Here is a 115343-nt window from a genome sequence, read left to right as displayed (position 1 = left end):
TTTGTCCAGAATCAAATTTTCTAGCGCTCTTTTACTACTTAAGCCTACCATTACAAAAGCGCTTCCAGTTGTTACTTCCTGAATTGGAAATTGATTTTCAAAATCTTCTTTTTTCAGATTACTGAATACTGTCAAATCTTCTTTCGAAAAAATATCCCAAAACTTTGGTTGTGCTGCTTTTAACCAAATTAAATCTTCCGTTTTATGAATGGAAATTGGTCCAATCGGAACATTTAATTTTATTTGCTCAGGCGAATTTTCAAACACTTTATTCATCAAAACCCAGGAAGTTCCAATTATTGGATGACCTGCAAATTGCATTTCATGAGCTGGTGTAAAAATTTTCACTTCAGCACTATTATTTTCTCTATCCAATTTTGTTATAAATGTGCTTTCCGCAAAATTAATTTCGCGTGCAATCTTTTGCATCTCTTCTGAACTTAAATTCCCTGCATCTAAAAAAACAGCCAACTGATTTCCAGCATATTTTTTATCGGTAAAAACATCAACTATATAAAAAGGTAAACTCATTTCTTTTCTTTTTTTTTAGAAAATAGAAGAAAGAACAAAGAGAAAAGACTTCTAATCTTTGCTTTCAATCTATATTCTATTCTCTCTATTCTATATTCTATATTCTTTATTTCGTGATAGACGAATTCGTTTTTGATTCTTCTAATTTAATCGCACTTAATTCTTTTTTAGCTTCTTCAACAACATCCGGGAAATCTGTGAAATTGTTGATTACATTGTCCAGAATATATGTTGCCTGATAGCTGTCTTTTAATCCGTAGAAGTTTTTCGCCATCAAAACCAAACTCTTCGCTCCGTAATATTTATAACCTGAATAATTCTTGGCTAGTTTTTGAACCGAAACATTTGAAGCATCAAATTTTCCTTCTTTCGTTTTAAAGTATGCGTCATAATACAAAGCTTCTGCTGCTAATTCTCCTTTAGATGTCGATGCTAATTTTGCGTAAGCTATTTTAGCTTTATCTTCATCGCCTGTCTGCATTGCTGCGCGCGCTACGATAATCTGGGCATCGGCTTTTACATTCGCATCGGCTTTTGGATTCTGCAATACTTTATCTGCTGAAATTACCGAGTTATCGTAATCTTTTTTATCATAATAACATTTCATCAAATTAGCTTGCGCAAAGTTTTTATTCTGAGCAGAATCGGCTTCATTTTCTAAGCGAACTAATACCGGAATCGATTTATCACAGTCTTTTGCTTTCAGGTAAATCTGAGCTAATTTATTTAAAGATTGTTCCGTAAATTCGCTTCTTGGCTGATCAATTACATATTGATAATTCGCTACTGATTTAACTTCTGAACCTTCTGCATAAAGCAATTGTGCTAAATAAAAGTTAGCTTCAAGTGCGTGTAAGCCTGACGGAAATTTACTCACATAACCCGTAAAACCAGTAATTGCCTGTTTGCTGTTATTTTGGCTGTATTGTTTAAAAGCAGCATCATAAGTATCGTTATCCAGTTCAGCATCTGTAACCGAAACAAAATCTAATGTACGTACCCATGTCGCGTATTCATCTACTTTTCCTGAATCAACATAAATCAATCTTGCTGTAGAAACTGCTTCTAAAGCTTCAGGCGTTTTTGGAAATTCAGCTGCCACTTTTTTAAATTTTACCAAAGCCTGCTCATCACGATCTGAATTATAATAAATCAAACCTTGTTTTAAAATTGATTTTGAAGTAAATGAACCATTCTTATATTCTGAAATCAGCTGATCATAGGTTTTAATCGCCTGATCGTTCTTTTTCTCCGCTACATAAGTATTTCCTAGTTCATACAAAGCGTCATCACGATATTCTGATTTTTTATACATCTGAAGAAAATTATTCAACTCTTCAACTTTCTTGTCATTTTTCGACATGAAACCGTATGAAATTGCTTTTTGAAATTGTGCATAATCGGCATCAACACCTTTTGCTACAATTGCTTTTGCGTATGCTTCATTGGCAGCACTATATTTTGAAGTCACAAATCGGCAATCTCCCAAACGCAAATACGAATCGTTCAAACGAACTTTATCTGATGGAGCGTTATCAATTTGAGCCTGAAAAGAATTCGCCGCCTGATCATATTCTTTCAATTTAAAATACGTGTATCCAATATTATAATTGATATTTTTATATTCTTCTGTCGATTTTGCTGCTGCCTGACCCGCAAACTGTTTGTAGGTTAACAATGCATTTTGAAAATCATCTGAAAGATATTCTGTTTCCGCTTTCCAGAAAGTAGCGCGTGCTGTAAACTCAGGTGTTTTTTGTTCGCTGATGGCACTTTTGAACATTTTTCCGGCTTCAGAATAATTTGTGTCATTATACAATTCCAATCCTCTGTAAAAAAGTACTTTTTGATAAGCCGCTTTATTCTCAGCTGTTCTGTTTTTCTCTAATAACACCAAAGCTTCTTTATAGTTTTTAGAAGAAATATAAGAATCAACCAATAATTTTTCAACTTCGGCTTTGCTGGAATTGTTTGGGTATTTTTTTAAGAAATCAAGCAGAATTCCAGGAACGGTTTGGTAAGCATTTCCAATTTCATAACTCAATTTAGCATAATTCAACGCTGCATCTTCCTGAATCTGCGCATTAAATTCCATTTCAGAAGCGTTTTTAAAAGCATTTAAAGCTTCTTGTTTTTTACCTGTATTCAAGTAACTCAACCCTAAATGGTAATAAGCATTTTGCGCTACGAAATCTTTTCCTTCAATGATTTTATTGAATTGAGAAATGGCTTTTTCGTATTCTTTTTGTTCATAATATGCATAACCCAATTGATAGAAATCGGTATTATTCCATTTTCCTTTTTTACCGGCATATTGCTCTAAAAACGGAATGGCTTTTCCGTATTGTTTTAGATTGAAATAGCTTTCTCCGATAATTTTATTTAGCTCTGATTTTTCTAATTCATTTGATTTTGCCATTGCTTTCTGACCCAAATCAATTGCTTTTTGGAAATTTCCAAGCTTAAAATTCATATCAGCCTGATAGTACGAAAGCTTTTCTTTGTATTTCTCTTCGCCTGAAACTTCATCAAAATATTTGGTTGCTTCTTTATAATCGTCGCCTTCATAAGCCATAAACCCTAAGTAATATTTGGCTTGAGAACCAAATTCCGGAGAATTCACTACTTTATTAAAATAGGTTGTAGCTTCCTTTTTCTTTTTGGCATTGAAGTAACTATATCCTTTCTGAAAATTAAATTTATCAGAATCGGCTTTGCTCATATAAGTTTCATCCACTTTGTCAAACCATAGCAAAGCTTTTGGATAATTGCCTTGTTCAAAGAAAAACTGGGCAACTTCAATATAAGCCTGATTTTGTTTGGTACTTGTTGGATAATCGCTCACAAATTTTTCCATCAAAGCATCGGCATTTGCCTGATTGGTTCTGATGGCGCAATTGGCAATGTAATAGGCACAATCTGACTGAACTTCCTCAGTCGTGGCGTGATTTTTTACATATTCAAAAATATGTTGTGCCGAAGCGTATTGTTTGTCATTGTATAAAGCCAGTGCTTTGTCAAAATCCTTTAAATCGTATGTATATATAGCTGATTTTTGTGCCGAAACTGTGGTCGAAATGAGGATTATTTGGAGTATAAAGAACCAGGAAAGTTTACGCATTGTAATTATATTTAGTATTCAAATGTATCATTTTATACCGTCTATAACGAAACGTTTCGGGCTTTTATTATGAACAAAAAACATAACATGTGTTATTTTATAGCTTCTGTGCGGGGATTTTTCCACTATATAAGTCATATAAGTAATTATAAACGAGGTGTTTTTAGCAACTTAATTAAGACGAAAGGTCGTATAAGTTTTTTGAAATAAAAACCTTATCCAAAATCTGCTAAAATGACCCTATATCACTTATATGTTAAAAAAAATCATTTCAATATTTTATCAGAAATCATTGAAATTTATTTTGAATCCAACCGTTAACTTCTTACTTTTACCAATCAAATCAATTTATTATGTCACAAATCGTACTGTCTCTTAAAGAAGTCACTATATATCAGGAAGGAAGAAAAATTTTATCTCATATTAATTTAGATGTTCAACACGGTGAGTTCATCTATATTATCGGAAAAACCGGTTCTGGAAAAAGTAGTTTCATGAAAACTTTATACGGAGATTTACCTTTAAGTGAAGGTGAAGGACATATAGTTGAATTTGATTTGGCTACTTTAAAAGAAAGCGAAATTCCATACTTAAGACGTAAAATTGGGATCGTATTTCAGGATTTCAAATTACTACCGGATCGTTCTATAAAAGACAATATGCTTTTTGTTTTGAAAGCAACTGGCTGGACAGAAAAAGAAGCAATGGAACATAAAATTGATGAAGTTCTGGATAAAGTTGGTATGAAAGAATTTGTTAACAAAATGCCACATCAACTTTCTGGAGGAGAACAACAACGTGTCGCTATTGCACGAGCATTACTTAATGATCCGGAATTTATTCTTGCCGACGAACCAACCGGAAACCTTGACCCACAAACGAGTTCTGAGGTACTTGAAGTATTGAAAAAAATCAATGCTAACGGAAAAACGGTTATTATGGCAACGCACGATTATGCTTTGCTGATGAAATTCCCTTCTAAAACATTGAAGTGCGAAGATGAAAGAATCTTCGAAGTGGTGCAACGCTCTGTGTAATGCTTTCTATTTTAATTCCGGTTTATAATTATACTGTTTTACCGCTTGTAAAAGAGCTAGTAAAGCAATGTAATAGTAGTGGAATTACTTTTGAAATTCTTTGTCAGGATGACGCATCCAATTCACAAGAAAATAGTATTAATCAAGAAATTAATTTCCTTGCAAATTGTTCGTTTTTTATAAATGAAATTAATTTAGGAAGAGGAAAAAACATCAATTCTTTAGCTCAAAAAGCAGTTAATGATTGGCTGTTAATTTTGGATTGTGATACTTTTCCGGCCGATTCTAATTTCATTCAAAAATATATCGATGCTGCTTCAAATTCAAATAAAAACATTTTTTTTGGAGGAATAATTTATGAAGATAAAAAGCCTCAAAAAAAACAGCTTTTGCGTTGGATTTACGGGCAAAAAAGGGAAACTAATTCTGTTTTAACTTCTAATTTATTAATTAAAAAAGAAGTTTTTCTGCAATATCCATTCGACGATTCCATTACAAAATACGGTTATGAAGATTTGTGTTTTTTCTCTGTTTTGAAGAAGAATCATTTTGAAGTTTCCCAAATTGAAAACCCAACTTTTCATTTGAATTTAGAAACTTCAGAAGTGTTTTTAAACAAAACTAAAATTGCTTTAGAAAATCTGGTTTTTCTTTATAATTCAAATAAAATTTCTAAAGAAGACAGTAAAATTATTAAAGCATTTGAACTTTTGAAAAATCTGAAACTAACTCGATTTTCAGCTTTCATTTTTAAGAAAAATCAAATCAAAATTGAACGAAATTTGCTTTCTGAAAATCCTTCTTTGTTTTTGTTTGATCTTTATAAATTGGGGTATTTTTGCAGTTTAAAATAAGTTAATTAGAATTCAAACTCTCCAAAAACTCCTTCCACTGCTCCATTATTTTTTTAACTGAATATTCTTTAGAAGTTTCTTTCGCATCTAAACCAAATTTCAATCTTACTTCTTCATTTTCAATTAAAAAAGAAAGTTTTTCAACATACATTTCAATGTTATTATCCGGAATCAAAAAACCATTTTCAGCATTTGTAATTATCGCTCTTGGTCCAGTCGGACAATCATAGGCTATACAAGGCAAACCCGAAGCCATAGCTTCCAATAAAACCATGGGAAAACCTTCTGTTCTCGAAGTCATCACATAAATAGAAGCTTTCAAGTATTTTTCCTGAATATTTTTTACAAAATGCAAATAATTAATACCCGATTCTATTTCTAATTTTATTGCTTCTTTTTCCAGCGAATCGACATCATCGGTATAAATATCTAACGTCCAATCCGGGTATTTTTCTCCGATTATTTTCCAGATCAACAACAATCGATCTAAACCTTTTTCATACGAATTTCGGGCAATTGCGATTACTTTTTTCTGTTTTAAATCGGTAGATTTTTTACTTTTTATCCAGGACGGATTTGGAATTACGATGCCATTTTCAGCATTCCATTCTTTTAGATTTTCTTCTGAAAGGGTAACAATTTTTGTAAATTTTCGAGCGCCAAAATCTTTGAATTGATATTTTATTTTCTGAATTGATTTGGATATAAAATCTGTCTTTTGTACTTCTTCTTCAACAAATTTAGAACCGTGACATTCAAATACAATTGGCATTTTCGTTTTGGCAATTAAAGGAAAAACAAATGCTTTTAAACCATTATCAGCCACTAAAATAACATCAGGTTTAATTTCCTTAATCTTTTGATTTATTTGTTTTTGAAAAGAATTGAAAAACTTTAAAATATTGCCTTTCAAAATCATATTATGAAAAATGATATCATAATCAAAATCATAAAAAGGCTGAATATTTTCTTCATTTTGAGACAAAATATGAACTTCATAACCAAAATGTTCCACTAAATAATTGGCTTTAATCGCCAAAACTCTGGCAACTCCGCCGGCATTTTTTATTTTGGGAACAATGTAAAGCAGTTTCATTTTTTAGACATCAAAAAAGTTCCAAAATCTCTGATATAATCAGATTCTTCAAAAACATCAGAAGCCAGAACCAGACAAACAGCTCCTGAAGAAAAGTTTTCTAATTCTCTCCAAATTCCTTTTGGCAAATGCAATCCGATATTAGGTTTATTCAATAAAAAACTTTTTTTATCGATTCCGTCATTAACTCTTACTTCAAAACTTCCGCTTAAAGCAATTAAAACTTCGTGCTGTTCAATGTGCGAATGTCCGCCACGAAAAGCAGTACTTGGAACATCAAAAAGATAATAAACGCGTTTGAATTCAAATGGCAAAATATCATTTTGAATAAAAGCCAAATTCCCGCTTAAGTCTTCTATAACCGGGATTTTAAGTAGCGCTATATCTTGGATTGTCGTCATATTTTAATTGGCTTTGAGTAAATGTAGCCATTCTTGGCCAATTTTTTCTAATAAAAATGCCTGAATACTTTCAAGTGTATTTTCTTTGCAATGTTGATATAAAACTTCATCTGAAACCAATAAATTCATAGCTTCCGTCAATTTTTCCCAATTCTGATTTTCAACTAAAATACCATTTTCAAGAGATGTAATCATATCTCTTGGCCCAAAATCACAATCGAAAGAAACAACCGGAGTCTGGCAAGCCAAAGCTTCTAAAATAACATTCGGAAATCCTTCATTTTTACTGCTTAAAACTAAAAATTTAGCTTTGCCTAGATATTTAAAAGGATTGTTTTGATAGCCAATAAGATGAACAAAATCGGTTATATTATGCTCTAAAATTGCTTTTCTTAGTTTTGATTCATCACCATTTCCCACAATAATCAAGTGGATTTGCTTTTGTACTAAAACTGATTTTGCATAACTTAAAATCAGTTGATCAAACTGCTTGATTTCGTTTTCGTATTGCCCAACAGCAATAATAAAATCGAAGTCAAATTCTATGTTTTCTTTTTGCTTTTCCAGAATTTCTTCTAAATAAACCGGATTGTGAATGGTAACAACGTTTTTTAATTGATGTTTATTTTCAATTAATCTTTCCATTTCATTCGTAATAGCCACATTCGCATAACAATGATTGTACATCAATCTCGTTAACCATGAATTATTTGGCATATAATGATCGATCAAAAAACTATGAACGGTAAAAATGGTTTTGGTATTGTAAATCAATCTCGCTAAAATAAGTTCCTGAATGATTTTAGTTCGAAAACGAAAATCGATAATAAAATCAAATTTATTGTTGTTCAGATATTCTCGTAAAGCCCATAATCTTTTGGCTTTATTAAAAAATCCGTTGTTTTTATTTTTGAGCAATCCAAGATTAACTAATTTCCCGGAATAAGCAAAACTGACTTCATTGAGAACAATAATAATATCTACTTCAAAACCTTGCCTTTCAAAAAAAATAGACAAATTCGCCATCACTTTATCGCTTCCGCCTCCGCTTAAGCGATAGCCAATTAAAGCAATTTTCTTTTTTTTGTGAGACATTATCATCCGTGATTTCTTATTTTCGTATCAAATATAACTCTTTAAAATAAATTAAGATTTAGAACCATTAAGACATTGAGTTGCATAAAGTTTTGAGCTTAATTTTCTTAATACCTTAATGGTAAAACAAAAAAATATGAAGGATAATCCATTAGTGACCATTATTTGCTTGTGTTACAATCAGGAAAAGTATGTTGTGGAGAGTTTATTTTCGGCAATACATCAGGATTATCCTTTTATTGAAGTGATTATTGTAGATGATTTTAGTACTGATAATTCACGAGAAGTAATTCAAAAATGGATTATTGATTATCCAGAAATTCAATTTATAGCCAATGAAACCAATTTAGGAAGTACTAAATCCTTTAATAAGGCACTTAAATTAGCAAAAGGTGATTTTATAATTGATTTAGCCTGCGATGATATTTTAGTGTCAAATTGCGTTTCCTTACAACTAAAAGCTTTTCAGGAAAGTTCGTTTAAAAACTTAGGTGTTGTTTATGGAAATGCCGAATTAATTAATGAAAACGGCAATTTCTATTTTTATTATTTCCCTGTTGATTCCGATAAAAAAACAATTGAAAAAAGGACAACCGGAGATATTTATCTGAGTGTTATTTCTGGCGGAAATAGTATTTGCTCGGTTTCATCAATGGTCAAAAAATCAGTTTTTGATGCTTTGAATGGCTATGATGAAAATCTGGCTTATGAAGATTTAGATCTTTGGATTAGAGCTTCCAGAGTTTATGACTTTGATTATATTGATGAAATTTTAATTAAAAAGAGAATTTCGACCACTTCTTTTGGAACTCATTTTTTCATTAAAAATGATGCGAGATCTAAGAAAATAAATTATACGACCTATTTAATAATTCAGAAGGCAATTGCTTTAAATCGATCTAAAATTGAACATAAAGCTATTTTGAAACGAATGCATTTTGAAATGATTTTAGCGTATAAAACAGCTGATTTTAAATTGTTATTGAAATATATTTTGTTGGAAATAAAACAACGAATTAAAATCATTTTTGGATAATGAAAAATATTCGCCAGGAATTTATATTTGTAATGATTGTCAAATAATTCGTGAATTCGTGGCTGTTTTTCAATACTAAATCGTGAGAAAATCATCTAATAATTGTTTTTCACCTTGCCAATCTCTTGAAATATTAGACCGAATTAATTTTGCGGGAACGCCTCCAATCAAAATATTTTCTCCTAAATTTTTATAATCTTTAGTACACAAACTATTCGAAGCGATCGTACAGAAATTTGGTGTTTGCGTTCCTTTCATAATCGAAACCCTGTTGCTGACAAAATTGTAATTTCCGATAAAAATGGGTGCTGATTTTTGGAGTTTTGCTCTTGTTTGTGTATCAATTAAATCATGGAAATTGGTATCGATAATCTGAGCTTCAGAACCAAATCTTGCATAATCTCCTAAAACAATTTTTTCGGTACAAATTATTTTTCCGCCTGACGCCATTGAAGCCATATTTCCCAATTCGCAAACGGCATTTTCTCCAACGAAAACAAAACAATCCTTGCCAAATTGAAACTTTCCTTTAAAAGTCAATTTTCCTAAAATAAAGATTTCAGCAATGCCTTTATGAGTTGAATTCAGTTCATAAGGCTGACCAAAACCAATCATTCCTTTTTTGATGTTTCCATCAATCTGTATTTCTCCTTTTATCGAAGTAAATTTTACTCTTCCGTAAAAGAAAACCGGAAGTTTTTTAGCGGTTTCAAAAGGGAATTTCTTAAAATTAAAATACAGCGTTTTGATCCAGTTTACTTTGTAGTAAAACCTGAATTTATGATAAAAAGAGCGACATTTTCTATAACCGTTCTGAATCATTTTTATCTTTTTTTTGCTGAACAAATGACGTAAATATTTCGCTTACATTCATCTTTTTATTCAATTCATAAAAACTAAAAGCAAACGAAATTAAAATCATCACAGTCATTAAACTGTATTTTAAAACTGAAATTTCGATGTAGCGAAGCAAAAATGTGGTAACACAAAGCACAAAACAAATGAAATAAACTTTATAAAAATCGACATTAAAATAGAAATCATATCGTTTTTTAGTGATGATCTTCAATCCAATAAAATGGAATAAAAAATACAGGCAAAAACTAAAACCTAAGCCTTCTAATCCGTAAAAATAATAACCTGAAATATTCATTATCAATGACAAAAAATTAAACCCAATCGCTGTTTTAATAAACATTTGCGAATCGCCTTTTGCAATTAAAATAAAACCGATCGCCCAGGAAACCGCGCGAAACAACATTCCTAAAATTCCAAAACAAACCATCGGAATAATAGCGTTGAAATTGGTTGTGTAAATGATTGGAATTATAACCGAAATGAAGGTTAAAAACAGAACAATAATTGGCGTAATAATAATGATTGAAATGAATGCTTGCTGAACAACACTTTCTCTAACTTTGTCATTATCAAAATTAACAGCAGATAATTTCGGAAAATAATCGGTGCTCATTACAGTAAAAATTATTCCGACATACGAATTCAGTAAAGTAAAACCGGCGTTGTAAAATCCGACTTGTTCCAAACCTCCATTTTTTCCAATATAAATCTGAACCAAATAGGTTGACAAAAGCGTTAAAACACTGCTGATTGTTAACATAAAACCCAATTTCACAATCGACTTTCCTTCTAATAAAATTGTGGCAGTAGAAACTTTTTCTTTTTCGCTTTTGATTTTATTCGAATAATAAAAAGAGAAAACGAATGCTGATAAAGAAGCAATTATAATGGTCGGAATTATAGCATCAATTCTTAAAAAACAATATAGAGGAACTGAAAAAAGCAGTCCAAATAAATTGCCGTATAAATTGGCTTTCGCCAGTAGTTTCATCTGCCTTAAACCTTGCAAAACTGCTAATTGTCCTGAAGATAATTGTTTAAACAAAACCGTAATCGCAATAAATACAAATGAATAAGTTTGACTTGAATCTCCAAAAGTCATTATGCTCAATCCTTTTGAAAAAAGAATCGTCAACAACATTCCGAAAATACCCGTAAAAAAAACAATCTTTTTTACGATTTGAATGGTCTTTGAGACTGTCTTCAAATCGTCATTTTTATAATCTTCTGAGATGTTTTTTACTGCGCTGGTTTCAATTCCGAAGCCTGAAATACTGCTTATCACACTCAAAGTTGAATTCAGTAAAGCGATAATTCCCATTCCGGCAGGACCGATAAAAACCGCTATTAATTTGGTTCTGATAATAGAAATTAAAATATTGAAAAACTGAACGCCCCCAAAAATTGAAGTCGTTTTTATAATTTGCTGATATGAAGATTTGCTATCAGACACGAGTTAATATTGATTTAAAATTTCAATAATAAAATCAATTTCGGTTTCACTTAAAACCGGATTTATTGGTAAACTTAAAACTTCATTATGGATTTTTTCTGTAATTGGAAACGACAAATTATTCCATTCCTGAAATGCCTTTTGTTGGTGTGGTGGAATTGGATAATGAATTACAGTCTGAATATTATTTTGGCTTAAATATTCCTGCAAAGCTTTACGGTTTTCGATTCTAATCACAAATAAATGAAACACATGATTATTGGACAAATCCCAAAACGGAAGTATTATTTTATCATTTTTAATTTCAGCTAAATAACGTTTTGCAATCGCACGACGTTTATTATTATCAGTATTTAAATTCGGTAATTTCAAATTTAAAAAAGAAGCCTGAAGTTCATCTAATCTGGAATTTACGCCAATATATTCGTTGTAATATTTTTGATCCGATCCATAGTTACGAAGTGCAAAAAGTACTTTTGCTAATTCAGAATCATTGGTCGTAATCGCTCCACCGTCGCCTAAACAACCAAGATTTTTTCCTGGATAAAAACTGAAAGCACTTGAATTGTGAATTGTAAATTGTGAATTGTGAATTGCTCCATGCGATTGTGCGCAATCTTCAACTATAATTAAATTATGTTTATCTGCGATTTCATTTATTTTATCCATTTCAGCTAATTGCCCGTATAAATGAACGGCTAAAATGGCTTTTGTTTTGGATGTTATTTTCTCCTGAATCAAATCAGGATTGAGGTTGTAGGTTTCTAACTTTGGCTCGACTAAAACCGGAATTAAATCGGCTTGTAAAATAGCCAAAATACTGGCAATGTAAGTGTTTGCCGGAACGATAACTTCGTCGCCTTTCTGTAGTTTTCCTAACTGAATGTAGCCTTTAAAAATCAAAACCAAAGCATCAAAACCATTACCCACTCCAATGCAATAGTTCACTTGATTATATTCGGCGAAAGCCTTTTCAAACGTTTCCAGCTCTTTTCCTAAAATATACCAACAGTTGTTTAAAACCAATTTCAATTTTTCCTGAAAAGCAGTTTCATAAGGTTCGTTTATTTTTTTAAGATCCAGAAATTGTATCATATTTTTTTTTCCAAAATTTTAAACACATAGAAACATAGTTTTTGTAAGCTTAAAAATAGGCGTTTCACTTTTTTTTACAAACATAGCTATGTGTTAGAAATATATTTCTTTTAATTTCCTTTCTTTAACATATAAAAATCTATGTTTCTATGTGTTTAAAAAATAATTAATCTTAATCTGTTGCTGTTATTTTAAATCAATTTTATAAAAATCCTGATTGTAAACTGTGCAGCCTAATTCTTCTTTTTGTTGCAAAAGACCGGAATGATAACTTTTTTCATCATCCGAATTCACAATTCCCATATCAAAAAACTTTTTGCCTTTGCGTTTGTATTTATGTATCAAATTAATGAATAAAAAGTCTAATGCTCTTACTTGTTCTCCTTTTTCTGAAGTAGCACCATATTGAGATTTAACTACATTTTCAGTCTCAAAAATAGTTATTCCGGCAATAATCTCATCATTTTGATAAACAGAATATTGTCTGATATTTTCTGGAAATTTCTGTTTTAACAAAGCTATTTCTTCTTTAGTATGAACCGGTTTTGCGTTGAATTTCTCCCATAATCTTGGTTCGAGAATCTCTTCCCAAAATGGCTGAAAATCTTTTTCTTCTACAATATCCAAATCAAGGTTTTCAATTCTTCTGAAATGCTTCATTTTACTTTTAGAAACGTGCAAAGGCAATTGCAGATTTACGGCCAAATTCATTTCTTTTCTTACTGACAAAGCGCCTCGATGATGCAAAAAGAAGTCCATCTCCTGATTTCCTTTCGAAAAATAAAACGACGGAATGGGCTTGTAATGAAAAGCCGTAATTGAATTTTCTTTGAAAAAAGATAAAATTTCATCTAAAATTAATTCTACTTTTTCTGTCTTTAATTTAGATGAAAACACTAATCCTCCATAAGTTAATCCTTGATGAGAATACACGGAGTTTTCTTTTTTATTGGCTGGTAAAATTGCTTTTAGTTTTTCATTTTCAAAAACTAAAAGCGAAAAATCTTCAAAACGATCCTGATGATATTCCATAAAATCACGATGAAACAAAAACGTAGCATTTTTGGCCAGAGCGACAAAATCGTTCCAGATCGCGTAATGGTTTTGATCGTATTTTTTTATAGAATATTTGGTCATTTTCAAGTGAGAGTATATGTTTTGAAGCGAAAAGTTAGCCACGAATTCACGAATTTTTCATTGTTCCTATTAATAAAATTCGTGAATTCGTGACTAAAAATTTTCAGCTAATATCTTATTTATGGCTAAATGCCGGTAAATACCATTTGAATTTTACCGCCATCAAACGTACCGTAATAATAACAACTGAAGTTAGTAAATATAAAATATCATTATCTAAATTGAGTCCTTTGAGTGCAAAAAATACTATTCCACCAAAAATGCAGATTGTGGCATAAATTTCTCTTCTAAATATGGTTGGAATTTCGTTACACAAAATATCCCGAATAACACCACCAAAACAAGCCGTCATCGTTCCTAAAGCAATGCAAATTACGGGATGTAAACCTATCGAAATTCCTTTTTCAAGTCCAATTAAAGTAAAAACACCCAAACCAATTGTATCAAACAAAAACAGAGAAGTTCTCAATTTGTCAAACTTTTTTCTGAAAAGAATCGCTAGCAAAAATCCTAAAATAATCACATAAACATATTGTAAATCTTTCATCCAGCCCACCGGAGTTCTGCCAATTAAAACATCGCGAAGTGTTCCTCCACCCACGGCCGTTACAAAAGCAATAATAAAAACCCCAAACGGATCCAGTTTTTTATGCATTGCCGTTAAAGCGCCAGACATAGCAAAAGCCATTGTTCCGATAATATCTAGTAAGTGAAACATTTCTTTTTTTTAGGTTCAAAGTTGCAGAGGTACAAAGGTACAAAGGTTGCGGTTGCATTCTTGCTTCTTTATTCTTGCTTCTTTCTTCTTGCTTCTTTCTTCTTTATTCTATTCTCTTTATTCTTTATTTCTTAGTATAAATCGGGCTTCTTTTCAATAAATACGTAATCGAATCAATCCAGCTGTCTTTCAAATTAAGGAAAGGTTTACGGGTTTGCGAATAAATTTTCGTGGTGTTTTTATACATATCAAAATACACATTGTAGTAATAATACATTTGTGTATTGGCCGTTGTTGTCGAATAATCGTTTGATTTAATCTTTTTATCATTGTTGCTTACTGTTGTACTTCCGCTTCCGTAAGTTGATGCCGTTGAACTCGTTGACATGGTATATGAAATTTTTGCCGCTACAATATTATCAACTCCAAGAATTTTTTCAAGATCTGCAATTGGCGTTTCATCAATATTGGTGTGATCGATTCCGGCTTTATGGAGCAAACTATTTGTCGTTCTTAAATCCTGAACTGTCAATGGAAAAATATTGGCTGATTTATCTAACAATTTGTTATACATATCGTTTTGAGCAAATTTAGCCATATCTTCAGAACTTACCTGCGTATCTGAATTTATATACGGAACCGGCAATACCGCGATAGTATTTGGCTTCATTTCTGCAGCTGCAACATTTTGATTTGAAGTTGGTTGGGAAGTACTTCCCTGCGAAACGTCGAAAGTCTGTGAACGTCCGCTGGCAAAATCAATTTTGGCAATTTGCGAAACATCAAGTGAAATTTGCATTGTTTCTCCCGGTAATGAATATTCAACCGTTTGATCAGACATTTTTGCAATCGTACATTCAATAATTGTATAATCTCTTTTAATAATTTTATCCAGCTTTTTTCCGCCTTGAGCGAAACCAAAAACAGAAACAACCAGCATCAATACGACAACAATAACTTTCTTTATTTTCATGGTATTCAGATTAAATTAAATTCGAAAAATTCATGTCCTTAACAAAGTTAAGAAATCATCTTACAAATACCATTATAGATTAGAAATAAGAATAGGATTTTTTAGAAGCTATTCCTGCTGTCCAATGTATCTTTTATTGTGAACCTCACCATAAAACGATATCGTTACCATCATGACGAGGGCACTTCTTTTTAAAAGAAAATTAAAGGAAATTTAGAAATCCAATAAACGGAACAAAAAAACTTAGAACCTTAGAATCTCAGAAACTTAGTAACTTAGAGTTACATATTCTGTGTATAATAATTATAGTCTTTCAAAACTACCCGAATAAAATCGCTATTATCGCCAGATTGATTTTTAATTCCGGTTACACTCTCAATTTTAGCTACCAGTTTATAAATAATTTCATGATCCTTTTTCCATACCGCTTTCTGAAAAGTTTCTTTTATAATTCGCATATCATTATCAGATAATTTAATAACCAAAGGATAGGTTGGAACATATGAAGTTCCTATTTCTTCGAGAATAGTATGACTAATATTAATCCTATTTTTTAAAGTAATAACAGCAGTTCCTGCAGCCATATCGCCTAAACGCTGCGCCTTTTTACTTGAAACTATCGATACTAAGGCAACTGTTCCACCAAGAATCGAAAAATCAACCAATCTAAAAAACCAACGTATAAAATAATCACCAAAACTAGCCTGGTAACCATCAATTTTAACCACTTTTATTTTGAACAGTTTTTTACCAAAAGTTTGTCCTTCAAAAATACTTTCTAAAGTGATTGTATACACCAAAACCGGAAAACTTATGATAAAGAAAACGGCTCTGACCGACCAAACATCCAGGGAATCCATTACTCTTTCAAAATGAAAAAAATAAAAAAGTATCAACGCAACAACCACAAAATAAGATATTTTTATAATTAAATCGATAAAATAAGATCCCAATCGCTCGCCAACGGAGGCAGCAATAAAATTTATTTTAACATTTTGTGTTGTGTTTATAGATAATTCTGACATATTTTATATTTTAGCCTACAATGAGAGAAGTTGCCTTCATAAAACAAAATAAAAAAAAATGGCTGGAGTTTGAACTCGCTATTTTTGGTAAAGCTAAAAAAAATCCTGATGAGTTAGCAAATTTGTACATTCAAATGATGAATGACCTCGCGTATGCGCAAACTTATTATCCAAAAAGTAAAACCGTTATTTACTTAAATCATCTGGCTTCTCAGATCTATCAAAAAATATATAAAACGAAAAGAACAGAAAAAAACCGAATTTCAGAATTCTTTGTAACCCAAGTTCCATTGCTTGTTTATGAATATAAAAGGTATTTATTGTATGCATTTATCTTGTTTTTTGCTACGGTTGCTATTGGTGCTGTTTCTGCCCGTTACGATTCAGATTTTGTTCGCTTGATTATGGGCGACGATTATGTGAATATGACTTTGGAAAATATCAAAAAAGGAAATCCAATGGCAGTTTACGGTTCTTCGGCCAACTGGGGAAGTTTTATAGGCATTACGGTTAACAATATTAAAGTGGGCGCTGCCTGTTATTTTTACGGCATTTTTGGCGGACTTGGTACCTTTTATTATTTACTGCAAAACTGTATCATGTTGGGTTCGTTTCAGTATTTTTTCTTCGAACACGGCGTTTTCTGGAAAAGTGTTCGTGGCATCTGGATTCATGGTTCTATGGAAATTTTCGCCATTGTAATTGAGTCTGCTGCTGGATTTATTTTTGGAGCTTCGATACTTTTTCCAAAGACTTTTTCGAGATTAAATTCTTTTAAAATCGGATTTAAAAACAGTTTCAAAATCTACCTAAGTACGCTTCCCTTTACTTTTATGGCCGGCTTTCTAGAAGGTTTTATTACACGATATTCTATTGATATGCCTATTTGGTTAAGTATTTTCATCATACTGTCTACCTTGAGTTTAATCTCATTTTATTATTTAGTTTATCCTTTTATAGTACACAAAAAAGCACAACAATTATCAGCCAAATTGACTTAACCGAATCTAATAATGAAGAGTTTATTTCTTATTTTATCTTTCTTTTTTTGCTTTAGTATCTCACATGCTCAGGATACTTTGGCGAAAGCCGAACCTCCAAAAGTGGCTGCTGTAAAATATACGGAAAAAGACATTCAGATCGATTCAGATACGATTGAAGCCAAAACATTCCCAAAAAACTTCAAAAAAAAATATACAGATCCTGAATTTATTTACGAACCAAAAGCGCCCGAAAGAGGCATTTGGGATAATATTAAAGAATGGATTGCTAATTTATTGAGAAAAATTTTCTCTTTCACTGATGCTAAAACTTCTATCACTGTCACTATTATCTTGTTGAGAATATTGGCTGTTCTGGTGATTATAGTCGTTATTTATTTTATTGTAAGAGCTTTAATAAACAAAGAAGGACAATGGATTTTTGGGAAAAATGCCAACAAAAGAGCTGTTCAGTATTCTGATATTGAAAAAAACATTCATTTACTGGATTTTGAAAAACTGATAAAAGAAAGCATTCAAAACGGAGAAAAAAGACTCGCCATTCGTTACTATTATCTTTGGTTACTAAAAGTGATGGCCCAAAATAATTACATTGAATGGGATATCGAAAAAACGAATTCTGATTATTTATACGAACTACAAAGTCCGGTTTACAGAGAAGATTTTACCTACCTCTCTTACTTGTATAATTACATTTGGTATGGCGAATTTGAAATTGATGAAACCACTTTTTCAAAAGCCGAAAACCGTTTTAAGAAATCCATAAAAACCTTTAGCAATGAATAAATCAATCAAAATTTATATCGCTATTCTGGTTTTTGTTTTAGCCTTAATTCTAATATCAGATCGCAACGAGAAAAAGCCCATCGACTGGCGTCCAACATTTTCTGTTCACGATAAAATTCCGTACGGATTATATATTCTTAACAAAGAGATTAAACCTCTTTTAAAAAATCATAAAATTGAAAGAATTGCCAATGTAACGCCGTATGAATTTTTGGATTCAAAATACGATGACGATACTTTGGTTGAAAATTACAAAATTAAAGGTACTTTTTTGAGTATTTCAGATGTTGAAAACATTGATGAACAATCGGTTAAAGAACTTTTTTATTTTGTTTCGCACGGAAATAATGTCTTTTTAAGCATGAGAACATTTCCTGAAGCATTAATGGATAGTCTAAAAATTGATACAAAATTTGATTTTCATCAACCGAAAAACAATCAGGTCTGGATCGCAAACAAAAATGTTAGTTCTAAAAAATACATTTTCCAACAATCTGTAGAGGATTATTTTTCGAAAATTGACACCGCAAATACAACGGTCTTAGGATATCAAAGCAATGAAAAAAAAGAGAGACACATCAATTTTATAAAAGTTCCTTATAAGTATGGTAATTTTTATCTTCATACACAGCCGGCGGCTTTTACGAACTTTCATTTATTAAAAAAAGATCATTTTCAATATGCTGAAAATGTCTTGTCTTATATGCCAAAAGGTGACGTTTTTTGGTACACCAAATTGCAAAACGACAAATCGATTTCGCATTCGCCTTTGCGTTTTATCCACAGTCAGCCTGCGCTAAAATGGGCCTGGTATTTAAGCTTACTCGGAATCTTGATTTTTATTATTTTTAATGCCAAACGAAAACAAAGAATTGTTCCGATATTAAAACCTTTACCTAATTTAACACTCGATTTTACCAAAACAGTAGGGAATTTATATTATCAGGAAGGCGATCATGAGAATCTTATTGATAAGAAAATCATTTATTTTCTGGAAAAACTCAGAAATGAATATTTAATTGATACAACGAAACTTGATGACGTTTTTATTCAAAAACTCCATCATAAAACAGGAAAAGATTTAACCGATATTCAGGAATTGGTTTTTCTGATTAACGAACATCGAAACAGTTATCACGGAAGTCTCGAAGAAGATTTAATTAGAATTAATAATGCTATCGAGAAAATTTTACATTAATATTTTTAACCAAAATTCATTCAAAAGAAAACATACCAACCATGGACGATATCAATACACCAGAAACCGAAATCACAAATGAAAATGTGAATTTTGAAACCAGAATAAATTTAGCGCCGCTTTTGGAGCATGTCAACTCGATTAAAAAAGAGCTGGAAACCGTTATTGTAGGGCAACAAAAAATGATCGATCAGCTTTTGGTGGCGATTTTATCAAACGGACATGTTTTGTTGGAAGGTGTTCCGGGTGTTGCCAAAACAATTACAGCAAAATTATTATCGAAAACCTTAAATATTGGCTTTAGCCGAATTCAGTTTACACCTGATTTGATGCCATCAGATATATTGGGAACTTCGATTTTCAATTTAAAAAGCTCTGAATTTGAATTCAAAAAAGGTCCAATTTTCTCTAATTTAATTTTGATTGATGAGATAAATCGTGCTCCCGCCAAAACACAGGCTGCACTTTTTGAAGTTATGGAAGAGCGTCAGATTACCATTGATGGATCTGCCTTTCAGCTTGAAACTCCATTTTTGGTTATTGCGACACAAAACCCAATTGAGCAGGAAGGAACATATCGTTTGCCTGAAGCACAATTAGATCGTTTTTTATTCAAAATAACCATTGATTATCCAAAATTAGATGAAGAAATCCTGATAATTCAAAGAGAACATTTATTGCAGGATCACGGAAAACTGGAAGCCATTAAAACGATACTTTCTGCTGAAGAAATAAAAGGATATCAAGGTTTAGTGAAACAAATTAGAGTGGAACAAAATCTTTTAGAATATATCGCAAGAATTGTGGTTAACACAAGAGAAAATGCCTTTTTATATTTAGGCGCTTCGCCTCGTGCTTCAATCGCAATTTTAAATGCTGCAAAAGGTTTTGCTGCCATTCGTGGTCGCGATTTCGTTACTCCTGAAGATGTCAAAGAAGCAGCAATTCCGGTTTTACAACATCGTGTTATCGTTACACCGGAACGTGAAATGGAAGGCATTACAAGCTCTGAAATTATCAAACAAATTCTTGAAACAGTTGAGATACCTAGATAATTGTGAATTGTGAATTGTAAATTGTGAATTGACAATTACGACGGAACCTGAAACCTGAAACTTGAAACTTTAAAACCTTTTTTTAATTGAAATTCATCAAAAGCCTTTATCTCAATAACTTCTTTTTCTATATTCTGTTAGGGATTATAGGAATGTTTGTTTGTGCTTTTATTTTTCCGAATTTATACAATAGCGTTTGGTTTATTGTTTTGGTTTTAAGTACCTTTTTAGGTCTTGATCTTTTGCTTTTGTATTTATCAAAAGGAATTGAAGCTTCAAGAAAAACACCAGAAAAACTTTCGAACGGAGATTTAAATCCCATTCAGATTACGATTAAAAACGGTTATACTTTTCCGATTTCAGTTAAAATTATTGATGAAATTCCGTTTCAGTTTCAGGTGCGTGATTTCAAAATTATAAAAACGATTCCGGCTTCGACACAAAAAGAAGTGGGCTACGATTTGCGTCCGACAGAACGAGGAGAATATTCCTTTGGAAATTTAAACATCTATGTTTCTTCTCCATTAAAATTAATTTCCCGAAGATTTACTTTTGATAAAGATCAAATGGTGCCAACCTATCCATCTTATATTCAATTGAAGAAATACGATTTGCTGGCTTTTTCGAATAATTTGTATCAATACGGAATCAAGAAAATTCGTCGTATTGGCCACACTATGGAATTTGAGCAAATTAAGGAATATGTTCAGGGTGATGATTTGAGAACAATAAACTGGAAAGCGACGGCAAAGAAAAATTCGCTGATGGTGAATCAGTTTCAGGATGAAAAATCGCAATCGGTTTATATGGCGATTGATAAAGGCCGCGTGATGCAAATGCCTTTTGACGGTTTAAGTTTATTGGATTATGCAATAAATTCAACTCTTGTTTTATCGAATGTTATTTTGAAGAAACAAGACAAAGCCGGAATTTTTGCTTTCTCTAAAAAAGTAGAAAACAGAGTTTTTGCAGAAAGAAGATCTTCGCAAATGCAAAAAATTCTGGAGACTTTATACAACATCAAAACTGATTTTTTTGAAAGTGATTACAGCAGATTGTATGTCGACATTAAGAAAAACATCAATCAAAGAAGTTTGATTATTTTGTATACCAATTTCGAAACCATGGACGGTTTAAACAGACAATTACCTTATTTAAAAGGAATTGCGAAAAGCCATTTATTAGTGGTTGTTTTCTTTAGTAATACCGAACTGAACGCTATCATCAATAAAAAAACAGATACGGTTCAGGAAATTTACGATAAAGTTATAGCCGAAAAATTCATGTTCGAAAAACGTTTAATCGCCAACGAACTGAAGAAATACGGAATACATTCTGTTCTTACTCAACCTGAGAATTTGACTTTGGATGCTATTAATAAGTATTTGGAGATTAAGGCAAGAGGGATTTTGTAATTAATTTCGAAAAACATCTAAACTCAAAAAAAGATTCAATTAAACTTCAATTAGTTCTCAAAGTTTATTCCTTAAAACGATAATCATTAAAAGACTTTCTTTTGCCTTTTATTAATTTATGGTTACATTACGTTATCACGTAAAAATCGATTACTTAAATTAAGTAGTTTTGAAAAAATTTCAAATCAATACATGTAATTTCAAACTAATAAAAAATGAAAAAAGTTATTCTAATTCTGTTCATTTTATTAAGCTGGAAATCTTTGGCACAAAAAACAGAAAACATCATCATCATAACCACAGACGGTTTTAGATGGCAAGAAGTCTTTAAAGGAATGGATCCTGCCATTGCCAATGATAAAAATTTCAATCAGGGAGACAGTACTTATATTTATAAAAAATATTCCGGTTCTGATTTTAAAGAAAGTCGCAAAAAATTAATGCCTTTTTTATGGTCTGAAATCGCGCTAAAAGGTCAGATTTACGGAAATCGTGAACTTGGTAATAAAGTCGATGTTTCTAATCCGTATTGGTTTAGTTATCCCGGATACAGCGAAATTATGACCGGAAATGTTGATGTAGCCATTAATTCAAATGGTTATAAAGCGAATCCAAATGTAAATATTTTAGAGTTTCTAAATCAACAGCCAAAACTTAAAGGAAAAACAGCTGCTTTTGGTGCCTGGGACGCTTTTGACCGAATTTTGAATGAAGAAAGAAGTGGTTTTCCGGTTATTTCTGCTTTTGACAACGTTGGAGGAAACAAACCAACAGCAACTCAAAAATTGCTAAACGACATGCGTAATAATTCGTACAAGCCTTTCCATGAAGAGGAATGTCTGGATGTTTTTACACACTATCAGGCTTTAGACGAACTTAAAACCAAGAAACCAAAAGTGCTTTATATCGCTTACGGCGAAACAGATGAATGGGCACATCACGGACATTACAGATCGTATCTCGATGCTGCCAATCAGGTTGATAAATGGATTCAGGAAATCTGGACTTTTGTGCAAAATGATCCGCAATACAAAAACAAAACTACTTTACTGATCACTGTAGATCACGGTCGTGGTGACAAAACAAAAGCACAATGGACAGATCACGGTGCTGATGTTGTGGGTGCATCTGAAATTTGGTTTGCTGCCATTGGACCAGAAATTGCAGCAAAAGGCGAAATCAAAACAGATTCTCAATTGTATCAAAAACAATTTGCACAAACCATTGCAAAAATTATGGGTTACAATTTCACTACAACACATCCTGTGGCGAATGAAATTCCGGAATTGCTTCAAAAATAAATGTAACACCCAAATAATTAACCAATTAAACCAACCAAAACCAATGAAAAAAATTCTACTAAGTCTTTTCTTTTTAATTCTTTTTATTCCGAAAATAATGGCACAAGCAGATACAACTGCGGCCTATTATGACAAAATTGATCAATCCCTGAAATATGAAACTGGGAAAATTACTTTATCCGAAGGAGAAGGAATATTAAATGTTCCTAAAGGATTTAAATTCTTAAATGGAGAACAAACACAACATGTCCTAAGTGATTTATGGGGAAATCCAAAAGATGAATCAGTTTTAGGATCTCTGGTTCCGGACGGAAAAGGCGTTACACACAGCAATAGCTGGATGTTTGTAATAAGCTATCAGGGAGATGGTTTTGTAAAAGATGATGACGCAAACGACATCGATTATGACGATTTGCTAAAAACCATGCAGGAAGATATGAAAGCGGCAAATGAAGAAAGAAAAAAAGGTGGCTATGCAGAAGTGCAATTAATCGGCTGGGCATCAAAACCTTATTATGATAATAACTTAAAAGTATTACACTGGGCAAAAGAATTAAAATTTGGTAAGGATGCAACCAATACTTTAAACTACGATTTAAGAGTATTAGGAAGAAAGGGAATGTATAATATTTCGGCAGTCTCCAGTATGGGCGAACTTGCAGAAGTTAAAGCCAGCATTCCGGGAATCCTGAAAAGCGTTGAATTCAACGACGGACACAAATACCTGGATTTTAATGCAGATACTGATACCGTTGCTGCCTGGACCATTGGAGGCTTAGTAGCCGGAAAAGTATTGGCAAAAGTGGGCTTCTTTGCTATTTTGGCAAAATTCGGCAAAATCATTGTCGTTTCGCTTATTGCAGGATTTGCAGCGATAAAGAAATTCCTGTTTGGTAAAAAAGATCAGGTTGTTACAAGGCCAGCTGAAGAAGAAGTTGCTTTATTAGAAGAAAACAATTCTACTGAGGAATAATACACTGAAGAATAATATTTTATAGCCACGAATTCACGAATTAATTTTTTCCTTTACTACAAGAAAAAATTAATTCGTGAATTCGTGGCTATCTTTTTTAAACCTTTGCCCTATGAACCTGTGAACCTTTTTTTAAAAAATTCTCAGTACCTTAGCACCTCAGAACCTAAGTACCTTTAAAAAAAATGAAACAAATCACCTCCATTCAAAATCCGTTTATAAAATCGCTTGTTTTACTGCAGGAAAAGGCAAAAGCCCGTAAACAAACCGGAACATTTTTGATTGAAGGTTTACGTGAAATTTCGATAGCCTTAAAAGGTGGTTACGAATTAGAAACTGTTTTGTTTTTACCCGAATTAGTTACTGAAAATCAGATTCATAAACTGGTCAATGCGCCAATTGAATTAATTGAAATCAACAAAGAAGTCTATCAAAAACTGGCTTATCGCGATACAACTGAAGGAATTTTGGCTGTGGCCAAAACCAAATCATTGCAATTATCAGATTTAAAACTATCTGAAAATCCATTGATATTAGTAGCCGAAGCACCAGAAAAACCAGGTAATATCGGTGCACTTTTACGTACGGCCGATGCTGCCAATCTTGATGCGGTTTTGATTGCCAATCCAAAAAGTGATTTATACAATCCAAATATTGTACGTTCGAGCGTAGGTTGTTTATTTACCAATCAAATTGCTACAGGAACTACAGCTGAAATCATTGCTTTTTTGAAAGAAAAAAAAATTGACTTTTATTGCGCTACTTTACAAAACTCAACATCTTATCACACCCAAAATTTTACAACTCCAACAGCATTAGTTGTGGGTACAGAAGCGACTGGATTAACGCAAGACTGGCGTGATGCAGCGACTCAAAATATCATAATTCCAATGCAGGGCGAAATCGACAGCATGAACGTTTCGGTTGCTGCTGCCATTTTAATTTTTGAAGCTAAACGTCAAAGAGGGTTTAATTAATTATAAATTTAAAATTATGAATTATAAGTTATTTCTAATACTAGTTCTTTTAGGTTTTACAGCTTCTGCTCAAATCACAAATCAGGAAGTTGATGAATTAGTTAATCGTACTATAAAAGCTTTTGATGTTCCCGGAATTGCTGTTGCAATTGTAAAGGACGGAAAAGTAGTTTTGGCAAAAGGATATGGCATAAAATCGATAACAACACAGGAAAAAGTGGATGCGAATACTCTTTTCGGAATTGCATCAAACAGTAAAGCTTTTACAAGTGCCGCGCTTGCGATGTTAGTTGATGAGAAAAAAATAAAATGGGATGATAAAGTGATCCAATATCTTCCGGATTTTAAAATGTATGATGATTATGTTACAAAAGAATTCACGATTCGCGACTTACTAACGCATAGAAGCGGGCTTGGCCTTGGAGCCGGAGATTTGATGATCTGGCCTGACGGAAGTGATTTTAAAGCAGCAGACATCGTTCATAATTTAAGATATTTAAAACCTGTTTCTAGTTTTAGAACCAAATACGATTATGATAATTTAATGTACATTATCGCAGGTGAAATTGTACATGTTGTAAGCGGTCAAACCTGGGCTGATTTTGTGGAAACCCGCATTATGAAACCGTTAGAAATGGACAAAAGTGTAGCTTCTGTAAAACGCTTAAAAGACACTTCGAACGTAATCACGCCTCACGTTCCGATTGATGGAAAATTAAAAACGATCAAACGTTATGAGAATCAACTTTTTGATGGTGCTGCCGGAATTTATTCAAGCGTAAATGATTTGAGTAAATGGGCGATTCTGCAAATCAATAACGGAAAATACGGTGATAATAAACAACTATTTTCAGAGAAAGAACACGATGAAATGTGGCAATTGCAAACTATTATTCCAATCAAAACAAAACCTCCTTACAATACCCATTTTTCGGGATATGGTTTAGGTTGGTTTTTAAGTGATGTAAAAGGATACAAGCAAGTTTCGCACACCGGAGGCTTAGAAGGTAATGTTACGCAAACAACATTGATTCCAGAAATAGGTTTAGGAATTATTGTTTTAACCAATCAACAATCCGGAGCAGCTTTTAGTGCAATTACCAATACAATTAAAGACAGTTATTTAGGCATCAAATCTGACGATTATGTAACCGTTTACAGTAACCGAATGAAAGCGAATGAAGCTTCTGCAGATAAAGTAACCGATGAAGTTTGGGCAATAATTGCAAAAAACAAAAAAGACAAATTAAAAATCGATTTTTCTAAAATTACCGGAACATACAAGGACAATTGGTTTGGAGAAATTACAATAACAGAGAAAAAAGGAAAACTATATTTTGCCTCAAAACGATCTTCTCAATTAGTTGGAGAAGTCTTTTTCTACAAAGATGGCAACTATGTTGTAAAATGGAATAATGCTTTTTTCCATGCTGATGCTCATCTACTTTTCAAATATGATGAAAACGGAAAAGTTACTAATCTAAAAATGCTTCCAATCTCTGAATTAACAGATTTTAGTTACGATTTTCAGGATTTGGATTTTACGAAAGAATAATTTTAAATTTTAGATTTTAGATTGAAAAATTAAATTCTGCGAATTTAATTTTCTAACAAAAAAAGGTTTGTTTCAATTTCTGACTGAGCGAATCGAAGTTCTTTGTTATAATAAAAGAATCTAAATTCTAAGTAATTTCACATTCGAAAAATCTAAAATCTAAAATCACAAATCTACAATACAAAGCCTTGCGTATATTCAAACTAATGCTTATTTTTAGTACTTGAACTATGCCGTTATGATAGAAATAGATATTGAAAAAGAAAACAAAGCGATTGCGCAGGAATACAAAGAATTACTTCGAATAAGTTACCAGACTTTAACACCCGCTGATAAAAAACTAATCCGGAAAGCTTTTGATGTTGCCGTTGATGCCCATAAAGAGCAAAGACGCAAATCTGGCGAAGCGTATATCTTTCATCCTATTGCAGTTGCAAAAATTGTTGCCTCTGAAATTGGTTTGGGAGCGACCTCTATCGCTGCGGCATTATTGCACGATGTTGTTGAAGATACTCCAATAACTGTTGAAGATATTGAGCGTTTATTCAACCCAAAAGTTGCACAATTAGTTGAAGGTCTGACTAAAATTTCGCTGGTTCAAAAAGATTTAAATGCCTCTATGCAGGCTGAGAATTTCAGAAAAATGATCCTGACACTGAACGATGATGTTCGTGTTATTCTAATAAAATTGGCCGATCGTCTTCATAATATGCAGACAATGGACTCGATGGTGGAATACAAACAAACCAAAATCGCTTCGGAAACTTTATATATTTATGCCCCACTCGCCCATCGTTTGGGACTTTATAACATAAAAACCAAACTTGAAGACTTAGGTTTAAAATATACTGAGCCGACTGTTTACAACGACATTGTAAGCAAAATCAGAGAAACGAAAGAAGAGCAAGATGCTTATATCAAAGATATTTCGGATGTTTTGAAAAAATCTTTAGATAATGAAGACATCGATTATATTATAAAAGGTCGTCCGAAATCTATTTATTCGATCCGAAGAAAAATGCGTGCGCAGAATGTAAGTTTTGATGAAGTTTACGACAAATTTGCCCTTAGAATCGTTTATAAAGCAGATCCGCATGATGAAAAATTCATTGCCTGGAAAATCTACTCGATCGTAACAGATCACTATCGACCAAGCCCTAGCCGTTTGCGCGACTGGATTTCATCTCCAAAATCTACAGGTTACGAAGCTTTGCACATTACTGTAATGGGACCTAAAGGTCGTTGGGTTGAAGTGCAGGTTCGAAGCGAACGTATGGACGAAATTGCAGAAAAAGGTTATGCAGCACATTACAAATACAAAAATGGTGCAACCGAAGAAAGTGGATTGGATGTTTGGCTGAATTTACTTCGTGAAGCGCTGGAAAATCAGGAAACGAATGCGGTTGATTTTGTGGAAGATTTTAAAATGAATTTATATTCAAAAGAAATCTTCGTTTTTACTCCGAAAGGAGAAATAAAATCATTGCCAAAAGGTGCTACTTCACTGGATTTTGCTTTTAGCATTCATTCTGAAATTGGAATTAAAACCAGAGGGACACGTGTAAATGGACGTTTAGTTCCCTTAAATCATGAACTTAAAAGCGGAGATCAGGTTGAAGTTATTACTTCTGCCAACCAAAAACCAACGGTAAACTGGTTGGAATATGTAACAACATCAAGAGCAAAAAATAAAATCAAAAACGTTCTTAACGAGAACACCAAAAAAATTGCTGAAGAAGGAAAAGAATTACTTACCAGAAAATTAAAACATTTAAAAATAACCATAAGCGAACAGGTTATCAATGAGTTGGTGAATTTCTTTAAACTAAAAACGAGTCTGGATTTATTTTACAGAGTTGGAATTGGTGCTATTGAAAATCAGCAATTAAAAGATTACGCAGCACAAAAAGGCAATACGATCATCAATTTCTTTAAAAATAAAATTAAAAGAAATAAAGATACCGCAGACGAAGATATTCATAAACCAGTCATCAGCAGCAATTATGACATGCTGGTTTTTGGAACAGAACACGACAAATTAGATTACAAACTTTCGCAATGTTGTAACCCAATTCCGGGTGACGATGTTTTTGGTTTCGTAACCATTAATGAAGGTATTAAAGTGCATAAAAAAGATTGTCCAAACGCGATTGGAATGCAGTCAAATTATGCGTACCGCATCATGAGTGCGAAATGGATTGACTCTTCTCAGGAAGAATTCAAAGCCATCATCAACATTACAGGAATGGATGTTTTAGGACTGACCAATCAATTGACAAGAGTTATTTCGAACAATATGAGCGTAAATATTCAGAGTATTTCTTTGAGTACGGATGCCGGAATTTTTCACGGACAAATTGCTGTTATTGTAAAAAACAATACCATTCTGAAAAAGATGATCAATGCCATCAAAAAAATTGATGGAGTTGATAAAGTCACACGTGAATACCGAACGTAAAAAAACACTACTTCTCTAGTTTAAAAAAATTGTAATTATGAAAACAGATTCTTTGGAAATTCCTAAAGTTAATTTTGATGAAAACGGAGCACTTTTAATTGTTGCTTCTGAAACCTCTTCAAAAGATGATTTTGATTTTTTTCAGGGAAAATCTATTATCAAAAACAAAAAATTAAAAAGCAGATTTGCGAATTGTACCGAATGGATTGAGTTCCCATCAACCCAGGAAATGTACAAGATTCTGAACGGAATTGGAAATATCGATAATTTTCTGGCCACTTTTGATGGCGAACCTTTTGAAGGAATGACGGTTCGATTATTTAATCCGAAAACAAAATTGTGGAGTATTTATTGGGCTGATTCAACTACAGGAACTTTAGACAAACCAGTTGTTGGTTCGTTTGAGAATAAAGTTGGACATTTTTTCTCCGAAGATATTTTTGAAGGAAAAAATGTATTGCAAGTATTTCGTTGGGATGCCAGAGATGAAAACAACCCGATTTGGAGTCAGGCAATGTCTGATGATAAAGGAAAAACATGGGAATGGAACTGGTATATGTATATGACAAAAACGAAATAAAAATTTGTTAGTTTTATCATAAATAAAAATAATTATGTTAATTAAGTTTGTTTGAACTTCGTAAAAATAATTGATCCAAAAGCCTGTATTTATTGCATTATTATTAATCAAATCGATATTCGAACGTTAAACTTTAAACCCGAAACTTTTATTCATTAAAAATAAAAATTTATCTTTGCCGGATATGACACTCATTTCAACTGACAACACTAAGAATCAAGAAATTGTAAAAAATGTTTTTACAATGTATCTTGAACAAAAAGGGCATCGCAAAACTCCTGAGCGTTATGCTATACTTCAGGAAATTTACGATAGCGAAGAGCATTTTGATATAGAAAATCTTTATATCAAAATGAAAAACAAAAACTATCGTGTGAGTAGAGCAACATTATACAACACGATCGAGTTATTGTTAGACTGCGCTTTGGTTAGAAAACATCAATTTGGACAAAATCAGGCTTACTACGAAAAATCGTATTTCGACAAACAACACGATCATATTATTATGACTGATTCTGGCGAAGTAATTGAATTTTGTGACCCAAGAATTCAAACCATCAAGAAAACAATCGAAGAAATATTTGATATCGAAATTACGAATCATTCACTTTATTTCTACGGAAACAAAAAGCAAAAACAATAATCCGGAAAGGAATTATTCAAAAAATAAAAAAAAGAAAATTAACTACATTAATCAGTAGGGCAACTTAAATTGCCTCAACGCAAATTAAAACAGAATGACCGTAGATTTATTACTAGGATTACAATGGGGAGATGAAGGTAAAGGAAAAATTGTTGACGTTCTTACCTCAAATTATGATATTATTGCACGTTTTCAAGGAGGACCAAACGCAGGACATACATTAGAATTTGACGGAATTAAGCACGTACTTAGAACTATTCCTTCTGGAATTTTCCATAAAGATTCAATAAACATCATCGGAAATGGAGTTGTAATTGATCCAGTAGTTTTTCAAAAAGAAATTGAAGGTTTAGAGAAATTCAACCTTGACATTAAAAAGAAATTAATCATTTCAAGAAAAGCACATTTAATTTTACCAACGCACCGTTTATTAGATGCAGCATCTGAAGCATCAAAAGGAAAAGCAAAAATTGGTTCTACATTAAAAGGAATTGGACCAACTTACATGGACAAAACTGGTAGAAACGGTTTACGTGTTGGAGATGTTGAATTAGAAGATTTCAAAGAGCGTTACAGAGCTTTGGCTGACAAACATGAAGCAATGATTGCTTTTTATGATGTTGCTATTCAATACAATTTAGCTGAACTTGAAAAAGAGTTTTTTGAAGCTATTGAAGAACTTAAAAAATTAGATTTTATTGACAGTGAAGAATATATGTACCAAGCTCAAAAAGCAGGTAAATCTATTCTTTGCGAAGGAGCTCAAGGTTCATTATTAGATGTTGATTTCGGAACTTATCCTTTCGTAACTTCATCAAACACTACTGCTGCCGGAGCTTGTACTGGTTTAGGAATTGCTCCTAACAAAATCAAAGAAGTTTACGGAATTTTTAAAGCTTACGTTACACGTGTTGGTAGCGGACCTTTCCCAACTGAACTTTTTGACGAAGTTGGTGCTACAATGGCAAGAGTTGGAAACGAATTTGGATCTGTTACAGGAAGACAAAGACGTTGTGGATGGTTAGACTTAGTAGCTTTAAAATATGCTGTTCAGGTAAATGGTGTTACACAATTAATGATGATGAAAGGCGATGTTCTTTCAGGATTTGAAACTTTAAAAGTGTGTACAGAATACAACTACAAAGGACAAAACATTTCTCACTTTCCTTATAACATCGAACCAGAAAATGTAACTCCGATTTATAAAGAATTTAAAGGATGGCAAGCTGACTTAACAGGATTAACTACTTACGAGCAATTGCCTATCGAGCTAAAAGAATATATTGAATTTATTGAAGCAGAAGTTGGAGTGCCAATCAAAATTGTATCGGTTGGTCCAGACAGAAAGCAAACAATAACAAAATAATAATTACTAAACGCTCTGATAACCAGAGCGTTTTTTTATACAAATATTTACGCCATGAAAAACCCGGAAATTAAAGTTACAGAAACTAAACTATTATCAGACAATTGGTACATCCTGAATAAAGTTACTTTCACCTATCAGAAAGAAAATGAAAAAGTTCAGACTCATGTTCGCGAAGTTTACGATCGTGGCAATGGGGCTGGGATTTTATTATATAATTCAACTAAAAAAACCGTCATTTTAACTCGTCAATTTCGTTTGCCTACTTTCCTTAACGGAAATAAAACCGGAATGATGATCGAAGTTTGTGCAGGACTTTTAGACGAAGATAATCCTGAAGAATGTATTATTCGCGAAACCGAAGAAGAAACAGGATATCGTATCAAAAAAGTAGAGAAAGTGACACAAACTTATATGTCTCCAGGCGCTGTAACCGAGATTTTATATTTGTTTACAGGTGAATATGATGAAAGCATGAAAGTAAGCGAAGGCGGCGGATTAGCTTCTGAGCAAGAAAACATTCAAGTTTTAGAATATACTTTTGATGAAGCTTATGCCATGATTGAATCTGGTGAAATTGTTGATGCTAAAACTATTATTTTATTGCAGCATGCTAAAATAAAAGGGCTGATTTAAAAAAAATAAGTATTTTCGATTACTAAAGCCCGAAATAGCATTCAAATGAAAATACTCAAAAAACGAAAAATATATTTAATCATAATAGCAACATTGTTTATCCTTATAAATATTGTTGCTTTTTTTCATGCTTATAAATTCACTCATTTTACAGACAACATTTCCGAAAAAACTAAAAGCCCGGAAAAATTATCTTCTTTTGAAAAAGCTAAAACTTTATTTTTTGGAGTAAACAATCCGAAACCAAGAAATGCCAAATTTCCTTCTCAAAAATATAAAACTTTAAAACTTCACAGCAATAAAGAAATTGAATGTTGGTTCATTGAAAATAAAAATTCAAAAGGAACAATTATACTATTTCATGGCTACGGAGGAGAGAAATCTTCAATGCTTTCAAAATCGGATGAATTTCTAAAATTAGGTTTCAGCACGATGCTTGTTGATTTTATGGGAAGTGGAAATTCTCAAGGAAATCAAACTACAATTGGTTATAAAGAAGCAGAAGAGGTAAAAACAGCATTTGATTATTTGCAAAAATCAGGAGAAAAAAACATATATCTTTTTGGCACATCTATGGGAGCTGTTGCTATTATGAAATGTATTAATGATACTAAAATAAACCCAAAGGGAATAATTATTGAATGCCCATTTGGTTCAATGTACACAACAGTATGTGCCAGATTTAAAAAAATGAATGCACCAACTTTTCCTATGGCAGGAATTTTACTTTTCTGGGGCGGCATTCAAAATGGATTTTGGGGTTTTAATCACAATCCAACGGAATATGCGAAAAATGTAAATTGTCCAACTCTACTTCTTTATGGAGAAAAAGATAAAAGTGTTAGTCGCAATGAAATTGATGAAATTTACAAAAACCTAAATGGACAAAAAGAGCTTATTACTTATAAAAATACAGGACACGAAAACTATTTGATAAAAAATAAAACAGAATGGGTTAAAAATATTTCTGATTTCTTAATGATAATCAAATAAACAATTCCAGAAATTCTGTAATTCATTTGAACGCGTATTAAAATAACTTTACATCAATAAAAAACCAGTTTATGAAAAAGTTATATTATACCTCAAATATTTTGCTTTTACTTGTTTTAGTTTTGTTAGGTTCTTGTGAACAAAAGAAAACTATAAGAAGAACAGAAGCAAGTAATCACAAAATTGTTGAATACAAAAAGCCTGAATCATCTATTGCTTTTAAATTTGAAAAAACAAAACAATGGCTTGACTCCATCAAAGGTGATTCAACTAAACTTGATATTGCATACGCTATCAACAGAACAGATAAAGCTAATTTTGTTAAAATGGATTCAGTTGTAATTCCGACTGATTTGAGTGGTGATTTAGTTTATTATCTTCCATTTCCATTGCATGTTGATGCTTTAGAAGAGGTTTCAAAAGTATTAATTTTCTCCTATCCTACTCAAACTTTTGCCGCTTATGAAAATGGCGAGTTAGTTTATACAGGACCAACCAATATGGGAAGAAAAAAAGATCCAACACCAACAGGATTATTTTTCACGAATTGGAAAGCTGAAAAAACAACAAGTACTTTTAATGACGAATGGGATTTAAAATGGAATTTCAATATCGAAAATAAATTAGGCGTTGGTTTTCATCAATATGAATTACCAGGTTATCCTGCCTCACATTCTTGCCTGCGTTTATTAGAAAAAGATGCAAAATATCTTTATAAATGGGCAGACGAATGGATCCTGAAAGATGCAGAAAATGTAAAAGTAAAAGGAACTCCAGTTATTGTTTTTGGAAGCTATAATTTTGACGGACCAAAACCATGGTTAGAATTAGTAAATGATCCAAAAGCTTTAAATATTTCTGAAAGTGAATTAGAAACTCAAGTTCAGCCTTTTATTCAAAAGATATTAGAAAACCAGAAAGTTAGAGAAACAGAAAAACAGACTGCCTCTCTATAAAAATAGTAATAAAACAAAAGGCGTAAGAATCAAATCTTACGCCTTTTGTTTTTATAATAAAAACTAAAAATTATCTTGAATAATTTGGAGCTTCTTTTGTAATAGTTACGTTGTGTGGGTGACTTTCAGTAATTCCGCTTGACGTGATTCTAACAAAACGTCCTGTTTCCTGTAAAGTCGGAATATCTTTTGAACCACAGTATCCCATTCCGGCACGAAGACCTCCAATAAATTGAAGCATACTTTCGTTTAATTCTCCTTTGTACGGAACACGACCTACAATTCCTTCCGGAACTAATTTTTTAACATCATCCTCAACATCTTGGAAATAACGATCTTTAGAACCAGTTTGCATTGCTTCAACAGAACCCATTCCGCGGTATGATTTGAATTTTCTTCCTTCAAAAATAATAGTTTCTCCCGGAGATTCTTTTGTTCCTGCTAATAATGAACCTAACATTACACAGTCAGCACCTGCAGCGATAGCTTTAGGAATATCTCCAGTATAACGAATTCCACCATCAGCAATAACTGGAACTCCAGTTCCTTTAATAGCTGCAGCAACTTCTAGAACTGCTGAAAATTGAGGAAAACCAACACCAGCAACGATACGGGTTGTACAAATAGAACCAGGTCCAATTCCTACTTTTACACCATCTGCACCATTTTCTACTAAATATTTAGCAGCTTCCGGAGTTGCGATGTTTCCAACGATTACATCTATTTGAGGAAATTTTGATTTTACTTCTTTTAATGTGTTTACTACACCTTCAGTATGTCCGTGTGCTGTATCGATAATAATAGCATCTACTCCTGCAGCAACTAAGGCAGCAGCTCTTTCGACAGCATCACCAGTAACTCCAATTGCAGCAGCAACTCTTAAACGACCAAAAATATCTTTGTTTGCGATTGGTTTTTGCGTCAATTTTGTGATATCTCTGAAAGTAATTAAACCAACTAATTCATAATTAGCATTTACAACCGGTAATTTTTCGATTTTGTGACCTTGTAAAACTACCTCTGCTTGTTCTAATGAAGTTCCTTCGGCAACTGTAACTAAGTTTTTACTTGTCATTACCTCAGCAATTGGTCTTGCACCGTTTTTCTCGAAACGTAAATCACGATTGGTTACAATTCCTTTTAAGATTCTATTTTCGTCAACGATTGGAATACCGCCGATTCCGAATTCTTTCATTGCATTTTTTGCATCTGCAATAGTTGAATTCGTTGGTAAAGTTACCGGATCGATAATCATTCCTGCTTCTGCACGTTTTACTTTTCTAACCTTCGCCGCTTGTTGCTCGATGGTCATATTTTTATGTAAAACACCAATTCCGCCTTCCTGCGCCATAGCGATTGCCATTGCACTCTCTGTAACGGTATCCATAGCAGCTGACACTATAGGAACGTTTAGTGTTATGTTTCTTGAAAATTTTGATTTGATACTCACTTCGCGAGGAAGCACATTCGAGTAGTTAGGTACTAATAATACATCGTCGTAAGTTAAACCTTCGCCGATAATCTTGGAGTTGTGTGCTATCATGTTGCAATTTCTAGTTGAATTGCGTGCAAATATAGTGAATAAATTGGAAACTTGAATACTAACTTTTTCTTAATTTTCTCTAGTAGAGAATGTTCTTACAATTTAAATTTCAATAAAGAAATTTAAAATCCAATAAAGACAGGAAAATTTTAACAATAAAGAACCTTAAAAAAATCCAACTTTTAGTCATAATTCCTTCAAATTGGAATTTAAAAAACTAATCTTCTGAAGCAGGAAAAATAAAATTAATTCCGAATTGAAATGCTAAACTGTTAGCCTTCGAGACATCTCTATATTCCAGAACATTGTCGACGAGAGCGTAAATATTAACTTTTCCGATCGTTCCGGAGAGCCCTAAACCAATATTTTTGCTTGAATAAGAATCGAATGTATAAGTGGCCTTGAAATCTAATTTTTCAAAAATGCTTCGTTTGTAAAAAGCCGTGAAAGCAATAAAAGGCTCATTTGGCATTGTCATAGCAAACATTTGGCCTCCAACTGCATTGAGGTATCTTCTTTTTGCCGAAGCTCTGCAATTGCATTCTTCATCTGACCTGGATTCTCCAAAAGAATACTGAACAGAAGAATATAATTTGGTTGGACGCCAGGTTGTGTATTTATTGTAAAGTGTGTCGCGTGGAATAGCATCTTCAAAATCATCAAAAACATCTGCGGGCTTGTTTGTAAAATCGAAAATAGGATTTGTGCCTTCGTATCTATAAGTTCCTTTATAGGTTATGGTTTCGATATCTTTGGACTGATTTACAAATCCGAGATCAATTATACTTGCCGTAAACTGAAGATTTTCTCTAAAATAATAGGTAATTCCGGCATCAAAACCCAAACCTAAACTACCGTTAAAAAAGGTGTTGTGAGCGATATCTTCTGCAACATTTCCTTCGTATTCATCTTTGGTAAATTTGGCAATTCCGGAAGTTCTAAGTTCCAGATTTGAAGTGATTATTTGTGTATAAAGATTTGGAGTTCCGGCACTTTGACCTGTATAAATAAATCCGGAATTTCGTGTAGATGTGGCATTAGCACCACTTGAATATAATTTGGCACGACCACCTAAAACGACTTTTTCACTTAGTTTTTTATGAAATCCGACATGAAGAACAGAAAGTACTTCGGCTCTTACATTGATATCAGCCAGATTAAATGATTTTCCGATATAATCTTTATTACCATATAAGGCAAATATAGCGGGATCTTTAGGAACGTACATCAAAAAATCAAATTCCTGATAGGCTCCAAATGAAATGTAAGATTGACTGTCTTCTCCTCCAACTCTAAACCCTCCGGAAAATAATTCTAATTGCTCATTGACCTGAGCTTTGTCTTTGTTGGATGAATGGTTTACAATATTTCGAACTTTGTCATTAAAATCGACTCCATTATTAGCAAATAAATCATAAGCAGAAAAACTGCTTGAACCAAGATTCGCAGAAATTCCGGATAAAACAGGAATTCCAAAATAGTATTTGTATGAAACATCGGCACCAGGATTTACAAGTGACGATTGCGGAATCGATGTAAAATTATACAGAAGTTGTCTGTTTTGGGCTAAACAAATCAACTGCAAAAACAGCATTAAAATTAGGCACGTTTTTCTCATTCGATCTCCATATAAACGGTTGCACTTGATCGTAATTTTAAATTACCTAAACTGTTTTCGTCTATTAGTGGACCAGCAGCCATTCTTACTAAAAAACCAACTTTAGTAGTTGCCTTTAAAAGCTCTAATCTTTGGTTTTCGAATACTTCAGTAGGATATTTTATAATATTTGAACTTCCGGTATATGCTGGAATCGCAAATCTTAAAGTCTGCAGAACCTCATCGTTGTCGTTAAGAAGCAAAACATCTAATGTAAAAGCTCTTACTATTGTATTTTCAACCTCAAAATTAAACTCTGCTTTCACCAGATTATCTCTGAAAAATTTATCTTTAAAAGCATCAAAATCCTCAACATCAAATGCGATCTTTTGTTCTGTTCCATTATCTAAAAATTTATTGGCCGGAACATTAAAATGAGCCAGATTGGCTACAAAAGCAGGTTCTAGCTTAAGATCTTTAGCCTGATCAAAATCTAAATCACTTGAGCATGAAAAAAGCAGGAATGCAAAAACTAAAATTTTAGGAATTCTATTTAAGAGATTTACTTTCATAACTTAGTAAATTAGAATAATCAATAATAACGTGGGTTTCTGAAAGCTTATTACAGAGATGTAATAAATATACTGCTTTTTAATGAAATTTCCCGAACAATTTTGAAGCCTCATTATAAGCACTTTCAAAACTTAAAGAATTAAGGCCCGTTGTTTTTTTATTAGCTGTAAAATAGGAAATCAGTTTTTCTGTAGGCATATTTCCGGTCAATTTATCGGTAGCCATTGGACATCCGCCAAAACCCTGAATGGCACCATCAAAACGAGTGCAACCTGCTTTAGAAGCGGCATCTATTTTTTCGAACCAACTATCTGGCGTTGTATGTAAATGTGCGCCAAATTCTATTTGAGGGTATTTTGGAATTAAATTAGAGAAAAGATAGGTAATCACTTCCGGAGTAGAACTTCCAACAGTATCTGAAAGCGATAATATTTTCACTCCCATTTTTGAAAGTTTTTCGGTCCACTCCCCTACTATTTCAACATTCCATGGATCTCCGTAAGGATTTCCAAAACCCATTGAAAGATAGGTTACGACTTCTTTGTTTTTCTTATCGGCAATTTCAAGAATTTCTTCTAATGTAATTAGTGATTCGGCAATCGTTTTATGAGTGTTTCGCATTTGAAAATTCTCTGAAATAGAAAAGGGAAATCCTAAATATCGAATCACTTCATGCTCTGAAGCTGTTGCCGCTCCTTGTGTATTAGCAATTATTGCCAGTAATTTACTTGTAGTTTGAGAAAGATCAAGTTGCGCCAAAACCTCGGCCGTATCCTGCATTTGCGGAATTGCTTTTGGAGATACAAAACTTCCAAAATCAATAGTATCAAACCCTACACGAAGTAAAGCTTGTATGTACGAAACCTTATTTTTTGTCGGAATAAAAGTTTTGATGCCTTGCATGGCATCTCGCGGACATTCGATAATCTTGATTTCTTTATTCAAAGCTTACTCTTTTATGAAGGCTAAGTTAGCTTCTTTTTTAAAGAAATAAAAGCTATAATTTTCAATAATTAAAAATTACTCAATATTGTAATAAATAATAATATTACATAAAAACGTAATAATATACAATATTACGTAAAAGCGTAATATTAAAAATAAATCCCTATATTTGTAATATAAAACTTTATTATTTTTTAATTATATTTGAATTATGACTAGTGTAATCACAGGTGATATAATTGATTCAAGAAAGCAAAAATCAAAAGACTGGGTCGAAGGTTTAAAAAAAATTTTGTCTCCGTTTGGCGAAACACCAAGTCAATGGGAAGTTTACAGAGGTGATGAATTTCAAATCGAAATACAAAATCCTGAAGAAGCTTTATTGGCTGCTATTTTAATAAAAGCACATTTAAGGTCTATAAAATTAGATGCAAGAATGAGCATTGGTTTTGGAAGTAAGACACATAATGCCGAAAAAATATCTGAAAGTAATGGGACAGCTTTTATACATTCGGGAGAACTTTTTGAAACTTTAAAAAAGCAAAAAGTAACTTTAGCCATGCGAACCGGTGATGTTATTCTGGATGAAAAAATAAATTTGATGATTCAGCTGGCTTTGACTTTTATGGATAGCTGGCTCGTACAATCTGCCGAATTTGTTGCTGTTGCCATAGAAAACCCAACTTTATCACAAGAAGAACTGGGACAAAAATTAGGCATTAATCAAGCTGCCGTGAGCCGCAGGCAAAAACGCGCTCAATTTGATTTAGTCATGAATTTAGATCGTTATTTTAGAAAACAAATAAAACAACTTATAGCCCCATGATTTTATTTATAAAACTACTGTTAGCGCATTTATTAGGCGATTTTATCTGGCAGCCAAACTCATGGGTTGCCGATAAAGAAATTAAAAAACACAAAAGCATTTATTTATATTTTCATATTCTCCTGCATGGAGTTTTGGCCGCTATTTTGGTCTGGGAAATTAACTTTATACCTTATGCTGCTTTAATTGCCGTGACACACGGTATTATTGATCTTATCAAATTAAATTTCCAGCAACCAAAAACAAAACGCAGCTGGTTTATTGCTGACCAAATTGCCCATATTTTGATTTTAACCGGAATTGTACTTCTGTATCAAAACAAAAGCATTATTAATTTTTGGCAGGACAATGAGTTTTGGATTTTATTGACCGGAATTTTATTTGTCACCAAACCTTCTTCTATTATTATCAAAACCATCATATCGATCTGGAGTCCTGAAAATGAAAATACACACGCAGATAATTCACTTGCCAATGCAGGAAATTATATTGGCATTTTAGAAAGATTATTTGTGTTCTGTTTTATCTTAACCGGACATTTTGAAGCGATCGGTTTTTTATTGGCCGCTAAGTCTATTTTTAGGTTTGGAGATCTACAAGAAGCTAAAGACCGAAAACTAACTGAGTATGTTTTAATTGGTACTTTAGTTAGTTTTGGAATTGCAATAATTACAGGATTAGTTGTTCAGGGTCTAATTCTGGAACTGCTTTAAAACCTTTTTATTGATTGCTTTGATTAAAGCCGGACCTTCATAAATAAAACCAGTATACAATTGTACTAAGCTTGCACCTGCATTTAATTTTTCGATTGCATCATCGGCAGAATGAATTCCTCCTACTCCAATAATTGGAAATGCTTTATTGCTTTTTTCAGAAAGAAAACGAATCACTTCAGTAGAACGTTTTGTTAATGGCTTTCCTGATAAACCTCCCATTTCAGATTGATTTTGAGATTGTAATCCATCTCTTGAAATAGTTGTATTTGTTGCAATTACACCCGCAATTTGTGTCGTTTTTACAATATCAATAATATCTAATAATTGCTCGTCTGTTAAGTCCGGAGCAATTTTTAAAAGAATTGGTTTTACTTTCTGACTGCTTGTTTTTTGCTTTTCTACATTTCGGTTTTGCAATGTTTGCAACAAAGCCGTTAATGGTTCTTTGTCTTGTAAAGCTCTTAAGTTTGGTGTATTTGGCGAACTCACATTCACAACAAAATAATCTACATGATTAAACAAAGCATCAAAACAAATGATATAATCGTCAACAGCATTTTCGTTTGGAGTCACCTTGTTTTTTCCAATGTTTCCACCAATTAAAACGCCTGAATTCTTTTTTAAACGTTCTACAGCTTCCAGAACGCCACCGTTATTAAAACCCATTCGGTTAATAATGGCCTGATCTTCTTTTAAACGAAATAAACGCTTTTTAGGATTTCCTTCCTGACCAACCGGAGTTACCGTTCCGATTTCAATAAAACCAAAACCAAAGTCTGAAAGCTCTTTGTATAATTTGGCATCTTTATCAAATCCTGCCGCCAATCCAACCGGATTTTTGAATTTAATTCCGAAAACTTCACGCTCTAAACGACTGTCTTTAACTTCGTAAATTGATTTTATAATTGAGGAAACTCCCGGAATTTTTGAAATGAATTTAACAAATGAAAAAGTAAAATAATGAACTTCTTCTGGATCAAAACAAAAAAGTATCGGACGAATTATCAATTTATACATAAAAATAGTGTGTGTGTTTTCGGGTGCAAATTTAATTATTAAACTTGAAAATGACTCTTTTTTACGAAAACAAATTAGTAAGTACTTTAAGTCTCTTTATAATCTAAAATAGATTTTTAAATTCTTTTATAATTAACTACTTCAAAACAGAATTCAATAGATTCAATAATTACTATTATTTTTTTTTCGTTGCAAGTTATAAAATGAAACATTTTCAGGTCTTCTTAATAGGGGCGTTCGATTTATTATTATTTAATTTTGAGTAATTTAAGACCAACATTACCCTAAAAATTTTCACTTCAAAATAAATTAGGTTATTCAAACGAAATACTTAAACAATATATATTCTGCCCAAAAGCTTTTTGCATTAATAAAAATTCAGGTTGCATTATTTTTTACAGATTAAATTTTTATCGACAATTCACAAAACGGTTTATAAGAAGCCAGGAATAAATAGCAATAAATAATTAATACCATAAATTATGAAAGCCAACACTATTAAGATACTTAAAAAAAGCATCCCATTATTTCTATTATGCCTTTTACCAGGTATAGCCCCGAAAGTATCAGCACAGGCTGATCCACAACAAATTACAAAGGAAACTTTTAAAGGAAAAATTAGTCTTGATGTTCGTGATTCTAAAGAAGATTGGTCTCCTTACACACCAAAAAAAGCGCCAGATGGGGCTCCAAATATCTTATTCATTTTATATGATGATACAGGTTTAGCCGCTTGGTCTCCTTATGGAGGAGCCATCAATATGCCAACAATGCAAAAATTAGCAGATAACGGTCTTATTTACACACAATGGCATACTACAGCTTTATGCTCGCCAACACGTTCTACATTATTAACAGGACGTAACCATCATTTAAATGGTATGGCAGCGATTACAGAAACTGCAGCAGGATATCCTGGAGCAAGTGGAAGACTACCAAAACAAGTCGCTACGATTGGTCAAGTATTGCAGGACAACGGCTGGAGTACTTTCTGGATTGGAAAAGACCATAACGTACCTGAACAGGACGTTGCTTCTGGTGGAGATCGCAGTACATGGCCTTTGCAAATGGGATTTGACCGCTATTATGGTTTTCTTGGAGGAGAAACAAATCAATGGTATCCAGATTTAGTTGAAGACAATCACTTTACAGAAGCAAAATATGGCCCTGAAGATGGTTATCATTTATCTAAAGATTTAGCAGATCACGCTTTAGAATATATAAAAGATCAAAAAGCAACTAACCCTTCTAAACCATGGTTTATGTGGTATTGTCCAGGTGCAAATCACGCGCCTCATCATGCACCAGAAGAATACATAGCAAAATACAAAGGCAAATTTGACGAAGGTTATGATGCCTATCGTAAATGGGTCTTGCCTCGTATGATTGCAAAAGGAGTTATTCCTGCCGGAACTAAATTTGATAAATTCAATCCGCTTCCTCCAGGAATTTCAAATCCGGGCGACGAAGTTTTAGAGTGGAACAAATTAAGCGCAGACGAAAAGAAGTTATTTTCCAGATTAGCTGAAGTATATGCCGGTTTCTCTGAATATACAGATGCTCAGGTTGGGCGTATTATTGACTACTTAGAAAAATCAGGACAATTAGAAAATACTATTGTTTTATACGCTGCAGATAATGGAGCTTCAGGTGAAGGTTCTCCTTCTGGTTCTGTAAATGAAAATAAATTTTTTAATGGATACCCAGATGAATTGAAAGAAAATTTAAAATATCTTGATAAATTAGGAGGACCAGATACGTATGAGCATTATCCAACAGGATGGGCTGCAGCATTTTCTACTCCATTTAAAATGTTCAAAAGATATAGTGAATATGCCGGCGGAACATGTGATCCTTTAGTAATTTCCTGGCCAAAAGGAATTAAAGCAAAAGGAGAAGTGCGTAACCAATTTCACCATTCTACAGATATCGTTCCAACTTTATTAGAAGTTTGCGGTGTTGAAATGCCAAAAGTTTACAAAGGTGTTCCACAATATCCGCTATCAGGAGTATCGATGAAATATACTTTTGATGCTACACCAGATGCCAAAACTCAAAAACACATTCAGTATTTTGCTATGTTAGGCAGCCGTGCTTTATGGAAAGATGGATGGAAAGCTGTCGCTTTACATGCGCCTCTTACTGGAAAAGGTAATTTTGACAAAGATGAATGGGAATTATATAATACTGATGTTGATCGAGCCGAATCGGTTAATTTAGCTAAAAAAAATCCAGAAAAATTAAAAGAATTAATTGCAGACTGGAACTCTGAAGCGGCCAAAAATCTTGTTTTACCAATAGACGACCGTTCTGCAATAGAAATTTTAGGAATCGAAAGACCATCGTCTGAAGCGCCTCGTGACAGATATGTGTACTATCCAGGAACTGCACCGGTACCGGAAGGCGTAGCTGTAAATGTTCGTGGTCGTTCTTATAAAATCGTTGCAGATGTTGATGTAAAAGACGCTAATGCTTCAGGAGTACTTTTCGCTCATGGCTCTCGTTTTGGCGGACACGCTTTGTTTTTAAAAGATAAAAAACTTAATTATGTATACAACTTTTTAGGAATTGCTCCTGAACAAAAATTTACATCAAACGTAGATATTACTCCAGGAAAACATGTCTTTGGAATGGAATTTACACGTGAAAAAGCGGGCCCAAATGGCGAATCTATTGGAAAAATGAAACTTTATATTGACGGAAAAGAAGTAGCTTCCGGACCAATGAGAACCCAAACAGGTAAATTTACTCTTTCAGGAGACGGCCTTTGTATTGGTTTTGATAGCGGAGATGCGGTAAGTAAAGAATACAAAACTCCAGGAGAATTTAAGGGAGGAGAAATTCTTGGCGTTGGTATTGATGTTGGAAAAATAGAATATTCAAATTTAAACAGCGATGCTAAAAGGGCTTTAAACAGAGATTAATAAAAATTAATTAAAAAGAGGTATTTGATTTGAACAGTAAAATGGACAGCAAATGCCTCTTTTAAATTACATTGATTTCTAATGTTTCATCAAAAGCAATAACCAAATGTTACAGAGAAATTGTTATTTAAAAAAGCCCTTTCTTTTATTCCTTTTTCTAGGCTTAAATATTTTCAATAACCAATGTATAGCTCAGGAAAATGAAGAAAAAGAAGTTTTTCATCCGCATCATCAAATCGGAATTTCTATTAATCATGTTCATGTTTTTGAAGGAAGAGATGATGAAGGAAATAGAGAAGTTTTAGCCTTGCCGGCGTGGGCAATTGATTATACTTATCATATTAGTCAAAAATGGGCTATTGGTCTGCATACCGATTTTATAATCGAGAAATTCAAAGTCGAAAAAAATCTCGAAGGTGGAGAAGATAAAGAAACTGTTGAAAGAAGCTACCCGATTGCTCCCGCTTTAATGGGTATTTACAAACTCAACGAACATTGGAGTTTTTTGCTCGGAATGGGTGGCGAATTTGCAAAAGAAGAAGATTATCTCTTAACACGTGCGGGAGTCGAATATGGGTATGAACTTCCAAAGGAATGGGAAATTTTTGGAACCTTTAGTTACGACATCAAATGGAATGCATATGACAGTTGGGGAATTGGTTTAGGAATTGCAAAAAGTTTTGGAGGATAATGTAAAAGAAGAACTGGAAATCAATTATAGAAGTATATAATCAAATCAAACAGATGCATAGCCCAATCAAAAAATACCTGCCTGCATTCTTATTGCTCTTATTTTGTTTTTCTCTGAATGCACAACAAGAAAAAGACACAACGAAATTAATTAAAGTTAGTTATGGTTCTAAAGGAATAGAATTACGAACCAGAGATAATAAATTTCTTTTTCAGCTTCAAAGCCGTTTACAATTTCGATTTTCAACACCAAATGATCAGGATCCGTTAACTTATGATGATTATAGTCAGGATAAAGAAACTACATTTAAAATTAACAGAGCCCGATTAAAAGTGGGCGGTCATGCTTTTGAGCCCTGGTTAAACTATTATTGGGAATACGAGCTTAGCCAATCCAACTTACTTGATTTTAGAATCATGGTCGAGAAATGGAAATGGTTAAGTTTTAAAGTCGGTCAATGGAAAGTTGAATATACCAGAGAACGTTTTATTAGCAGTGGTGAACAACAAACTGTAGATCGATCTTTAATTAATCGTCCTTTTACAGTAGACAGACAAATGGGAGTCGAAGTATATGGTCATTTAAAAGGAAGCGGCATCGCCGATTTTAATTATTGGGCAGCAGCCTTAACCGGAACCGGACGAGGAAACACCTCAAATGATGATAATAATTTAATGTATTTTGGAAGAGCACAATGGAACTTTTTAGGACGTTTTCTTGATTTTGAAGGAAGCGATTTAGAATTTCACGAAAAACCAACTCCAATTATTGCATTTTCAGGATTAACAAACCGAAGTCCATACACCCGATTTTCACAGTCAGGCGGTGGTTCTTTAGAAGGTTACGAAAATGGTTTGCCCGGTCAATATCGTGTAAATCAGTGGAATTTAGAAAGTGCTTTCATGTATCGTGGTTTTTCCTGGCAAAGCGAATGGCACACCAAAGAAATTATAGATAAATTAAATAATAACGAAACTACTATTATGAAAGGCTATTACATTCAGGCTGGTTATTTCTTTCACAATGCCTTCGACTGGTGGCCAAAACATTTAGAAATGGCAGGGAGACACGCTGCTTATCGCCCTGATAATTCAATTAGACAGAATTTACAAGACGAAACAACTATTGCTTTTAATTGGTTTTTTAAAGGACATAAAAACAAACTTACCTCAGAGTTTAGTTATTTTAGTTTTCAGGATAAAACTTTGCCTTTAGAAGCAGGATGGCGCTTTAGAATACAATGGGATATATCATTATAGCGATACGATTTGCAAAAAAAACAAACTAATAAAATGGTATCGCATTTGTAATCAAAAAGATAGATTAAATAAAACGGAAATGATTCTTCGTTTTCTAAATTATTCTTGTTTTTTTTTAATAATTTTAATACTCATAAACTACTGAAAATGAAAAGCATAAAAAAAACTCTTAGAAAAACAGCACTTATGTGCTTAGTGGGATCATTTTTTTTGATTTCAATTGATAGTATAGCACAGCATCGTGGAGGCGGAGGAGGCGTGCATCGCGGAGGTGCGCAAGCGAGACCGGCAAGACCGGCAACGCAAGCAAGACCATCAGTTAACAGACCTCAATCTCATAATTCCGGAATTAACAGACCAAGCGCAACGACCAGACCCGGATCTAACGGCTCAGGAATTAGCAGACCTAATAATAACAATAAAATCACGAGACCCTCTAATTCAAATTCAAAAATTGGAGGTGATAAAATAACAAATAACAGAAATTCAAACAACAATAACAGAATTAGCAATAAAAACACCAACATTAGCGGCAACACGGTTAATAGAAACCGAAACAATGTAAATATTAACGTAAATAATAGCGTGCATGTTCGTAATAACCGTAATACTATTGTTAGACCTGGAGTAAGACCTTATGTTCGCCCTCCTTACGTATATGGTGGTTATCGATATCGTGCTTATAATCCTTATTTCTTTCATCCGTACAGACCTTTTTATTGGGGACCTGTTTGGCATCCATGGGGATTTTTCGTGGCGACTTTAGCAGTAACAGCTATAGTTGTAAGCGTGGAAAATACGCAATATCATTATGATCAGGGAGTCTGGTACACGCCAACAAGCGGAGGTTATACTGCTGTACCTGCGCCGGTTGGTGGAACGGTCAATAATATTCCGAGTGGAGCCCAGACCGTAAATACCGGAACAGTCAATAATTATTATTACGGAGGAACTTATTATGAAAAAGACGGTAGCAACTATAAAGTTGTCGCCCCAACAGCAGGAACCATTGTAGATAATTTACCTGAAGGTGGCGAGGAGGTTACTTTGGGAGATGTAAAATATGTGAAATTTGGAGAAACATACTACCAACCTGTACAAGTTGATGGCAAAAACAAATATGAAGTTGTTGATGTTGAGAAAGATAATTAAAACCACAGTAACCTTATCAAATAAATAGAGTTTGATAAGGTTATTTTTTTAACTTTACTTTTTTTATTGAAAACAGATTAAAAACTATTATAATGAAAAATAAAACCTACTGGATTTTTGCTATACTAACAATTTCCATAATTTCAATTGCTTATGGTTATACAAAGCTAATTGTTCCGAAGCAAAAATTGACTGCGATGGATTGTGCCGAGACTCCAAATGCAGACTCTGCCTCTTTATTTAAACCAACAATCCAAAACAAAAATAAGCCAACAGGGAAAACACCTAAAGGAATGGTTTGGATTCCGGGTGGTGAATTTTCGATGGGAAGCAATGTTGAAGACGAAAGTTTATGCAGTATAAAAGGAGTTACTAAAGATGCCGCGCCAATACACAGGGTATACGTTGATGGTTATTATATGGATAAAACAGAAGTTACTAATGACCAATTTGAGGCTTTTGTTAAAGCTACTGGTTATGTAACGCTAGCAGAAAAAGCACCAACGCATGAGGAATATCCTGATGCACCATTAGAAAATTTGGTTGCCGGATCAGCTGTGTTCACTCCTACTCCTGCAAAAGTAGATTTGAATAATTATATGCAATGGTGGACCTATGTTAAAGGAGCCGACTGGAGACATCCGGAAGGAGCCGGAAGTTCTATAAAAGGAAGAGGCAATTATCCTGTTGTACAAGTTTCCTATGCTGATGCAGCTGCTTATGCAAAATGGGCAGGCAAAAGATTACCAACGGAAGCCGAGTGGGAATTTGCCGCTCGCGGTGGAAAAACTGGAGAATTGTATGCTTGGGGAAATACGCTAAAACCAAAAGGAAAATTTCAAGCCAATATTTATCAGGGGCATTTCCCGATTGAAAAAGGGGACACTGGAGAAGATGGTTATATCGGAATTGCTCCAACAGCACAATTTGAACCAAACGCTTATGGATTATATGATATTGGAGGAAATGTTTGGGAATGGACAAATGATTGGTATACGGCAGATTATTATGCAACTATAAGTGAAAGCGGAAAAGTTGTCAAAAATCCGCAGGGACCTGAAACATCCTATGATCCGGGAGAACCTAATCTTCCTAAAAAAGTACAACGTGGAGGATCATTTTTATGTACAGATCAATATTGTACGCGTTATATGGTAGGAACAAGAGGAAAAGGAGATTATCAATCTCCGGCAAATCATATTGGATTTAGATGCGTCCAATAAATTTTTTGCCACGAATTACACGAATTTTCACGAATTAATTCAGCTTAAAAAATCCAGTTTGAGTAAATCCTCAAACTGGATTTTAAGTTTATAGCACCTTTTTATTAGTGAAAATTAGTGCAATTAGTGGCAAACTTTTTATCTTTAAAACGCCTAAATAATTACTTATCTTTGCTAAAAAAACAAACAAATGCAGCATATAATAGATCGATTTATCAGTTATGTAACAATTGACACTGAATCGGACCCAAATTCGCAATCTACACCAAGTACTGAAAAACAATGGAATCTTGCCAATAAATTAGTTGAAGAACTAAAAATAATTGGCCTTGAAGATGTTACTATAGACGACAAAGCTTATATCATGGCTACTCTACCAAGTAACGTAGAACATGAAGTACCTGTAATTGGTTTCGTTTCGCATTTTGATACTTCACCGGATTTTAGCGGAGCAAACGTAAAACCTCAAATTGTTTCGAATTACGATGGAAAAGATATCATCTTAAATGCAGAGAAAAACATTGTTTTATCTCCAAATTACTTTAAAGATTTATTACAATATAAAGGACAAACCATTATTACAACTGACGGAACAACCTTGCTGGGCGCCGATGACAAAGCCGGAATTACCGAGATTGTTTCAGCAATGGAATATCTTGTTCAGCATCCGGAAATCAAACACGGGAAAATTAGAATTGGATTTACACCTGACGAAGAAATTGGCCGCGGTGCACATCATTTTGATGTTGAAAAATTTGGTGCTCAATGGGCATATACTATGGACGGAAGCCAGATTGGTGAATTAGAATACGAGAATTTTAATGCTGCCGGAGCCAAAATTACTTTTAAAGGAAAAAGCGTTCATCCTGGTTATGCCAAAGGAAAAATGATCAACTCGATGTTAATCGCTAATGATTTTATCAACGAACTTCCAAAAGGAGAAACACCTCAGGAAACCAAAGGCTACGAAGGTTTTTTCCATGTACATCATTTAACAGGAAGTATTGAAGAAACAGTTTTGGAATTGATTATCCGTGATCATAATAAAATCAAATTTGAGAAAAGAAAAGATTTAATTGAGAAGATTGCCAAAAAAATCAATAAAAAATACGCAAAACAATTCGGAGAAGATATTGTAACTGCTCAGGTTAAAGACCAATATTACAATATGAAGGAAAAAGTACTTCCTGTAAAACATATTGTTGATATTGCCGAAAAAGCAATGAGAGAATTAGACATTAAACCAATCATTAAACCAATTCGTGGCGGAACTGACGGATCTCAATTGTCTTTTATGGGATTACCTTGCCCGAATATCTTTGCCGGCGGTCATAACTTTCATGGAAAATATGAATATGTTCCGGCAGAAAGTATTCAGAAAGCAACGGATGTAATTGTAAAAATTGCCGAGTTAACAGCCATTCCCGGTATCTTTGATGTAGCTGAAAAAACTAAAAGAAAAAGATAATTGGAACCAACTTCTGACAATAAACACGTTTGGGACAAAGTCAATAAATGGGAAGAAGAGCTTCTTTTCTTAAAATCAATTATTGACAAAACTGAACTAACTGAAACCATCAAATGGGGCGGTCCGGTTTATGTTTATAACAAGAAGAATGTTATTGGAATTGGCGGTTTTAAAGATTATTTTACGATTTGGTTTTTCAATGGTGTTTTTCTGAAAGATGAAAAAAAGAAATTAATCAATGCACAGGAAGACAAAACAAAATCTTTACGCCAATGGCGATTTACTTCAAAAGAAGAAGTAAACGAGGCAGCAATTTTAGAATATATTGCTGAAGCGATTGAAAATGAAAAAGAGGGAAAAATTATCAAACCCTCTAAAAAAGAAGCGATTGTTTCTGAGTTGCTTCAAAAAGAAATGGATCAGAATCCAACTTTAGCCGAAGCTTTTCAAAAATTCAGTCCGTACAAGCAATATGAATTTTTAGAATATATTGAAACAGCCAAACAAGAAAAAACGAAACTTTCGAGAATTGAGAAAGTGATTCCGATGATTTTGGGGAATATTGGGTTAAATGATAAATACAGGTAATTAAATACCAATCCCGAAGCCTCGGGATAAATTCCAAATTCCAAACCTATAAATTAACCTTTGTCAAAGTTTATAATTTTGACAAAGGTTTTTCTTTTTTGTCATTCCGAGGAACGAGGAATCCCCGCAAGTAGCTCGACAAAGATTGGGGCTCTTGATTGCGGAGTTTCATGTGTGATCCTTCGTTTCTCAGGATGACAAGATTGTGCAAAAAAAATCCCAAACTCCAATAATAAATTGGAATTTGGGATTTATATTTTTTGAAATTTAAAAAGCTTACGCTTTTTTCAAAGCAGCACTCATTTCCATAGAAATAGCTGAACGCTCAATTTTTAATTTTCCAGACATAGTCTCGATAATTGCACTTGTTTCAGCAAGTTCAACAATTTTACCGTGAAAACCACTTTTTGTAATTATTTTATCACCTACTTTTAGGCCACTTTCAAATTCTTTTTCGTTTTTTGCTCTTTTTTGTTGTGGTCTGATCATGAAGAAATACAACACTACAAACATTAGTAAATAAGGAGCAAATTTCATTAAATCTTGCATAGTATTCGGGTTTTATTTTTGTTATTAATATGATTCTTTTGAATTTGGAATTTACTTAATTCTACATCAAACCTCTGCCTACTTTTATCATTTTTTTATTGGCAGTAAGTTCTTTTACAAGGTTATCTAAAATTCCGTTGATAAAAATACTACTTTTTGGAGTAGAATATTCTTTAGCAATTTCTAAATATTCGTTGAGCGTTACTTTTACCGGAATTGATGGGAATTTTAAAAACTCGCAAATTGCCATTTTTAATATAATAGTATCAATTTCAGCAATTCTTTCGCTGTCCCAATTTGGTGTTTTATCATCGTATTCTTTTGCAAGGATTGATTCGTTTAAAACTGTTCTTCTGAACAAATCTTTAGCGAAATCTTTATCTTCAACATCTTTATACAATTTTGGCACTCTGAAATCGTCCGGATCTTCTGTTTTGATTGCTTTCAATTGTTTGATAATATGTGTATTTACAACCGGAATATCATCAACCCAGGTTAATTTATCGTCTTCTAAATACTCATATAATTTTTCATTCGGAACAATAACTTCAGCAAACAAATCAATAATAAATTGTCTGTCTTCTTCAAAAGTATTTGTTGAAGTTGTCATGTATTTTGCATACAATTCGCTTGATTTGATGTCGTTTAAAAGCAATAAAATATAATCATCATTTAATGACCAGTTATTGATTTTACGATTTTCTAAAGCGATGCTAAGGGAATTGCTTTCGGCAAGTAGCTGAAAAATTTTGTTTTTGATAAATTTTTCATTCGGATTACGTTCTGCAGCAGTTGCAAGATGTTTTTTGCTTGAAAGATGTAAAAAAACAGATTCTTTTTTGCAAATTTCAATCAATGAAGAAAGCATTATAAGATATAAATCCTGAATATTATCAATGCTATAAAAAAGAAACTTTTCTTCTTTTTCCATATTATCAGAACCGCTTTGATGCATTGCATAAATGGATTGCATTACTTTAACGCGTATGTGTCTTCTATTTACCACCTTGTAAGAACATTTAAAAATTAGTCTGCAAAATTAAGGATTTCAATTCTTATAATAAAATTTAATTGCTAAAAAGTCATGGTTTTTAGTGGTCAGTGATCAGCATTTTAGTGGTCAGTGAAATATTCAGATAAAAAGCCTCCGTTTTTAGTGGTCAGTTTTCAGTATTTAGTAATCAGTCGAAGTATGTAGATAAAAAAAGTCTCAGTTTACAACCAAACTGTAAACTGAGACTAATACTATAAACTGAGACTGAACACTAAAAAAAAGTGAACACTGAATACTAATTATTTTTTAGCGTTTTCAATTTTTCTCAAATCAATACGATTTTGAGCAATTGTAAGAGCTGCTTTATGTGTTGTCATTCCGTTTTTCACAGCATAATCGATAATTTCTAAAGTCGTGTTATAGATATTTTCGGTTTTGCTCATGATTTCAGCTTTACCATAATGCTCTAATTCAGCATAAACATTGATGATTCCACCAGCGTTAATCAAGAAATCAGGAGCATATAAAATTCCTCTTTCCTGTAATCTTGCACCGTGAACATTTTCATCAGCTAACTGATTGTTGGCAGCACCAGCAATAACTTTAGCTTTAATTTTGTTAACTGTATTATCATTGATAGTTGCTCCCATCGCACATGGTGCATAGATATCAACATCTGCACTGTATAAATCTTCGCCAGTATAAATTGTAGCGTTGTATTTTTGTGCTACTTCGTATAATTTTTCTTCGTTGATATCAGCGATGGTAACTACTGCACCTTCTTTAGTTAAATACTCTACTAAAGCTTCACCTACGTGACCAATTCCCTGAACCAAAACTTTTTTACCGTCTAACACATCAGAACCAAATTGGCTTTTTGCAGCCGCTTTCATTCCTAAATAAACACCGTAAGCAGTAATTGGAGAAGGATTTCCAGAACCGCCTCTTTCTTCAGAGATTCCAGTAACATAAGGTGTTACGTCTCTAACGGTGTCCATGTCTTTAGTTTCCATTCCAACATCTTCAGCAGTAATATATCTTCCGCTTAAAGAGTGAACAAATTCACCAAACTTACGCATCAATTCTGGTGTTTTTTGCGTTTTAGCATCACCAATAATTACCGCTTTACCACCACCAATATTAAGTCCGGTAATAGCAGATTTATATGTCATCCCTCTTGAAAGACGCAAAACATCATTCAGAGCTTCCCATTCAGTATTGTAATTCCACATTCTGGTACCTCCTAAAGCTGGTCCCATAACTGAATTATGAATACCAATAATTGCTTTTAAACCTGTATCTTTGTCATTGCAAAATACAATTTGTTCGTGATCATCAAAAGATAATTGACCAAAAACAGGATCCATTTTTTGAAGTTCCTTTCCAGTTGCGAAAGTTGCATCCATAGCGCTAGTTGTTTATTAGTTAAAATTATGAATTTGTCAAAAAGACATCTCAAACTTAAATAAAAAATACACATGTGCTAATTTTTTATCTTTAAAATAACAATTTTACAATAGTTTTGTTTTGAATTAATGATATCTTTAATTACTTTTTATTGAATATAATTTGCAAATTCAACTCATTTCAACATTGAATCTCTTAAAAAAATGAAAGAATTAAGCTATTTAAACAAATATTTCATCAAATATAAATATAGTTTCTCGTTAGGAATTTTAATCACAATAATCGCACAAATTTTTTCTCTATTTACGCCAAAGCTTATCAGCAAGTCGTTAAACGCTATTGAAAAGTTTGACAAATTGCCAGAAACGCAACAAGCTTCTCAGGTAATAATCGATTCTTACCGTCAGGATTTAATTCATAATGTACTGCTAATCATAGCCACTACCATTGTTGCAGGTTTTTTAACTTTCTTAATGCGCCAGACTTTAATCGTAATGTCACGCCATATTGAATTTGATTTGAAAAATGAAGTTTTCAGGCAGTACGAAAATCTTTCTCAGAATTTTTACAAACAAAATCGTACCGGAGATTTAATGAACCGTATCAGCGAAGACGTTTCAAAAGTTCGTATGTATGTGGGCCCGGCCGTTATGTACACGATTAATACTTTTATTCGTTTTGCGATTGTTATCATATATATGTATAACGTATCGCCGTTATTGACACTTTATACTATTTTGCCATTACCAATTCTGTCGTATTGTATTTTTAAACTGAGTTCAGAAATCAACAAACGAAGTACTACTTTCCAACAATATCTATCAAAAGTTTCTAGTTTTTCTCAGGAGATATTTTCAGGAATTCGTGTTATAAAAGCCTATTCATTAGAAAATCAACACCAAAATAATATGGTGGCGCTTGCCGATGAAAGCAAAAAGAAAAGTTTGGATTTAGCCAAAGTACAATCGCTATTTGGTCCTTTGATGATTGCCCTGATCGGAATTAGTAATTTGGTTGTGATTTATTTTGGAGGCGTAATGTACATTAATGGAACAATTCCGAATATTGGAACTATTGCTGAGTTTATTTTATACGTAAACATGTTAACCTGGCCAGTCGCTTCATTAGGATGGGTTTCATCAATGGTTCAGGAGGCAGAAGCTTCTCAAAAACGTTTGAATGAATTTTTGAAAATTGAACCGGAAATCAAAAACAACAACGAAAATTCATCAGACATTCAAGGTTCTATCGCTTTCGAAAATGTAAGTTATACTTATGAAGACACCAATATTGAAGCATTGAAAAATGTCACTTTCACTGTAAAAAAAGGAGAAACATTAGCTATTTTAGGAAAAACGGGGTCTGGAAAATCGACTATATTATCTCTTATTTCTCGATTGTATGATGTTACGGAAGGAAAAATCACAATTGATCAAAATGAAATCAGTACTTTGAATTTAAATGATTTGAGAAATAACATTGGAATTGTACCTCAGGATGCTTTTTTATTTTCAGATACCATTAAAAATAACATCAAATTTGGCAATCAAAATGCTACTGATGAAGAAGTGATTGAAGCTGCAAAAAACGCTGTAGTTCACGATAATATTATTGCCTTTAACAAACAATATGATACCATTTTAGGAGAAAGAGGAATTACACTTTCGGGAGGACAAAAGCAGCGTGTATCTATTGCGAGAGCGATTATTAAAAATCCTGCTATATTACTTTTTGATGATTGCCTCTCTGCAGTCGATACCGAAACAGAAGAAACTATCTTGAACAATTTATTCGAAATTTGTAAAGATAAAACTACGATAATAGTGAGCCATCGTGTTTCTTCGGCTAAAAATGCCGACAAAATTATCATTTTAGAAGATGGTAAAATTATTCAACAAGGCTCTCATAATCAATTAATAAATCAGGAAGGTTATTACGCATCTTTATATTTAAAACAACTTTCGGAAAAAGAATTACTTTAATTGTTGTGTAATAGATAATTTTTTATGATTTTTGAGTACTATTAATTCCAAAAATGATAGAACGTATTATGAGAGAAAATGACATGTTAGAAAAAGAAGAGATTTTTTCTAAAGTATTACGAGCAGGAAGAAGAACTTATTTCTTTGATGTAAGAGCTACTAAAGCTGACGATTATTATATCACAATTACCGAAAGTAAAAAATTCACTGAAGAAGATGGATCGTTTCATTTTAAGAAACACAAAATTTACTTGTACAAAGAAGATTTTAGTGCTTTTGCCGAAATACTAGAGGAAATGACTTCATATGTCTTGAACCACAAAGGCGAAGAAGTAATCTCTGAAAGACATCAAAAAGATTTTAAAAAAGAATACGGTTCTGATAAACCTGAAGGACAAAGATCTAGCTTTACTGATATTGACTTTGATGATATTTAGTCCCAATAACTTTTTAAAAAGTACGAGTCCAATTTGTCCTGCATTTTGGACTTTTTTTATATATAAATTTGTTATTTTAGATTTTAGATTTTAGACTTAAGATTTTAGATTCTTAACCCTAAACACAACTAATACAATATGAAAAAGATAATCTTTTTACTTAGTTTTCTTTTTATTGGAATTTCTTCTTTTGCTCAGAAATTAGAATACGAAACCAAATCGAACATTCAGTATTACAACGCTGCAATTAATAAATCTGACTCTTACATAAATGAAAGATGTGTTTTAGATATTTATTACCCAAAAAACTCTAAAGGTTTTGCCACAATAGTCTGGTTTCATGGCGGAGGATTAACCGGCGGAAACAAAGAAATTCCGGAAGCACTTAAAAATAAAGGTTTTGCTATTATTGGCGTTGGTTATAGATTATCTCCAAAAGTTAAAGCTGAAAAAGCTATTGAAGATGCGGCTGCAGCAATCGCCTGGGCTTTTAACAATATTACAAGTTATGGAGGCGACTCTTCTCAAATTTTTATTTCAGGGCATTCTGCAGGTGCTTATTTAGCTTTAATGAATGGTTTAGATAAAAAATGGCTTCAAAAAGAAGGAATTGATGCTAATAAAATAGCCGGACTTATTCCGCTTAGCGCACAATGCATTACTCATTTTGAAATAAGAAGAGAAAATGGAATTCCGGATACAACACCAACTATCGATGCTTATGCACCTTTATTTTATGTTCGTGCCGATGCTCCTCCACTTTTATTAATTACAGGAGATCGTGAACTAGAAATGTTAGGCCGCTACGAAGAAAACGCTTATATGGCACGCATGATGAAATTAGCCGGACATAAACAAACTAAACTTTTTGAGTTAGACGGTTATGGTCACGGAATGACTGAACCTGGTTTTCCCTTGCTTGTAAACGAAGTAAATCGCATTATTAAAGAGAAACAATCCAAAAAATAATTATTAAATAAATCCACGGCAATGGAAACAAACTTATTAATATTACCCGGACTAGGTAATTCAGGTGACAAACACTGGCAAACTTTTTGGCATAAAAAATTCGAAAATTCAACTCGTTTGGTTCAGGACAATTGGGATGAACCTATTCGCGAAGAATGGCTTGCAAGATTAAATGAGGAAATCGCTAAACTCAATCAACCCACTATTCTTGTCGCGCATAGCCTGGCTGTTTCACTGGTATTGCATTGGGCAGAAGCCAATAGCAACAAAAACATTGTAGGCGCCTTATTAGTAGCTCCTGCTGATGTTGATTCACCTCAACATACACCAGATATCATAAGGAATTTTTCACCAATGCCTATTTATAAATTACCTTTTCCTTCAATTGTTGTGGCTAGCGAAAATGATCCTTATGCTTCATTCGAAAGAAAACAATATTTGGCAGAAAAATGGGGAAGCGATTTTGTAAACGTGGGTCAGAAAGGGCATATTAACTCTGATTCAGATTTACAATATTGGGAAGAAGGTCAGGAAATATTAGCTCAGTTGGTTAATAAAATAAGACGATGATTTAACCGCAAAGTTCGCAAGGGTTTTACGCAAAGTTCGCAGAGCTAAATAAGACAAAGCTTTGCGAACTTTATACTTTTCTCTAAAAAATCATTTGGAAATAACTTTGCGAACTTTGCGGTTAAATTATCAAGTAGTTTGTCATAAAAACTAACCTATTCGCAATCCATTTTCGATCTTAAAATCCGGTGCTAGTAAAATAACATCTCCCTCCTTGCCTATCGCGCCAAGAACCAGACATTCACTCATGAATTTTCCAACTTGTTTCTTAGGAAAATTAACTACTGCTATAATTTGTCGGTTTAATAAATCTTCTTTTTTATAATGAACTGTTATTTGTGCCGATGATTTTCGGATACCAATTTCGGCACCAAAATCTATTGTTAATTGATATGCTGGCTTTCTTGCTTCAGGAAAATCATTTACATCGATTATGGTTCCTACACGCATTTCAGTTCTTTCAAATTCACTCCAGGTTAAATCCATTTTGTTTAAATATAGTTGATTAACAAACCTATTAATTTTGTAATTATTATCCTTAATTCTGTAACCACTTTTTTTAGCTCCATTTCTAAATTTACAAGACAACAGTTTATGCTAACCCACAAAGAAAATATAGAAATGGAAAATACGATACTCAATAGCGACCACTCTTTGAAAGATTTTGATTTTGACCTTCACGAACAAAATACCGATAAATATATAAAAACGGCAAAAAATGTTCGGCTTTATGTAAAGGATTATGGAAAAGGAAAACCAGTAATTTTAATTCATGGCTGGCCTCTTTCTAATGAAATGTGGGAATATCAAATTGAATTTCTAGTTCAAAATAATTATAGAGTTATTGCATATGATCGTCGGGGTTTCGGCAAATCATCACAACCTTGGGATGGTTATGACTACGATACATTAGCTGATGATTTGAGCGAAATTATTGAGCAGCTTCAATTAGAAAATGCAACACTTGTTGGTTTTTCTATGGGAGGTGGCGAAGTGGTACGTTATTTCAGCCGTCATGGAGGAAAAGGTGTTACTAAAGCCGCTTTAATTTCATCAATAATTCCATTTTTAGCAAAAACGGATGACAACCCGGAAGGGCGTCCAAAAGAAAAGGGAGAAGCTACTGCAACTGCCATTAGAGAAGACAGAATAGGATTTCTTGAAAACTTTGGCAAAATATTTTTTGGAGTTACTATAATTAACAAACCTTTGAGTACACCATTACTTGAATATTTTACTAAGCTCTGCTCGGCTGCTTCGCCAAGGGCAACACTAAAATGTGCCGAATCTTTATCGAATACAGATTTTAGAGATGAACTTCACACTATAAAAGTTCCTACTTTAATTATTCATGGAGATGATGATAAAAATGTTCCTATTGAAGTAAGCTCAAAAAAGACCGCAGAATCTATAGCCGACAATACTTTTATTATTTATGAAGGTGCTCCACACGGGCTATTTTATACAGAAAAAGAAAAATTAAATAATGATTTATTAAATTTCCTGAATTCATAAAAACCATATTTTATATCCAAAGAGGTTTATTCCAATGGAAAATTTCTTTGGATATATTTTTTCCATTGTGCTCTTTCTTTTACAGAATTAAAAGTTATTTTTGAATAACTAATTCTTTAGAAAAAATGGCACGAACTCCTTCAAATATGATTCCTCTTGGAACAATCGCTCCAGGTTTTAATCTAAAAGACACTAATTCTAATAATGAATATTCTTTTGAAGATTTAAAAGGATCAAAAGGTACTCTTGTCATTTTTATGTGCAACCATTGCCCTTTTGTGCTGCATGTTATAAGAGAAATTGTAATGATTGCTAATGACTATCGTGTTCAGGGACTTGGTGTAATGGCTATTTCTAGTAATGATGTCGAGAAATTCCCACAGGATTCGCCAGAATTAATGACTGAATTTGCTTTTAAAAACAAAATAGATTTCCCGTATTTATTTGATGAAACTCAGGAAGTTGCCAAAGCTTATGAAGCAGCCTGCACGCCCGATTTTTATTTATTTGACAATCAAAATAGATTGTCTTACCGAGGTCAATTAGATGATTCAAGACCAGGAAACGGAATTCCGTTAAGCGGTAGCGATTTAAGAAGCGCCATTGATGCCTTAATTTACAACCGAACTTTAAGTGAAATTCAGAAACCAAGTATTGGCTGTAATATTAAATGGAAATAAACTTTAAAAAAGTTTATTATCTTTGTAAAATACGCATAAAATTACTCATTGTGAGCACTCTTTTACTATTTATAGCTTTCACATTACTGTTTTCTTCTACAAGGAAACCGTCTTCTGCTATATTTATTTCACATAGTAAGGCCTTTATTAATTAGGCCTCCGTCTATTTCATTTCTTCTTTCAGGCGGAGGATTTACATTTCTTAAACTTTATTTTATTTGGCAAAAATCAAATTTTGGTCAGATATTTTTTTGTTTTTCCACATTTAAGCGTTTCAAAAATTAGGTCTTCTTAAAGGTCTTGAAATGACTCGATCTTTATATTTAAAAGAAGAAAATTCATTAAAAAAATAATATTAAATTCAAACAGATATGAAACCAATACCCACTTTCAGCAAATCAGAATATCATTTTTTAAGAGAATTGATATTAAAAAGTAAAAATTCAACAAATACTAAAGAAGCAAATCAGCTGTCACAAGAATTAGACCGAGCCGTTATAAGCAAAGAAAGCGATTTAGATTCTTCGGTTATCAGAATCAATTCTTTTGTAACCATTGAAGATGTAATGGCGAAGAAACAAATGACAATACAAATTGTTCTGCCTTCCTCTGCCGATTTAAAACAATCTAAAATTTCGATTCTCGCTCCGTTGAGTGTTGCAATTATTGGTTTTAAAGAAAATGATCAGGTCGATTGGGAATTGCCTGCCGGAATCAAAACTTTAAAAATAATTGCAGTTAACAATGCAGAAGTTCATACTTCGTAAATTTTTAAACACCTCATTTTTTGAAGGTGTTTTTTTATAGCCATTTGAAATCAAAAAAAAACTATTCAATAATAATACTGAATAGTTTCTTTATATTTTTTGAATACAATTTTTACAATTGAGAATGTATATAATTTGTTATTGAAGCCATACTAGTATCATCTAACTTCGCTTTTTTCTGCATCCTAACTAAAATCGGTGCCCATTCTTCCTGAGTAAATTTCTTCGGCTCATATAACTTGTGGCATTTTGCACAGTTATTTTCATACATACTTTTACCTGCTGCCAATTCAGGAGTTAGTTCTACAGTTTTTGCAGTCTCAGTTACAGCCGGAGGAGTGGTCTGCGCTGTTTTTTTAGTACCACACGAAACAACAAGTAACGTTATAGCGGCTAGTGTTAAGTTTTTTGCTTTCATTGTTTTGGTTTATTTTTATAAGTAAATATAAAAAAATCCCATATGCCGAAACATATGGGATTACTATTTAAAACGAAACTAAATTGTTTCTAAAATCTTATTTAACGTCCATTAATTCAACGTCAAAAATCAAAGTTGCGTTTGGCGGGATAACTCCTCCAGCTCCGGCAGCACCGTAAGCCAAATCAGAAGGAATTACAAAACGAGCTTTGTCTCCAACTTGCAATAAAGCGATACCTTCATCCCATCCTTCGATAACCTGACCTTGACCTAATCTAAATTCGATTGGTTTTTTTCTTGGGTAAGAAGAATCAAAAACTTTTCCGCTTTCTAATGAACCTTCATAATGAACAGAAACAGTTTTTCCAGCTTCCGCTTTTTTACCGTCTCCTTTTTGAATCATTTTGTAACGTAAACCACTTTCTGTTTTATCAAAACCAGCAGCTAATTGTTCCATTTTTGCTTCAGATTCTGCTTTTAAAGCTGCATCTCTTTTTAGACGAGCACCTTTTAAACCAACAAAAGCTTCAATAGCATTCCATTTTTCAGCTTCTTCTCCAACTCTAATGATTTCTACTGTATCAAGATTATCTCCCTGAGCAACAGCATCAACCACATCCTGACCTTCAATTACGTGACCAAAAACAGTATGTTTTCCGTCTAACCAAGAAGTGGGAACGTGAGTAATATAAAATTGAGAACCGTTAGTTGCAGGTCCTGAGTTTGCCATTGCCAAAACTCCCGGACGATCGTGTTTTAAACTTGGATGAAATTCATCATCAAATTTATATCCCGGATCTCCAGTTCCAGTTCCTTTTGGACATCCACCCTGAATCATGAAATCAGGAATAACTCTGTGAAAAGTTAATCCATCATAGAATTTTTGTCCTTGAGGTTTTACTTTATTTTCCATATTTCCTTCTGCAAGAGCTACAAAATTCCCTACGGTGCCCGGTGTTAAATCGTGTGTTAGTTTTACTAAAATCGAACCTTTGCTTGTGTTGAATTTAGCGTATATTCCGTTTTCCATGTTGTTATTTTTAATTTTGATTGCAAATTTACAAATTAATTCTGTATCAATTTGTCTTTCTATTTTTTAGATTTTGATTTATATGTGAGTCCGTAAACTGTTAATGCCAATATTGAAAGACCAACACATCCGATAGCTACCGCATGCCACCCACCTAGTTTCCACAATAATAATCCGTAAGCAGATCCTGCAGCTGTTCCTAAAAAACTAAACGACATAAAAACTGTATTTAGTCTGTTTCGGGCTTCTGGCAACAATGAATATACTCTGGTTTGATTTGAAATGTGAACTCCCTGAATTCCTACGTCAATAAAAACAATTCCAATTGCAATTCCGATCACACTTTCTATTGAAAAATAGAAAATTATAAAGCTAATTAATATCAATAAACAGCCATAACCCACTGCAACTCTCGAACCGCCTTTATCTCCTAATTTACCAACCAATGGCGCTGCTAAAGCTCCGGAAGCACCTACAATCCCAAACAAACCAATTGTAGCGCTACTATAATGAAAAGGTTCTCCTGAAAGTAACAAAACCATAGTAACCCAAAAAGCACCAAATTGAGCAAAACTAAACACATTGATTATTGTTGCTTCGCGTAAAATGGGTTGTGTTTTTATAAGTGTAAAAAGAGATTGAATTAATTGTCCATAAGTTCCCTGAAACTGAGGTTTATTTACTGGAAATTTATTCTGAATCACAAAAAAGATCAAGAGACAAATTCCGGCAGCGATATAAAACATCGATCTCCATCCTAAAACCTGACCAATGAAACCGCTTAAAGTTCTGGAAAGTAAAATCCCAACTAATAAACCGCTCATAATGGTTCCGATGACTTTTCCTCGCTGTTCTACAGAACTTAACGAAGCCGCCAAAGGCAAAATAAGCTGCGGTACAATCGAGGTAATTCCGATCAGTAAAGAAGCAATTTGTAAAATAAAAAAGCTTTTTGCTGTTGCTGCAATAATCAAAGCAATTACAGAAGCAAAAGTGGTTATTAAAATTTGCTTTTTACGTTCGAGTTTATCACCAAGCGGAACCATAAAAAACAAACCAATCGCATATCCAGCCTGAGTCAGATACGTTATTGTTCCCGCGTTGGCTTCAGGAATTTTAAATTCGTTGGCAATTAAAACAATTAAAGGTTGGCAGTAATACAGATTTGCAACTATAAGTCCAGTGCAAGCTGCCATAAATAAGACATTCGTTTTGGATAAATTCATAATGCAAAAATACCAATCTAATCTTTATCAAAACTTTAAAAAATCTATAAATTTTTCAATGTTACAAACAAATCAGACTGGTATTTTGGAAATTATATTGATTTTTAAGCTTTTATTTTTTCATAAAATCTTCACGAATCGGGCTAAATACATCTGTTAGCATTCCTTCTTCTAAACAAACAACTCCGTGAATAGCGTGAGGCGGAATATAAAAACTATCCCCTTCTTTTAATGTTTGTGTTACTCCGGAAATCGTAACATCAAATTTACCACTTGAAACATAGGTCACCTGAGTATGATAATGTTCATGCAAAGTACCAATTCCTCCTTTTTCAAAATGAACATTGACCAACATCACGCGATCATCATAGGCGAGGATTTTACGTTTGATTCCTTCGCCAACAACTTCCCATTCTATATCATCCCCTTTTATAAATTCTTTGCTTGTTCCGAAACTTTGCATACTCACTATATTTAATTAACTTTTTTATTTATTGAATGCTTTTAAGGTCTTTCTCCATTAACTCTATTCCTGCAGCTAAATTGTTTTCCTTAAAATATTTTTTTAATTCTGTTAAACGTTTTTTATTATCGTACTTAAATCCTGAATTTAACTTTCTTTGGCAGAGAGAACATAATCTTACGGAATGCGTATCTGTTTCCGGCATGCTGTTGGTACCATTCATCACACAATTGGCATTAATACAATGACGCAGACCAAACATATGTCCGATTTCATGAGAACATATTTTCAACAAACGCTCTAAACATAAATTAAAATCAGCTTCTTCCTGCATTCTATGAATAGAACTTACTGCAATTTTATCTCTGTAAGAAGCCAGTCCAAAAACATAATTCCATTCGGGTTTGGGATATAAATCTTTTTCTGTTATTGCCATTAAAGCAATTCCTTTACTGGGTTTTTCTTCTTTCAAAACATTTTCTAAAATATAACCTGCTAAAAATTGTTCTTGTCCTACATCGCCAATTCGTCTGGCATAATCAGGAATAATATCGTTTGAAACATTTTCTAAAACCTTAGTTTCTAATTGAAAAAAAATCTGCAAATACTGACGAACTAACTCAATTTGCCTCAATTGCACCGAATTAAATTTTCCGATAGGTTTTAAATAGATAATATTCTCTTCTTTGGATGGAACAACATGAGGTTTTTTCATGAAGTATTTATAACTCTGTCCTTTTTCTTTATGAGAATACAACCATTCACCAAAAACAGGCTCCCTAAGCTTAACATCGTTACTTTTAATGTCTGTGAAATAAGGTTGGGGCGGTAAATTTTCTTCTGGATTTGATTGGGGTTTGGGACTTGAATTTTCTTTTTTATCTGATTGACATGAACAAAGAATCACCAAAAACAGCAAAAGAAGTTTCTTCATAAATGAGTATTAGATTAATTTTTTTACAATAAAATCACAGCTTGTTTTAATGGCTTCAAAAGAATTGGGAACGTAATTATTTTCCTGTTCAACAAAAAAATGAACCATTCCGGATTGTTTTGCTGCTGCAAAAAAGGGTTTAAAATCAATAGAACCAGAACCAATTTCAGCATTCAGAGCAGGATTTACTTTGTCCATATCTTTAACATGCCACATTTTAAAACGTCCCGGATTTTCCTTAAATAATTTAAGCGGATCATTTCCTGAGCGAACTACCCAGTATAAATCCAATTCAAAAGAAACTAAATTTTTATCTGTTTCTTTCAATAGAATCTCATAACCTGTAACATCACCATCTTGTTTTTTAAACTCAAAATCATGATTATGATAAGCTAGTTTTAAACCAGCATCCGCACACATTCTTCCTGCTTCGTTTAAACGAGCGGCAATTATATGAAAATCATTGCGAAAAGGTTCATCAACCCAGGGAATAGTCAAATATTCGTTTTTTAAAATTTTGGCAGCTTCAATGGCAGCTTTAACTTCTTCTAACTTTCCATCATATAAAAAGCTTCCTAAATTATAATGTCCGCTAACCGCCTTTAAATTATTTGCATCTAAGATTTTTTTAAGCTCAATTGGAGTCAATCCCCAAAATTGTTCTTTTATAGAAAAGCCGTACGTTTCGACGGTTGTATATCCCGCTTTTGCAACTTTCTCTAAAGTCGATTTTACATCTTTTGGAAGTTCGTCTCGCAAAGTGTATAACTGCAAACCTATTTCGTTTTTTTTCATGGCAAATGCAAATGAGGGCGAAGCTAAAACTGCTGCTGCAGCCAAGCTTGTATTTATAATGAAGTTTCTTCTTGTAACCATTTCTATCTTAAAAAATTCCGAAAGTAAATCTACTCTTTTTATTGAAATTCTTTACATTTCATTTAAAAATTGATTCTCGAAATTATCGATAAACTGATGTAGAGCAACAAATGTATCGTCATTTATAATTTTTCCGTCCTCGTTAATTTTCCCACGAACACCTTGTATCAATAGTAGATTTTGATCTTCAAATTGTGCTTCTAAAGTTTTCATTATCAAAATTAATTGTTCGTGCCCCATTTCTCCGGAAGCCGAGGCGGTAATCAATCCAACTTTCTTTTTTGAAAAAATAGTAGTAGAAACACACCATTCCAAAGCATTTTTTAAACTTCCCGGTAAACTAAAAACGTATTCAGGTGTACAGATTATAATTCCATCAGCCTTACTAATTTTATTTCTGAAAGAAAGAATCTTTTCTGGCGGGTTTTCTGTATCTAAATCGGGATTGAAATGCGGTAATTCATCTAAAGTTTCAAATATTTCAACTTCAAATCTGGTTTTAATATTTTCTGAGATAAATTGAAGAATCTTATAATTACTGGAGTTTTTTCTTGTGCTGCCAGTTATAGCGAGGATTTTTATTTTTGAATTTGACATTATTGATTTATTCCTTATTTCTTACTTGTATAGCTTCAAAGTTATTGAAATAAGTAAAGTCTTGGTAATTAATCTGTTTTCAATGGACAAAACAGTATAAATAAGGTAATTCTAATTTTGAAATATCAGCTGTAGTTCCTATCGAAACAAATTATTTCGAAGTCAATAAATTCATTGTTGCCAATTTATCAGAATCGAGCGCTTGTGGAGGATAGTTTTGCTTTTCATTTCTAAAAGAAGATACTTTTCCATTTTGGTCTATATACATATAGGTGTACTTCCAATAACTTGAACCTGCTTCTCTTGAATCATTTCTATTTGATTCTTCATAAATTTGATCCGCATAAACAAGTATCTCTCCGTCTTTGCTATTATTAAATACTCTTATAGGTGTACCCCAGGTTTTAATCAGATTTTGTTTCGTTTTTCCGACCCATTTATCTCCTGTGTTTTGTGAACTTGAGCAAGCAGATAAAAATATTATAGCTAGCAATAAAGCATAATTTTTCATAAGGTTAATGTTTTTATGTTTTGGTAAAATTTGAGTGAATAATTATAATAAGTAATATTACTTAAAGTTAGAAAATTTTGATTTACATAAAATCATTCTAATGTTATATAATTATTACCTATCAAACTGAAATTAAACAAATTAACCGAAACAAAAAATACTTTATAATGTATCCTTTCTTCTAAATAATGACTTAAATATTTGATTTTTGTTTTTTAAAATTCTCAATTATTTACTTTGTATCTTTGCAGCCTAGAACTTTTGAAGAAAAAAAATGCGAATTGATATTATTACAATTTTACCTGAACTATTAAAGAGTCCGTTTGAGGCTTCGATTATGAAACGAGCCATTGATAAAGGTTTGGTTGAAGTACATTTTCATAATTTGCGTGATTATACTACCAATAAACAAAAAAGTGTAGATGATTATCCCTTTGGTGGCGGCGCCGGAATGGTTATGACTGTTCAGCCTATCGATGATTGTATCACACATTTAAAAAGCCAACGTGAATACGATGAAATCATATATATGTCGCCTGATGGCGAAACGTTGAATCAAAAAATGGCCAACACCATGTCGATGTATGAAAACATTATCATATTATGTGGCCATTATAAAGGTGTAGACCAACGTGTACGCGATCATTTTATTACCAAAGAAATTTCAATTGGAGATTATGTTTTATCCGGCGGAGAATTAGGCGCGTTGGTTTTGTCAGATGCTTTAATCCGATTAATTCCAGGTGTTTTAAGTGATGAAACTTCGGCTTTGACAGATAGTTTTCAGGATAATTTACTTTCAGGACCAATTTATACAAGACCAGCTGACTATAAAGGATGGAAAGTTCCTGAAGTTTTAACCAGTGGACATTTTGCCAAAATCGACAAATGGCGCGAGGATATGGCGTATGAACACACTAAGAACAGACGACCAGATTTGCTTGAAGAACACTAAAATTCAGTTTCAGGTTTCAGGTTATTTTTGTTTGAGGTTAAAACCCTAGATAACAACAACTTGAAACCAGAAACTTGAAACAAAACAAACGATAACTATCATTTTATCAACAACTTAAAATAATTTACAATTACAATTTATAATTCATAATTATTTTCTACATTTGCACCCGAATTAGACTAACCTCTGGCGAGATCCGTGAATGTTGCTCTATTATAAAAACCATAATTATAAGATATCATGGCAGATTTAATGAAATTCGTTCAAACCGAATTAGTTGCTAAAAAAGATTTCCCTGTTTTTGGAGCTGGAGATACTATCACAGTTTTCTACGAAATTAAAGAGGGTGAAAAAACAAGAACTCAGTTTTTTAAAGGAGTTGTTATTCAAAGAAGAGGTTCTGGTAACACAGAAACTTTTACTATTCGTAAAATGTCAGGTGCTATTGGAGTTGAGCGTATCTTCCCGGTAAACTTGCCAGCTTTGCAAAAAATTGAAATCAACAAGAAAGGTGCTGTACGTAGAGCTAGAATTTTCTACTTCAGAGAACTTACTGGTAAAAAAGCTAAGATTAAAGATAAAAGAAGATAATCATTTATCTCTTTGTTATAAAAAACTCGTTTCATGTTATTTGAAACGAGTTTTTTTTTGTGCTTAATTTTCAAAATATCAAAACCGTAAAATTTTAATATCAAAATCATCGATTTGACAATTTAAACATTCCAAAATAACAATCTGATAAATCCTGTATTTCTCTCTAAAACTACACCGTTTTCGGACTGATTTTATTATATTTGCTCCGCTCATTTTGAGCCGACTATACCTTTTCCATCGCCATCCTTTGGCGATACGATTATAAAAAAAAAAAAAAAATGACACAGAATTCAAAAATTTTTTACACCTTAACTGATGAGGCGCCTCTATTAGCGACTTATTCTTTGTTACCAATTGTTCAGGCATTTACTGCTACGGCTGGGATTGCTATTGAAACCAGAGACATTTCGTTAGCAGGTAGAATTTTATCTAATTTTCCTGAAGTCTTAACAGATGATCAAAAAACCGGGGACGCTCTTGCTGAACTTGGTCAATTAGCAACACAACCAGAAGCTAACATTATCAAATTACCAAACGTTTCTGCATCAGTACCACAATTAAAAGCGGCTATTGCAGAATTACAGTCTCATGGTTACAAAATTCCTAATTTCCCTGAAGAGCCTCAAAATGATGCTGAAAAGGAAATTAAAGCAAAATATTCTAAAGTTTTAGGTTCTGCTGTAAATCCTGTTTTACGTGAAGGAAACTCTGACCGTAGAGCTCCAAGAGCCGTTAAAAACTTTGCAAAAGCAAATCCACACTCTATGGGTGCATGGTCTGCTGATTCAAAAACTAAGGTAGCTTCAATGCCAAATGGTGATTTCTACGGAAGTGAACAATCACTTACGGTTGCAGAAGCTAATGATGTAAAAATTGAATTCGTTGCTAAAGATGGTACAACTACTGTTCTTAAAGCAAGTACTCCTTTAAAAGCAGGAGAAATTATCGACAGTTCGGTTTTAAGCGTGAACAAATTAAAATCTTTTGCTGCTCAAGCAATTGCTGACGCTAAAAAAGAAGGTTTATTGCTTTCTGTTCACTTAAAAGCAACAATGATGAAAGTTTCAGACCCTATTATCTTTGGCGCTATCGTTGAAGTTTATTTTGCTGATCTTTTCAAAAAATACGAAACTTTATTCAATGAATTAAACATTGATACAAGAAATGGTTTAGGTGACATCTACGCAAAAATTGCAGGAAGACCTGAACAAGCTGAAGTTGAAGCTGATATTACTAAAGCAATCGAAAACGGCCCGGCTTTGGCAATGGTTAATTCTGATAAAGGAATTACAAACTTACACGTTCCTTCTGATGTAATTGTTGATGCTTCTATGCCAGCAATGATCCGTACTTCTGGACAGATGTATAATAAAGAAGGAAAACAACAAGATACAATCGCTATCATTCCAGACCGCTCTTACGCTGGACTTTATACTGCAACTATCGATTTCTGTAAAAAACATGGTGCTTTTGATCCTAAAACAATGGGAAGTGTTCCTAACGTTGGATTAATGGCTCAAAAAGCAGAAGAATACGGATCTCACGACAAAACTTTCCAAATGAAAGCAGACGGAGTTGTTCGTGTTGTAGACAATAAAGGAACCGTTTTAATGGAACAAAACGTTGAAACGAATGACATTTTCAGAATGTGTCAGGCGAAAGATGCGCCTATTCAGGACTGGGTTAAATTGGCTGTAAACAGAGCTCGTTTATCTGATACTCCTGCTGTTTTCTGGTTAGACGAAAACAGAGCGCATGACAGAGAATTGATTGCAAAAGTTCAAAAATATTTAAAAGACCACAATACAGTAAACTTAGATATCCGTATCTTAAACCCTATTGCTGCAACTGAATTTACTTTAGACAGAATCATCAAAGGTTTAGACACTATCTCTGTAACCGGAAACGTTTTACGTGATTATTTAACTGACTTATTCCCAATTTTAGAATTAGGAACTTCAGCTAAAATGTTGTCTATCGTTCCGTTAATGAATGGTGGTGGATTGTTCGAAACAGGCGCTGGAGGTTCTGCTCCAAAACACGTTGAGCAATTTACAGAAGAAGGATACTTACGTTGGGATTCATTAGGAGAGTTTTTAGCTCTTGGTGCTTCATTAGAGCATTTAGGACAAACTTTAGATAATTCTAAAGCAATTGTTTTAGCTGAAACTTTAGACGAAGCGAATGATAAATTCTTAGCAAATGATAAATCTCCAGCTCGTAAAGTAGGACAAATTGACAACCGTGGATCTCATTTCTATCTTGCATTTTATTGGGCTCAGGCTTTAGCTGCTCAAAATAAAGATGCAGAATTGAAAGCTATCTTCACTCCTATTGCTGCAGAATTTGAAGCTAACGAAGCTAAAATCGATGCTGAATTAATTGGTGCACAGGGAAAACCACAAACACTTGGTGGTTATTACCAGCCAACTCCTGCATTAGTAAGCAAAGCAATGCGTCCTAGTGAAACATTCAATGCAATTATTGCTAAAATAAAATAAGTAACATATTGTTATAATTATATTTAAAAGACAACTTTAGGGTTGTCTTTTTTTTTATCTTAACTAATGTTTAACAATCGTTACGTACTAATATTTAGTAAGAATTCATAACTATGTAAATCAAAATTACGAAGATGATTACAAAAAAAATAAGCATTTTTCTTATTCTAATTTTTACGACTTTTTCTTCATTTTCTCAGGAAAAATTTACTTTAAGCGGAACTATCACTGACTTTAAAAATAACGAAACCTTAATTGGTGTCAATATTTATATACCTTCTTTAAAAATAGGAACCACTACTAACGAGTATGGCTTTTACTCACTTACTGCACCTGCAGGTGAACATCAAATAGAAATTACATATATTGGATTTCAAACGGTTCAGAAAACTGTTAACTTAAATCAGAACACCAAAATGAATTTCGGACTGAATGAAGGTGGTGAAGAACTTCAGGAAGTGATCATTAAAGACAATAAAGGCAAAATAAATATCAAGTCGCCAGAAATGAGCGCCAACAAACTCTCCATTGCCACAATTAAAAAAATGCCGGTAGTTTTGGGCGAAGTTGATGTTTTAAAATCAATTTTACTACTTCCGGGTGTTACTAATGCAGGCGAAGGCGCTTCCGGATTCAACGTTCGGGGCGGTGGTGCTGATCAGAATTTAATTTTATTAGACGAAGCAACCATATTCAATTCTTCTCATGTATTTGGTTTCTTTTCGGTTTTTAATCCGGATGCTATTAAAGATTTAAAATTATACAAAGGGGGAATTCCGGCGCGATATGGCGGAAGAGCTTCTTCTGTTTTGGATATTTATCAAAAAGACGGCAGCAGCAAAGATTTCCATGTAAATGGAGGAATCGGTTTAATTTCAAGCCGAATTCTTGCTGAAGGTCCGATTGTAAAAGATCGGGGTTCATTTTTGATTGGAGGAAGAGCTTCTTACGCTCATTTATTCCTCAAACTATCAGAAGATCAAAAAAATAATTCGGCTTACTTTTATGATTTAAACACCAAATTAAGTTATAAACTAAACGATAACAACAATTTATATTTATCAGGATATTTTGGGCGTGATGTTTTCAGTTTAAACAAAAGCTTTACCAATACTTACGGAAATTCAACCTTAAATCTTCGTTGGAATCATTTGTATTCTGAAAAGCTATTTTCAAACCTTTCTTTAATTTACAGCGACTATTATTATGGTCTTGATTTGGATTTTGTGGGATTCAAATGGGATTCAGGTATTAGGAATTATAATATAAAATATGATTTCAAACATTATATTTCGGATAAATTCAAACTGAATTATGGACTAAACGGAATCTATTACGAGTTTAATCCGGGAACTATTAAACCAAGTGATTCCGAGTCTGGAATTAATCCGGATCAACTTGACAAAAAATATGCTTTTGAACCCTCTTTTTACGTTGATGCTGAAAATCAGCTTTCGAAAAAAATTACAATTGCCTATGGATTGCGCTACAGTTTGTTTTATCGTTTAGGAGAATCAACAGTTAATTTATACGAAAACAATAATCCGGTTGTTTTCAACTCTGACTTGCAGATTTACGAAAAAGGAACTCCAATCGGGACTGAATATTACGGAAAAAATAAGCTTATAAAAAGTTATAACAATCTTGAACCCCGTTTTTCAGCTTCTTATCAATTAAACGATGATCAGGCTATTAAATTGAGTTATAACAGAATGGCACAATATCTTCAGTTGATTTCGAACACTTCATCACCAACACCACTAGATGTCTGGATGCCGAGTGATACTTATATCAAACCACAAATTGCTGATCAGGTTGCACTAGGTTATTTCAGAAATATCAAAAACGGTGCTTACTCTCTGGAAGTTGAAACTTATTACAAAGAAATTCAAAATCGACTGGATTATATTGATGGTGCCGATTTGATTGCAAATAATGCCATTGAGCAAGTAATTTTAAATGGTCAAATGCGCACTTATGGTTTAGAAGTAATGGTCAAAAAAAATGAAGGCCGATTTAATGGCTGGATTTCTTATACGTTATCCAGATCAGAACAACAAACACCAGGAAGAACTCCGGAAGAACCAGGAATCAATAATGGTCAATGGTATAGTTCTGCGTATGATAAAACGCATAATTTAGCTGTAACATCTGCCTATAATTTGAACGAAAAATGGTCTTTTGGTGCTAACTTTGCATTACAGTCCGGACAACCAGTTACTTATCCGAACGGACAATATGAATATTTAGGAATTACGGTTCCGAGTTATGGCTTACGAAACGAAAATCGTTTACCAGCATATCATCATCTGGATGTTTCAGCAACTTTGACTCCAAGAAAAAACAAAGACCGAAACTGGAAAGGTGAATGGGTTTTCAGCATTTACAATTTATATAATCGCAAAAATGCAGCTTCAATTAATTTCCGCCAAAATGTAGATACAGGTGAAAACGAGGCAGTAAAAACATCGATTTTCGGAATTGTACCTGCCGTGAGTTATAATTTTAAATTTTAAAAATTACTTTCTGTCATCAGAAATTAAAAAAATATAGTATGAAAAAAGTAACTTTACTAATTGTGTTTTTTATATCGTTTTTCTTGACAAGCTGTGAAGAAGTTGTTGATGTTGATTTAGATACCGCACCACCAAAACTAGTAATCGAAGCGGCAATAAACTGGCAAAAAGGTACAACAGGCAAGCAACAGACCGTAAAATTAACTACCACAACTGGTTATTTTGAAAACGTAATTCCAACCGTTTCCGGTGCAACTGTTTATATAAAAAACAGTAATAATGAACGATTTAATTTTATAGAAGTTCCAAAAACAGGTCGATATGTATGTACTAATTTTAAACCTGTTATCGAGGAACAATATACGCTGACGGTTATTAACAAAGGAAATACCTACACTGCAAATGAAATTTTAAAATCAGTGGCACCCATTACCAGAATCGAACAAAATAATGAAGGTGGTTTTACTGGAAAAGATATTGAAATTAAAGCCTTTTATAATGATCCCGCGGCTGTAGATAATTTTTATTTGTACCGACATGTATACTCTAATAAAATCAAATCAAGCTATTATGCAGATGAGGATAAATTTTTTAACGGTAATGAATTTTTCAGTCTTTCAGATGATGACGAATTAGAAGTTGGGAATGAAATTGAAATAACACATTACGGAATTTCAAAACAATATTATAATTATATGAGTATTTTGGTAAGTATTGCAGGCAGCAATGTTGGCGGGCCTTTTCAATCTCCTCCTGCAACTGTAAAAGGAAATATTATCAATACAACCGACAAGAATAATTACCCTTTAGGCTATTTCTCACTTTGTGAAACCGATTTAAAAAAATATACCATCAAATAAACCTAATAAAAATGGAAGCCAGAATTGAAACCTTAACCGAAAAAAAATTGATTGGCAAACATCTTGAAATGTCGTTTATTGAAAACAAAACATTTCAATTATGGAATAATTTTATGCCAAGGCGAAAGGAAATCAAAAATCCAACGAATTCCAATTTGTATTCGCTCGAAGTTTTTCCTGCCGGATATTTTGACAATTTTGATGCAAATACTATTTTTCAAAAATGGGCAGCAGTTGAAGTTTCAGATTTTGAAAATATTCCGTCAGAAATGGAAATATTACTAATTCCAACTGGTTTATACGCCGTTTTTCTTCATACAGGCCCTGCCACTGAAGCTTATCACACCTATCATTCTATTTTTACAGAGTGGCTGCCAAAATCTGAATATACAGTAGATGACAGGCCACATTTTGCTGTAATGGATGAAAGATATAAAAAAGATGATCCTGAATCTGAAGAAGAAATTTGGATTCCGATAAAACATAGACCTTAAATAATTAAAAAAACTATTATCAATTTATGAATTATAAAAATTACTCTAATGAAGATTTAATCGAAGCTTATAGTACAATGTTGGATTATTCTGGAAAAGCAAGCAGTGAAATTCTTTTAGAGATTGATAAAAGAGGTGGAATTGATAATTTTTTAACTAACATAGAATTTAACAAATCTAACAAAGAAGAGATAAATAGAATATCTCAAGAAGTTTACAATCTTTGTAAAGATTTTAATGATTTAGATTTTATAAAAGGTCTCATAAAATCAGAAATATTAGAGCCAAATGAGTTAGATAATTTGGTAACTCTAAAATTTGATCAACACCAAGCATTCTTAAAAAACAGGAAAATTGACCGAAAAACAATATTTGGTAGTTTAGTTGGAATGATAATAGGTATTATAATTAGTCTAATTTTCTACAGTTTATTCACATTTTTAATAGGTAAATTTGTTTTTTATCCAATAATAGGAGTATATTTCATTTGCTATCAAACAATAAAATTAATTACCAAACAGACCAGAGACAATACATTTGTTTTCTTAGCTTCTTTTACTGGTACACTATTAACAATGCTTATATTATTTCTTTTTTCAAGATAAAATAAACCAAAAAATCTCATGCTAACCGAAACTCTAAAACCGCTTTTTAACCGCGATCTAAACAAACTAAAAGTCGAAATTGAATCGTATCAAAACGAAAGTCAAATTTGGGCAATTGATAAGAACATTTCAAATTCGGCCGGAAATCTTTGCTTGCATCTTATCGGAAACATCAATAATTTTATTGGAACAGAACTGGGAAAAACAGGTTATATTCGAAATCGTCCTTTAGAATTTTCGCTGAAAGATGTTCCGAGATCTGAAATAATCACCAAGATTAATGAAACAATTTTAGTAGTCAATACTACTTTGGATTCTTTATCAGAAACTGATTTACAGACAATTTATCCACAAATTGTTTTTGAAAAAGAAATGACAACCGAATTCTTTCTGGTACATCTTTCGACACATTTGGCTTATCATTTGGGACAAATCAATTATCACAGACGCTTATTAGATTTCTAAAATTCACAGTAAAAAAATCTAAAATCTAAAATCCGAAATCTAAAATACTAACTGTACCTTTGCGCCACATTCAAAAAACCAATTCAATATGTCATCACACCATATAGTTCGCGACGATCAGGAACCCGCTTTAATTATTGCCAATGGAGCCGCCTGCAATCCTGAACTTTTAGGACAATTGCTTGAATGGTCTCCGCTTGTTATTGTTTTGGATTCTGCCATCGAAAGAGTGATTGAATTAGGCATAAAGGTCGATGTTCTTTTAGGAGATTTTGATCGTGGTTTCGATCCTGAAATCTATAAAACGTCACAATATCCGATCGAAATTGTGCACACACCCGATCAAAACAAAACCGATCTCGAAAAAGCTTTCGATTATTTAATCGACAGAAAAATTCCAGCCGTAAATGTTGTTTGGGCTACCGGAAGACGTGCAGATCATACCATTACTAACCTTACTAATATTGTTCGTTATCGTAATTTGCTTAAAATTGTAATTCTCGACGATCACTCCAAAATATTTTTATTGCCTACCAAATTTGAGAAATGGTACACAGCCAAAACACCTATTTCTTTGATTCCGATTGGCGTTGTAAACGGAATTTATTCTGCCAATTTAGAGTATCCACTTCAAAACGATACACTGACTATGGGCTACAGAACAGGTAGCAGTAATGCTGTCGCGCAGGACGGACTTGTAACGATTACACATCAAAATGGCGATTTATTGTTGATGGAGTGTATTGATTAAATTGTTTACAAATCAGAATAATGGGTTTAATTTAGTACCAACCCAATGCAGTGTGAGAATATTACTAATCCTAGTTTACCAGAAAATTTACGGTGAAAAAAATTCAACAGAAAAACTGAAAATATAATTTTAAAATGGCAATCATTAAATTTAATTCTCGTTGGAAAGAAGAGTTGGTAGCAACAAGCGAAGAAGGTTCTTTAGTCTTTGAATTTACAATGGGAGAATATAATGTCTATTTCCCAACTCAATATGCTTGGCAAGCTTCTGCACCTGAATGGGCTAAACAAAAATGGGCAACTTATTTAGATGAGTGTAAAATATGGTGTGCAGAAAATAATATTCCAATAACAATTGTTGATGATGGCACAGTTTACGAAGATAAAAACAGCCGCTAACAGATACTACAACGGATTTGGGCAATTGGCTTAATGGAAAAATGGTTTTGTATTTAGGACGGTTTGGCAAATCCGAAGAATGGTCTTAATTTAGTACCAAACCCACTGTAGTACCAGACCGTTAGGCATTAGTTTCACTCAGAATACTAAAAAATGAAACCTTTAAACAAAATGAAAAAACTAATTTTATTAATATTAGTATTGATTTGTGTAGATACATTTTCACAAACTAAGAATAAAAAAGAAACTTTCACTTTCTTGGTTACAAAAGTACTCGGAGATTTAAACAAAGACAATTTAGAAGATAAAGTAATAGTTACCCAAGATACTATTAATCAAAATTCTCCATATAAACTTCAGATATTTTTTGCTCAACCAAACGGTGAATTTAAATTAATCGCTACTTCAACTAAAATAATTGCGCCACAATACCCTGACGGAAGAGATGGATACCGAACAGGAGATGGTTTTATGGATATTACAATTAATAAAGGAGTGGTTAGTGTGAATTTTGGTTTATTAAGAGGACACTTTGAACATAAATTCAGATTTCAAAATGGAAACTTTGAATTAATTGGTTTCTCATGTGTATCATCAGATGGACAAGGAACAATGTACACCACCGACTTTAATCTTTCAACGGGAATAAGAATTGAACAAGAAGAAAGTTATGGTGAAGATGAAAAAAAACCAATTATTACAAAAAAGAAAATACTTATAAGGCCTTTGCCAAAAATTCAAGATGTTGAACCATTTGAAAACGAACTGTACTAAAAAACCGAACGCCTAACAGCTACTACAACGGGAGCAATAAACCCTATAGAAAATCTTATAAAATCTTTTCTAAAAAAGTTATGACTATCTTTGCACTCAAATTCACAAAATGAAAGCAACAGACAATTCGGAAAAAACCAATTTACATCCTCGAAATCTTCATCGTTCCCGTTATGATTTCGAACTTCTTACTACGAATTGTCCTGAACTCAAAAAGCATGTTGCAATAAACCTTTACGGAATTGAAACTATTGATTTCAGTATTCCTGAAGCTGTAAAAGCGCTTAATAAATCCTTATTACAAACCTATTACAATATTCAAAATTGGGATATTCCTAAAAATTATCTATGTCCTCCAATTCCGGGAAGAACTGATTATATTCATTATCTGGCCGATTTATTGGCAGAAACCAATAACGGAATTATTCCGACTGGTTCATCTGTTTTAGGTTTAGATATCGGAACGGGTGCGAATTGTATTTATCCGATATTAGGAAATGCCATTTACGATTGGAGTTTTGTTGGAACTGATATTGACCTTAAAGCAATTGAAAACTGCGCAAAAATCATTGAAGAAAACCCGAGATTGATTGACGCAATCAGTTTACAACAACAAACCGAATCTCGCTTTATTTTCAAAAATATCATTACGCCCGAAGATCGTTTTACTTTCACTATGTGTAATCCGCCTTTTCATGCTTCGGCTGAAGATGCGAATCAAAGTACGGTTCGTAAAGTTTCGAATTTAAATCCAAAGGAAAAGAAAAAAATAAATCCGGTTTTAAATTTCGGAGGTCATAATGCTGAATTATGGTGTGATGGCGGTGAAATTGGTTTCATAACACAAATGATTTATGAAAGTGCCAAATATGCTATGCAATGTCAATGGTTTACCACTTTGGTTTCTAAAAGAGAAAATCTTTCGAGCATTTATAAAACACTAAATAAAGTAAACGCAGCTTCAATCAAAACGATTGATATGGCTCAGGGCCAAAAAACAAGCCGAATTGTGGCATGGACTTTTTTGAGTGAAGCACAACAAAAATCCTGGAAAATCTAAAACATTGATTTCCAACATCAAAACTTGATTATATAATTTGCTTTTGGTAGATTTGATTCTAAATCATTTAATATCAGAAACATGGCAGATTATATTGGTTACCTCGCGTCTGTTTTTATTGTGGGAGGTTTTTTACTTAAAGACCTCAGAACCATTCGTTTTATTAATTTATTCGGATGCATTTGTTTTGTTATCTATGGCATCTTTTTGAAAGATTATAGAGATGTAAGTCAATGGCTTTTACCGGTTATTATTCCAAATGCTATTTTGGCTGTCGTACAGATTTATCATTTGACTGTAAAAGACCCGAGGAGATTGTAATTCTGATACTTTAAAATAAAATTCTAATACTTTATCTGTATTATTCACAGTACCTTTAAGGTAAATTGAATTTTATGACTACACCAAAAATATGCTTCAGAATTGCACTATTTATTTTACTCGCAAGTTGCGCTTCTTCTAAAAAAGCAAAATTTGACGATTACGTTTTTAAAACAAAAAGTGAAAAACAAGCTTATCTAACTTCTTATGATAAAGCTTTAAAACTTTGGGATGTTCCTTATACCGAAGAAAATGTTCAAACCAGTTTAGGAACTGCGCACGTTATTATGGCTGGCCCAAAAAATGGAAAAGCATTAATATTACTTCATGGAATGGACGCCAGTTCTACAATGTGGTATCCAAACATTAAAGCTTTAGCCAAAAATCATCGCATTTACGCCATCGATTTTTTGATGGAACCCAATAAATCAACTTTGACAGCAAAACCGCTTTCATCTGAGGAAATTGTGATTTGGTACAATGAAATCTTCCAACATTATAAATTGAAGAAATTTGATATTGTCGGGGCTTCGCGAGGAGGCTGGATTGCAACATTACTTGCTGTACAAAAAACAAATTCTGTAGATAAAATTGTTTTATTAAGTCCGGCGCAAACCTTTAAATTTATTGATAAAGTCGGAAAAACAAGTAATGCACTAATGTTGAAACTTTTCCCAAGTGAAAAAAAATTCAGCAAAACGCTAATCACATTTTCTACACATTCAGAAAAAATTAGTCCCATTTATAAAAGACAATTTTATTTGGCCAACAAATATGCAAAATCAAATTCAAGCATGCTGAAAATGACGCCTTTTTCTGATGATGAATTAAAATCAATTACAAATCCGGTTTTAGTATTAATTGGAGATCACGACGTTATCAATTCTGACGAAAGTTTAGAACGGGCTCAGAAATATTTAATCAAAAGTAAAACTCAAAAAATAACGGATGCGGGTCATTTTTTAAGCATTGATCAATCTAAAATTGTGAACGATGCAATGGTTAATTTTTTAGATTAATCAGTATTTAGTAATAAAAAATCTTGCAATTCGTAATGAACCATTTTATCTTTTAAATAGAATCCAAACTTTGTATCTTTACAAAACTAAACTTTTCATCAGTCAAAAATGAATTTCCAGGTATCCTCAGAATATAGTCCGAAAGGCGATCAACCACAAGCGATTGAAAAACTAGCACAAGGTGTTCGAGATGGCGAAAAATATCAAACTTTATTAGGAGTTACCGGATCTGGAAAAACATTTACAGTGGCTAATGTTATTGAGGAAGTACAAAGACCAACTTTAGTTTTGGCACATAATAAAACATTGGCCGCGCAATTATATTCTGAATTCAAACAGTTTTTTCCGAATAATGCAGTTGAATATTTCGTTTCTTACTACGATTATTATCAGCCGGAAGCTTTTATGCCTGTGACAGGCGTTTTCATCGAAAAAGATTTATCTATCAATGAAGAGCTTGAAAAAATGCGTTTGAGCACCACTTCTTCCCTACTTTCCGGACGACGCGACATTTTGGTTGTCGCTTCGGTTTCTTGTCTGTATGGTATTGGAAATCCAGTAGAATTCAAGAAAAATGTAATCGAGATTTCCAGAGATCAGGTTATTTCAAGAACTAAATTGCTTCATAGTTTAGTACAAAGTTTATACGCCAGAACGGAGGCCGATTTTAATCCGGGAACCTTCAGAATTAAAGGCGACACAGTTGAAGTTTATCCAAGTTATGCCGATGATGCTTTTAGAATTCACTTTTTTGGAGATGAAATTGAAGAAATAGAATCTTTTGATGCCAAGACTTCGCAAGTCATTGAAAAATTCAAAAGATTGACCATTTATCCTGCTAATATGTTTGTAACTTCTCCTGAAGTATTGCAGGGCGCTATTTGGGAAATTCAACAGGATTTAGTTAAACAAGTTGATTATTTTAAAGAAATAGGAAAACATCTCGAAGCAAAACGTTTAGAAGAACGTACTAATTTCGATTTAGAAATGATTCGGGAATTGGGTTATTGCTCCGGAATTGAAAATTATTCGCGTTATCTGGACGGACGACAAGCCGGAACAAGACCTTTCTGTTTGTTAGATTATTTTCCTAACGATTTTTTAATGGTTGTCGACGAAAGCCACGTAACAGTTTCACAAGTTCACGCTATGTATGGCGGCGATCGAAGTCGTAAAGAAAATCTGGTGGAATACGGTTTCCGATTACCGGCTGCAATGGACAATCGACCTTTGAAATTTGAAGAATTCGAGGCCTTGCAAAATCAGGTTATTTATGTATCTGCAACTCCGGCAGATTATGAATTGCAAAAATCAGATGGAATTTACGTAGAACAAATCATTCGTCCGACAGGTTTATTAGATCCCGTTATCGAAGTAAGACCGAGTTTAAATCAGATCGATGATTTAATTGAAGAAATTCAGGTTCGTTGTGAGTTAGACGAGAGAGTTTTAGTTACAACTTTAACCAAAAGAATGGCAGAAGAATTAGCCAAATATTTGACTAAAGTCAATATCCGTTGCCGCTACATTCACTCTGAAGTTGATACTTTAGAACGTATCGAAATCATGCAGGATTTACGAAAAGGTATATTTGATGTTTTAATTGGAGTTAACTTACTTCGTGAAGGTTTGGATTTACCAGAAGTTTCACTTGTAGCTATTTTAGATGCTGATAAAGAAGGTTTTTTACGAAATCATAAATCGTTAACTCAAACTATTGGTCGTGCTGCAAGGAACCTGAACGGAAAAGCAATTCTATATGCCGATAAAATGACAGGTAGTATGCAAAAAACTATTGATGAAACCAATTATCGCAGAACCAAGCAGATCAACTTTAACGTCGAAAATAATATTACGCCACAAGCTTTAAACAAAAAAATAGATAGTGCGTTTACGAAAAATCCGTTGGTAGAATACGAATTAGGACACACTTTATCAATCGCTGCAGAGCCGGAGACAGCCTATTTATCAAAAGCTGAATTGGAAAAAATGATTCGTGAGAAACGAAAATCAATGGAAAAAGCAGCTAAAGAATTAGACTTTTTACAAGCTGCCAAATTGCGTGATGATATTAAAAAATTACAGGAGCAATTATCTTAATTGTGTTGTTCCTGAAAAACTTTCAATAAAAGTTTAGGGTCAATCATAGCATTAGGTGCTTTCTTCATCAAATCTAAAACTCGTTTTACTGCACCAGGATTCAATCCCATTTCAATAGCAATTTGCTGTATAGCTGTTGCTTCTTTTTGATGCAAAATTCCATCGCAATGCATAATCAAAGCCAATCTGTAAAATTGCTGAATGCGTTGAAATTCCGATTTTATAATCTGTTTTGTATTTTCCTGATGAAATAAATCATTAAAAACATCAAAATCAATATTTAATTCCTGGGCTACAAGCCACAAAAAATCATATTCTCTTTTATGCAATTGCCCGTCAACAGTAGAAAAAGCAATCATTTCTAAAAGTAAACTTCTCTTTTCGACCTCGGTATTCATCAATTTATTATTTTTAGCTAAATTATTATATTTAAATCTAAAACGCAACATAACTGATGATTCGAGGATTCTTGTTTTTTATTTCTCTGTGGATGATCACTATCGGAAATGCACAGCAAAGTACGGCTTCAAAAAATGTATCAACTTTTACGATTGAAGCGCCTCAACTCAAAACCACTAAAAAAATCTGGATTTATTTACCTGAAGGTTATTCGGCTTCAGCCAATAAAAAATACAGCGTCATTTATATGCACGATGCACAAAATTTATTTGATGCAAAAACCTCTTTTGTAGGCGAATGGAATGTCGATGAAAAACTGGACAGCTTAAAAGCGCCAGTAATCGTTGTTGGTATCGAACACGGAAATGACAAACGTATTGATGAATTAACACCTTATAAAAATGAAAAGTACGGCGGAGGAAATGCAGATAATTATCTTGACTTCATTGTAAAAACACTAAAACCTTATATTGATAAAAATTACAGAACAAAAATAAAAGTAAAAAACACAATCATAATGGGAAGCTCGCTTGGTGGCTTGGTTTCGTATTATGCGATTCTGAAATATCCTGAAGTTTTTGGAAAAGCTGGTGTTTTTTCACCATCTTTTTGGTTTTCAAAAGACATTTATACCTTAACAGAACAAACTCCTAAAAACAAAACAAAGATTTACTTTTTGTGTGGAGACAAAGAAAGTGACGATATGGTAGCAGAAATGAAAAAAATGGAAACCCTTTTAGACCGCAATCGTTGTTATTGTCTTCATCTCACTAAAGATAAAATTGTAAAAGGTGGCGAACATAATGAAAAACTTTGGCGCGACAGTTTTGTAGATGCAATACTTTGGCTCGGTTATTAGAATAAAATAAAAAATACAATTATAATAAAATCATGAAATTAATTTTAAGAGAATATAATCTCAAACTAAAACACACTTTTACCATATCAAGAGAATCAATCGATTTTCAGCCTTCACTTATTGTAGAATTACAAAGTGAGGGATTTTCAGGTTTTGGGGAAGCAACTTCAAACCCATATTACAAAACAACTGTTCCGATGATGATACAGGATTTAGAAAAATTCAGAAGCACTATTGAAGCTTCTGAAAATGAAACTCCTGACATTTTTTGGGCAAAAATTTATCCGTTTTTAAAACACGATATGTTCGCTTTATGCGCTTTAGATTTGGCATACAATGATTTATACGCACGCAAGAAAGGCAAAAAATTATACGAATTATGGAATTATACAACCGAGAGAAATCCGCTAACTGATTACACTATTGGTATTGCTTCCATAGAAAAAATGGTTTCAAAAATGCAGGAATTGCCGTGGCCCATTTATAAAATAAAACTAGGAACCAAAGAAGATATCGCTATTGTAAAAGAACTTCGCAAACACACGGATGCTATTTTTAGAATCGATGCCAATTGCGGCTGGGACGTTGAAGAAACCATTAATAATGCTGTTGAATTAAAAAAATTAGGCGTAGAATTTTTGGAACAACCCATGAAAGCGGACAATTGGGAAGCACACAAAGAAGTTTTCAAACATTCTGTTTTACCTATAATTGCTGATGAAAGCTGTATTATTGAAGAAGATGTTGCAAAATGTTTTAACCACTTTCATGGTGTAAATGTAAAATTGGTAAAATGCGGTGGTTTAACACCTGGAAAACGCATGATTGAGGAAGCTAAAAAATTGGGATTGAAAACAATGGTGGGTTGTATGACCGAATCGACTGTGGGAATTTCAGCAATTGCGCATTTATTACCTCAATTGGATTATGTAGATATGGACGGCGCATTGCTTTTGGCCGAAGATATTGCAACCGGAGTTACCATAAAAAACGGCGTTGTCTCCTATTCTGAACTTAACGGAACCGGCGTTACTTTACTTTAATCAATATGAATGTCAATCAATTTCCAGATCGAATTATCGAAATCGACCAAGAACAGTATTTGTACTTTGGCGGAACTGCTTATTTGGGTTTACCAACAAATAAGGTTTTTCAGGAATTGGTCGTGAAAAATATTCTGAAATGGGGAACAACATACGGAAGTTCCAGGAATGCAAATATAAAAGTTACAGCTTATGAAAACGGCGAAACTTTTTTAGCAAATTATATTAAAGCAGAGGCCGTAGTTACAGTTTCTTCCGGAATGCTAGCGGGAAAACTGGTAATTGATGAATTGAAAAAACAAACAGATTGCTTTTTCCATTTTGGTGATATTCATACTGCTATTCAAACAGATAATAGTTTGCCTTTTTTTATAAATGATCAGATCAATCCAAGATTATTAGATAATCGGGAGGAGAAAATTACGATTCTGACTGATGGCGTCCGTTCTTTTGAAACAAAAGCAGTTGACTTGTCCATTTTGAATGAAATTCCGAAATACAAAGAAATTACGCTCCTTATTGATGAATCACATTCTCTTGGAATTTTAGGCAGCAATGGTTGTGGAATTTATTCTCAAATTAATCTTCCCATAAAAAGAAAAATTATGGTTTCTTCGTTAGGAAAAGCTTTGGGTTTAACGGGGGGCGTGATCGCGAGTGACTCATCCTTTATCCGTCAAATTCAGCAATCAGAAATTTTTGGTTCTGCAGCCGGAATGAATCCCGCGTTTGTTCAGACTTTAGCTGATGCTTCTGAAATCTATCCGAAACAACATCAAAAATTAGTTGAAAATCTTAATTATATAGACCAAAAACTGATTAAGAACGATTCTATCAAATTTGATAAAAACTATCCTTTAATCTATTTAAAAGATAAAAATAGCATTGAAGTATTAAAGAAAAATAAAATCATTATTGCGAGTTTTAAGTATAAAGAAAACGCAGATAATTTAAATAGAATTGTAGTTACAGCCAATCATACAAAAGAAGATTTGGATAAATTAACAACCATTTTAAATGAATATAATTCAAAATAATTAGAAATAGTGACAAAAAACTTTGAACCAATTCTGCTACTCTAATTGCTTTTAAAACGTACCTTTGTAAAAAATTAAACGATGACGAACAACGATATCCTAAAAAAACTGCGCGTGGCTTTGATGCTCCGTGATGATCAAATAGTTGAGATTTTAGAATTAGTAGATTTTAGAATTTCAAAATCAGAATTAGGAGCTTTTTTTAGAGCCGAAGATCATGAAAATTACATGGAATGCGGTGATCAGGTTTTGCGCAACTTCCTGAATGGATTGGTAATTCATTTAAGAGGAACAAAAGAAAATCCTAAAAACCCAAACGATGTTTTAGCAAAACATAAAGCTGAAATTCCGAAAAAAGACAGCACAAAAGAAAGACCTGAATTTAAAGCTGCACCGAAAGATGCTGAAAGAGCAAGAGGTGATAAAGCGCCTTCTAAAACTGGTCCGGCAGCTAAAAAACCTTTCAAGAAAAAACCTGCTACACCAAAAATTCAGGTTGTAGAAAAGGTTGTTTACAAAAACGGTAAGAATAAAAAATCGTAATTAAACCACAGAGAACGCTAAGATTTTATATTAGCATTATCTTATAAACACAAAGTTCACAAAGCTATATGGATAAAGCTTTGTGAACTTTGTGTTTATAATAATATAGATAGAATAAAATCTTAGTGTTCTCTGTGGTAAAGCCCAAAAAAAATCCCTCCGAGTATCGAAGGGATTTTTTATATAATTGATTTCTTATTTGATTAAGAAAGTGCAGCTTTAACTTGGTCAGCAGCTTCTTGAAATTGAACAGCTGATAAGATTGGCATACCAGAGTTGTCAATTAATTCTTTTGCAATTTCAGCATTTGTTCCTTGCAAACGAACAATGATTGGCACTTTAATAGCGTCACCCATGTTTTTGTAAGCATCAACAACACCTTGAGCAACACGATCACAACGAACGATTCCTCCGAAGATGTTAATCAAAATAGCTTTTACGTTTGGATCTTTTAAGATAATACGGAAAGCAGTTTCAACACGTTTAGCATCTGCAGTTCCACCAACGTCTAAGAAGTTAGCAGGCTCAAAACCAGCGTATTTAATTAAATCCATAGTTGCCATTGCAAGACCAGCTCCGTTTACCATACATCCTACAGTACCGTCAAGATCTACATAGTTCAAACCTACTTCTTTAGCTTCAACTTCGATTGGATTCTCCTCACGGATATCTCTCATTTCAGCATATTTAGGTTGTCTGTATAAAGCATTATCATCGATATTTACTTTAGCATCAACAGCCATAATTTTGTTATCAGATGTTTTCAAAACCGGGTTGATTTCAAACATAGAAGCATCAGAACCAATGTAAGCATTGTATAATGAATCAATGAATTTAACCATTTCTTTGAAAGCATTTCCAGAAAGACCTAAGTTAAAGGCAATTCTTCTTGCCTGAAAACCTTGTAATCCAACAGTTGGATCAACTTCTTCAGTAAAGATTAAGTGTGGAGTGTGCTCAGCAACTTCTTCGATATCCATTCCACCTTCAGTAGAATACATGATCATGTTACGTCCTGTACCTCTATTCAATAAAACAGAAACATAAAACTCAGAAGTTTCACTTTCACCAGGATAGTATACATCTTCAGCAACTAAAACTTTGTTTACTTTTTTACCTTCAGCAGAAGTTTGAGGTGTAATCAATTGCATTCCGATGATTTGTCCTGCAATTTCTTCAACTTGTTGAAGATTTTTAGCCAACTTAACTCCACCACCTTTTCCACGTCCACCTGCGTGAATTTGTGCTTTTATTACGTGCCATCCTGTACCAGTTTCGGCAGTTAATTGTTTTGCAGCAGCTACAGCTTCAACTGCATTATTAGCCACAATTCCGCGTTGAATGCGTACTCCGTAACTAGCTAAAATTTCTTTTCCTTGATATTCGTGTATGTTCATAATATAGAATTTGTCTGGTTCTGAATTTATTTCAGAATAAAAGTGCGACAAAAGTAGCAAAATTCAACTTAATAGTAAAATCTTTTTCAATTAAAAATGAGTCTATTTCAGATTCCTTTATATTTATTTTCGAAAGCAAATAAATAGTTAAACAATTGCTTTGTTAATGTTAACAGAAAATCACTATATCGTTTGATATTTAACAAAAATACCAACGAATACAATACCTTACCGCGGATTTTTCCTAATATAATTTAAAACATATTGCCATTTTATCATTTAGCAATGGTTTAAATAAAATTATTATCATTTAAGAATCGTTTTTCTAATATTACAACAAAAATGTAAGCCAAATTACAATTTCACTACATTATGTTTAACGAAATCTTTATTTTTGTAGAAAAAATATCAAGAATGAAAGTTAAAGAACAAGGGCTTTATTTGCCTGAATTTGAACACGACAATTGTGGTGCAGGATTTATTTGTAATTTGAATGGTATTAAATCAAACGATATTATTCACAAAGCATTGGACATCTTAATAAAATTGGAACATCGTGGTGCAGTTAGTTCTGATGGAAGAACTGGAGACGGAGCTGGAATTTTATTCGACATCCCACATAACTTTTTCAAAAAGGTATGTGACTTTGAAATCCCTGAAACACGTGAGTATGCAGTAGGAATGGTTTTTTTACCAAAAAGCAAAAACCAGGTTTCTTTTTGTATTAACACTTTTGAAGCAACTATTAAAGATCAGAACTTAAAGATCTTAGGTTGGAGAGATGTACCTGTTGAAGTTGAAAATTTAGGGCAGATTGCCGCAGAAAAAGAACCAACAGTTAAACAGGTTTTTGTTAGCAAAAACGGTCAGGATTTAACTGAAAATGAATTTAATGCAAAACTTTTTGCAGCTAGAAAAATTGCTGAACACGCTATTAGAGGATCAAAAACCTCTGAAAGCCATATGTTTTATTTCTCTAGTTTATCGACAACTACCATAATATATAAAGGTCTATTGATGCCGGAAGACATCAGCCGTTATTATGTTGACTTAAAAGATCCAGATTTAGTGACTCGTTTGGCGTTAGTTCACCAACGTTTCTCTACAAATACTTTCCCTTCATGGGAATTAGCTCAACCGTTTAGATATATGTGTCATAATGGTGAGATCAACACACTTCGTGGAAACGTTAGCCGTATGCGTGCTCGTGAAGAGCTTATGCAAAGCAAAGTTTTTGGCGATGATATCAAAAAATTATTCCCAATTATCTTAGAAGGAAAATCAGATTCTGCTTCTATGGATATGGTGGTTGAACTTTTGTTAATGACAGGTCGTTCATTGCCTGAAGCGATGATGATGGTAGTTCCTGAAGCTTGGGAAAAACACCAGACAATGTCTCCTGAAAAAAGAGCTTTCTACGAGTTTAACGCTTGTATCATGGAGCCTTGGGATGGTCCTGCTTCTATTCCGTTTACAGATGGTAACGTAATTGGTGCTTTACTAGATAGAAACGGATTGCGTCCTTCTCGTTATACATTAACACATAGTGGTTTCGTTATTATGTCATCTGAAATTGGTGTATTGGATATCGATCCGGAAGATGTAATTCAACACGGTCGTTTAGAGCCAGGAAAAATGTTTCTTGTAGACATGAATGAAGGTCGTATTATCGAAGATGAAGAAGTTAAAAAAGCAATCGTAACAAAACGTCCTTACCAGGAATGGTTAGATGCGAATTTATTGCCTTTGGCTAAAGTTCCTTATACGAATAATCCAACTCCAGTTGAGAAATTAGATTTCTTAACAAGACAAAAATTATTTGGTTATACAATTGAAGATTTAAAAACGATCATCAACCCAATGGGAGGTCAGGGAGCTGAAGCCATCAGTTCTATGGGTAACGATACGCCTTTGGCAGTATTGTCAGACCAGCCTCAATTGTTGTACAACTATTTCAAACAATTATTTGCTCAGGTTACCAACCCGCCTTTGGATGGTATTCGTGAAGAAATCATTACTGATATTAGTTTAGCGGTTGGTGGAGATTTTAATATTTTTGAAATTGAATCGAAACAATGTAAAAAATTAAAAATCCAAAATCCAGTTATTTCTAACGAGGATTTAGATAAAATTAGAAATATTGATCACGCAGATTTTAAATCGGCTACCATTTCTACTTTATATAAAATAGAAAAAGGAGTTAATGGTTTAGAGCGCGCGCTTGAAAAATGTGTTCAGGCAACTTTTAAAGCTGTTTCTGAAGGATGCAATGTGATCATTTTGTCAGACAGAGGTGTAAGCGAAGAATTAGCTCCAATTCCTATGTTATTGGCTTGTTCTTACATTCACCACTCTTTGAACATCTTACAGGTTCGTTCTAAATTCGGAATCATAATCGAATCTGCTGAACCACGTGAACCGCATCATTTTGCTTTATTATTCGGATACGGTGCAAGTGCGATTAATCCATACATGGTAAACGAAATCATTCACGATCAGGTTAACCAAGGATTTATTAAAGGTGTAAAAGCTGATTATGCGATCGTAAATTACAATAAAGCGATTGCAAAAGGAATCGTTAAAATCATGAACAAAATTGGTATCTCTACTTTACATTCCTACAGAGCTGCTCAAATTTTCGAGATTTTAGGTTTAAACAAAACATTTACATCTAAATATTTCCCTTACACACCTTCAAGAATCGAAGGAATTGGTTTGATGGAAGTAGAAAAAGAAGTGAAAAAACGTTTCCAAAAAGCCTTTCCAAATTCAAAAGTGGCAAGTTTGCTTTCTTTAGAAATTGGAGGTATTTACAGATGGAGACGCGGTGGAGAAAAACACATGTTCAACCCAACCACTATTTCTAAATTACAACAGGCAGTTCGTTTGAATAGCCCTGAAAGTTATAAAGAATACTCTAATATGGTTAACGAGCAAAGCTCTAACTTAATGACTATTAGAGGTATGTTTGAATTTAACAATTTAGATCCAATTTCTATTGATGAAGTAGAACCTTGGACAGAAATTGTGAAGAAATTCAAAACTGGTGCGATGTCTTACGGATCTATTAGTAGAGAAGCACATGAGAATTTAGCAATTGCAATGAACAGAATTGGTGGAAAAAGTAATTCTGGAGAAGGTGGAGAAGATCCAAAACGTTTCCAGAAAGAAATCAACGGAGATTCTAGAAACAGTGCAATCAAACAAGTGGCGTCGGGACGTTTTGGTGTTTCGATCAACTATTTGACAAACGCTAAAGAAATTCAGATTAAAATGGCTCAAGGGGCAAAACCTGGTGAAGGTGGACAGTTACCTGGAGAAAAAGTGGTGCCTTGGATTGCTGAAACAAGAAATTCTACTCCTTATGTAGGTTTGATTTCACCTCCGCCTCACCACGATATTTACTCTATTGAGGATTTATCTCAATTGATTTATGATTTGAAAAATGCCAATCGTGAAGCACGTGTAAACGTAAAATTAGTTTCTGAAGTTGGAGTTGGAACCATCGCTGCCGGTGTTGCCAAAGCAAAAGCTGACGTTATCTTAATTTCTGGTTATGACGGAGGAACGGGAGCTGCTCCATTAACTTCATTACAACACACAGGTATTCCATGGGAACTTGGTTTAGCCGAAGCACAACAAACTTTGATCTTAAATGATTTAAGAAGCCGTGTAGTTTTAGAGTGTGACGGACAATTGAAAACAGGTCGTGACGTTGCTATTGCTGCTTTATTAGGAGCTGAGGAATTTGGTTTCGCAACTGCACCTCTTGTAGCTTCAGGTTGTATCATGATGAGAGCTTGTCACTTAAATACTTGCCCGGTTGGTATTGCAACTCAGGATCCTGAATTGAGAAAAAATTTCAAAGGAACTCCAGAGCACGTAATCAACTTCATGTATTTTATTGCTGAGGAATTAAGAGAAATCATGGCGCAGTTAGGTTTCAGAACTTTGAAAGAAATGGTGGGTCAGTCACAAAAATTAAATGTGAACAAAGCGATCAAACATTACAAAGCAAATGGTTTAGATTTATCATCCATTCTATACAAACCGGAAAAAGCAAAAACACAGCCAATTCACAATACAACAGAACAAGATCACCAACTTGAAAATGTATTAGATTTTGCGATTATCAAAGAAGCGATTCCATCTATTTATAGAAAAGAAAAAACAAGAGTTACATTTAAAATTAAAAATACAGACCGTTCTGTAGGTGCTATTTTGAGTAATGAAATCTCAAAAATTTATGGCGCACAAGGATTACCTGATGACACTATTTTAGTTGATTTTGAAGGTTCTGCCGGACAAAGTTTTGGTGCTTTTGCAACAAACGGATTGTCGTTTAAAATTCACGGAAACTGTAATGATTATTTAGGAAAAGGCCTTTCTGGAGGAAAATTAATTATCAAAGTCCCTCCTACTGCAACCTTCAAACCTGAAGACAATATCATTATCGGGAACGTTGCCCTTTACGGAGCTATTACCGGAGAGGCTTATATTAATGGTATGGCCGGTGAACGTTTTTGTGTGAGAAATTCTGGAGCAACAGCAGTTGTTGAAGGAATTGGAGATCACGGATGCGAGTACATGACCGGTGGTACAGTGGTTGTTTTAGGAAAAACAGGAAGAAACTTCGCAGCCGGTATGAGCGGTGGTGTTGCTTATGTTTACGATCCAAATCAGAAATTCGATTCGACAGTTTGTAACATGGAAATGGTTGCATTCGATCCTTTAGAAGAAGAAGATTTTACCAAACTAAGACGATTGATCAAAAATCATTCATTGTACACTAGCAGTCCATTAGCAAAAAGAATTTTAGCAGACTGGGAAAATCAACAGAAACATTTCGTAAAAGTAATGCCAACTGATTACAAAAAGGCATTACAGCGAATTGCAGAAGAGAAAAAAATAGAAGAATTAATTGCTTAATAAAACATCAATTTCAAAAATCAATTTCAATGACAATGGCAATGCCTATAAATTGGAATTTAGAATTTAAGAATTGAAATTTAATTAAAATGTCATGGGTAAAATAGGCGGATTTAAAGAATATAATAGAGCCGACGAAAGTAATTTAGCAGTTGCAGAACGTGTTGCGAACTACAACGAATTTACTATTCCGTTAACAGAAGAGAAGAAAAAAGAACAAGGTTCAAGATGTATGGATTGTGGTATTCCTTTTTGCCACAGTGCTTGTCCGTTAGGAAATTTAATTCCTGACTTCAACGACATGGTGCATCAGGAAGAATGGCAAGGTGCTTTAGAGATTTTACAATCTACTAATAACTTTCCGGAATTCACAGGTCGCTTATGCCCTGCTCCATGTGAGAAATCATGTGTATTGGGAATCATCAAAGAGCCGGTTGCTATCGAAAACATCGAGAAAAATATCATCGAAAGAGGTTTTGATGAAGGATGGATCAAACCTCAGCCACCAAAAAAGAGAACAGGAAAAACTGTTGCCGTTGTTGGTTCAGGTCCTGCAGGTTTGGCAGCAGCTCAACAATTAAACAGAGCAGGTCATACTGTAACTGTTTTTGAAAGAGACAATGCTATTGGAGGTTTATTACGTTACGGAATTCCAAATTTCAAATTAGAAAAAGGAATTATCGACAGACGTGTAGCCATTCTTGAAGCAGAAGGAATCACTTTTAAAACTGACGTAAATGTTGGTGTAAACTTTAGCGTAGCAGAATTAAACGCTTTCGATTCTATCGTATTATGCGGTGGAGCAACTGAAAGAAGAAGTTTGCCAACTAAAGGGATCGAAAGCAAAGGCGTTGTTCAGGCAATGGATTTCTTAACTCAACAAACTAAAGTTTTATACGGAGAATCTATTCCAGATCAAATTAAAGCTACAGCAAAAGATGTAATCGTAATTGGTGGTGGAGATACAGGTTCAGATTGTATCGGAACATCAAACAGACACGGGGCAAAATCAGTAACTAACTTTGAGATTTTACCAAAACCTCCAGTTGGAAGAAGTGAGTCAACTCCTTGGCCTTTCTGGCCGTTGCAGTTGAAAACTTCATCTTCTCACGAAGAAGGTTGCGACAGAAACTGGTTAATCAATACAAAAGAATTTATTTCTAATGATAAAGGAGAATTAACTGGATTAAAAACCGTTGAAGTGCAATGGAAAATGACTCCAGGTCAACGTCCTGAATTAATCGAAAAAGAAGGTTCAGAGAAAATCTGGCCTTGCGATTTAGCTTTATTGGCTTTAGGATTTACAGGTCCGGAGAAAACTTTAAGCGAGCAATTAGGTCTTGAAGTTGACATGAGAAGCAACTATAAAGCAAAAAATTATCAAACGAACGTTCCACACATTTTCACTGCCGGTGATATGAGAAGAGGACAATCGTTAATTGTATGGGCTATTTCAGAAGGTCGAGAAGCAGCAAGAGAAGTAGATTTGTTCTTAATGGGCTCTACCAACTTGCCAACCAAAGGAAACGGAGATTTACCTAGTTTGTAATTTTAAGATTCTAAGTTGCTAAGGTTCTGAGGGACTAAGATTTTCTCTTACTCTTGCATCTTAAAAAATTAAAAATTATCAGGTAATCCTTATTCCGATAAACAACACACAGCAAGAAGCCTTGACTAATGTCAGGGCTTTTTAGTTTTAAAGCCACAGAGAAACAAATGTGCAAAGATTAAGGCGTAAAGCTTTTAATGCATAGCCCGCGATTTCAACCGTGGGAGACTAATCATAATTATATATTGTGATTGTGTTTGTGATCATATTGCGTCCAAACGGTTGAAACCGTTGGCTATATTTTTCTTAGTTGATTACAATACGACGGATGCATCGCAGAATTCCAAGAATAAAATTTGTGAAAATTCGTATAATTAGTGACAAAAAAATCTGCACTAATGTTTTAATCTGTTGCAAAAACTTAGTACCTTAGAGTCTTAGTCCCTTAGAACTTAAAAAATATTTTATAAAAATTCGAAATAAACCACTTTTTGTTCAAAAACAAACAATTTGTTACAATTTGTTATTTTTCTACAATTAATTTGTCGTTAGTCAAAAGTGTAATAACTTTGCCCAAAATAGTTTATAAAAATGCAAGCAAAAGATTTACTGCAGTTAGCAGACCAATTTGGAAGTCCATTATATGTTTATGATGCCGAAAAAATCCAATCACAGTACAACAGATTAACCAAAGCTTTCTCTAAGGTAGAAAACTTGAGAGTTAATTATGCCATGAAGGCATTGTCTAACGTTGCGATTCTTCAGTTATTAAAGAACATGGGGTCTGGCTTAGATACTGTATCAATTCAGGAAGTTTTATTGGGACTTCATGCTGGCTATGATCCTGACAAAATTTTCTTTACACCAAACGGAGTTTCTTTAGAAGAAATCGAAGAAGTTGCCGCAATGGGTGTTCAAATTAATATTGACAACTTATCTATTCTGGAGCAATTCGGAACAAAATATCCTCAAATTCCGGTATGTATTCGTATCAATCCGCACGTAATGGCGGGTGGAAATGCTAATATTTCTGTTGGACATATCGATAGTAAATTCGGAATTTCGGTACATCAAATTCCGCATATATTGCGAATTGTAGAAAATACAAAAATGAGCATTGTTGGAATTCACATGCACACAGGATCTGATATTCTGGATATCGAAGTATTCTTGTATGCTGCTGAAATCTTGTTTGATACAGCGAAACACTTCAAAGATTTAGAGTTTTTAGATTTTGGAAGTGGATTTAAAGTTCCTTACAAAAAAGATGATATCGAAACAGACATCGAAGAATTAGGTAAAAAATTATCTAAAAGATTCAATGCATTCTGTGCAGAATATGGCAGAGATTTAACGTTGATTTTCGAACCAGGAAAATTCCTAGTGAGCGAAGCAGGTCATTTCTTAGTAAAAGTAAACGTAGTAAAACAAACAACCTCAACAGTTTTTGCCGGAGTTGATAGTGGTTTCAACCACTTAATTCGTCCAATGTTGTACGGATCTTCACACCATATTGAAAACATTTCTAACCCGAAAGGAAAAGAGCGTTTTTACTCTGTTGTGGGATACATTTGCGAGACCGATACTTTTGCCAACAACCGCAAAATTTCGGAAATTACAGAAGGTGATATTTTAGCTTTCAGAAACGCCGGAGCATATTGTTTTTCAATGTCTTCGAACTACAATTCAAGATACAAACCAGCCGAAGTTTTATGGAAAGACGGAAAAGGAATCTTAATTCGTCAACACGAAACTTTCGAAGATTTGCTTAAAAATCAAATTCCGTTGCCACAAGAAGTTGCTGCAACAGTTTAAAATAAAAAAAAGAGAATATCATTTGTTGAAATCCCATTGCCGAAAGGTGAATGGGATTTTTTTTACAATCTTGTTATTTCGACGTAAGGAGAAATCTTCGCAAAAAAGTCAAAACACACAAAGTAACCATCAAGTTTGTCATTTCGACGTAAGGAGAAATCCTCGCAAGAAACTCGACAAAGTATGTCAAATTCAGAGCTAAAAGAAAGAAAAATCTTAAAAAAATATAACTTTAGCCAAAAAATAAAAATGCAATTACACGAAGGCTATCACACATACTACATATACATCCTTACAAATAAATACAAAACAGTTTTCTACACAGGAGTTACAAATAATTTAAAAATTCGTTTAAGCCAGCACAAAGAAAACAGCACCATTAAAAACAAAACCTTTGCTTCAAAGTATAATGTCACATTCTTGTTATATTATGAAAAATTTACATGGGTTCAAGAAGCAATTGCACGTGAGAAAGAAGTAAAAGATTGGCGTAGAGAAAAGAAAATCGAATTAATAAAAACTATTAATCCGGACTTGGATTTTTTGAATTATTTATTCGAATAATCTGCTTAACGTTTCCAATCTTTGTAGAGTTTCTTTCGAGGATTTCTCCTTCGTCGAAATGACAAGATTGGGAATAATTGGGATTAAAACCTAAAATTCCCCGGTCGCGCTAGCATTCAGACTTGCATATGCTTCTCAAAAAATAAACTTCTAATCTAGCACCGCAACATTTAAAATAAAAATATTATTTTAGCTTAGCATAAACCTCAAATATAAACCCAAAAACCCATGAAAATTACGATTCCCCTGTCGGCATTATTCCTGTTACTTACTACTACTCTATTCAGCCAGACTATCGCTGATTTAAAACTAAAACCTAAAGAAATTCCAAAGTCTTACTTTTCTAATGACGGTCAAATTTGTGTTACTAATGCGGCTTGCAATTTCTATACTGATATTGCCACTTACAGCAATATTATTGGAGTTGTAAAAAGCAAAGAAATTCAAAGTTTCAAAAGTAAAGCAGATAGCGGATCTATCATGTACATTGAATTTGAAAACAGATTTAAAGGTGACAAATTTCTGCAAGGATTGTTATGGGGAAAAGACGGTCAGCCAACTGATGAGCATCCGGAAGAATATCTTGTAAAAGGAAAATTTCTGATCATCTGGAGTTTTCATCCGGATAGTGTTATTAAAGAAAAATCGGAAGCTAAAATTGATGCGATTTTGCAGTAAATATTTTGTTTTTCTTTTCGTTTTTTCTTGTGCTTTGTTTGACATTTGACTATTTCAATGGCAAAGTATATAAAAGACAAAAAAATTAAAGCAGAATGGAAAATGAAACAAGAAAAACAAAAATGATAGATAAATTATAATGTTGTGTTTATAATTTCTGCCTTTTCAATCCTGATTTACACTTTGGAGTATTTAGATTATAAAATATAAAAAAGTTAATTCAAAAGATAAATTTTCTTTTTTATAACTCTTGATTTTTTTCACCTCTAAACTATAATTAATATTAATATTTATAAGTATTATTTAATACTTTAGCACCCGAAAATATTCTGGCATACTTTATTTGGTTGTTCTTTTTACTAACTCATTCAGTATGCAAAGATCGCCCTCAATCAAAAAACCGACCTAATATAAAAGTAAATTTGAAAATCCAACAACTAACATTCACAAGATTTATTGCTGCAATATCAATAGTAATTTTTCATTACGGAAAAAATGTTGATTTATTTAATAATAAATGTGTTTCTTTTATTTTTACTCAGGCAAATGTTGGTGTAAGTTACTTTTTCATATTATCAGGTTTTGTTATGATTGTTGCATATGGCAATAAAGACAAGATTAATTTTACGGAATACATAAAAAATAGATTTGCCAGAATATATCCTGTTTATTTAATTGCTATTTTTATTATAATAAGTATCAAGTTATTCAAAAACATCAATCTTACTGATTTATTTCTCAATATTTTTATGATCCAATCATGGATTCCTGAAAAAGCTCTAACTATCAATTTTCCGGGCTGGTCTTTATCTGTTGAATTGCTTTTTTATATTGCTTTTCCTGTTTTGATCAATCGATTATATTCAAAATTTGAATTAAAAATTAATGCAATCTGGATAATTTTATTTTGGTTAATAAGTCAGATTCTTTTCCATTTAATGATTTATAGAATTATAAATACCGTAAACTACAGCATAATCGATATACCTTATCATCCACTAATGCATTTTAATGAGTTTTTGATTGGTAATTTAGCAGGTTTGTTTTTTATAAAAAAACTCAAGGATCAAAAAAAGAACTATTTCCCAGCTATTGTAATTCTTTTACTTGTTTTAATTTTACTCTTAAGATTCCCAATAGGTTTAAATTTCCATAACGGGTTACTTGCCGTAATATATATCCCCTTAATACTATTAATTTCGCTAAGCAATGATAAACTTACTAAACTATTTTCCAGACCTGGATTTGTTTTTTTAGGAGAAATAAGTTTTGGAATTTATATATTACAAGTTCCCATTTGGGTTATATTTTCAGATTATAGATTAGATAAATATCTGGGTTTAAACAAACAAACTGACTTTACCATTTCATTTTTTACAAGACTCTTTCTGCTGCTTGTAATATCGTCTTTAAGTTATTTATATTTTGAAAAACCATTACGAAATATAATAAAAAACTGTGGGAGAAGCAGAATCTAAGCATTGGCTACTCAAAATTTATAACAAAGAACTGAATTAAAAAAAGTTTCATAACTTCGTTTAAATAAGAACCTGATCACTGACAAAAAATGAAACCACAAATCCGAATCCTAATTTATTCTATACTCTTCTTTTTATATCTTTCTTCAACGCCACTTTTATTAACGTTGGGTGAAAAATTAAAAACGGATCCTTTTATCACTTTAGGCTGTGGTTTTGCTTTATTAAATATTGTTTATGCTTTCTTCGCTTTAAAATGGACTGTTTTACTAAATGTAATCTGCTCTGTTGCAATTGCTGCTTTGGCCTTATTCTTAGCCTTGAAGTTTACCAATTTACATCTGCTTTTAAATTATGATCCTTATCAGGTAAAGACCGCAATATTAGCAAATGCTGTTTTTTCAATTATTTTTTGGGAAATTATTTATCAGATAAAAAGTAGGAAATAATGAAATCAATCTAAAAATTGAGATTAAAAAACAAAAAAATATAACCTACAAATAATGAAAAAAATTGTATTTCTACTACACTTAACTTTTATTACATTACCCATAACTGCTCAAACGGTAAATTTTCCTAAGTATCCAATATATGAGGATGAATATAGGTCTGTAATACAAGATTTTACTAATACCAATGATGATGTTGCTTCTTTGAAAAGCAAAGATAAAATTAAAACCTTGTTAGAGAATACATTACTCTACTATGAAAATAAGTATAACAAGTCTAATACACATCACATGAAGCTGTATTTTTTAAATGGTAAAATTCAAAAGAATGTAACTTTTTATGGCATTACAGAAGATACCTTATACGCTGAAAGAGTTTATAAAAATGACACTCTTGTAAACATAATAGAATTCGATAACAATCAGGATTCAGGTTACGGCAGTAAGTATAGTTTTGAAAAAGGTAAACTGATAAAGACTATAAACAACCATTTAGAGAAAAACAGGAAAAGAAATAACTATTCAAAATATAATAATGGCATAAGTACGACGGAATACATTTTTAAAGATAATGCGCTTGTCAAAATAGAAAACATGGAGCAGCCCGCAGGTGATCCCAGAGTAGATATTGAATATTTATACCAAGATAAAAACATTTTGGAGGTTAAATACATCAAACAGATAAACAGTATTCATATTCTTTCTTTGAGAAAGATTACAAATGAAGAAGAAAATGTGTTTAATTACAGTTATACAAGAGCAAAAGATTTATTGGTCGAAAACATAGATTATAATTTTCTAATAGATTATTTGACAAAAAATGCGTCTGAAAAAATTACTAAAAAATTTGATGCTTCCGGGAATCTAATATTTGAACAGGAAGACAACTCCATTCAAAAAAAATTCTATCAAAATGATTTAATTAAAGAAATTAAATTTTACGATAACAAAAATGTCGAAAACAATGCAATCAAATATACCTATAACAAACAAAACCAAATTTTAGAACGCATTGAAGTTCAAAAAAATGGATCTCTAGATAGAAGAGAACAAAATACATACAATACTTTTGGCGATATTATCACTGAAAAAATTGAACTTTTAACCGACAATAAACCATTTCACACTTCTGTTTACACCTATCAGTACCTTTATGACACGCATAATAACTGGATTGAAAAAAAGAAATTTCTAAACAAAGAGCCAATGACCCTTGTAAAAAGGACTATTGAATATACGAACTAGAAACCAGCTAATACAACTCATTTGGCTTTCAATTTAAAACACTCATCGGTGCATCTTTTTTATTAAATTTACTTTTCATTTTTTTTAATATGAAAAGCACAGAAGAAATAGCTAGCCGTTTTAGAGAAATTATTTTAAACGGAACCTGGGTTGCTAATACCAATTATAAAGATCAACTAGAAAATTTAGATTGGAAAATTGCCACTACTCCGGTAAAAAACCTCAATACCATTTCGGTTTTGGCGCAACACATTCATTATTATATTAAGGGAATAAATAATGTTTTTAAAGGCGGAACTCTTGATATAAAAGACAAATTTAGTTTTGACTTTCCTGAGATCGATTCTCAGGAAAAATGGGAGGCTTTTTTAACGCAATTCTGGAGTGACACTGAAGAATTTGCTTCTTTGATTGAGCAAATGCAAGATGAAAAACTGGATCAGGTTTTTGTTGAAGAAAAATACGGAACTTATAAAAGAAATATTGAGGCTATGATTGAACATAGTTATTATCATTTAGGTCAAATTGTATTGATTAAAAAGATATTGACCGATTAAATTTGAAAGCATAATTTCAATATATTAAACATCCATTTATCTACTACACGTTATACGCAGTACTGTGGGTTTCCATAATTAAACTAACCTTCTTATAAAAATTAAACTTCTAATCTAGCCCCGATGGAAGCGGTATCCTTTTGTGTCCGCCACGGCGGACACAAAAGATTTAGCGGACAGCGGGACAAGTCGTTGTTTTGAAAACGAAAAACTTCTGCTTCTTAATCTAAATATTCCAATTATATTAAAAAAGATAAACAATTGTTAAAAAAAATTACCATTCAACGGACTTTTGTAAATATTATTTTCGTATTTTAGTAATACCAAAAAGATTATTTGTGATTGTGCATATCTAAATACAATTTAATGAAGTTATAGATATGTTATTTTAATTCTAATAATTAACATTTCTTCTGTTCAAAATATTGAAAAAAATCAGCTGATTTGTAAAGTAAATTCATTTAATCAAAAACATAAATTCAAAACCCTAAATTATAAAGCAATTCCGTTATTTCTCCCCAAATCAATAATTAAAAGCCGTTTTAAACCAATAAAAACCATTAGATATGAAATTTGGAGAAATTGTATTTTACTTTATTGTTGCTGTTATTATGATTAGTTTAGCTTATAAATTTTTCTTCTCAAAAACTGAAAAAGAAAAAGAAGATGAACGAAAATTAAAGGAAAGTTTAGCCGATGAATTTATTTATGATCCTGAAACCGGAATCAAATTGACGCTGGAAGAAGCCGAATCAGGAAGTTGGATAGCACACGATAATCTAAACAGGATTAAGCCGAAAGAAGAGCTTGAGCAATATTACAGAGGGAAAGAAAAAGAAATTGAAGAACTCGCAAATTTCCTGAAAAATAGCGGTTATAAGTTTACTAAACTAACCAATTCTGAGGTAGAATTTTTGGAGCAAACTAAGATATTATCTAAATATGATGATTGGTCTTATTCGGGTTCTTATAGTTTTAATGAGGGTAAAGATTTTGTCTTTTTTCCTCGCGTTACGTACAATAACAACCAACATGAAAATGGTTATAGCGAATCGCAAATTATGTTTTGGGTTAACGATATGAGCTTAGATGGCCATATTTATTTAAGAGATAAAACAAAATTTGAAACTCTTGCAGATAGGGTACGAAATGATGATTTGATAGAATTAAATCATTTTGAAACTTTCGTTTTAAAGAAATCAACCAAAATGATTCCGTTAGTAAAAACATTGCAGTTACTTGATACAGAAAGAGATCTTGAAATTGAAATAATCGAAGACAGCTTACTAATCAAATCATTAAAATACGTTAATAAAGGTGACTATTTGAGAATTGAAAAAATAATAAAAGACATCAAAATGGCTGGATAATTTCCTAGTTGTTTTTATACGTTGTACTAATTCTCAAAAAGAAAGCTCTTTTATCGTCATTTTAATTCACAGACGCACAGCAATACGTTTTCATTCCTGTATTTTTTAAATTTAAATTTCGTAATTTTATTACACAACTATTATTTAATAGTGAGAATAAAGTTCTAATTTTTTAAAAAGAATCTTATGAAAACTAAAAAGATATGGGCCAATTTAGCCGTGGACGACCTGGCGAGAACAACCAAATTTTATAGCGAATTGGGTTTTAAACCAAACGGTACAAATGAAGAACTGACTAGTTTTTGTTTTGGAGACGATAATTTTATAATTCATTTTTTTATAAAAGAAAGATTTAAATGGGCTGTAAATGATGAAGCAGCCGACTTAAAGCAGGGTAATGAAATTATATTTTCGCTTTCAGCTGAAAGTGTAGATGAAGTACATCAACGGCTACTGGCGGTTAAAAATGCTGGCGGAAGAATTTTTGCTGAACCTCAAAGCTTTGAAAAAGGTTATTTCTTTGGATTCTCAGATCCTGATGGCCACAAATTTAATGTGTTATACTGGCCTACATAAAACTACGCGAAGCCCTAATTTAAAAAATTCTCTAAAAAAATCACAAAAACATTTTGCGCAACTAAAAAGTTGCTTATATTTGCAACCAATTAGTTGCGTATTTAAATAATTCAAAATGAAAAGAGATATTTTCCAGGCCATTGCCGATCCGACCCGAAGAGCAATTTTAGTATTGGTTGCTACAAACGCACTGACACCAAATGCCATTGCGGAGCAATTTAATACGACAAGACAAGCCGTTTCTAAACACATTAAAATTCTCAATGAATGTGAATTATTAGCCGAAAAAAAAATCGGAAGAGAAATCTATTACCAACTGAAAATTGATAAAATGAAAGAAATTGACAAATGGCTAGAGCAGTTTAAAGAAATTTGGGAAAGCCGCTTCAGTCAATTAGATCAAGTATTAATGAATCTAAAATCTAAAGAAGATGAAATCTAATCTATTGATGAATTTTACCGTAGACAAAGAGAACAGCACGGTAAACGTAAAACGTGAATTTAATGCCTCACTTGACAATGTTTGGTCGGCCTGGACAGAACCAGAAATATTAGACCAATGGTGGGCGCCAACACCATGGAAAGCCAGAACAAAAAGTATGGATTTTAAAGAAGGCGGACGAAGACTGTACGCCATGGTTGGACCTCAGGGCGAAGAACATTGGGCTATTGCCGATTTTACATCGATAACGCCAAAAACAAATTTTAAATATCTGGATGCTTTCAGCGATAGCGAAGGCAACTTAAACAAAGATTTTCCGCGTTCTGACTGGAATGTAAATTTCTCTGAACAAGGCAATTCTACTATTGTTGATATTGCAATTAAACATGAAAACCTTTCTGATTTGGAAAAAATCATAGAAATGGGTTTCAAAGAAGGTTTTACCATTGCTATGGAAGGTTTAGACGAAATTTTTGCTGCCAGAACGAAGTAAGTTTTATTATCGATATTTTATGGAATCCCGCTTTAATGAAGCGGGATTTTTTATTCCGTTATTTTAAATTCTTACTTTTATATTTCATAATTCACTTCTCTACTTAATTTTGAAAAACATTTCAATGACAATTTCAGAAGAAAATAAACTAGATAATCCGGTTTGGTATTCGTTATCAGAAAACCATCAGGAATTCGCTATCGATTATGGAAATATTAAATTCTATAATCCTGATTATTGTCCCTTTGGAAGTTTTACAAATCTGGATAATACTGCAATTGCAACCAAAGAATATTCGGCTTTAACTGATAATTTCTTTATTGTGGGTGAAAAACCTGAAATAGCTGATACTTTAAAAATTACAAAAGAATTGGTTTGTTTGCAAATGGTAATTAATGAAAAAATTCAACTTCCAATCGAATCAGAAATTGTTAAGTTGACTTCAGAACATAATGAAATTTTATGCGATTTAGTAAATTTAGTCCAACCCGGTTATTTTAAAAACAAAACCATTTTACTTGGAGATTATTACGGAATCTTTAAAGAAAATCAGCTTATTGCTGTTACCGGAGAACGCATGAAAATGAATGCTTTTACTGAACTAAGCGCTATAATTACACATCCTGATCATACCGGAAAAGGTTATGCCAAACAACTAATTACGCATGTTGTAAATGCTATTTTTGATCAGGGTAAAATTCCGTTTTTGCATGTTACAGAATATAATACCGGTGCTATTGCATTGTACAAAAAACTAGGTTTTATCACCAGGCGAAAAATAAGCTTTTGGAATATTTCCACATAAAATAAGGCACAGCATAACTCTGCAGAAATAATGAAATAGCGTTAAAAAGAATATTTTTATATCTTTGCAAGCACAAACCAATTAGAAAATTCTATGTGAAATAAAATTTCTTTCAGACAATTATAAAAGCAACTGCAAAACAGTTTGCTTATTTGTTTATTCCCAAAAGAAAGAAATTATGCTTATTTTACAAAACATTTCATATCTACATACGAATAGAGATTTGCTATTCGATAGAATTACTTTTACTGCCAATCAACAAGAAAAAATTGCCTTGATTGGTAACAATGGTGCGGGAAAATCTACGCTTTTAAAAATAATTGCAGGTGAATTACAAGCTTCTGACGGTTGGATTAAAACCAATGCAAAACCTTATTATGTACCTCAGATTTTCGGACAATTCAATCATTTTACTATTGCACAAGCTTTGCAAATTGAAGATAAACTAAATGCGTTCAAAGAAATTCTGAACGGAAATGTAACCGAAGAAAATCTGGAGATTCTAAACGATGACTGGACTATTGAAGAGCGTTGCAATGAAGCACTACAGTATTGGCAATTAACTGATTTAGATTTATCACAAAAACTGGAATCTTTAAGTGGCGGACAAAAGACAAAAATTTTTCTTGCCGGACTTTCGATTCATCAGCCTGAACTTATTTTATTGGATGAACCGAGTAATCATTTGGACTTGGCTGCCAGAAAATTGTTGTATAATTTTATTCAGAACACTTCGGCTACTTTGATTATTGTGAGCCATGATCGAAAATTATTAAATCTTTTAAATGCAGTTTATGAATTAAGCAAACATGGCATTACGGTTTATGGAGGAAATTATGATTTTTATACGCAGCAAAAGCAAATAGAAAATAACGCTTTGCAACAGGATATTCATAGTAAAGAAAAAGCATTGCGAAAAGCCAGAGAAAAGGAACGCGAAACAATGGAGCGCCAACAAAAATTAGATTCTCGCGGAAAGAAGAAACAGGAAAAAGCCGGCGTATCCAGAATCATGATGAATACTTTGCGCAATAATGCGGAGAACAGTACTTCGAAAACCAAAAACATGCACGCTGAAAAAATTGGAGGTATTTCAAAAGAATTACAAGAATTACGCTCCGATTTACCTGAGATTGACAAAATGAAATTTGGTTTTGATAATGCCGAATTACACAAAGGCAAAATATTGTTTACGGCTACTAATATTAATTTTGGTTATCATGAAGAATTACTTTGGAAGAAAAATCTAAACTTTCAAATTCTAAGTGGTGACCGTATTGTTTTGAAAGGATCGAACGGTTCTGGAAAAACAACTTTAATCAAAATTATTACTGGAAAAATAGTTCCGACGCAAGGAAGTATTTATAAAGCCGAAGCCAAAATTGTATATATCGATCAGGATTATTCGTTAATCGGAAATCAACTTACGATTTATGAACAGGCTCAACAATTCAATGTCTCTGGTTTGCAGGAGCACGATATCAGAATGCGTCTGAATCGGTTTTTGTTTTCACAAAATAATTTAGATAAACCATGCAGTACTTTGAGTGGCGGTGAAAAGATGCGTTTAATGTTATGCTGCTTAACGATTAACAATCAAGCACCGGATATTATTATTCTGGATGAACCTACGAACAACTTAGATATTCAGAATATTGAAATTCTTACGGCTGCGATTAATGAATATCAGGGCACTTTGATTGTGGTTTCGCATGATGAAGTCTTTTTGGAGCAAATTAATATTGGGCTTACTTTTGAACTTTCTGAGCGTTGATTTAACCGCTAAGTTCGCAAAGGGTTACGCTAAGTTCGCTAAGTTTTATGCACAAATTTATGAAAAATAAACCTCTCATTTAGCCCCGATGGGAACGATATCCTTTTGTGCCGGCGTTCGGCACAAAAGATATAGTGGACAGCGGGACTGGAGGTTCTTTTGAAAATGAATACTTCTGCTACTTATTTTAATTCACAATTTATAATTCACAATTCACAATTTTATCCGAGCCATCCATCTCGATCCAGGCTTCTGTATTGGATGGCTTCGGCTATGTGTTGGGAGATTATTGTTGGTGCAGCATCTAAGTCGGCTATGGTTCTGGCTACTTTCAGGATTCTGTCATAGGCTCTTGCTGAGAGGTTCAGGCGTTCCATAGCGGTTTTTAGTAACTCTTTTGATTGATCGTCGAGTGAACAATATTCGCGAATTAATTTACTACTCATTTGTGCATTGTAATGTATGTTTTCGACTTCTTCAAATCGTTTGGTCTGGATTTCTCTGGCTGCGGTGACACGTTTTCTGATTTCGACACTGCTTTCTGCTTTTCGGTCATCGGCCAGTTTCTCGAATGGTACCGGCGTAACTTCGATATGAATGTCGATTCTGTCTAATAATGGTCCGGAAATTTTGCTCAGATAACGTTGCATTTCGTGAGGCGAAGAAGTATTGGGCATGCTTGGATCGTTGAAAAACCCACTCGGACTCGGATTCATACTTGCCACCAACATAAACGACGATGGATAAGTTACGGTAAATTTGGCGCGAGAAATGGTTACTTCACGATCTTCCAACGGCTGACGCATTACTTCTAAAACATCACGTTTAAACTCCGGTAATTCATCTAAAAACAAAACGCCATTATGTGCCATCGAGATTTCGCCCGGTTGCGGGTAACTTCCTCCTCCAACTAAGGCAACATTCGAAATAGTGTGATGCGGACTACGGAATGGTCGTTGATTCATCAATCCGACTTCTTTTAATTTTCCGGCAACGCTATGAATTTTAGTCGTTTCTAAGGCTTCACGTAACGTCATTGGTGGTAAAATACTTGGAACTCTTTTAGCCAGCATTGTTTTTCCTGCACCCGGCGGGCCAATCAAAATAATGTTATGACCTCCGGCTGCAGCAATTTCCATGCAACGTTTGATACTTTCCTGACCACGAACATCTGAAAAATCGAATTCAGGAAAATCTAAGGTTTTATAAAATTCAGCTCTCGTGTCAATAACTGTGGGTTTAAGATCTCCTTTTCCGTTAAAAAAGCTAATTACTTCCTGTAAATTGGTGACGCCGTAAACATCTAAACCAGCAACGATTGCAGCTTCTTTCACATTTTGAATTGGGAGAAAAAAACCTTTATAACCTTCTTCTTTGGCTTTTATAGCAATAGGCAATGCTCCACGAATAGGCTGTAAACTTCCGTCTAAAGAAAGTTCGCCCATTATAATATATTCTTCTATTTCGGGTGCTTTTATCTGATCTGAGCCTACTAATATTCCCATTGCCAAAGGCAAATCGTATGCAGAACCTTCTTTTCGCAGATCGGCTGGCGCCATATTAATGGTTATTTTCTTTCCTGGAAAATTTAATCCGTTATTTTTAAGGGCGGCTGCAATTCTGAAACTGCTTTCCTTAATGGCACTATCTGGTAAACCAACTAAGTGTAAACCAATACCTTTGTCCATATGAACTTCAATGGTAATGGTGGTTGCTTCTACTCCAAAAACAGCACTTCCGTAAACTTTTACTAACATAATTTCAAATTCATTAAATGTTTTTAAATCTAATGAAAATAATTATATTGTAACTATTTTACTACAAAAAATATAATTTAAAAAGGTAAGTTAATTTGAATCTTAATTTCCTCCACAATCTTACTCAGATCCAAACTATTCTGATGCGACCAAAGCTTACTTTCAATTTGGCTATTTCGAATACAATTATGACATTCGATCGCTTCATGCGCATATCCTCTACCAAGATTTGGTAGACTAAACACTTCCTCCTGATTATCTTTTACAATTGAATATCCGTCGGCAACATACCACGGAGCATTAAGTTGAATATGTCCTTGCGATCCTCCGATAACAGCTTTCATATCTGACTCAGAATTTATTGAAGCGTGTAAAATCGCCTGTGCCTTTTCATAATTTAAAATCATGGAAGTCTGCAAATCAATTCCGTTTTTATTATGAACCGATTTTGCGATAATTTCTTTTGGAAATCCGAGCATGATATAAGAGAGAAATAAGGGATAAACGCCAATATCGTACAGCGCTCCTCCTCCAAGCTTTTCGTCAAAAAGTCTTCCTCCTTGTTTTTTATCTGCATAAAAATTAAAATCGGCTTTTAAGTAGTTTACATCACCAATTATTCCCTGGTTCGCTTTTTCTAAAACTTCTTTTACTGACGGAATAAAACGCGTCCAGAAAGCCTCCATGAAAAATCTATTGTACTTTTTAGAAGCTTCAGTCATACGAACCGCATCTTTATAAGAAAGTGAAAGTGGCTTTTCGCATAAAACATGTTTTCCTTTTTCTAATGCTTTAATTGATAATTCGGCATGAGAATCATGTGGCGTTGCGATATAAACAATATCAACTTCATCATCGGCAAATAAAGCTTCATAAGAATCATATGCTTTTGGGCAATTGTATTGTTTCGCGAAATCATTGGCCTTATCAAAATTTCTTGAAGCCACTGCAACTAAATTAGCCTCTTCTATCAATAATAAATCGGAGGCAAATTGATTTGCTATGTTTCCTAAACCAATAATTCCCCAATTTATTCGATCTTTATTTTTCATAATGTTCTATTTACACTTCTAATCAAAAGGTTAACTAACCAGCTTACTAAAATAGAGAAAAAAAGAGTAACAAAAACGAAACGGTTATAACATATATTTCATATTTTTAGCAAAAATTTACCAAATTACATATGAAAAAAGCCCTACTCCTACTCTTTTTGAGTGTTTTTTTAACAAAAACGTATGCTCAAGAATACTTCCCTGTTAATGAAAGTGTGCACAACAAAAGCAAGAATTACACTGTTTTTACTAATGCCACCATTTATGTTACTCCAACTCAAAAAATCGAAAAAGGAACCTTACTGATTCAGGACGGTAAAGTTGTTGCGGTTGGAAACGCCGTTTCAATTCCGAAAAATGCTATTACTATAGATTTAGCCGGAAAAACAATTTACCCTTCTTTTATTGATATTTATACCAGTTTTGGAATTGAAAAACCAAAAGCAAATATCACTCCGGGACGTAATCGCAACCCGTTGTACGATACCAAAAGAGTTGGTTACTACTGGAATGAAAGTGTTCGTCCGGAAATCAACGTTTACGAAACTTTTAAATATGACCAACCAAAAGCAGATGAATTATTGAAAGCTGGTTTTGGAGTTGTTGGAACTCATCTTCCAGACGGAATTGCGCAAGGAACCGGAGCTTTGGTTGCCCTGAACAATGAAGACAACAGCAAACAAATCATCGCAAATAAACTAACCAATCATTTTGCATTTACAAAAAGTGCTTTAACCAATCAGGCTTATCCAAGTTCTTTGATGGGTATGATGGCTTTGTTGCGTCAGATGTATTTAGATTTAGACTGGTACAAAAAAGGAAATTCTGAAACCAAAGATTTATCATTAGAAGCTTTGGCAAACAATGAAAAACTGGTTCAGATATTTGCTTCTGAAGATAAATTAAACAGTTTAAGAGCTGCCAAAATCGCAAAAGAATTTGGTTTAAACTATGTTTTAAAAGGAAGCGGAAATGAATTTGAAAGAATTGAAGAAATTAAAGCTACAAATGCTAAATTCATTATTTCGATAAGTTTCCCTGAAGCTTATGATGTTTCAAATCCGTATTTATCCAACCAAATCGAATTGGCTGACATGCGTTTCTGGAATCAGGCACCAACGAACCTAAAAGTACTTTCAGATAACGGAATTGTTTTTGCGCTGACGACAGACAAATTGAAAAAGATTGAGGATTTTAAACCAAATCTTCTAAAAGCAATAAAATTAGGTTTTGATAAAACGAAAGCTTTAGAAGCTCTGACTACAGTTCCGGCTGCTATTTTAGGAAAAAGCGATGAGGTTGGAAGTTTGAAAGTGGGTACTTATGCTAACTTTATCATTACTTCTGGTGAAGTTTTTGACGAGAAAACGGTTTTATATGAAAACTGGGTGCAAGGATCTAAATTTATTGTAAACGATCTTAATGCCAAAGATATTCGTGGAAATTATGACTTAACGGTTGGAAAAGATACCTATAAATGGAAAATTGACGGAACTGCTGATGCTCAAAAATCAGAAGTAACAACTGTTGATGCCAAAAAAGTAAAAAGCACTTTTTCTATTGCTAAAAACTGGATTTCATTGGTTATCAAACCTGCAGATACGATCAAATCTAATTATACACGTTTAACCGGATTTATTGAAAAAACAGATGCTTTATCTGGAAAAGCGGTTTTATCAAACGGAGATGAATTGGCTTGGAAAGCTGTAAAAACCAGTCCGTTTGTTATGGCAAAAGATTCATCTAAAGTAGAAAAACCAAACCCAATTATTCCGGTAACGTATCCAAACGTTGCGTTTGGTGATACTAAAAAACAAACTGCTCAAACCTTATTATTTAAAAATGCTACGGTTTGGACGAATGAAAAAGACGGAATCTTAACTGAAACCGATGTTTTAATCAAAAACGGAAAAATTGCTGCAGTTGGTAAAAACCTTTCTGATGCCGGCGCGACTGTTATTGATGCCAAAGGAAAACACATTACCAGTGGAATTATCGATGAGCACTCACATATTGCGATTTCTAAAGGGGTGAACGAAAGCGGTCACAATTCAACTGCAGAAGTTACGATTCAGGATGTTGTCAACTCTGAAGACATTAATATATATAGAGATTTAGCAGGTGGTGTAACCATTTCGCAATTATTACACGGATCTGCGAATCCAATTGGAGGTCGCTCTGCTATCGTAAAATGGAAATGGGGTTCTTCTCCAGATGAAATGTTATACAAAAATCAACCGAAGTTTATCAAATTTGCTTTAGGTGAAAACGTAAAACAAGCCAATTGGAACATTGACAATCCAACTCGTTTTCCACAAACAAGAATGGGAGTTGAACAAGTCTTTACAGATTATTTTCAACTTGCCAAAGAGTATGACGAAAGCTGGAAAAAATTCAATGCAGGAAATAAAAAAGGAAAAGCGCCAAGAGTGGATTTAGAACTGCAAACGCTTGCTGAAATTTTAAACAAAGAACGTTTCATTACTTGTCACTCTTATGTGGAGTCTGAAATTTTAAATTTGATGAATGTTGCTGAGAAATTTAATTTCCGAGTAAATACTTTCACACACATTTTGGAAGGTTATAAAGTAGCTGATAAAATGAAAGAACATGGCGTTGGAGCTTCAACTTTCTCTGATTGGTGGGCTTATAAATTTGAGGTTAACGATGCGATTCCGTTTAACGGACCAATTATGCACAATGCAGGAGTGGTAGTTGCTTATAACTCTGATGATGCTGAAATGTCACGCAGATTAAACCAGGAAGCTGCAAAAGCAGTTAAATACGGAAATATTTCTGAAGAAGATGCATGGAAATTTGTAACCCTTAACCCGGCTAAACTTTTACATATCGATGATAAAGTAGGAAGTTTAAAAGTAGGTAAAGATGCCGATGTTGTACTTTGGAGTGAAAATCCACTTTCTATTTATGCTAAAGCTGAAAAAACAATTATTGAAGGTGTTGTTTATTTTGATATCGAAAAAGATGCTCAAAAACAATTGGCCATTACTAAAGAAAGAAGTGAATTGATTGGACAAATGTTGCAGGAAAAGAATAAAGGAAACGCAACGCAACAACCAACCAGAAAAGAGAAAAAAGAATATCACTGTGATACTTTAGAACAGTTATAAGAACTTTAGAAAATTCATAATGATAAAAAAAGACAACATGATAAATAGAAACATATATAAATTGCTGCTCTTGTTTTGTGCTTCTGTACAAATAAATGCTCAGCAAATCCCGGCACCAAAACAAAGCAAATCGGTTTTGATTTTAAATGGCACGGCACACTTAGGGAACGGAAAAGTGATTCAAAACAGTGCTATTGGATTTAAGGACGGAAAACTTACTTTAGTAGCCGATGCCTCCACTATCAGACTTGCTGCTGATGCTTACGATACAACTATTGACGCTACAGGAAAACATGTTTATCCCGGATTTATTGCCGCAAACACTACTTTAGGTTTAGTAGAAATTGATGCTGTGAAATCATCAAATGATGAGCAGGAAATTGGAACTTTTAATCCGAATGTGAGAAGTATCGTTGCTTATAATTCAGAATCGAAAGTAGTAGAAACGGTTCGTCCAAATGGTGTTTTGATGGCTCAGGTTACGCCACGCGGAGGAAGAATTTCAGGAACATCTTCTATTGTACAATTAGATGCCTGGAGCTGGAAAGATGCTATTTTGAAAGAAAATGACGGAATTCATCTTAATTTTCCATCCGGTTTTAAAACATCAGGATCATGGTTTGAACCTGGAGTTATTGAGGCTAATAAAGATTATGCTAAACAAGTTGAGGAAGTAAATGCCTTCCTTATAAATTCAAAAGCATACAATCAAAGTACTGCTAAAGAAAGAAACATTGTTTTAGAAGCTACAAAAGGTTTGTTTGACGGAACGCAAACGCTTTATATTCATGCTGATGAAGAAAAGCAAATTGTAGATGCAATTCAGCTTGCAGCAGATCATCAAATCAAAAAAATTGTCATTGTTGGTGGATTTGAAGCTTATAAATCAGCAGAAGTTTTACAAAAATACAATGTTGGTGTATTATTAAGACGTGTACACGATATGCCAACAAGCGCTGATGAAGATGTAAATTTACCGTACAAAATGGCAAAAATACTAACAGATAAAGGTATTTTGGTTGGACTTGAAAACAGTGGAGATCACGAACGTATGAGCGTGAGAAACCTTCCTTTCCTGGCTGGAACTTGCGCTGCCTTTGGTTTAGATAAAGAAGTAGCAGTACAATTAATTACTTTAAACACAGCTAAACTATTAGGTATTGATGCAAGTTGTGGAACTTTAGAATCAGGTAAAGATGCTACTTTATTTATTTCTGAAGGTGATGCATTAGATATGAGAACAAATAAACTAACAACTGCCTTCATTCAGGGAAGAACTATTAATTTAGAAACATTTCAAAGCAAACTGAACGACAAATTCAAAGCGAAGTACGGACAGAAGTAATCTAAATTCTTTTTATAAAAAAGGCATCACTTGAAATTTTCATTTGATGCCTTTTTTATTTAAAAATGAAACGATTTGACTGTTTTTGTAAATATTTGAATAGAATTACTCTTAAAATTAGAATTATTTTCATTGTTTTTTGTTAACAAAGTTGAAAAAACCTACATATTTCAAGTTTCAGATTAATAAATTGTAAAATTTAAGTTCATTTTAACAAATACACATAAAATATAGGGGGTTAAATTTAAAAATTAACAAAAATTAAACATTAGACTCTATTTTTGATAGGGGTGTCGAATGATTTTATATTTTTATAAAAAATTTAAAACTAAATAACTATGCGAAAAATTATTTTAAGTGTGATTCTTATCACTATTTTGGTACTGACTTTTGTATCAAATTTCATCTTATCAGACAACCCAATTCCAGCAGAAGCTGTAAAGTTTGATACCGGAGATACAGCTTGGATGATCGTAGCAACTGCCTTTGTATTGCTAATGACACCAGGTTTAGGATTTTTCTACGGAGGTATGGTAGGTAAGAAAAACGTTATCAGTACCATGCTTCAAAGTTTCATGGCAATGGTAATTGTTACTATTTTATGGGTTGTTGTTGCTTTTGGTTTAGCATTTGGTCCTACTATTGGAGGAATCATTGGAGATCCAACTTCTAATTTATTCTTTCAGGGTGTTGGCACAAATACTGCCTGGAGTCTTGCCCCTACAATTCCTTTTATGTTATTCGCATTATTTCAAGCAAAATTTGCCATCATTACACCAGCGTTAATTACAGGTGCTTTTGCAGAGCGTGTACGTTTCTGGGCTTATTTATTATTCATGGTTTTATTTATCTTAATTATATATGCGCCGTTAGCACACATGACCTGGCATCCTGATGGAGTTTTCTTCAAAATGGGAGTATTAGACTTCGCTGGAGGAACTGTAGTACACATGAGCGCTGGTTGGGCTGCATTAGCCGGAGCAATCTTTCTTGGAAAAAGAAAAGTTCAAAAAGTTAACCCTGCAAGAATCACTTACGTTTTATTAGGAACTGGTTTATTATGGTTTGGATGGTTTGGTTTCAACGCAGGTTCTGCTTTAGGATCAAATGGTTTAGCTGTACAAGCTTTAGGAACTACAACTGTAGCTGCTGCTGCTGCTGCAATGGCATGGGTTTTCCTTGATAAAATATTAGGACACAAATTATCTGCACTTGGAGCTTGTATTGGAGCTGTTGTAGGTCTTGTAGCTATTACTCCTGCTGCTGGTTTCGTAAGCATTCCTCACGCAATTTTCATTGGGGCTTTTGCTGCAATCGTAAGTAACCTTGTAGTAAGTAAATTCCCTAAAGGAAAAATTGATGATGCTTTAGATGTTTTTGCTTGTCACGGTGTTGGTGGTATGGTAGGTATGTTGTTAACTGGAGTTTTTGCTTCAAAAGCTGTTAACCCGGTAGTTGGTGACAATCAAGGTTTGATTTTCGGAACTCCAACTTTGTTCATCAACCAATTAATTGCTTTAGTAATCGTTTCTATCTTCGCATTCGTAGCTTCTTATGCTTTATTCTTTATTGTAAATAAAATTACTCCTCTAAGAGTTACTGAAGAAAAAGAAGAATTAGGATTAGATATTTCTCAACACGGAGAATACCTATAAGAATTTAATTTCCGATTTGCCCAATCATAAAAAAGCACTCTAGGTTTTACTTAGAGTGCTTTTTGTTTGAATTAACTTTCCCCAATTATTTTAGATTTCAGATTGTAGATTTTAGATTCCTACTTTCCTCATTCTATATTACTTTACTCTTTACTCTTTACTCTTTACTCTTTACTCTTTACTCTTTACTCTTTACTCTTTACTCTTTACTCTTTACT

105 protein-coding genes (1 of these 105 running past the window's edge) are annotated in these 115343 nt (G+C 33.2%); 72 read left to right on the top strand and 33 right to left on the bottom strand.

The features are described 5' to 3' along the window. Positions 1 to 531 carry the 5' portion of a PhzF family phenazine biosynthesis protein gene (locus AC1RRN_RS00525; protein ID WP_492965387.1) on the bottom strand. It extends 333 nt beyond the left edge of the window, so the window shows 531 of its 864 coding nt (coding positions 1-531); the start codon lies at positions 529 to 531; the stop codon falls past the left edge of the window. 106 nt (positions 532 to 637) lie between these two features. After that, entirely contained in the window at positions 638 to 3652 is a 3015-nt protein-coding gene (locus AC1RRN_RS00520; RefSeq protein WP_492965386.1) for a tetratricopeptide repeat protein, read from the bottom strand. 353 nt (positions 3653 to 4005) lie between these two features. On the opposite strand from AC1RRN_RS00520, the gene AC1RRN_RS00515 reads away from it, so the two are divergent. Both AC1RRN_RS00515 and AC1RRN_RS00510 read left to right on the top strand, forming a co-directional pair. Then, complete coding sequence (locus AC1RRN_RS00515; RefSeq protein ID WP_492965385.1) at positions 4006 to 4689, top strand: cell division ATP-binding protein FtsE; 684 nt, start codon at positions 4006 to 4008, stop codon at positions 4687 to 4689. Further along, positions 4689 to 5543: a glycosyltransferase family 2 protein gene (locus AC1RRN_RS00510; RefSeq protein WP_492965384.1), complete on the top strand. Its 855-nt coding sequence runs from the start codon at positions 4689 to 4691 to the stop codon at positions 5541 to 5543. Before AC1RRN_RS00515 ends, AC1RRN_RS00510 begins: the two co-directional genes overlap by 1 nt. 1 nt (position 5544) lies before the next feature. Here the strand turns inward: AC1RRN_RS00510 and AC1RRN_RS00505 are convergent, their stop codons facing one another. Genes AC1RRN_RS00505 through AC1RRN_RS00495 form a run of 3 tightly spaced genes read right to left on the bottom strand, consistent with a single transcriptional unit; the run spans position 5545 to position 8135 of the window. Next, positions 5545 to 6639: a glycosyltransferase family 4 protein gene (locus AC1RRN_RS00505; protein ID WP_492965383.1), complete on the bottom strand. Its 1095-nt coding sequence runs from the start codon at positions 6637 to 6639 to the stop codon at positions 5545 to 5547. Further along, positions 6636 to 7040 carry a sugar 3,4-ketoisomerase gene (locus AC1RRN_RS00500; protein WP_492965382.1) on the bottom strand — a complete coding sequence of 135 codons (405 nt, stop codon included), beginning with the start codon at positions 7038 to 7040 and terminating at the stop codon, positions 6636 to 6638. The genes AC1RRN_RS00505 and AC1RRN_RS00500 overlap by 4 nt, the downstream gene beginning before the upstream one ends. A gap of 3 nt (positions 7041 to 7043) precedes the next feature. Beyond that, positions 7044 to 8135, bottom strand: coding sequence for a glycosyltransferase (locus AC1RRN_RS00495; protein ID WP_492965381.1), 1092 nt, complete (start codon positions 8133 to 8135; stop codon positions 7044 to 7046). Positions 8136 to 8271: 136 nt separating this feature from the next. Here AC1RRN_RS00495 and AC1RRN_RS00490 point away from each other — a divergent pair, with 136 nt between their 5' ends. Next, positions 8272 to 9171, top strand: a complete 900-nt coding sequence (locus AC1RRN_RS00490; RefSeq protein WP_492965380.1) for a glycosyltransferase — start codon at positions 8272 to 8274, stop codon at positions 9169 to 9171. A gap of 75 nt (positions 9172 to 9246) precedes the next feature. Here AC1RRN_RS00490 and AC1RRN_RS00485 read toward each other — a convergent pair whose 3' ends face one another. The 7 genes from AC1RRN_RS00485 to AC1RRN_RS00455 all read right to left on the bottom strand — a co-directional run bounded on the left by AC1RRN_RS00485 (position 9247) and on the right by AC1RRN_RS00455 (position 16430). Further along, the gene (locus AC1RRN_RS00485) at positions 9247 to 9993 is read right to left on the bottom strand and encodes an acyltransferase (RefSeq protein WP_492965379.1); all 747 of its coding nucleotides are present in this window, start codon (positions 9991 to 9993) and stop codon (positions 9247 to 9249) included. Beyond that, entirely contained in the window at positions 9974 to 11482 is a 1509-nt protein-coding gene (locus AC1RRN_RS00480) for an oligosaccharide flippase family protein (RefSeq protein ID WP_492965378.1), read from the bottom strand. The genes AC1RRN_RS00485 and AC1RRN_RS00480 overlap by 20 nt, the downstream gene beginning before the upstream one ends. Positions 11483 to 11485: 3 nt before the next feature. Further along, the gene (locus AC1RRN_RS00475; RefSeq protein WP_492965377.1) at positions 11486 to 12577 is read right to left on the bottom strand and encodes a DegT/DnrJ/EryC1/StrS family aminotransferase; all 1092 of its coding nucleotides are present in this window, start codon (positions 12575 to 12577) and stop codon (positions 11486 to 11488) included. A 186-nt stretch (positions 12578 to 12763) separates the two neighbouring features. Beyond that, positions 12764 to 13714, bottom strand: coding sequence for a GNAT family N-acetyltransferase (locus AC1RRN_RS00470; protein WP_492965376.1), 951 nt, complete (start codon positions 13712 to 13714; stop codon positions 12764 to 12766). Positions 13715 to 13829: 115 nt separating this feature from the next. Then, on the bottom strand, positions 13830 to 14432 hold the full coding sequence (locus AC1RRN_RS00465) for a trimeric intracellular cation channel family protein (protein WP_492965374.1): 603 nt from the start codon (positions 14430 to 14432) through the stop codon (positions 13830 to 13832). A gap of 124 nt (positions 14433 to 14556) precedes the next feature. Then, positions 14557 to 15405, bottom strand: a complete 849-nt coding sequence (locus AC1RRN_RS00460) for a hypothetical protein (RefSeq protein ID WP_492965373.1) — start codon at positions 15403 to 15405, stop codon at positions 14557 to 14559. Between the two features lie 281 nt (positions 15406 to 15686). Beyond that, the gene (locus AC1RRN_RS00455) at positions 15687 to 16430 is read right to left on the bottom strand and encodes an RDD family protein (RefSeq protein WP_492965371.1); all 744 of its coding nucleotides are present in this window, start codon (positions 16428 to 16430) and stop codon (positions 15687 to 15689) included. Positions 16431 to 16450: 20 nt separating this feature from the next. Between AC1RRN_RS00455 and AC1RRN_RS00450 the strand changes: the two genes are divergently transcribed. The 16 genes from AC1RRN_RS00450 to AC1RRN_RS00375 all read left to right on the top strand — a co-directional run bounded on the left by AC1RRN_RS00450 (position 16451) and on the right by AC1RRN_RS00375 (position 34323). Further along, positions 16451 to 17431 carry a stage II sporulation protein M gene (locus AC1RRN_RS00450; protein WP_492965370.1) on the top strand — a complete coding sequence of 327 codons (981 nt, stop codon included), beginning with the start codon at positions 16451 to 16453 and terminating at the stop codon, positions 17429 to 17431. A gap of 12 nt (positions 17432 to 17443) precedes the next feature. Further along, positions 17444 to 18217 carry a DUF4129 domain-containing protein gene (locus AC1RRN_RS00445; protein WP_492965369.1) on the top strand — a complete coding sequence of 258 codons (774 nt, stop codon included), beginning with the start codon at positions 17444 to 17446 and terminating at the stop codon, positions 18215 to 18217. After that, positions 18210 to 19415: a DUF4350 domain-containing protein gene (locus tag AC1RRN_RS00440; RefSeq protein ID WP_492965368.1), complete on the top strand. Its 1206-nt coding sequence runs from the start codon at positions 18210 to 18212 to the stop codon at positions 19413 to 19415. The genes AC1RRN_RS00445 and AC1RRN_RS00440 overlap by 8 nt, the downstream gene beginning before the upstream one ends. Positions 19416 to 19456: 41 nt before the next feature. Beyond that, on the top strand, positions 19457 to 20470 hold the full coding sequence (locus AC1RRN_RS00435) for an AAA family ATPase (RefSeq protein ID WP_492965367.1): 1014 nt from the start codon (positions 19457 to 19459) through the stop codon (positions 20468 to 20470). Between the two features lie 86 nt (positions 20471 to 20556). After that, positions 20557 to 21885 carry a DUF58 domain-containing protein gene (locus AC1RRN_RS00430; protein WP_492965366.1) on the top strand — a complete coding sequence of 443 codons (1329 nt, stop codon included), beginning with the start codon at positions 20557 to 20559 and terminating at the stop codon, positions 21883 to 21885. A gap of 215 nt (positions 21886 to 22100) precedes the next feature. After that, positions 22101 to 23186 carry a phosphoglyceromutase gene (locus tag AC1RRN_RS00425; protein WP_492965365.1) on the top strand — a complete coding sequence of 362 codons (1086 nt, stop codon included), beginning with the start codon at positions 22101 to 22103 and terminating at the stop codon, positions 23184 to 23186. A gap of 43 nt (positions 23187 to 23229) precedes the next feature. Further along, positions 23230 to 24159: a DUF2167 domain-containing protein gene (locus AC1RRN_RS00420; RefSeq protein ID WP_492965364.1), complete on the top strand. Its 930-nt coding sequence runs from the start codon at positions 23230 to 23232 to the stop codon at positions 24157 to 24159. 185 nt (positions 24160 to 24344) lie between these two features. Continuing rightward, positions 24345 to 25136, top strand: coding sequence for a TrmH family RNA methyltransferase (locus AC1RRN_RS00415; protein WP_492965363.1), 792 nt, complete (start codon positions 24345 to 24347; stop codon positions 25134 to 25136). Positions 25137 to 25152: 16 nt separating this feature from the next. Next, positions 25153 to 26691 carry a serine hydrolase gene (locus AC1RRN_RS00410; protein ID WP_492965362.1) on the top strand — a complete coding sequence of 513 codons (1539 nt, stop codon included), beginning with the start codon at positions 25153 to 25155 and terminating at the stop codon, positions 26689 to 26691. 238 nt (positions 26692 to 26929) lie between these two features. Then, on the top strand, positions 26930 to 29149 hold the full coding sequence (locus AC1RRN_RS00405; RefSeq protein WP_492965361.1) for a RelA/SpoT family protein: 2220 nt from the start codon (positions 26930 to 26932) through the stop codon (positions 29147 to 29149). Between the two features lie 37 nt (positions 29150 to 29186). Further along, entirely contained in the window at positions 29187 to 29729 is a 543-nt protein-coding gene (locus tag AC1RRN_RS00400; RefSeq protein ID WP_492965360.1) for a hypothetical protein, read from the top strand. 184 nt (positions 29730 to 29913) lie between these two features. Then, positions 29914 to 30372, top strand: coding sequence for a Fur family transcriptional regulator (locus tag AC1RRN_RS00395; protein ID WP_026981862.1), 459 nt, complete (start codon positions 29914 to 29916; stop codon positions 30370 to 30372). Positions 30373 to 30466: 94 nt separating this feature from the next. After that, entirely contained in the window at positions 30467 to 31738 is a 1272-nt protein-coding gene (locus AC1RRN_RS00390; protein WP_492965358.1) for an adenylosuccinate synthase, read from the top strand. A gap of 54 nt (positions 31739 to 31792) precedes the next feature. After that, a complete protein-coding gene (locus AC1RRN_RS00385) occupies positions 31793 to 32374 on the top strand; it encodes an NUDIX domain-containing protein (protein ID WP_492965357.1) in 582 nt (193 codons plus the stop codon). Between the two features lie 45 nt (positions 32375 to 32419). Beyond that, positions 32420 to 33367 (top strand): alpha/beta hydrolase, encoded by a 948-nt coding sequence (locus AC1RRN_RS00380; RefSeq protein ID WP_492965356.1) that lies wholly within the window; start codon positions 32420 to 32422, stop codon positions 33365 to 33367. Positions 33368 to 33438: 71 nt separating this feature from the next. Next, a complete protein-coding gene (locus tag AC1RRN_RS00375) occupies positions 33439 to 34323 on the top strand; it encodes a L,D-transpeptidase (RefSeq protein WP_492965355.1) in 885 nt (294 codons plus the stop codon). Between the two features lie 70 nt (positions 34324 to 34393). Here AC1RRN_RS00375 and guaB read toward each other — a convergent pair whose 3' ends face one another. The 4 genes from guaB to AC1RRN_RS00355 form a co-directional block, all read right to left on the bottom strand. Continuing rightward, a complete protein-coding gene (gene guaB / locus AC1RRN_RS00370; protein WP_492965354.1) occupies positions 34394 to 35866 on the bottom strand; it encodes an IMP dehydrogenase in 1473 nt (490 codons plus the stop codon). Positions 35867 to 36083: 217 nt separating this feature from the next. After that, on the bottom strand, positions 36084 to 37484 hold the full coding sequence (locus AC1RRN_RS00365; protein WP_492965353.1) for a DUF5723 family protein: 1401 nt from the start codon (positions 37482 to 37484) through the stop codon (positions 36084 to 36086). Beyond that, positions 37481 to 38035 carry a hypothetical protein gene (locus AC1RRN_RS00360; RefSeq protein WP_492965352.1) on the bottom strand — a complete coding sequence of 185 codons (555 nt, stop codon included), beginning with the start codon at positions 38033 to 38035 and terminating at the stop codon, positions 37481 to 37483. The genes AC1RRN_RS00365 and AC1RRN_RS00360 overlap by 4 nt, the downstream gene beginning before the upstream one ends. A 79-nt stretch (positions 38036 to 38114) precedes the next feature. After that, positions 38115 to 38981, bottom strand: a complete 867-nt coding sequence (locus AC1RRN_RS00355) for a hydroxymethylglutaryl-CoA lyase (RefSeq protein WP_492965351.1) — start codon at positions 38979 to 38981, stop codon at positions 38115 to 38117. Between the two features lie 211 nt (positions 38982 to 39192). On the opposite strand from AC1RRN_RS00355, the gene AC1RRN_RS00350 reads away from it, so the two are divergent. After that, positions 39193 to 39807: a hypothetical protein gene (locus AC1RRN_RS00350; RefSeq protein ID WP_492965350.1), complete on the top strand. Its 615-nt coding sequence runs from the start codon at positions 39193 to 39195 to the stop codon at positions 39805 to 39807. Then, positions 39804 to 40520, top strand: a complete 717-nt coding sequence (locus AC1RRN_RS00345; RefSeq protein ID WP_492965349.1) for a DUF3307 domain-containing protein — start codon at positions 39804 to 39806, stop codon at positions 40518 to 40520. Before AC1RRN_RS00350 ends, AC1RRN_RS00345 begins: the two co-directional genes overlap by 4 nt. Here the strand turns inward: AC1RRN_RS00345 and AC1RRN_RS00340 are convergent. Continuing rightward, entirely contained in the window at positions 40500 to 41540 is a 1041-nt protein-coding gene (locus tag AC1RRN_RS00340; RefSeq protein ID WP_492965348.1) for a quinone-dependent dihydroorotate dehydrogenase, read from the bottom strand. The genes AC1RRN_RS00345 and AC1RRN_RS00340 overlap by 21 nt on opposite strands. A 482-nt stretch (positions 41541 to 42022) precedes the next feature. Here AC1RRN_RS00340 and AC1RRN_RS00335 point away from each other — a divergent pair, with 482 nt between their 5' ends. The 7 genes from AC1RRN_RS00335 to AC1RRN_RS00305 all read left to right on the top strand — a co-directional run bounded on the left by AC1RRN_RS00335 (position 42023) and on the right by AC1RRN_RS00305 (position 50845). Beyond that, positions 42023 to 44464 carry an arylsulfatase gene (locus AC1RRN_RS00335; protein ID WP_492965347.1) on the top strand — a complete coding sequence of 814 codons (2442 nt, stop codon included), beginning with the start codon at positions 42023 to 42025 and terminating at the stop codon, positions 44462 to 44464. A 106-nt stretch (positions 44465 to 44570) separates the two neighbouring features. Next, positions 44571 to 45155 carry a hypothetical protein gene (locus tag AC1RRN_RS00330; protein ID WP_492965346.1) on the top strand — a complete coding sequence of 195 codons (585 nt, stop codon included), beginning with the start codon at positions 44571 to 44573 and terminating at the stop codon, positions 45153 to 45155. Between the two features lie 53 nt (positions 45156 to 45208). After that, positions 45209 to 46414: an OprO/OprP family phosphate-selective porin gene (locus AC1RRN_RS00325; protein WP_492965345.1), complete on the top strand. Its 1206-nt coding sequence runs from the start codon at positions 45209 to 45211 to the stop codon at positions 46412 to 46414. A 147-nt stretch (positions 46415 to 46561) separates the two neighbouring features. Continuing rightward, positions 46562 to 47566: a DUF6515 family protein gene (locus AC1RRN_RS00320; protein ID WP_492965344.1), complete on the top strand. Its 1005-nt coding sequence runs from the start codon at positions 46562 to 46564 to the stop codon at positions 47564 to 47566. Positions 47567 to 47658: 92 nt separating this feature from the next. Further along, positions 47659 to 48789 carry a formylglycine-generating enzyme family protein gene (locus AC1RRN_RS00315; protein WP_492965342.1) on the top strand — a complete coding sequence of 377 codons (1131 nt, stop codon included), beginning with the start codon at positions 47659 to 47661 and terminating at the stop codon, positions 48787 to 48789. 190 nt (positions 48790 to 48979) lie between these two features. After that, on the top strand, positions 48980 to 50257 hold the full coding sequence (gene pepT / locus AC1RRN_RS00310; RefSeq protein ID WP_492965340.1) for a peptidase T: 1278 nt from the start codon (positions 48980 to 48982) through the stop codon (positions 50255 to 50257). After that, entirely contained in the window at positions 50258 to 50845 is a 588-nt protein-coding gene (locus AC1RRN_RS00305) for a YdeI/OmpD-associated family protein (protein ID WP_492965339.1), read from the top strand. It abuts the gene before it with no gap. Between the two features lie 276 nt (positions 50846 to 51121). Here the strand turns inward: AC1RRN_RS00305 and yajC are convergent, their stop codons facing one another. From yajC to AC1RRN_RS00290, 3 genes are all read right to left on the bottom strand, one after another. Next, positions 51122 to 51394, bottom strand: a complete 273-nt coding sequence (yajC, locus tag AC1RRN_RS00300) for a preprotein translocase subunit YajC (RefSeq protein WP_026981843.1) — start codon at positions 51392 to 51394, stop codon at positions 51122 to 51124. 61 nt (positions 51395 to 51455) lie between these two features. After that, entirely contained in the window at positions 51456 to 52367 is a 912-nt protein-coding gene (gene nusB, locus AC1RRN_RS00295) for a transcription antitermination factor NusB (RefSeq protein ID WP_492966028.1), read from the bottom strand. 320 nt (positions 52368 to 52687) lie between these two features. Then, positions 52688 to 53794 carry a Glu/Leu/Phe/Val family dehydrogenase gene (locus AC1RRN_RS00290; RefSeq protein ID WP_492965338.1) on the bottom strand — a complete coding sequence of 369 codons (1107 nt, stop codon included), beginning with the start codon at positions 53792 to 53794 and terminating at the stop codon, positions 52688 to 52690. Positions 53795 to 53998: 204 nt separating this feature from the next. On the opposite strand from AC1RRN_RS00290, the gene AC1RRN_RS00285 reads away from it, so the two are divergent. From AC1RRN_RS00285 to AC1RRN_RS00270, 4 genes are all read left to right on the top strand, one after another. Next, complete coding sequence (locus AC1RRN_RS00285; RefSeq protein ID WP_492965337.1) at positions 53999 to 55777, top strand: ABC transporter ATP-binding protein; 1779 nt, start codon at positions 53999 to 54001, stop codon at positions 55775 to 55777. 68 nt (positions 55778 to 55845) lie between these two features. Next, positions 55846 to 56214 carry a PUR family DNA/RNA-binding protein gene (locus AC1RRN_RS00280; RefSeq protein WP_029268690.1) on the top strand — a complete coding sequence of 123 codons (369 nt, stop codon included), beginning with the start codon at positions 55846 to 55848 and terminating at the stop codon, positions 56212 to 56214. Between the two features lie 138 nt (positions 56215 to 56352). Then, on the top strand, positions 56353 to 57183 hold the full coding sequence (locus AC1RRN_RS00275; RefSeq protein WP_492965336.1) for an alpha/beta hydrolase: 831 nt from the start codon (positions 56353 to 56355) through the stop codon (positions 57181 to 57183). A gap of 21 nt (positions 57184 to 57204) precedes the next feature. Next, positions 57205 to 57753, top strand: a complete 549-nt coding sequence (locus tag AC1RRN_RS00270; RefSeq protein WP_492965335.1) for an RBBP9/YdeN family alpha/beta hydrolase — start codon at positions 57205 to 57207, stop codon at positions 57751 to 57753. 150 nt (positions 57754 to 57903) lie between these two features. Here AC1RRN_RS00270 and AC1RRN_RS00265 read toward each other — a convergent pair whose 3' ends face one another. Then, a complete protein-coding gene (locus AC1RRN_RS00265) occupies positions 57904 to 58239 on the bottom strand; it encodes a tRNA-binding protein (protein WP_492965334.1) in 336 nt (111 codons plus the stop codon). Between the two features lie 135 nt (positions 58240 to 58374). Between AC1RRN_RS00265 and AC1RRN_RS00260 the strand changes: the two genes are divergently transcribed. The 3 genes from AC1RRN_RS00260 (at position 58375) to AC1RRN_RS00250 (ending at position 60715) form a co-directional block, all read left to right on the top strand. Further along, positions 58375 to 59268 (top strand): alpha/beta fold hydrolase, encoded by an 894-nt coding sequence (locus AC1RRN_RS00260; protein ID WP_492965333.1) that lies wholly within the window; start codon positions 58375 to 58377, stop codon positions 59266 to 59268. 125 nt (positions 59269 to 59393) lie between these two features. Beyond that, the gene (locus AC1RRN_RS00255) at positions 59394 to 59948 is read left to right on the top strand and encodes a thioredoxin family protein (protein ID WP_492965332.1); all 555 of its coding nucleotides are present in this window, start codon (positions 59394 to 59396) and stop codon (positions 59946 to 59948) included. A gap of 371 nt (positions 59949 to 60319) precedes the next feature. Further along, positions 60320 to 60715 (top strand): GreA/GreB family elongation factor, encoded by a 396-nt coding sequence (locus AC1RRN_RS00250; protein WP_492965331.1) that lies wholly within the window; start codon positions 60320 to 60322, stop codon positions 60713 to 60715. Positions 60716 to 60827: 112 nt separating this feature from the next. On the opposite strand, the gene AC1RRN_RS00245 is transcribed toward AC1RRN_RS00250, so the two are convergent. From AC1RRN_RS00245 to AC1RRN_RS00210, 8 genes are all read right to left on the bottom strand, one after another. Further along, the gene (locus AC1RRN_RS00245) at positions 60828 to 61133 is read right to left on the bottom strand and encodes a cytochrome c (protein WP_492965330.1); all 306 of its coding nucleotides are present in this window, start codon (positions 61131 to 61133) and stop codon (positions 60828 to 60830) included. Positions 61134 to 61230: 97 nt separating this feature from the next. After that, a complete protein-coding gene (locus AC1RRN_RS00240) occupies positions 61231 to 62163 on the bottom strand; it encodes a peptidylprolyl isomerase (protein ID WP_492965329.1) in 933 nt (310 codons plus the stop codon). Between the two features lie 59 nt (positions 62164 to 62222). Beyond that, the gene (locus AC1RRN_RS00235; RefSeq protein ID WP_492965328.1) at positions 62223 to 63359 is read right to left on the bottom strand and encodes an MFS transporter; all 1137 of its coding nucleotides are present in this window, start codon (positions 63357 to 63359) and stop codon (positions 62223 to 62225) included. Between the two features lie 142 nt (positions 63360 to 63501). After that, on the bottom strand, positions 63502 to 63852 hold the full coding sequence (locus AC1RRN_RS00230; protein ID WP_194657653.1) for a cupin domain-containing protein: 351 nt from the start codon (positions 63850 to 63852) through the stop codon (positions 63502 to 63504). 28 nt (positions 63853 to 63880) lie between these two features. Further along, complete coding sequence (locus AC1RRN_RS00225; RefSeq protein ID WP_492965327.1) at positions 63881 to 64786, bottom strand: archaemetzincin family Zn-dependent metalloprotease; 906 nt, start codon at positions 64784 to 64786, stop codon at positions 63881 to 63883. A 9-nt stretch (positions 64787 to 64795) separates the two neighbouring features. Beyond that, positions 64796 to 65662: a sugar phosphate isomerase/epimerase family protein gene (locus tag AC1RRN_RS00220; RefSeq protein WP_492965326.1), complete on the bottom strand. Its 867-nt coding sequence runs from the start codon at positions 65660 to 65662 to the stop codon at positions 64796 to 64798. Between the two features lie 51 nt (positions 65663 to 65713). Then, positions 65714 to 66259: an NADPH-dependent FMN reductase gene (locus AC1RRN_RS00215; RefSeq protein WP_492965325.1), complete on the bottom strand. Its 546-nt coding sequence runs from the start codon at positions 66257 to 66259 to the stop codon at positions 65714 to 65716. 151 nt (positions 66260 to 66410) lie between these two features. Beyond that, positions 66411 to 66770, bottom strand: coding sequence for a hypothetical protein (locus tag AC1RRN_RS00210; protein WP_492965324.1), 360 nt, complete (start codon positions 66768 to 66770; stop codon positions 66411 to 66413). Positions 66771 to 67044: 274 nt separating this feature from the next. Here AC1RRN_RS00210 and trmD point away from each other — a divergent pair, with 274 nt between their 5' ends. From trmD to uvrB, 15 genes are all read left to right on the top strand, one after another. Further along, positions 67045 to 67725: a tRNA (guanosine(37)-N1)-methyltransferase TrmD gene (gene trmD / locus AC1RRN_RS00205; protein ID WP_116752608.1), complete on the top strand. Its 681-nt coding sequence runs from the start codon at positions 67045 to 67047 to the stop codon at positions 67723 to 67725. 240 nt (positions 67726 to 67965) lie between these two features. Then, positions 67966 to 68316: a 50S ribosomal protein L19 gene (gene rplS, locus AC1RRN_RS00200; RefSeq protein ID WP_007804248.1), complete on the top strand. Its 351-nt coding sequence runs from the start codon at positions 67966 to 67968 to the stop codon at positions 68314 to 68316. Positions 68317 to 68597: 281 nt separating this feature from the next. Next, a complete protein-coding gene (locus tag AC1RRN_RS00195; RefSeq protein ID WP_492965323.1) occupies positions 68598 to 70820 on the top strand; it encodes an NADP-dependent isocitrate dehydrogenase in 2223 nt (740 codons plus the stop codon). Positions 70821 to 70954: 134 nt separating this feature from the next. After that, entirely contained in the window at positions 70955 to 73336 is a 2382-nt protein-coding gene (locus tag AC1RRN_RS00190) for a TonB-dependent receptor (RefSeq protein WP_492965322.1), read from the top strand. Positions 73337 to 73374: 38 nt separating this feature from the next. Next, positions 73375 to 74196, top strand: a complete 822-nt coding sequence (locus AC1RRN_RS00185) for a DUF4249 domain-containing protein (RefSeq protein WP_492965321.1) — start codon at positions 73375 to 73377, stop codon at positions 74194 to 74196. A gap of 11 nt (positions 74197 to 74207) precedes the next feature. After that, complete coding sequence (locus AC1RRN_RS00180) at positions 74208 to 74690, top strand: GyrI-like domain-containing protein (RefSeq protein WP_492965320.1); 483 nt, start codon at positions 74208 to 74210, stop codon at positions 74688 to 74690. Between the two features lie 26 nt (positions 74691 to 74716). Continuing rightward, positions 74717 to 75295, top strand: a complete 579-nt coding sequence (locus AC1RRN_RS00175; RefSeq protein WP_492965319.1) for a hypothetical protein — start codon at positions 74717 to 74719, stop codon at positions 75293 to 75295. Between the two features lie 18 nt (positions 75296 to 75313). Continuing rightward, complete coding sequence (locus AC1RRN_RS00170) at positions 75314 to 75760, top strand: DinB family protein (protein WP_492965318.1); 447 nt, start codon at positions 75314 to 75316, stop codon at positions 75758 to 75760. An 88-nt stretch (positions 75761 to 75848) separates the two neighbouring features. Next, entirely contained in the window at positions 75849 to 76511 is a 663-nt protein-coding gene (locus tag AC1RRN_RS00165) for a thiamine diphosphokinase (protein ID WP_492965316.1), read from the top strand. A 134-nt stretch (positions 76512 to 76645) separates the two neighbouring features. Then, positions 76646 to 76909, top strand: coding sequence for a hypothetical protein (locus AC1RRN_RS00160; RefSeq protein WP_492965315.1), 264 nt, complete (start codon positions 76646 to 76648; stop codon positions 76907 to 76909). A gap of 153 nt (positions 76910 to 77062) precedes the next feature. Continuing rightward, the gene (locus tag AC1RRN_RS00155; RefSeq protein WP_492965314.1) at positions 77063 to 77683 is read left to right on the top strand and encodes a hypothetical protein; all 621 of its coding nucleotides are present in this window, start codon (positions 77063 to 77065) and stop codon (positions 77681 to 77683) included. A gap of 109 nt (positions 77684 to 77792) precedes the next feature. Then, positions 77793 to 78743, top strand: coding sequence for a 23S rRNA (adenine(1618)-N(6))-methyltransferase RlmF (gene rlmF, locus AC1RRN_RS00150; protein WP_492965313.1), 951 nt, complete (start codon positions 77793 to 77795; stop codon positions 78741 to 78743). 81 nt (positions 78744 to 78824) lie between these two features. Then, a complete protein-coding gene (locus tag AC1RRN_RS00145) occupies positions 78825 to 79064 on the top strand; it encodes a uroporphyrinogen decarboxylase (RefSeq protein ID WP_492965312.1) in 240 nt (79 codons plus the stop codon). Between the two features lie 74 nt (positions 79065 to 79138). Further along, on the top strand, positions 79139 to 80083 hold the full coding sequence (locus AC1RRN_RS00140) for an alpha/beta fold hydrolase (RefSeq protein WP_492965310.1): 945 nt from the start codon (positions 79139 to 79141) through the stop codon (positions 80081 to 80083). 108 nt (positions 80084 to 80191) lie between these two features. Beyond that, the gene (gene uvrB / locus AC1RRN_RS00135; RefSeq protein ID WP_492965309.1) at positions 80192 to 82183 is read left to right on the top strand and encodes an excinuclease ABC subunit UvrB; all 1992 of its coding nucleotides are present in this window, start codon (positions 80192 to 80194) and stop codon (positions 82181 to 82183) included. On the opposite strand, the gene AC1RRN_RS00130 is transcribed toward uvrB, so the two are convergent. Next, positions 82180 to 82581 (bottom strand): excinuclease ABC subunit B, encoded by a 402-nt coding sequence (locus tag AC1RRN_RS00130; RefSeq protein WP_492965308.1) that lies wholly within the window; start codon positions 82579 to 82581, stop codon positions 82180 to 82182. The genes uvrB and AC1RRN_RS00130 overlap by 4 nt on opposite strands. Positions 82582 to 82637: 56 nt before the next feature. On the opposite strand from AC1RRN_RS00130, the gene AC1RRN_RS00125 reads away from it, so the two are divergent. The 4 genes from AC1RRN_RS00125 (at position 82638) to AC1RRN_RS00110 (ending at position 86064) form a co-directional block, all read left to right on the top strand. Next, positions 82638 to 83441, top strand: coding sequence for an alpha/beta hydrolase (locus AC1RRN_RS00125; RefSeq protein ID WP_492965306.1), 804 nt, complete (start codon positions 82638 to 82640; stop codon positions 83439 to 83441). 32 nt (positions 83442 to 83473) lie between these two features. After that, positions 83474 to 84484, top strand: coding sequence for a dipeptide epimerase (locus tag AC1RRN_RS00120; RefSeq protein WP_492965305.1), 1011 nt, complete (start codon positions 83474 to 83476; stop codon positions 84482 to 84484). A gap of 5 nt (positions 84485 to 84489) precedes the next feature. Then, positions 84490 to 85521 carry an aminotransferase class I/II-fold pyridoxal phosphate-dependent enzyme gene (locus AC1RRN_RS00115; RefSeq protein ID WP_492965304.1) on the top strand — a complete coding sequence of 344 codons (1032 nt, stop codon included), beginning with the start codon at positions 84490 to 84492 and terminating at the stop codon, positions 85519 to 85521. Between the two features lie 81 nt (positions 85522 to 85602). After that, complete coding sequence (locus AC1RRN_RS00110; RefSeq protein WP_492965302.1) at positions 85603 to 86064, top strand: DUF1456 family protein; 462 nt, start codon at positions 85603 to 85605, stop codon at positions 86062 to 86064. Between the two features lie 203 nt (positions 86065 to 86267). Here AC1RRN_RS00110 and sucC read toward each other — a convergent pair whose 3' ends face one another. Then, positions 86268 to 87461, bottom strand: a complete 1194-nt coding sequence (gene sucC / locus AC1RRN_RS00105; RefSeq protein WP_056190930.1) for an ADP-forming succinate--CoA ligase subunit beta — start codon at positions 87459 to 87461, stop codon at positions 86268 to 86270. Positions 87462 to 87875: 414 nt separating this feature from the next. Between sucC and gltB the strand changes: the two genes are divergently transcribed. From gltB to abc-f, 15 genes are all read left to right on the top strand, one after another. Beyond that, a complete protein-coding gene (gene gltB / locus AC1RRN_RS00100) occupies positions 87876 to 92390 on the top strand; it encodes a glutamate synthase large subunit (RefSeq protein ID WP_492965299.1) in 4515 nt (1504 codons plus the stop codon). Between the two features lie 94 nt (positions 92391 to 92484). Continuing rightward, complete coding sequence (locus AC1RRN_RS00095) at positions 92485 to 93939, top strand: glutamate synthase subunit beta (RefSeq protein WP_492965298.1); 1455 nt, start codon at positions 92485 to 92487, stop codon at positions 93937 to 93939. 591 nt (positions 93940 to 94530) lie between these two features. Further along, entirely contained in the window at positions 94531 to 95754 is a 1224-nt protein-coding gene (gene lysA / locus AC1RRN_RS00090) for a diaminopimelate decarboxylase (RefSeq protein ID WP_492965297.1), read from the top strand. A gap of 249 nt (positions 95755 to 96003) precedes the next feature. Further along, entirely contained in the window at positions 96004 to 96318 is a 315-nt protein-coding gene (locus AC1RRN_RS00085; RefSeq protein WP_492966027.1) for a GIY-YIG nuclease family protein, read from the top strand. A gap of 228 nt (positions 96319 to 96546) precedes the next feature. Beyond that, a complete protein-coding gene (locus AC1RRN_RS00080) occupies positions 96547 to 96996 on the top strand; it encodes a hypothetical protein (RefSeq protein ID WP_492965296.1) in 450 nt (149 codons plus the stop codon). 422 nt (positions 96997 to 97418) lie between these two features. After that, positions 97419 to 98474: an acyltransferase family protein gene (locus tag AC1RRN_RS00075; RefSeq protein WP_492965295.1), complete on the top strand. Its 1056-nt coding sequence runs from the start codon at positions 97419 to 97421 to the stop codon at positions 98472 to 98474. An 89-nt stretch (positions 98475 to 98563) separates the two neighbouring features. Further along, positions 98564 to 98923: a hypothetical protein gene (locus AC1RRN_RS00070; protein ID WP_492965293.1), complete on the top strand. Its 360-nt coding sequence runs from the start codon at positions 98564 to 98566 to the stop codon at positions 98921 to 98923. 54 nt (positions 98924 to 98977) lie between these two features. Then, the gene (locus AC1RRN_RS00065; protein ID WP_492965292.1) at positions 98978 to 100168 is read left to right on the top strand and encodes a hypothetical protein; all 1191 of its coding nucleotides are present in this window, start codon (positions 98978 to 98980) and stop codon (positions 100166 to 100168) included. A gap of 89 nt (positions 100169 to 100257) precedes the next feature. Then, a complete protein-coding gene (locus AC1RRN_RS00060) occupies positions 100258 to 100725 on the top strand; it encodes a DUF1572 family protein (RefSeq protein ID WP_492965291.1) in 468 nt (155 codons plus the stop codon). Between the two features lie 566 nt (positions 100726 to 101291). Further along, the gene (locus tag AC1RRN_RS00055) at positions 101292 to 102095 is read left to right on the top strand and encodes a hypothetical protein (protein WP_492965290.1); all 804 of its coding nucleotides are present in this window, start codon (positions 101292 to 101294) and stop codon (positions 102093 to 102095) included. 186 nt (positions 102096 to 102281) lie between these two features. Further along, entirely contained in the window at positions 102282 to 102671 is a 390-nt protein-coding gene (locus AC1RRN_RS00050; RefSeq protein WP_492965289.1) for a VOC family protein, read from the top strand. A gap of 115 nt (positions 102672 to 102786) precedes the next feature. After that, positions 102787 to 103113: an ArsR/SmtB family transcription factor gene (locus AC1RRN_RS00045; protein WP_492965288.1), complete on the top strand. Its 327-nt coding sequence runs from the start codon at positions 102787 to 102789 to the stop codon at positions 103111 to 103113. Beyond that, complete coding sequence (locus AC1RRN_RS00040; RefSeq protein ID WP_492965287.1) at positions 103103 to 103606, top strand: SRPBCC family protein; 504 nt, start codon at positions 103103 to 103105, stop codon at positions 103604 to 103606. The genes AC1RRN_RS00045 and AC1RRN_RS00040 overlap by 11 nt, the downstream gene beginning before the upstream one ends. A gap of 124 nt (positions 103607 to 103730) precedes the next feature. After that, positions 103731 to 104411 (top strand): GNAT family N-acetyltransferase, encoded by a 681-nt coding sequence (locus tag AC1RRN_RS00035; protein ID WP_492965286.1) that lies wholly within the window; start codon positions 103731 to 103733, stop codon positions 104409 to 104411. A 178-nt stretch (positions 104412 to 104589) separates the two neighbouring features. Next, positions 104590 to 106185 carry a ribosomal protection-like ABC-F family protein gene (gene abc-f, locus AC1RRN_RS00030; RefSeq protein ID WP_492965285.1) on the top strand — a complete coding sequence of 532 codons (1596 nt, stop codon included), beginning with the start codon at positions 104590 to 104592 and terminating at the stop codon, positions 106183 to 106185. A gap of 221 nt (positions 106186 to 106406) precedes the next feature. Here abc-f and AC1RRN_RS00025 read toward each other — a convergent pair whose 3' ends face one another. Then, positions 106407 to 107942, bottom strand: coding sequence for a YifB family Mg chelatase-like AAA ATPase (locus AC1RRN_RS00025; protein ID WP_492965284.1), 1536 nt, complete (start codon positions 107940 to 107942; stop codon positions 106407 to 106409). A gap of 77 nt (positions 107943 to 108019) precedes the next feature. Continuing rightward, on the bottom strand, positions 108020 to 108994 hold the full coding sequence (locus AC1RRN_RS00020; protein ID WP_492965283.1) for a Gfo/Idh/MocA family protein: 975 nt from the start codon (positions 108992 to 108994) through the stop codon (positions 108020 to 108022). 131 nt (positions 108995 to 109125) lie between these two features. Between AC1RRN_RS00020 and AC1RRN_RS00015 the strand changes: the two genes are divergently transcribed. The 3 genes from AC1RRN_RS00015 to AC1RRN_RS00005 all read left to right on the top strand — a co-directional run bounded on the left by AC1RRN_RS00015 (position 109126) and on the right by AC1RRN_RS00005 (position 115125). Beyond that, complete coding sequence (locus AC1RRN_RS00015) at positions 109126 to 112125, top strand: amidohydrolase family protein (protein ID WP_492965282.1); 3000 nt, start codon at positions 109126 to 109128, stop codon at positions 112123 to 112125. A gap of 37 nt (positions 112126 to 112162) precedes the next feature. Continuing rightward, on the top strand, positions 112163 to 113470 hold the full coding sequence (locus AC1RRN_RS00010; protein WP_492965281.1) for an amidohydrolase family protein: 1308 nt from the start codon (positions 112163 to 112165) through the stop codon (positions 113468 to 113470). A 338-nt stretch (positions 113471 to 113808) separates the two neighbouring features. Continuing rightward, on the top strand, positions 113809 to 115125 hold the full coding sequence (locus tag AC1RRN_RS00005) for an ammonium transporter (RefSeq protein WP_492965280.1): 1317 nt from the start codon (positions 113809 to 113811) through the stop codon (positions 115123 to 115125). Positions 115126 to 115343 lie beyond the last annotated feature (218 nt).

The sequence above is a fragment of the Flavobacterium sp. GW821-FHT11G01 genome (assembly GCF_058808175.1).
Note: the sequence above shows the minus strand (reverse complement) of the source record. Positions and strands in the feature narration are given on the sequence as shown.

Coding starts and splice junctions, on each gene's coding strand:
- AC1RRN_RS00520 (WP_492965386.1), bottom strand. CDS start 3,652: ATGCGTAAACTTTCCTGGTTCTTTATACTCCAAATAATCCTCATTTCG.
- AC1RRN_RS00515 (WP_492965385.1), top strand. CDS start 4,006: ATGTCACAAATCGTACTGTCTCTTAAAGAAGTCACTATATATCAGGAA.
- AC1RRN_RS00510 (WP_492965384.1), top strand. CDS start 4,689: ATGCTTTCTATTTTAATTCCGGTTTATAATTATACTGTTTTACCGCTT.
- AC1RRN_RS00505 (WP_492965383.1), bottom strand. CDS start 6,639: ATGAAACTGCTTTACATTGTTCCCAAAATAAAAAATGCCGGCGGAGTT.
- AC1RRN_RS00500 (WP_492965382.1), bottom strand. CDS start 7,040: ATGACGACAATCCAAGATATAGCGCTACTTAAAATCCCGGTTATAGAA.
- AC1RRN_RS00495 (WP_492965381.1), bottom strand. CDS start 8,135: ATGTCTCACAAAAAAAAGAAAATTGCTTTAATTGGCTATCGCTTAAGC.
- AC1RRN_RS00490 (WP_492965380.1), top strand. CDS start 8,272: ATGAAGGATAATCCATTAGTGACCATTATTTGCTTGTGTTACAATCAG.
- AC1RRN_RS00485 (WP_492965379.1), bottom strand. CDS start 9,993: ATGATTCAGAACGGTTATAGAAAATGTCGCTCTTTTTATCATAAATTC.
- AC1RRN_RS00475 (WP_492965377.1), bottom strand. CDS start 12,577: ATGATACAATTTCTGGATCTTAAAAAAATAAACGAACCTTATGAAACT.
- AC1RRN_RS00470 (WP_492965376.1), bottom strand. CDS start 13,714: ATGACCAAATATTCTATAAAAAAATACGATCAAAACCATTACGCGATC.
- AC1RRN_RS00465 (WP_492965374.1), bottom strand. CDS start 14,432: ATGTTTCACTTACTAGATATTATCGGAACAATGGCTTTTGCTATGTCT.
- AC1RRN_RS00460 (WP_492965373.1), bottom strand. CDS start 15,405: ATGAAAATAAAGAAAGTTATTGTTGTCGTATTGATGCTGGTTGTTTCT.
- AC1RRN_RS00455 (WP_492965371.1), bottom strand. CDS start 16,430: ATGTCAGAATTATCTATAAACACAACACAAAATGTTAAAATAAATTTT.
- AC1RRN_RS00450 (WP_492965370.1), top strand. CDS start 16,451: ATGAGAGAAGTTGCCTTCATAAAACAAAATAAAAAAAAATGGCTGGAG.
- AC1RRN_RS00445 (WP_492965369.1), top strand. CDS start 17,444: ATGAAGAGTTTATTTCTTATTTTATCTTTCTTTTTTTGCTTTAGTATC.
- AC1RRN_RS00440 (WP_492965368.1), top strand. CDS start 18,210: ATGAATAAATCAATCAAAATTTATATCGCTATTCTGGTTTTTGTTTTA.
- AC1RRN_RS00435 (WP_492965367.1), top strand. CDS start 19,457: ATGGACGATATCAATACACCAGAAACCGAAATCACAAATGAAAATGTG.
- AC1RRN_RS00425 (WP_492965365.1), top strand. CDS start 22,101: ATGAAAAAAGTTATTCTAATTCTGTTCATTTTATTAAGCTGGAAATCT.
- AC1RRN_RS00420 (WP_492965364.1), top strand. CDS start 23,230: ATGAAAAAAATTCTACTAAGTCTTTTCTTTTTAATTCTTTTTATTCCG.
- AC1RRN_RS00415 (WP_492965363.1), top strand. CDS start 24,345: ATGAAACAAATCACCTCCATTCAAAATCCGTTTATAAAATCGCTTGTT.
- AC1RRN_RS00410 (WP_492965362.1), top strand. CDS start 25,153: ATGAATTATAAGTTATTTCTAATACTAGTTCTTTTAGGTTTTACAGCT.
- AC1RRN_RS00405 (WP_492965361.1), top strand. CDS start 26,930: ATGATAGAAATAGATATTGAAAAAGAAAACAAAGCGATTGCGCAGGAA.
- AC1RRN_RS00400 (WP_492965360.1), top strand. CDS start 29,187: ATGAAAACAGATTCTTTGGAAATTCCTAAAGTTAATTTTGATGAAAAC.
- AC1RRN_RS00395 (WP_026981862.1), top strand. CDS start 29,914: ATGACACTCATTTCAACTGACAACACTAAGAATCAAGAAATTGTAAAA.
- AC1RRN_RS00390 (WP_492965358.1), top strand. CDS start 30,467: ATGACCGTAGATTTATTACTAGGATTACAATGGGGAGATGAAGGTAAA.
- AC1RRN_RS00385 (WP_492965357.1), top strand. CDS start 31,793: ATGAAAAACCCGGAAATTAAAGTTACAGAAACTAAACTATTATCAGAC.
- AC1RRN_RS00380 (WP_492965356.1), top strand. CDS start 32,420: ATGAAAATACTCAAAAAACGAAAAATATATTTAATCATAATAGCAACA.
- AC1RRN_RS00375 (WP_492965355.1), top strand. CDS start 33,439: ATGAAAAAGTTATATTATACCTCAAATATTTTGCTTTTACTTGTTTTA.
- guaB (WP_492965354.1), bottom strand. CDS start 35,866: ATGATAGCACACAACTCCAAGATTATCGGCGAAGGTTTAACTTACGAC.
- AC1RRN_RS00365 (WP_492965353.1), bottom strand. CDS start 37,484: ATGAGAAAAACGTGCCTAATTTTAATGCTGTTTTTGCAGTTGATTTGT.
- AC1RRN_RS00360 (WP_492965352.1), bottom strand. CDS start 38,035: ATGAAAGTAAATCTCTTAAATAGAATTCCTAAAATTTTAGTTTTTGCA.
- AC1RRN_RS00350 (WP_492965350.1), top strand. CDS start 39,193: ATGACTAGTGTAATCACAGGTGATATAATTGATTCAAGAAAGCAAAAA.
- AC1RRN_RS00345 (WP_492965349.1), top strand. CDS start 39,804: ATGATTTTATTTATAAAACTACTGTTAGCGCATTTATTAGGCGATTTT.
- AC1RRN_RS00340 (WP_492965348.1), bottom strand. CDS start 41,540: ATGTATAAATTGATAATTCGTCCGATACTTTTTTGTTTTGATCCAGAA.
- AC1RRN_RS00335 (WP_492965347.1), top strand. CDS start 42,023: ATGAAAGCCAACACTATTAAGATACTTAAAAAAAGCATCCCATTATTT.
- AC1RRN_RS00330 (WP_492965346.1), top strand. CDS start 44,571: ATGTTACAGAGAAATTGTTATTTAAAAAAGCCCTTTCTTTTATTCCTT.
- AC1RRN_RS00325 (WP_492965345.1), top strand. CDS start 45,209: ATGCATAGCCCAATCAAAAAATACCTGCCTGCATTCTTATTGCTCTTA.
- AC1RRN_RS00320 (WP_492965344.1), top strand. CDS start 46,562: ATGAAAAGCATAAAAAAAACTCTTAGAAAAACAGCACTTATGTGCTTA.
- AC1RRN_RS00315 (WP_492965342.1), top strand. CDS start 47,659: ATGAAAAATAAAACCTACTGGATTTTTGCTATACTAACAATTTCCATA.
- pepT (WP_492965340.1), top strand. CDS start 48,980: ATGCAGCATATAATAGATCGATTTATCAGTTATGTAACAATTGACACT.
- yajC (WP_026981843.1), bottom strand. CDS start 51,394: ATGCAAGATTTAATGAAATTTGCTCCTTATTTACTAATGTTTGTAGTG.
- nusB (WP_492966028.1), bottom strand. CDS start 52,367: ATGCAATCCATTTATGCAATGCATCAAAGCGGTTCTGATAATATGGAA.
- AC1RRN_RS00290 (WP_492965338.1), bottom strand. CDS start 53,794: ATGGATGCAACTTTCGCAACTGGAAAGGAACTTCAAAAAATGGATCCT.
- AC1RRN_RS00285 (WP_492965337.1), top strand. CDS start 53,999: ATGAAAGAATTAAGCTATTTAAACAAATATTTCATCAAATATAAATAT.
- AC1RRN_RS00280 (WP_029268690.1), top strand. CDS start 55,846: ATGAGAGAAAATGACATGTTAGAAAAAGAAGAGATTTTTTCTAAAGTA.
- AC1RRN_RS00275 (WP_492965336.1), top strand. CDS start 56,353: ATGAAAAAGATAATCTTTTTACTTAGTTTTCTTTTTATTGGAATTTCT.
- AC1RRN_RS00270 (WP_492965335.1), top strand. CDS start 57,205: ATGGAAACAAACTTATTAATATTACCCGGACTAGGTAATTCAGGTGAC.
- AC1RRN_RS00265 (WP_492965334.1), bottom strand. CDS start 58,239: ATGGATTTAACCTGGAGTGAATTTGAAAGAACTGAAATGCGTGTAGGA.
- AC1RRN_RS00260 (WP_492965333.1), top strand. CDS start 58,375: ATGGAAAATACGATACTCAATAGCGACCACTCTTTGAAAGATTTTGAT.
- AC1RRN_RS00255 (WP_492965332.1), top strand. CDS start 59,394: ATGGCACGAACTCCTTCAAATATGATTCCTCTTGGAACAATCGCTCCA.
- AC1RRN_RS00250 (WP_492965331.1), top strand. CDS start 60,320: ATGAAACCAATACCCACTTTCAGCAAATCAGAATATCATTTTTTAAGA.
- AC1RRN_RS00245 (WP_492965330.1), bottom strand. CDS start 61,133: ATGAAAGCAAAAAACTTAACACTAGCCGCTATAACGTTACTTGTTGTT.
- AC1RRN_RS00240 (WP_492965329.1), bottom strand. CDS start 62,163: ATGGAAAACGGAATATACGCTAAATTCAACACAAGCAAAGGTTCGATT.
- AC1RRN_RS00235 (WP_492965328.1), bottom strand. CDS start 63,359: ATGGCAGCTTGCACTGGACTTATAGTTGCAAATCTGTATTACTGCCAA.
- AC1RRN_RS00230 (WP_194657653.1), bottom strand. CDS start 63,852: ATGCAAAGTTTCGGAACAAGCAAAGAATTTATAAAAGGGGATGATATA.
- AC1RRN_RS00225 (WP_492965327.1), bottom strand. CDS start 64,786: ATGAAGAAACTTCTTTTGCTGTTTTTGGTGATTCTTTGTTCATGTCAA.
- AC1RRN_RS00220 (WP_492965326.1), bottom strand. CDS start 65,662: ATGGTTACAAGAAGAAACTTCATTATAAATACAAGCTTGGCTGCAGCA.
- AC1RRN_RS00215 (WP_492965325.1), bottom strand. CDS start 66,259: ATGTCAAATTCAAAAATAAAAATCCTCGCTATAACTGGCAGCACAAGA.
- AC1RRN_RS00210 (WP_492965324.1), bottom strand. CDS start 66,770: ATGAAAAATTATGCTTTATTGCTAGCTATAATATTTTTATCTGCTTGC.
- trmD (WP_116752608.1), top strand. CDS start 67,045: ATGCGAATTGATATTATTACAATTTTACCTGAACTATTAAAGAGTCCG.
- rplS (WP_007804248.1), top strand. CDS start 67,966: ATGGCAGATTTAATGAAATTCGTTCAAACCGAATTAGTTGCTAAAAAA.
- AC1RRN_RS00195 (WP_492965323.1), top strand. CDS start 68,598: ATGACACAGAATTCAAAAATTTTTTACACCTTAACTGATGAGGCGCCT.
- AC1RRN_RS00190 (WP_492965322.1), top strand. CDS start 70,955: ATGATTACAAAAAAAATAAGCATTTTTCTTATTCTAATTTTTACGACT.
- AC1RRN_RS00185 (WP_492965321.1), top strand. CDS start 73,375: ATGAAAAAAGTAACTTTACTAATTGTGTTTTTTATATCGTTTTTCTTG.
- AC1RRN_RS00180 (WP_492965320.1), top strand. CDS start 74,208: ATGGAAGCCAGAATTGAAACCTTAACCGAAAAAAAATTGATTGGCAAA.
- AC1RRN_RS00175 (WP_492965319.1), top strand. CDS start 74,717: ATGAATTATAAAAATTACTCTAATGAAGATTTAATCGAAGCTTATAGT.
- AC1RRN_RS00170 (WP_492965318.1), top strand. CDS start 75,314: ATGCTAACCGAAACTCTAAAACCGCTTTTTAACCGCGATCTAAACAAA.
- AC1RRN_RS00165 (WP_492965316.1), top strand. CDS start 75,849: ATGTCATCACACCATATAGTTCGCGACGATCAGGAACCCGCTTTAATT.
- AC1RRN_RS00160 (WP_492965315.1), top strand. CDS start 76,646: ATGGCAATCATTAAATTTAATTCTCGTTGGAAAGAAGAGTTGGTAGCA.
- AC1RRN_RS00155 (WP_492965314.1), top strand. CDS start 77,063: ATGAAACCTTTAAACAAAATGAAAAAACTAATTTTATTAATATTAGTA.
- rlmF (WP_492965313.1), top strand. CDS start 77,793: ATGAAAGCAACAGACAATTCGGAAAAAACCAATTTACATCCTCGAAAT.
- AC1RRN_RS00145 (WP_492965312.1), top strand. CDS start 78,825: ATGGCAGATTATATTGGTTACCTCGCGTCTGTTTTTATTGTGGGAGGT.
- AC1RRN_RS00140 (WP_492965310.1), top strand. CDS start 79,139: ATGACTACACCAAAAATATGCTTCAGAATTGCACTATTTATTTTACTC.
- uvrB (WP_492965309.1), top strand. CDS start 80,192: ATGAATTTCCAGGTATCCTCAGAATATAGTCCGAAAGGCGATCAACCA.
- AC1RRN_RS00130 (WP_492965308.1), bottom strand. CDS start 82,581: ATGAATACCGAGGTCGAAAAGAGAAGTTTACTTTTAGAAATGATTGCT.
- AC1RRN_RS00125 (WP_492965306.1), top strand. CDS start 82,638: ATGATTCGAGGATTCTTGTTTTTTATTTCTCTGTGGATGATCACTATC.
- AC1RRN_RS00120 (WP_492965305.1), top strand. CDS start 83,474: ATGAAATTAATTTTAAGAGAATATAATCTCAAACTAAAACACACTTTT.
- AC1RRN_RS00115 (WP_492965304.1), top strand. CDS start 84,490: ATGAATGTCAATCAATTTCCAGATCGAATTATCGAAATCGACCAAGAA.
- AC1RRN_RS00110 (WP_492965302.1), top strand. CDS start 85,603: ATGACGAACAACGATATCCTAAAAAAACTGCGCGTGGCTTTGATGCTC.
- sucC (WP_056190930.1), bottom strand. CDS start 87,461: ATGAACATACACGAATATCAAGGAAAAGAAATTTTAGCTAGTTACGGA.
- gltB (WP_492965299.1), top strand. CDS start 87,876: ATGAAAGTTAAAGAACAAGGGCTTTATTTGCCTGAATTTGAACACGAC.
- AC1RRN_RS00095 (WP_492965298.1), top strand. CDS start 92,485: ATGGGTAAAATAGGCGGATTTAAAGAATATAATAGAGCCGACGAAAGT.
- lysA (WP_492965297.1), top strand. CDS start 94,531: ATGCAAGCAAAAGATTTACTGCAGTTAGCAGACCAATTTGGAAGTCCA.
- AC1RRN_RS00085 (WP_492966027.1), top strand. CDS start 96,004: ATGCAATTACACGAAGGCTATCACACATACTACATATACATCCTTACA.
- AC1RRN_RS00080 (WP_492965296.1), top strand. CDS start 96,547: ATGAAAATTACGATTCCCCTGTCGGCATTATTCCTGTTACTTACTACT.
- AC1RRN_RS00070 (WP_492965293.1), top strand. CDS start 98,564: ATGAAACCACAAATCCGAATCCTAATTTATTCTATACTCTTCTTTTTA.
- AC1RRN_RS00065 (WP_492965292.1), top strand. CDS start 98,978: ATGAAAAAAATTGTATTTCTACTACACTTAACTTTTATTACATTACCC.
- AC1RRN_RS00060 (WP_492965291.1), top strand. CDS start 100,258: ATGAAAAGCACAGAAGAAATAGCTAGCCGTTTTAGAGAAATTATTTTA.
- AC1RRN_RS00055 (WP_492965290.1), top strand. CDS start 101,292: ATGAAATTTGGAGAAATTGTATTTTACTTTATTGTTGCTGTTATTATG.
- AC1RRN_RS00050 (WP_492965289.1), top strand. CDS start 102,282: ATGAAAACTAAAAAGATATGGGCCAATTTAGCCGTGGACGACCTGGCG.
- AC1RRN_RS00045 (WP_492965288.1), top strand. CDS start 102,787: ATGAAAAGAGATATTTTCCAGGCCATTGCCGATCCGACCCGAAGAGCA.
- AC1RRN_RS00040 (WP_492965287.1), top strand. CDS start 103,103: ATGAAATCTAATCTATTGATGAATTTTACCGTAGACAAAGAGAACAGC.
- AC1RRN_RS00035 (WP_492965286.1), top strand. CDS start 103,731: ATGACAATTTCAGAAGAAAATAAACTAGATAATCCGGTTTGGTATTCG.
- abc-f (WP_492965285.1), top strand. CDS start 104,590: ATGCTTATTTTACAAAACATTTCATATCTACATACGAATAGAGATTTG.
- AC1RRN_RS00025 (WP_492965284.1), bottom strand. CDS start 107,942: ATGTTAGTAAAAGTTTACGGAAGTGCTGTTTTTGGAGTAGAAGCAACC.
- AC1RRN_RS00020 (WP_492965283.1), bottom strand. CDS start 108,994: ATGAAAAATAAAGATCGAATAAATTGGGGAATTATTGGTTTAGGAAAC.
- AC1RRN_RS00015 (WP_492965282.1), top strand. CDS start 109,126: ATGAAAAAAGCCCTACTCCTACTCTTTTTGAGTGTTTTTTTAACAAAA.
- AC1RRN_RS00010 (WP_492965281.1), top strand. CDS start 112,163: ATGATAAATAGAAACATATATAAATTGCTGCTCTTGTTTTGTGCTTCT.
- AC1RRN_RS00005 (WP_492965280.1), top strand. CDS start 113,809: ATGCGAAAAATTATTTTAAGTGTGATTCTTATCACTATTTTGGTACTG.